Raw genomic sequence first — 113,766 nt, 5'->3', positions numbered from 1 at the left:
TAACGCTCGCCGATCTCGGGGACCTGCGGGTTGGCGATCGCGTTGATCGCCGAGCGGGCAGCCTCGGCGGAGCCGCCGTCGGTTGCACCGATGAGGACGGTGCCGTCATCTTCGATGGAGATGTCAGCGCCGGTGTCCTCCTGGATCTGGTTGATCATCTTGCCCTTCGGGCCGATGACCTCGCCGATCTTGTCCACGGGGATCTTGACCGAGATGATGCGCGGGGCGAACTCGGAGAGTTCGTCCGGAGCGTCGATCGCGGCCTGCATCACGTCGAGGATGTGCAGGCGGGCTTCGCGGGCCTGCTTCAGTGCTGCTGCCAGCACGGAGGCGGGGATACCGTCGAGCTTGGTGTCCAGCTGGATGGCCGTGACGAACTCGGAGGTACCGGCAACCTTGAAGTCCATGTCGCCGAAGGCATCTTCGGCGCCGAGGATATCGGTCAGGGCGGCGTAGCGGGTTTCGCCGTCAACCTGGTCGGAGACCAGGCCCATGGCGATGCCTGCCACCGGAGCGCGCAGCGGAACACCGGCGTTGAGCATGGACAGCGTCGAGGCGCAGACCGAACCCATGGAGGTGGAACCGTTGGAGCTCAGGGCTTCGGAGACCTGGCGGATGGCGTACGGGAATTCTTCACGCGTGGGCAGCACCGGCATCAGGGCGCGCTCTGCAAGTGCGCCGTGGCCGATTTCGCGGCGCTTGGGCGAACCCACGCGGCCGGTCTCACCGGTGGAGTACGGCGGGAAGTTGTAGTTGTGCATGTAGCGCTTGCGCGTTACCGGCGACAGCGAGTCGATCTGCTGTTCCATCTTCAGCATGTTCAGCGTGGTGACACCCATGATCTGGGTTTCGCCGCGCTCGAAGATGGCCGAACCGTGCACGCGGGGCAGGACCTCGACCTCGGCGGTGAGCTGGCGGATGTCCGTCAGTCCGCGGCCGTCGATGCGGACCTGCTCCTTGAGGATGCGCTGGCGCACAACCTGCTTGGTGACGGAGCGGAAAGCAGCGGAGACTTCGCCTTCGCGGCCTTCGAACTTCTCGGCCAGTGCGGCCTTGACTTCGTTCTTCAGCTCGTCGGCAGCGGCGTCGCGCTCCTGCTTGTCGGCGATCGAGAAGACCTTGGCCAGCTTCTCGCCGGCTGCGGCTTCAACGGCCTCGTACACGTCGTCCTGGTAATCCAGGAAGATCGGGAACTCGACGGTGGGCTTGGCGGCGCGGGCAGCCAGGTCCGACTGGGCATCGCACAGGACCTTGATGAACGGCTTAGCCGCTTCCAGGCCCTCTGCAACAACCTCTTCGGTCGGGGCGGTGGCGCCCTCTTCCTTGATGAGGTTCCAGGCGTTGTCGGTGGCTTCGGCTTCCACCATCATGATGGCGACGTCGTCACCGGCAATGCGGCCGGCTACCACCATGGAGAACACGGCGCGCTCCAGCTCGGAGTGCTTCGGGAAGGCAACCCACTGGCCGTCGACCAGGGCAACGCGGACGCCGCCGATCGGGCCGGAGAACGGCAGGCCGCTCAGCTGGGTGGACATGGAGGAAGCGTTGATCGCGACCACGTCGTAGAGCACGTCCGGATTGATCGCCAGGACGGTGACGACAATCTGGACCTCGTTGCGCAGGCCCTTGACGAAGGCGGGGCGCAGCGGGCGGTCCATCAGGCGGCAGGCCAGGATGGCTTCGGTGGACGGACGGCCTTCGCGGCGGAAGAACGAACCCGGGATGCGGCCGGCAGCGTACATACGCTCCTCGACATCCACGGTCAGCGGGAAGAAGTCGAAACCTTCACGCGGGGACTTGCCGGCGGACGTGGCCGAGAGCAGGGCGGTGTCTTCGTCAATGTAGACCATCGCCGAGCCGGCTGCCTGCTGGGCAAGGCGGCCGGTTTCGAACCGGATGACGCGCTTGCCGTACTTGCCGTTGTCAATAACGGCTTCTGAGAACTGAATTTCGGGACCCTCCATATGAGAGTCACCTCCGTTTCTTCTGTGGGCGGAGGCACCCAGCACCGTATCGAACTTCTTTCCGTGCGGCACGGGCCGCACGTTCAACACCCGGTCTTCGATCGAGGTCCTCGGGCAGAATCTCCCGGAGACCACTACCGAGGACCGCGAATGCTGCGATGCTGGCTGACTCCTGTGATGTTTGCTGTGCTTCTTTACTGCTGTTCTTCTTTACTGCTGTACTTCGCTACTACCCTGCACGGTCCCCCTCGAGGGGGGACCAGATCAGACAGGTGCGCTTCCGGCTTTCCCGGTGTCCATGCCTGCCTGCGCAAAAGGCGGCTCCCCGTGCAGTGCACAGGTGCCGCCTTCCACAATGACTATCGACGCAGGCCGAGGCGCTCGATGAGCGCACGGTAGCGGGCGATGTCGGTCTCGCGCAGGTAGGTAAGCATGCGACGACGGCGACCAACCATGGCCATCAGGCCGCGGCGGGTGTGGTGGTCGTGCTTGTGGGTCTTCAGGTGCTCGGTCAGGTCGAGGATGCGCCGTGAAAGCACAGCAACCTGAACCTCGGGGGAACCGGTGTCCCCTTCAGCCCGAGCGAATTCCCGAATGATCTCCTGCTTGACGGCGGGATCGAGTGCCAATGTAACTCCTAGAGTTGTGCCGTGAGGCCCGAGTCAGCACTTCGCTGCCGGGAATCTTTCTGGTCCTCGGGCGTGAGCCCCGGAACATAAAGAAATTCAGCCGCCACGGACCGCAGCCGAATTTGAATCCAGTTTACCTGCCCGTGCCGCTTTCTGTCGAAAGGACCTCTCGGGTGCGTTCGACGTCGAGCCGCATCTGGTCGACCAGCGCCTCGGGTCCGGTGTAGGCCACCATGCCGCGCAGCCGGTCCACGAATTCCACCATTACGTGCTGGCCGTACAGGTTGAAGTCCTCGACGTCCTCGGCGGGGCGGTCGATGACATGTGCCTCGACCTGCCGGCTGACGCCCTCGAACGTGGGGTTGGAACCCACGGAGACCGCGGCGGGCCAACGGGCGCCCGCCTCATCCACCAGCCAGCCGGCGTAAATGCCGTCGGCGGGAATGAGGCCGGAGGCGTCGGGGGCGAGGTTCGCGGTGGGGAAACCCAGTTCGCGGCCGCGTGCCGCACCGTGCACCACCTCGCCGCGCATCCGGTGGGTGCGGCCCAGCAGACGGGCGGCGGTGCGGACATCGCCTTCCCGCAGCGCTTCGCGGATCCAGGTGGAGGAGCAGCGCCGGCCGGAGTCAGGGCCGTCCGGAAGCGCACCGAAATCGTCCACCGCCTCGACATCGAATCCGAGCCTGCGGCCGAGCTCCCTCATGGTGTCGAGGTCTCCGGCGTTGCCCCGCCCGAAACGCACATCGTGGCCGATGACGACGGTTTTGGCGTGCAGCGCGTCCACGACCACCCGGCGGACAAACTCCTCCGCGGTAAGGGAAGCCAGGTCCAGGGTGTAATGCATCATCAGCAGGCCGTCCAGCCCGGTGTCCGCCAGCGCCTGCACACGGTCCACCAGGCCCATGATCAGTTCCGGCGCGCTTTCGGGACGGTGCACCTGCGCGGGATGGGGATCAAAGGAGATAGCCACGGCGGCCGCATCCTGGGCACGCGCCACTTTCACCAGGCGGTTGAGCACATGCTGGTGCCCCAGGTGCACCCCGTCGAAGTTGCCGATGGTGATTACTGTCGGACCGACATCGGCAGGGATTTCCGCCAGGTCATTCCAGTAGTACACACAGGCTCCTTAGCAGCAATTTCCAGTGCCGTTCGAATGGCTAATACAGGGTCGGCGCGGCGGCAGCCGCCGCGCCGGGACCTATCCATTATGTCCGATCGGCACCGCTTACCGGGAACCGCCCGCAATCCCCGGATCGCCGGCGTCCCCGCCGCCCTGCTGGCTGTACTCGCGGCGCAGGTCCGAGGTCTTGGCTATGAACCGGTGCCAGACCAGCAGCGCCGGCGGGAAGGCCAGCTCAACGATCATCAGCACAATGAAGGTGAAGTGCGGAGTTCCGGAGAAGGCCCAGGAAAGCACCCGGCCGATCCCGCCCAGGAACACCATCAGGCAGACGAGCCAGAGCATGTTCGCCCACTGGAATTTCACCGCAATGGCCACGAACGCAGCGCCCACGCCCACCATCATGGCGGCGAAGAAACGGTACTGGCTCTCCAGCGTGGGATTGACCTCTCCCCCGGAACCCTCCGGCAGGCCGGCCGTGCCGGTGATGAGGTTGTAGAGGCCGAACCCGGCTACCAGGATGCCCACGCCGATAACGACGGCGCGGAAGACTCCCCAGTCGTCGCTGCTCTTGTAGGCCCTGGGTGCCTTGGGTGCCTTGGGCTGCCTGCCGGTTCCCCGCTGTTTCCGCGCCGGCTGCTTGCCGGACCGGCTCCCGGAATCCGGGCGGGAGGCGTCAGGTGTGGACGTTCCCGGCACGCCGGTGTCCGAAGGGCTGTTCCTGTCGCCCGGTGTCGGCGCTGTGTTGCTCATGGCTCTCCCTTGACGGAGTTGGAACGGAAGTTGTTCCTGCCATCGTCTCACGCACCCCCGGGAAACAGGTAAGCATACTTATCTCAGCGGCGCGCGTCGGCGCGGTGCCGGTAAAGCCACCACAGCCCGATCATCGGCAGGACCAGCGGCACATAGCCGTAACCGCTGCCGAAGCCGGACCAGACCGTGTCATCAGGCAGTGCGGCGGGATCAATCAGGCCGAAGATTCCCACAGCCAGCACGCCGAACATTTCCACGCCCACGGCCGCAACGGAAACCTTATAGGCGGTGGAGCCGGACCGGCCCAGGCCGACGGTTGCCACGACGTAGACCACGGCCGCGAAGGCGGACAGCAGGTAGGCCACCGGTGCATGGTCGAACTTGGTAAGGATCTGGAAAGCCGCCCGTGCCGAGGCCGCCAGCGCGAAGATTGCGTAAACGGCTACCAGCAGCCGGCCGGGGCCCGCATTGCGTGCGGCCGGGGAGGACGGGGACGACTCCGGGACTCCGGCGTCGTCACGGTGATTGCTGTGGTTCATAGAAGAGTTGCTCCGTCCCAGATCTGCTCCATCCGGAACAGCATGACAAATACGGTGATTCCCACCGCGGAAAGCACAATGTTGCTCCAGCGGCTCCGGTCCAGGAGCGACCACCAGAGCGCCCCGACCGGAATCACCAGTGCGGTCAGCAGGTAGCCCCAGAACTCCCAGGCCTCCCCGGCGATCCCCTCGCCGCCGGCGAGGCGGATCAGGGAAGCGGCGCCGTAGACCAGCAGGAACAGTTCGACGGCGGCCGCGGACAGGATGGTGAGATCGTTCGGCCCCTGCTTCAGGGCGGCGGCGCCGATGCACAGCACCACGGACACCAGGCAGACCAGGGAACCGACAAGGAACAGCGGGTCCATTTACGCCAACTCATTTCCAGGCGCGAAGACCAGCAGTGCCTTCGCCTGCTCGCCCTTGTCCTCCAGCAGTCCCACCACGCGGGCGTCCGGGCCCATGGCCGCCACCGGTCCGGGCTGGCCGTTGCCGGTGGCGCTGATCCGGCGGCCGTGCGAGAGATCCCCGGCTTCGGCTTCGGAAAGCCTGCGTACCGGGAAGAGATCGGCCGCGGCGTCGTCCAGGTCCAGGACCCGCAGGTCCTCGGCCAGTTCCTCCAGGGTGGAGGCCTGCTCCAGGCTGAACGGTCCCACACAGGTGCGGCGCAGCGCCGTCAGGTGGCCGCCGACGCGGAGCGCGGCACCGAGGTCGCGGGCCAGGGCACGGATGTAGGTGCCGGAGGAGCAATCCACGGTGACGTCGACGTCGCGGAGCCGGCCGCCGTTTTCGCGCCGGATGTCGTGGATCTCAAAGCGGGAGACCGTGACCGGCCGGGCAGGCAGGTTTACCTCGCCGCCGGCGCGGACCTTGGCGTAGGAGCGTTCGCCGTTGACTTTGATCGCGCTGACGCTGCTGGGAACCTGCTGAATGTCGCCGGTGAGGGCCGCCACGGCTGCCCGGATCTCCTCGTCCGTCACGGCCGCGGCGATGGTTTCGGCAGTGACTTCACCCTCGGCGTCGTCCGTTACCGTCGACTGTCCGAGCCGGATGGTGGCCTCGTAGGTCTTGGTGGTGCCGACAATGTAGGTCAGCAGGCGCGTGGCCTTGTTGATGCCCACCACCAGTACACCGGTGGCCATCGGATCCAGGGTGCCCGCATGTCCGACCTTCCGGGTTCCTGCCAGCCTCCGCAGGCGGCCGACCACGTCATGGCTCGTCCACCCCTGCGGCTTGTCCACAATAATCAGTCCTGAACGGACCTGCCCTGAATTCACGCCTTTCAGTATATGTTGCGGGACGCGGCCCCCGAGCCGCGGCCCCGCTGCCCGTCCGGCGGCGATAGCATTCGGATATGGCACAGCTCTCACCCCATGTCCGGAAGGTCCCGCCCAACCAGATCCGCGAAATCACCCAGGCCGCGTGGGCGAAGCCGGACGCCGTTGTCCTGAGCATCGGCGAACCCGGCTTCCCCACCCCGGCACACATCCTCGACGCCGCACGGGCCACGCTGGACCGGGATGAGACCGGCTACACCCCGAACGCGGGTATCGCTCCCCTGCGCTCCGCTTTTGCCCGGCATGCCGGCCAGGCCTGCGGAAGGGAGATTTCCGCGGAGCGGGTGTTCGTCACCGCCGGGGCGCAGCAGGGCCTGCATCTGGCGATGAGCCTGCTCCTGGACGCCGGCGACGAAGTCCTGGTGCCGAATCCCGGCTATCCCACGTTTGCCATGACGGCGAAGCTGCTGCATGCAGTGCCGGTGGAGTACCCGCTTTATCCGGAGCACGGGTTCCAGCCGCAGCTGGAGGACATTGAGGCTTTGCTGACGCCCCGTACCCGGGTGCTGCTGCTCAACTCGCCGTCCAACCCGCTGGGAGCAGTGTTCAGCGGCGAACTGACCCGGTCGCTGGTGGACCTGGCGCGGCGGCATGACCTGTGGATCCTTTCGGACGAATGCTACGAGGCGTTCACCTTCGACGTGCCCCATGTCAGTCCCCTCGCCTTCGACGGAGATGCCGGGGAACGCGTGATCGCCTCCCTCACGCTGTCCAAGACGTATGGCCTGACGGGTTTGCGCATCGGCGCCCTGGTGCTGCCGGAGGGACTGGAGCCGGTGCTGAGCACGGTCATGGAGTCCATCGTTTCCTGCGTGGCCTCCCCCTCGCAGTACGCTGCCCTGGCCGCGCTGACCGGGCCGCAGGACTACGTGCATGCCGCGTCCGCGCATTACCGGGCGAACCGGGATGCTGCCTGCGCGGTCCTTGCCGAAAAGGGCATTCCCTATCTCGAGGCACAGGGGGCCTTCTACCTCTGGGCCGATCTGTCCGCCGTAACCGGAGGAAACGTCCGGGACTGGACCCTGCGCTTCCTGGAAGAGGAGTCAGTGGCGGTCGCCCCGGGCACCACTTTCGGGTCTATTGGCGAGGGCTGGATCCGGATTGCGCTGTGCGGAGACCGCGATGAGCTGCTGAAAGGCGTACGGCGGCTGCCTGCCCGCCCTGAGGCTGCCTGATACCTAAGGCAGCGCGGGGCAGATTGGGCTGCGAAAAAGGGAGCGGTTCCGCATAAACGGAACCGCTCCCTTTTGAGGGCGCTTGGAAACTACTTGGCGTCGGAGTCGACCGGAGCGTCGGATTCGAGGTCTTCGTCGAAGTCCTCGTCGTCCTTGCGGTACGGGTCGGCGTCACCGGCGTACGTGGCACCTTCCTTGAGCGCTGCCAGTTCGGCGTCGCGCTGTTTGGCTGCCCGGATCAGTTCCTCGAGGTGACCGGCGTTAACCGGAATCTCGTCGGCAACGAATTCGAGCGTAGGCGTCAGGCGGACGGTGATGTTCTTACCCACCTCGGCGCGCAGGATTCCGCGTGCGGATTCCAGGGCTGCCTTGGTGTCTGCCTGCTGTTCCTCGTCGCCGAACACCGTGTAGTACAAAGTGGCGTGCTGCAGATCGTTGGTGACCCGCGCGTCGGTGATGGTCACAAATCCCAACCGGGGATCCTTGATCCGCCGCTCGAGCGCCTGGGCAACTACTACCTTGATACGGTCAGCGAGTTTCGCAGCGCGTGCTGGATCTGCCATTACCTCTCCTTACTAAAGACTGGAAACAAGTACCCGCGGCCGCCGGGATACCCGACGGCCGCGGCCACAGACTAGACGCGCGGCTTCTCGCGCATCTCGAAGGTCTCGATAATGTCGCCTTCGCGGACGTCGTTGAACGAGCCCAGGCCGATACCACATTCGAAGTCCGTGCGGACCTCGGTGGCGTCGTCCTTGAACCGCTTGAGCGAGTCAACAGTGAGGTTGTCACCGATGAGCTTGCCCTCGCGGGTAACCCGTGCCTTGGCGTTGCGGCGGATGACACCGGAGCGGACGATCGAGCCGGCGATGTTTCCGAACTTGGAGGAACGGAAGACTTCGCGGACCTCGGCGGTGCCGAGCTGGACTTCCTCGTACTCGGGCTTGAGCATGCCCTTGAGTGCAAGCTCAATGTCATCGATTGCTGCGTATATGACCGAGTAGAAGCGCATGTCCACGCCTTCACGCTCTGCCAGGTCGGCAACGCGCTCAGCAGGCTTGACGTTGAAGCCGATGATGACGGCGTTGTCCACCGTCGCCAGGTTGACGTCGTTCTGCGTGATGGCACCGACGCCGCGGTGGATGACGCGCAGCTGCACGCCTTCGCCGACGTCGATCTTGAGCAGCGAGTCTTCCAGGGCTTCCACGGCACCGGAAACGTCACCCTTGAGGATGAGGTTAAGGGTGTCGACCTTGCCGTCAGCAACGGCCTGGTCGAAGTCCTCGAGGCTGATGCGCTTGCGGCGCTTGGCCAGTGCGGCGTTGCGGTCCGCAGCCTCACGCTTTTCAGCGATCTGGCGGGCGGTACGCTCATCGTCGGTCACGAAGAAGGTGTCGCCGGCGCGGGGAACGTTGGACAGGCCGAGCACCTGGACCGGACGCGACGGTCCGGCTTCGGTGACGTTGTCGCCGTTCTCGTCGAACATGGCACGGACGCGGCCGTGGGCCGTTCCCGCCACGATCGTGTCGCCGACCTTCAGCGTTCCGGACTGGACCAGCACAGTTGCTACTGCGCCGCGGCCCTTGTCCAGGTTGGCTTCGATCGCGATACCGCGGGCATCCTTGTTCGGGTTGGCACGCATGTCCAAGGCAGCGTCTGCGGTAAGCAGCACGGCTTCGAGCAGGGCGTCAATGTTGAGGTTCTGCCGGGCAGAGACCTCCACGAACATGGTGTCGCCACCGTATTCTTCCGGAACCAGTCCGTATTCGGTCAGCTGGCCGCGGACCTTCTCCGGGTTGGCGCCTTCCTTATCGATCTTGTTCACAGCGACCACGATCGGCACATCGGCAGCCTGCGCGTGGTTGAGTGCTTCCACCGTCTGCGGCATAACGCCGTCGTCGGCTGCGACAACCAGGACGGCAATGTCGGTGACCTTGGCACCACGGGCACGCATGGCGGTAAACGCCTCGTGGCCCGGAGTATCGATGAAGGTGATGGGACGCGTTGCGCCTTCATGGTCGAACTGAATCTGGTAGGCACCGATGTGCTGGGTGATGCCGCCGTGTTCGCCCTCGACAACGTTCGAGTTGCGGATGGCGTCCAGCAGGCGGGTCTTACCGTGGTCAACGTGACCCATGATGGTGACTACCGGAGGACGTGCCTCAAGCTCTTCGTCGCCTTCGGCTTCAAGTTCCGCCTCGAAGTCGATGTCGAACGTGCTCAGCAGTTCGCGCTCTTCGTCTTCCGGTGAGACAACCTGGATCTTGTAGCCCAGTTCGGCGCCCAGGATGTCGAACGTGCCTTCATCCAGGGACTGCGTGGCCGTTGCCATTTCACCGAGGTGGAACAGAACGGTCACGAGTGCTGCGGGGTTAGCCTCGATCTTGTCGGCGAAGTCCGTGATGGACGCGCCGCGGCGCAGACGGACAACAGTGTTGCCGTCACCGCGGGGTACCGAAACGCCGCCCAGCGAAGGAGCTGACATCTGCTCCAGTTCCTGCCGCTTTGCCCGCTTCGACTTGCGCTGCTTGCCGCGGCCTGCGCCGCCCTTGCCGAAAGCACCGGCAGTGCCGCCGCGTCCGCGGCCGCCCTTGCCGAAGCCGCCGCCTACAGGTGCGCCGCCGCCGCCGGTACCCGGGGCTCCGCCCGGTCCGCGGCGCGGTCCTGCTGCGCCGGGACGTCCCGGAGCTGCCGGACGCTCGGTGCGGTTAGGCATCATGCCCGGTGTGGGGCGTGCGCCGCCGGCGCCTGCTCCTGCCGGACGGGGCGTGCCCGGACGCGGTGCACCCGGACGGGGAGCACCGGGACGCGGTGCACCCGGACGCGGTGCGCCGGGACGGGGTCCACCGGCACCGGCTGCGGGACGGGGACCTGCTGCACCCGGCGTACCGGAGCGTTCGGCCTCATCGCGGCGTCCACCCGGACGCGGCATGCCCTGCGAGGTGGCGAAGGGGTTGTTGCCCGGACGCGGTGCGCCGGCTCCCCGCTCACCGTCGCCGCGGCCACGCGGACGCGGCATGCCCTGGGAGGGTGCAAACGGATTGTTGCCCGGACGGGGTCCACCGGCGCCGGGGCGCGGAGCACCGGGACGGGGAGCCGAAGAGGACGGCGCCTTGGCGGCATCCTCCTTGGCTGCTTCGGGTGCAGCGGATTCCGCGGCCGGAGCCGGCGTTGCCGGTGCTTCGGCTGCGGGCGCTGCCGGAGCAGCCTCTGCAGGCGCAGCGGGCGCCGGAGCGGCCTGCTGCTCAGCTGCGGGAGCTGCCGGAGCGGCCTGCTGCTCAGCTGCGGGAGCTGCCGGAGCAGGCTTGCCGGGCTTGGGCGACGGCGATGCAGGCTTGGACGCAGAGGCGTCTGCCTTGGAGGGGGCTGCCGGGGAAGCGGCAGCCTTGTTTTCAGGCGCCGGGAAGGCGCCTCGAAGCTTCTTGACTACCGGGGCCTCGATGGTGGATGAGGCGGAACGGACGAATTCGCCCAGTTCCTGCAGTTTTGCAACTGCATCCTTCGAGGTAATGCCGAGCTCTTTAGCAAGCTCGTGTACGCGGACCTTGGCCACATTTCTCCTGTCTCGGTCCGCACCGAGCCAGGTACGAACCGTCTATTTACTGCGGGCTTTCACTGCAGTTGCAGCGAAGCCCATCACAGAGCACAACAAAGTACTCATCGCTGGGTACTCATCGGGTTTCCATCAGATTTCTGACCCGCTTTCAGGTTGGACGGTTTTGGGTCCGTTCCCGGTCGGAACGTTCCCAAGGGCCTTGAACCAACGTTCGACGTCCGATATTTCCGCGGAACCCTTGAAGGCCCGTGGAAAGCCCGAACGTTTCACTGCCAATCTCAGGCATGCCGTGTCGGGGTGCAACCAGGCACCCCTTCCAGGCATTCGGCGGTCCTCGTCGACATGAACGGCGTTGCCGCCTTCCATGCTGACACGAACCAACCGCAGCAGAACAGCTTGGTCATCCTTTTTCCTGCACCCTATGCACGTTCGCTGTGGAACGTGCCTGGATACCCGATTTCCCGGGGCAGCGCCGGAAGCGGCTGCCGGTGAATGGGACGCGGAGGGTGACCCGGCCTTATACATTCTAGCGCCTTTCTTGTCCGGCGCCGCATCCGCTTCCGGCACCGGCAGCCTAGGAGGCCTTCGCGTCGGAAACGATATCGATCCGCCAGCCGGTCAGCTTTGCCGCGAGCCGGGCATTCTGGCCTTCCTTGCCGATCGCCAGGGAGAGCTGGTAGTCGGGAACCACTACCCGCGCGGACCTCAGGTCCTCATCGATGATGGTCACGGAGTTCACGCGCGACGGCGAGAGGGAGTTGGCAATGAACGTTGCCGGATCCTCGCTGAAGTCGACAATGTCGATCTTCTCGTCGTGCAGCTCGTTCATGACGGCCCGGACGCGGGAGCCCATCTCGCCGATGCATGCACCCTTGGCGTTGATGCCCGGAATGTTGGCCTTGACCGCGATCTTGGAACGGTGTCCGGCTTCGCGTGCCAGCGCCACGATTTCCACGCTGCCGTCCGCGATTTCCGGAACTTCCAGTTCGAAAAGCTTGCGGACCAGGCCGGGGTGGGAGCGGGACAGCGTGATGGACGGGCCCTTGAAACCGCGGCGCACGTCCACGACGAAAGCACGCAGACGGGAGCCGTGAAGGTACTTCTCCCCCGGAACCTGCTCGGGCGGGGGCAGCAGCGCCTCCACCGAACCCAGGTTCACCTGGATCATGTGCGGATTGTTGCCCTGCTGGATCTGGCCGGAGACCAGTTCACCTTCGCGGCCCTTGAACTCACCGAGGATGTTGTCATCCTCGACGTCGCGAAGCCGCTGCAGGATGATCTGCCGGGCCGTGCTGGCGGCGATCCGGCCAAAGCCTGCGGGGGTGTCGTCGAACTCGCCCACCGTGGCTCCGTCGTCGTCGAGCTCCGCGGCCCAGATAGTGACGTGGCCGGTCTTCCGGTCCAGTTCCGCCCGCGCCTGGTCCTGGGCGCCGTTGGTCTTGTGGTACGCAACCAGCAGGGCCTGCTCAATGGTCGGCACGAGGAGATCCAGGGGGATCTCCCGTTCGCGTTCCAGCAGCCTCAGCGCACTCATATCTATTTCCATCTAGGCCTCCTCAGCTGTGGTTTCATCATCCGGGGCGTCCTCGCCAGCCGGGTCGTCTTCAAGGTGGGCGAATTCAACTTCAACGCGCCCCTTGCGGATGTCGGCGAATGCCAGGCGGACCGGGTCCCCCTGCTTGGCCTTCATCCCTTTCTTGACCGGAAGTTCCGGTATTAACGTAATGCCGTCTTCCTCGACGGAAACGAGCCGTCCCATAACGTCGTCCCCGTGGAGCATGGAGACGGACACCATGCGGCCCGCGTTGCGGCGCCAATGGCGCGGCTCGGTAAGGGGACGGGAAACCCCGGGGGACGAAACCTCGAGGTTGTAGGGGCGTCCGTCGTCGCCCGGATCGTTATCCATTGCCTCGGAAATCACCTGGGCCGCGGCCGAAATCCGGTCCAGGCTGACGCCTCCGGGCTGGTCCTCGGGAAGGTCGACGATGACATGGACAGTGCGGTGGGCACCGGTCATTTTGATCTCGATGTCTTCGAGGAACAAATCCTGCATCTCTACCGTGGGGGCCAGGTAATTCTTTAGCCGCTGCGTCTCCGCGGCTACTTCTGCACGCATCGCATTCCTGCGGTAATCCGACGACGTGTCTTTTTTGGGGTTGGGCCGAACCGCCATAGCTGCCTCCCACTAGATGTTGTTGTAGTCCTAGACTACCGACATTCCTCAGGCCTTGAGGCATCGATGCAGATGAGAGCGGGTTCGTGACATCATCGACTGTTGTGGATGAGCCCTTGGAAACCCCCGGAGCCGAGCCTGCGCGTGCCCGCGGGCTCAGGCGCGCGGGTGCCGGTGCGCGGCGTCTTGTGTTGTTCCTCGCATTGGGCGCCGTGGTCCTCAGCTTCGGCCTGGTGGCCGATACCGGAGACGCATCGGACCGCGGCCGGACCTTTTCGGGAATTGCCCTGGCCCAGGCACGGGACGGTGCGCTGAACCTCGCGGCCGAGGCACGGGTACTGGCCGATGCCGGGAAGAACCCCGAAGCAGCGGAGTTCCTGGCGCAGGCCGAGGGACTGCGGACGCAGGCCGCCCTGCTGACCGGTACCGGGCGGGAACCTTCCGCATCCCGACGCAGCTTTGAGGAACCGTTCGATGTTGCCGGTACAGCCGGTTCGGACCGGGCCGGCTCCTCCGGCGCTTCCGGCGCTTCCGGGAACCCGGAGCACTACGTACAGACCCTGGCCGCTTCCGCACGGACCAATCTCCGGTCCGCGTGGCGGGCCGACGCCGGGACGGCCCGCCTGCTGGCCGCGACCGGAGCCGCCCAGCAGGTTTGGGCCGTCCGTGCCGCAGGCCTTTACGACCTGCCCGTGCCGGAAACCATCGCCCCGGGCGCCGGAAATCCGGCTCCCGGCACGTCACCAACCGGCGGTCCTGGGACGGATCAGACCCCGCCGGCCTGTCCGGATGCCGGCACCGGAGAAAAGGCCGCGGAACCGGAAACCGGGACGGAAACTTCATCCGGTGACACGGCTGTAAGTGACGCGGCTGGAACGGACGCCGCGGCGCCGGACGCGGCCGCTGCCCTGAAGGCCGCCATTGACGCTGAATTCGGGGCTGCCTACGCCTACGAGGTTGCCCTGGCGCAGGATCCTCCCGCGGCAGATCTCGGTGAGCAGTGGCGCAGGCGCGGTGCCGAGCATGAATCCCGCGGCACGGACGCCGTGGCCTACCTGCCCGACCTGTGTCTGCCGGCGGTGGCACCGGTGGCCGCGTACCGTTTGGATGCGGGTTTCCTGCGGGATCCTTCCGGCGCCCTCCCCGCACTGGAACAGCAGTTCCCGGCGGTCTACGCTGACCTCGTGGCGTTGTCCGAAGGCGACCTGCGCGGCTGGGCGATCAGCCGCCTCGCCGCCGTCTCGGGGGAACTGTATCTGGAAGCGGACACCGTCCCCGCAACGCCCGGCCTGGCTGCCGTCCCGGACGACCTGCCGTGGAACTGATCCGCCCGGTCCCCCGGTCCGTCCTGGACAACCCCGCCGCAGACTTAACCGCAACCGCCTAGGAGAAGTGCATGGCACCCGCCGTCGTCGTCCCTGATGCGCTGCGCCGACGCTATCTCGGCACCCGGGACGGCCGGGCATGGGTGGCGGACCTGCCCGGGTTGGTCGAAACCAGCCTCGCCGCCTTCCGGCTGGTTCCCGATCCGCCCGGTGCGGCGCCCTGGCACGGACACGGGGCGCTGGTGCTGCCCGTGCGTTCGGCCCACGGCACACCGGCCGTGCTGAAGTTCCCGTTTCCGCATCCGGAGGCAGCCACCGAGGCTGCCGCCCTCGCACTGTGGGACGGCAACGGTGCCGTGCGGCTGCTGGACCGGGACGCCGCGGGAACCTGCCTGGTACTGGAACGCCTGAACCCGGACCGAACGCTGCTACAGGCGGACATGGCGGATGCCGTGCGGATCTGGGGTTCGCTGGTGCGGCGTCTGGGGCTGCCCGGGTCCGACTCCCCTCATTGGGCGGCCATCCCCTCCCTCGCCGAACACGCCGAACAGCTCTCGGACGAACTGCCGGCGGAATGGGACGCCCTTGGACGCCCGTTTGAACGCTGGCTGCTGGAAGCCGCGCTTGAGGTCTGCCAGACCCGGGGCGCGGTGGGACGCCGGTCTGCCCGGGACGTGCTGGTGCACGCGGACCTGCACTATGCCAACGTCCTGGCCCGCCCCGGACAGCCGGACGCATACGCGGCCATTGACCCCCAGGCGGTCTTCGGCGAGCCCGAATACGCGGTCGCTCCGATGTTGTGGAACCGCCTGCGGGACCTGGACGCCTCTACACCGGAGGATTCGCTCCTGGCACGGCTCGAAGCCCTCTGCAGCGCCGCCGGCCTGGACCGGAACGCAGCTCTGGACTGGAGCGTCCTGCGCGAGGTAACCAACGCGCTGGACTACGTGCGCGAAGGGCAGCACGGCGACGCACAGCGCTCCGTCTGGGTGGCATCGGCGCTGACCGGCCGGGGGCATCCGGGCATTCCGCCCGTGGAGGAGCTGCCGGCGGCCTAGCCGCGAATGTTCTCCACCCAGACATCGTGGCCCAGCTTGACGATCAGCGCGGCCACCACCACCAGGAAAACTATCCGGATGAAGTTGCTGCCCTGTTTTACCGCCATCCGGGCACCGAGATAGCCACCGATCATATTGGCGAACCCGAGCACCAGGCCCAGCCCCCAGAGCAGCGATCCGTTCGGCAGGAAAAACGCCAGGGCACCGAGGTTCGTCGCCATGTTCACGATCTTGGCCTTGGCGCTGGCCGCGAGGAAGTTGTACCCCAGCAAGGTGACCATGGCAATGATCAGGAAGGAGCCGGTGCCGGGTCCGATCAAGCCGTCATAGAAACCGATCACCAGGCCGATCCCGGCTGCGGTGCCGTAGTGGCGGCCTCCGGTGTGGCGCAGTTTCGTCAGCTCGCCCACGGTTGGTTTCGTGGCGGTAAACACGGCCACGGCAATAAGTGCCACCACGATAATGGGTTTGAAGACCGACGACGGCAGCGAGGCGGCCAGGATGGCCCCGCCGAAGCTTCCCGCCAGGGCGATACCCGCCATCGGCAGCGCCGTCCGCAGGTCTGGATGGGCACGCCGATAGTAGGTCACGGCACTGGTGGTGGTACCGAAGATGGAGCCCATCTTGTTGGTCGCCAGCGCCTGGACCGGGCTGATTCCGGGCACGAGGAGCAGCGCCGGCAGCTGGATCAGCCCGCCGCCGCCTACCACGGCATCCACCCAGCCGGCCGCCAGGCCCGCCACCACCACAAGTGCGATGGTGGCAAGCGTGACGTCCTCGAGACCGGAGACCACCGGAGGTTACTGCGCGGCGGCGCGGCGCACGTACTCCACCGCTTCGGCGACGGGAACGTTCTCGGCGTTGCCGGTGGCACGGTCCTTGATTTCCACGACGCCGTCGGCCAGGCCGCGTCCCACCACCAGGATGGTCGGGACACCGATCAGTTCGGCGTCGCCGAACTTCACGCCCGGGGAGACCTTGGGACGGTCGTCATAGATAACTTCCAGTCCCGCGGCTTCGAGCTCTTCGGAGAGCTGGGCTGCGGCGTCGAAAATCTCGGAACCGCGGCCGGTGGCCACCACATGCACATCGGCCGGCGCCACGGCGCGGGGCCAGATGATCCCCTTGTCGTCATGGTGTGATTCGGCGAGGGCCGCCACCGCACGGGTCACGCCGACGCCGTAGGAACCCATGGTCACAGTGGCCAGCTTGCCGTTGCGGTCCAGGACCTTCAGGCCCAGGGCATCGGCGTACTTGCGGCCAAGCTGGAAGATGTGGCCCATTTCGATGCCGCGGGCTGCTTCCAGCGGGCCGGAGCCGTCCGGCGCCTCGTCCCCTTCGCGGACCTCGACGGCCTCGATGGTGCCGTCCCAGCTGAAATCGCGGCCGGCCACGAGGCCGATAACGTGCTTGCCGGACTCATTGGCGCCGGTGATCCAGCTGGTGCCGGAAACCACGCGGGGATCCACCAGGTACAGCAGGCCGGTGGCGGACTCGGTGCCCAGCACCGGCTCGCCCAGGCTGAGGCCCGGGCCGATGTATCCCTTGACCAGGCCCGGGTGCTTCTTGAGGTCCTCGTCCGTGGCGGCGTCGACGGCCAGCTCCCCGCCCATACCCACGTGGGAGCTGATGTTGGCTTCGATGCGCTTGAGGTCCACGGCACGGTCCCCCGGCAGGCCGACCACTACGATGCGGCGTTCGCCGGTGGGCAGGGTGACGGCCAGGACCACGTTCTTCAGGGTGTCCGCAGCAGACCATTCCCCTGTTTCGCGCGGGAAGCGGGCGTTTACATCGTTCACCAGGGTGTCGATGGTGGGGGTGTCCGGGGTGTCCACCACGCGGGCCGCCGGCGCGCCCGTGTAATCGATTTCGGCCGGAACCACGGTGGTGACGGCTTCGACGTTGGCAGCGTAGCCGCCGGCAGAGCGCACATAGGTGTCTTCACCCACGGCCATCGGGTGCAGGAACTCCTCGCTCTTGGACCCGCCCATGGCGCCGGAGACCGCGGAAACGACGACGATTTCCAGTCCCAGGCGCTCGAAGATCCGCAGGTAGGCCCCGCGGTGCGCCTGGTAGCTGGCGTCCAGGCCTTCGTCATCCATGTCGAAGGAGTAGGAGTCCTTCATGATGAACTCGCGGCCGCGGAGCAGGCCGGCGCGCGGGCGTGCCTCGTCGCGGTACTTGGTCTGGATCTGGAACAGGGACACCGGGAGGTCCTTGTAGGAGTTGTAGAGGTCCTTGACCAGGAGGGTGAACATTTCCTCATGGGTCGGTGCCAGCAGGTAGTCCGCGCCCTTGCGGTCCTGCAGGCGGAACAGGTTCTCGCCGTATTCCGTCCAGCGGTTGGAGGTCTCGTACGGCTCGCGCGGCAACAGCGCGGGGAAGTGCACTTCCTGGGCGCCGATGGCAGCCATTTCCTCACGGATGATGTTCTCGACCTTGCCCAGCACCCGCAGGCCCAGCGGCAGCCAGGAGTAGATGCCCGGTGCGGCACGGCGGATGTAGCCGGCCCGGACCAGGAGGCGGTGGCTGGCGACGTCGGCGTCGGCCGGGTCTTCGCGCAGGGTGCGCAGGAAAAGGGTGGAAAGTCGAAGGACCACGCTGGGAATCCGTTTCTGCAGCCACTCGGCTGCATCTCTCAAGAATGTATGCCCTACTAATCTAACGCGCCCCGCTGTCGATGCCGGACAGGGGTACAACGACGGCGGGGCCCGACCTGCGCTGCAGGTCCGGCCCCGCCCGGGGGTTCGGCAGGAAAGAGCCGGTTACTTCTTTTCCAGCTCGGCGTACACCGCGTTGATGGTTTCCTCCGCCTTGGCTACGGCGGCCGGAAGGTCGGTGGCGTCGCTGACGGTAACCGAAATGTTGGTGGTGCCGGAAGCTGCGGCGACCTTCAGGCCGCTGAGTTCCTCGCCGGCAGCGGCGAGTGTCAGCACGAAGCCCTCCGTGGACGGCGCGTCCGTGGACACCTCCTGACGCTCCGTGGTGCCGGTGGCGACCTCTCCTTCTTCCTCGCCCTTCATCTCAAAATCGGCACAGTCATCCAGCACGCTGCCGGTTTCTTCGACCTGCTTGTCCAGGGTGGACGCTTCTGCATGGCTGACCACCGTGAGCTTTTCGGTCTCGCTGAGCTCCAACGCAGCCACGTTGGCCTCTTCGATGTCCCCGAAGAAGTTTGCGAAGCCCAGAATCTCAACACACTTCTCCGGTGTGATCGTGACGCCGTCAGGAGACCCGGCCCCGCCCAGCTCCGGGCGCAGGACCGCATCGGGGATAACTTCCCCGCTCGCTTCCTGGCCTGTCTTGACTGCGGCAAGAACTTCTTCGAGCTCCGCCGCAGTGTACTGGTCCTTGCCCACCGTCAGCTCGGCGGTGGGTGAGGCTGAGGCTGACTTGGTTTCATCCGATGCGGATCCCGAATCGCCTTCGGAGCTGCCGCAGCCCGAAAGGGCAAAGACGCCTGCCACGAGCAGTGCACTGGCTTTGATGGATTTGTTCACGTTTCCCCCGGGAATGGATTTATTGCGCCGGCTACGGCAGTTGGTAAAGGTTATTTGGATTCGAGCTCGGCCAGCACCGCATCGATAAGCTCTTCGGCCGCAGCTACTGCGCCTTCGGCATCTTCGGGGTCGGTCATGCTGACGGTGATGTTGGTGGTGCCGGAGAATCCGGTGACCTGGATGGTTTCCGTCTCAACGCCGGCCGTGGTGACCAGGGAGCTGTAGGCCTCCGTTGTCTCGGCTTCTGTCGTGGCATCCACGGTCTTGCCCGTAGCAGTGGAAACCTGCCCGCCGGCTTCCATCTGGAAGTCCGTGCAGCTTTCCATCTGCTTCGCATTGTTTTCGATCTGCTCTTCGATGAACGATGCATCTTCGTAGCTAAGGATCGTTACGGCGTCGGTTGCGCTGAGCTGCAGGACGGCAACGGTGGCGCTGTCGATCTTTTCGGCCAGGTTGGCTGTCACCAGTTCCCCGCACTCAGCGGGGGTAATGGTGATGCCCTCCAGGGCATTCGGCACGGCTTCCAGCTGGGGCCGAAGGGTTTCGTCATTCGTGATCGGGCCGGACCAGCCTTCATCAGCCTTGACTGCTTCCAGCGCCGCCTCGAGCTCATCCGCCGAATACTGGGCGGCAGCCGTGGGCGTGGGCGACGCTGACGCTGACTTGGTTTCATCCGATGCGGATCCTGAATCGCCTTCGGAACTGCCGCAGCCCGACAGGACAAAAACTCCGGCCACGAACAATGCGCCGGCCTTGATGGACTTCTTCACTTTTCCCCCATTTTGGATGTTACTGCTTGCCGCAGCCCGGGCAGCGGATTCGATGTCGGACTTTGCTGCAACGACTTCCGGATTGGAAGTTCACTGTGAATCCTAACCACGTGACCCGGCTCACCTTAAATCGGCGTTAGCCCTCGATCCGGTCCAATACCTCTTCAAGGATCGGAGCAACGTAACGGATGCTCTCCTGGGGGTCGGCCTCGTGGAGGGTGATCTGGACGGAGTTAGTGCCGGACCATGCTGTCAGTACCACCGAGGTCTGCGTGACGCCGTCGATACTCTGGCGGGTGACGTATGCCTGCGACGCGTCGCCGACGGTAGGCATGTCAAGCGCTTCACCAGCTATGGAAACTGTCCGCCCGTTGGCGGTCAGGCTGTACTCGGGGCAGGACGCGAGCTGCCGCTTGCTCACCTCTATTTCCTCAGTAACGGGTTCTTCGTCGGGCCAGCTCAGGACGGAAATGGTGTCCGGCGTACCGGCGAGATTGCCGTCAAGCACCATGGCGCCCATGCTGGCCTCGCGCACGGCCTTCGACGGATCGCTGCCTTCGGTAGGGTCGCAGGGGCTGTATTCGACACCCTTCATGGCCTCCACGCTCTGGGCCGTGTTCTGCTTCAGCTGTGCCTCTTCCAACACCGTGCCGCCCATGTCCAGGTCAATGTTCATCTCGTTCAGGGCGGCAGCCAGTTCGGCGCCGCTGACTGCTCCTCCCCCGGATCCGCCGCTGCCCTTGGACGCCGCCGCAGACGGCGATGGCTGAGCGGATTTGGAAGGTTTGGCGGACCTGGTCTCGGATTCCGACGGCGACGGCTTGGACTCCGCGGTGCCGGGACCCAGGGCAGCAGGTTCGGCCCCTTCCCCGCAGCCGGCGAGAACCAGGGCAAGGGCCAGGCCCATGCCGGCAGCTCCTGCCCGCCGGTGCCCGGCACTCCGCAACGCGATTGTCTTTGTGGTGAAAGCAGCCATCGTAATCCCCCAACGCCGTCGTTGGCGGGCAGGGTCCCTGCCCGCTCCCTTACGCCGGCACAGGGGCGGCAGGCATACTGCCGCAAATTCCACTCCTGCCACCCCCGTGCCTGAGTGCGTGACCCAGAGCCTACGGCATACACGGCGCCGCCCCGAACAGGCCGGGCAACGGCGCGGGACCGGCTAAAACAGGATGGTGGCGAAGGTGCCCACCTGGTCGAACCCTACGGCGGCATAGGCGGAGCGCGCCGGTGCGTTGTACGAGTTGACGTACAGGCTCACAACCGGGGCGGTTTCCAACGCTGCGGCGACGACGGCGGACATATAGGACCGGCTCAACCCCTGGCCGCGGTATTCGGGATTCATCCAGACTCCCTGCACCTGCACGGCCTGCCTGGACACCGTACCGAGTTCAGCCTTGAAAACCACCCGGCCGGCGGCGTCGAAGTCCACCAGCGACTGGCCGCGTTCAATCAGGCCCAGCACCCGCTGCCGGTAGTGCCGGTCTCCGTTGGAGACCGGCGAGTACCCCACTTCTTCCTCGAACATGGCGGTGCAGGCCGGCAGCAGGACATCGAGCTCGTCGGGGCGCGCAGGACGCAGTCCCGGCGCCGGAGCGACGGCGGAGGGGGCGGCAATCCGCAGCAGCGGCTGCTCGGGGCGGACGTCAAAGGGCTTCGGGGAAACGTTCCGAAGTTCGGACCAGAGGGAAAGCACGGCTTCGGAGGGACCGAAGATGGACGAGAACCGGTTGCGTGACCGGGCAAGAAACCGCCCGACCTCCGGGCCGGTGTCGGCATCCAGGCCAACGGGCACCACATTCACCCCGGACCAGCAGGCACCGATCAGCTCTTCGCCGTCGAACACTCCCACAATCCGGCCCCCTGCCGAGGTTGGGGCGGCCGTCCGGGCCGTCTCCAGGTGGGACAGCATAAAGATGTTGGCCACCGGATCAGCGGCAGCCAGGTTCCAGAGTGCAGCGGTGTCTTCGTCGCGCAGGATCCGCAGCGCCGCACTCGAGGCGGCGCTGCGGATGTCGGACTTAGCTGACGGTAACCATGGGGCCACCCGTCCCAGCATCCTCGCCATCGGGTTCTCCCATATCTTCTGCGATCCTCATTGCTTCTTCGATGAGGGTTTCCACGATCTGGTCTTCGGGGACGGTCTTGATGACTTCGCCCTTGACAAAGATCTGGCCCTTGCCGTTACCGGAGGCTACACCCAGGTCTGCCTCGCGCGCTTCGCCGGGTCCGTTTACTACGCAGCCCATCACGGCAACACGCAGCGGAATGGTCATGCCTTCCAGGCCTGCGGTGACCTGCTCGGCAAGCGTGTAGACGTCCACCTGGGCGCGTCCGCAGGACGGGCAGGAAACGATTTCAAGCTTGCGGGGCCGCAGGTTCAGCGACTGCAGGATCTGGTTGCCCACCTTGATCTCCTCCACGGGAGGAGCGGAGAGGGAAACGCGGATGGTGTCGCCGATGCCCTTGGACAGCAGTGCACCGAAAGCCGTAGCGGACTTGATGGTGCCCTGGAAGGCCGGGCCGGCTTCGGTCACGCCCAGGTGCAGCGGCCAGTCGCCGCGTTCGGCCAGCAGCTCGTACGCGCGCACCATAACCACCGGGTCATTGTGCTTTACGGAGATCTTGAAGTCGTGGAAGTCGTGTTCCTCGAAGAGGGAGGCTTCCCAGACGGCGGATTCGACCAGGGCCTCCGGCGTTGCCTTGCCGTACTTGGCCAGCAGTCGCGGGTCCAGGGAACCGGCGTTGACGCCGATGCGGATGGACACTCCGGCATCCTTGGCGGCGTTGGCAATCTGCTTGACCTGGTCGTCGAACTTGCGGATGTTTCCGGGGTTCACCCGCACCGCTGCGCAGCCGGCGTCGATCGCTGCGAAAACATACTTCGGCTGGAAGTGGATGTCGGCAATCACGGGGATCTGCGATTTCTTCGCGATGATCGGCAGCGCGGCCGCGTCATCGGCGCTGGGGCAGGCGACGCGGACAATGTCGCAGCCGGACGCCGTCAGTTCGGCGATCTGCTGCAGGGTCGCGTTGATGTCCGTGGTGGGGGTGGTGGTCATGGACTGAACGCTGATCGGCGAGTCCGAGCCGACTCCAACGGAGCCCACTTTGATCTGGCGGGTCTTGCGACGGGGCGCAAGCGTGGGCGGCGGTGCAGCAGGCATTCCAAGGTTGACCGAGGTCAAAACGTCCTCCATGTGCCGAAACGGCAGGTATTAGGCTGTGAAGCGCGCGCTAATGAAACGCGCCCTTCCTATTATCACCCCGGCCCGGGCAGGGATTGCTGGGGGCGGGTGAATATCACTGTGGGCTTAGAACGTAGGGGTTACGCGAGGTCGGAGAACGCTCCCAGAGCGGGTTTCCAGGCAGTGGTCTTCATACCGGAGATGGCGCCGACAACGGCAAAGGGATCCTGCTTCAGCAGGGCAAGCAGTCCGCTTTCGTCCTCTGCAACAAACAGGAGCAGCGCACCGGCTCCGTCCACGAAAGCTCCGGCAGACAGGACATGCCCCTCATCCACAAGCTGCTGCAGCCACTGGCGGTGTGCGGGACGGTGCTCGTCGCGGAGCCCGGCTGAATCGGCGTCGTAGACATACTCAACTGCGAAAATACTCATGTCCCCAAGCCTACGGGATGCCCGGGCTGCGGCAGTAAGGGCCGGTCCGGGCGGCCTTGGTTACTAGAGGGCCCCTGGTTACAAGAGGTCCCTTGGCTACAAGAGGAGCAGCCGGATGGGAACGGCCACTGCCACCGCCCACAGCATGGAGGCGAGCGTGCCGATGATGAAGCGTTCCGCCGCGGCGGGGGTCTCCTTGAGTTCGGCGTACCGGCCGAGTCCCTTCACGGCGACGACGTACGCAATCGCCACCGGTTCGTCGGCAAGGACCGCTGCGGCCACTGCAAGGCGTTCCAGCACGCCGATGGCCAGCCCGCCGCGGAGGACAACGTCCGGGCCGGGGGGCGGCGGCGGATCCTGGACGGCGCGGGCCAGGCGCAGGACGCCGTAGGTCACCGGCCAGCCGAGCAGCCCGGCGGCCAGCAGCCCGAGCACGACCCACAGAATAGTCATCCATCCGTCCTTCGTTCGGTTGTATCCGGTCCTGCCGCCAGGTTGTCCGCACGCTCCAGCAATACCGCCGCCGCCGGCCGTGCCGCCCATTCCTCCTGCCAGCCGGCCCGCCGGACCGCCTTGCTCACCGCCTGGGAACTGATGCCGAGCCTACGGGCAGCCGCGGTCTGGGAGCCCCATTTCCCGGGGTCGACGTGTTGCAGGATCCGCCATTCGGCGTCCGTCCTTTCCGCAATCAGCCGCCCCAACAGAACCAGGACCGCTTCCGCGTCGGGAGCGCCCGGTGATCCCGCCACCGCAACGGGCGGCCGGTCGCCGCTTTTTTTGGCCCGTTCCACTGCCTGCCGGGCGGCGACGAAAGCCGGGCCCCCTGCCTCCCGGGGGCTGGACGGCAGCGGCTCATGGACCCCGCCGACGCCGACGCCCACATACCAGTTCCCGTCCCGCAGGACCTGGAGCACGGCGTCGGTAACGGTCAGCGCCGATTCGCAGACACCCTGGATCTCGTCGCCCACCGACCGTTCGAAGGCCAGCAGCATCGGCAGGTCCGCCAGGGCAGCCAGCAGCTGGGGAACCTTGTCTCCGCTGCCCTGGCTGTTGCGCTGGTCTATTGTGAGGACGAACATATTGCAACCGTAAACGTATGCAAGTTATATCGCAACCGTTTATGGGTTCAATTCGGTTTGCAACTGCCGCCGGGCGCGGGCGGGGCAGTGCGCGCGGGGGGGGGGTAGTGCGCGCACACAGCATCCCACCCGGTGATGCTCCTGTGGCGAATGTGACCCCAGAAGCGCTCACCCGTCCCAGGCGATGGGACCCTGTGCTCACTCGGGCCGCCCGTGCCGGCCCGGAGGCCTACATCGTGGGTACGCCGCGCCCGGCCGGCCGGCCGGGATCCCCGGCGCGGGGTCGCTAATCCCCGCGGTTCGGGGGAAACCCTGCGGTTTGTGACAATCCCCGTGCCGCGCGGCGCAGGGATCCGGACAAAGCACAGGGAAACGCCTGGGGTAAGGCTCTGCGGCTCGTGGTTCGAGCAGCAGTGCCGCTACCTACCTCCGGCCTCGCTCCGGATCGTCCGTGTCCCGTGCACGGGTCGCGAATCCCTGCGGTTCGGGGAAAACCCTGCGGTTTGTGACAATCCCCGTGCCGCGCGGCGCAGGGATCCGGACAAACCGCAGGGATCCGGACAAGGCGCAGGGAAATGCCTGGGTAGGGCTCTGCGGCTCGTGGTTCGGGCAGCAGTGCCGCTACCTACCTCCGGCCTCGCTCCGGATCGTCCGTGTCCCGTGCACGGGGTCGCCAATCCGCCCGGTTCGGGAAAAAGCGTACGGTTTGGGAAAATTCCTATGCTGCGCAGCGCAGGGATTTCCCAAACCGGTCCATTCTTCCCATTTCGGCCCCATTCCCCGCCACACCCCGCACAGATCCCCCGGACAAGGCGGGTAGGCAAGAACAGCACTCGGCAGACCCCGGGTTAGGCGGACACCCGAGCAGGAGGACCCGCAGAGGCACCGGGTTAGGCGGACACCCGAGCAGCAGGACCCGCGCAGGAGCCCGGGTTAGGCGGCTTTAATATCCCGGCGAGCTCTGCGAGCAAGGGATTTCGTTGCCGCCGTTCCGGGCGCCGGAGCGGCCGCCGTTCCGGGTGCCGGAGCGGGCACCGAAGCGGGCGCACGGAACCCCGGAACCCCCGAAGCCACGAAGCCCGGCACACGACAAAGCTAATTGAACAGGCTGACCGGCTTCACGATGTCCGCGTAGATCAGCAGCGCGCCCATCCCCATCAGCAGCACCGCCACCGCGTACGTCAGCGGAAGCAGTTTCGCCATGTCGAAGGGGCCCGGGTCCGGGCGGTGGAACAGCTTCGCCACGCGGCGCCGCAGTCCCTCCCACAGGGCACCGGCTACGTGCCCGCCGTCCAGGGGCAGCAGCGGAATGAGGTTGAAGACGAACAGTGCCAGGTTGACGCTGGCAACCAGCCCGATAAGCGTAGCCACCCGGTCCTGCAGCGGAATGGCTTCCTCCGCGGAGATCTCGCCGGCGATGCGGCCTACGCCCACCACGCTCATGGGTCCGTTCGGGTCCCGGGGTTCGGAGGAGAACGCCGCCTGGGCAACATCAACCAGGCGCTGGGGAAGGTTGACCACCACGCCGGCGATATTGACCAGGTTGTCCCCCACCGTCGGAAGCACGGCGCTGGCCGGCTGGTTCACCAGCTCCTGCTCGGCGCCGACTCCGATGAAGCCCACTTCCTCCGTGAGGTAGTTGCCGTCGTCGTCGGTCTTGGCCGCGCCGTCGTCGCCCACCACCGGGCGCTCGGTGAGCAGCGGCGTGATGCTGGTGGAGGCCTCGACGCCGTCGCGTTCGTAGGTAAGCGGAACCGTCTTGCCGGCTGCCTCGCGGATCCAGCCCGTCAGCTCTTCCCAGGACGTAACGTCCCGGCCGTCGAACGTCGTGATGGTGTCCCCGGGAAGCAGCCCGGCTTCATGCGCGGGGGCGGCCGGATCGGCTTCCGTGCAGTCGGTCTGGCCGGTGGCTTCCTGCTGCTCGGCGGTGATCACGCATTTGTTGACCTCCGCAAGGGTGGTGGTGGTCTGGGCGGTGCCGAAGCCCATCAGCAGGATGGCGAAGAGCACGACGCCGATCAGCAGGTTCATGAACGGCCCGCCGAGCATAATGATGATCCGCTTGTACACGGGAAGCTTATAGAAGACCCGGTCCTCGTCGCCCTCGACCAGGCGGTCGGTCTCGGCCTGCCGCGCTTCGGTGGCGAGCTGCTGGAACATGCCGGTGCTGGAACGCCGCACCTCGCCGTCGTGCTCCTTGTTGGGCGGGAACATCCCGACCATGGAAACGTAGCCGCCCAGGGGCAGCGCCTTGAACCCGTATTCGGTCTCCCCCTTCGTCCGGGAGAAAACGGTGGGTCCGAAGCCGATCATGTACTGGGTAACCCGCACCTTGAAGGCCTTGGCCGGCAGGAGGTGGCCTACCTCGTGCAGGGCGATCGAGGCAGCAATGCCAATCGCCACGAACAGCACGCCAAGGATGAAAAGCAGAATGGTCAACGGGCTTCCTTCAGTTCAACTGCGGGTCTTGTCATCTTCCACAACGCTTCCGCGCAGCGGCACGTGCCCACTCCTCGGCCGCCAGCAGCGACTCAAGCGTGAGCGGCCCCGAGTCCGGGGCTTCTTCAAGTACGGCGGCGATCGTATCAACGATGTCAGTGAAACCGATCAACCCGTCATGGAACGCGTCCACGGCTTCCTCGTTGGCGGCGTTGTAGACGGCCATGTTCGTGCCGCCCGCAGCGGCGGCACGCTTGGCCAGGGCGACGGCGGGGAAGGCTTCCTCGTCCAGGGGTTCGAAGGTCCATTCCGTGGCCCGGGTCCAGTCGCAGGGCTGTGCGGCGCCGGGCACCCGGTGCGGCCAGCCCATACCCAGCGCAATCGGCAGGCGCATGTCCGGCGGGGACACCTGGGCAATGGTGGAGCCGTCCACAAACTGGACCATGGAATGCACCATGGACTGCGGATGGACGACGACGTCGATCCGGTCCAGCGGGATGTCGAAGAGCAGGTGAGCCTCGATGACTTCGAGCGCCTTGTTGACCATGCTGGCCGAATTGGTGGTGATGACCCGGCCCATGTTCCAGGTCGGGTGCGCCAGGGCCTGCTCGGGCGTGACATCCGCCAGTTCGGAGCGCTTCCGGCCGCGGAAGGGGCCGCCGGAGGCCGTCACTACGAGCCGGTCCACTTCGGCATGCGTTCCCGAGCGCAGGGCCTGGGCAAGGGCGGAATGCTCGGAGTCCACCGGAACCAACTGCCCGGGAGCGGCGGCACGCTTGACCAGTTCCCCGCCCACAATCAGGGATTCCTTATTCGCCAGGGCCAGCAGGTGCCCGGCAGCCAGGGCCGCCAGCGTGGGTTCCAGTCCGATCGACCCGGTGATGCCGTTGAGCACCACGTCGGCTTCGGCCCACGCGGCGATAGCGGTGGCGGCTGACTTTCCGACAAACAGTTCAGGGGTATATCCGGTGATACCGGCGGCGGCTGCGGCGTCGGAGATATGCCGGTGCAGGGTGGGCAGGTCGACGGCGGCGCAGCCGACTGCTTCGGCCCGCGTGTGCACGGCCTGCTGTGCCAGGAGCTCCGGGTTTGATCCGCCGGCGGCCAGCGCCACGATGCGGAACCGATCCGGTGCGCCGTCGGCCACGTCGATGGCCTGCGTCCCGATCGATCCGGTGGAACCGAGCAGGACCACCCGCCGCGGCAGGTGGTCCGAACCGGGCCGGCGGGAACGGACGTAGTCGTGGTCGGAGGAAATCGAGTCGGAAAGCTGCATGCCTCCAGTATCGCGCAGCCCGGTGACCTTCGGCATTGCCGCGCGCCCGGCGGAACGAACGACCCCGGGGCCCAGGGAAGCCAGTATCCGGAACTAGCCGGCCGCCGCCAGTGCCTGCACTGCCTCGGGGATGGGCGTGGTTCCGGTGATCAGGCCCAGGGCCTGATGCACGCCGCTGCCGGTCTCCAGCAGCTCGGCCAGGACGGCGGCGACGTCGGAGCGCGGGACGCTTTCACGCGCCACCTCCGGAGCGAGTTCCACCAGGCCGACGGGTGCGTCGTCGGTCAGGATGCCCGGGCGGACGATGGTCCAGTCCAGCTGGCTCCGTGCCATCAGGTCTTCTTCAGCGGCGAGCTTTGCCAGCAGGTAGGCGTACATCACCTCGTCCATGGACTCCGGACGCGACCCGCCGCGGACGGCGTCCAGGCCGCCTGAGGAGACCTGCAGGAACCGGCCGGCTCCTGCCTGCTCGGCGGCGTCCGCGAGCAGCACGGCGGCTGCCCGGTCCACGCTGTCCTTCCGCGCCGCGCCGCTTCCCGGCCCGGCGCCCGCGGCAAAAACGGCCGCATCGGCACCGGTGAGCACCTGGACTACATCCTCGAGTGTGCTGTTCTCCAGGTCCAGCACCACGGGGGCAACGCCGTCCGCCTCCAGATCCCCTGCCTGGTCCGGGTTGCGGATCAGTCCCGCAACATCGTGTCCGCCGGCCGCCAGCAGGCGTCCGAGTTCGCGTGCGATTCTTCCGTGGGCTCCCGCTATGACTATGCGCATGGTGACAGAGTAGCCGCCGCCACGGTCAGGCTATTCCCCGGCGGCAATAAACGCAGCGGAAAGTCAGCCCTGCGCGCGGCGCAGCGTCTGCTCGGCCTGCTTCAGCAGCGGACCGTCGATCATCTGGCCGCGGAAGTTAAACACTCCCCCGTGGCTGCGGGCCTCGGCCAGTACCTGCTCGGCATAGGTGACATCTGCGGGATCCGGTGCGTAGGCGGAGCGCACGGCAGCGACCTGCGCGGGATGGATGCAGGCCTTGGCCGCAAAACCGGACGCGACGGCGTCGCGCGCTTCTTCCTCGAGCCCCTCGGTGTCCGGAATGTTGCCGTAGATGGAGTCAATGGCTCCCTTGCCGAAGGCACCGGCTGCGAGCAGCACCGTGGAGCGCGCCTGCACGGCGACGCTGCGGTACGTGCCGTCCTGGCGGCGGCTGGATTCCCCGCCGAGCGAAGCCAGCAGGTCCTCCGCGCCCCACATCAGGGCCGCTACATTTTCCGCAGCGGCAATGTCCGCGGCGCGGACCACTCCCAGTGCCGTTTCCAGCAGCGCGACGACGGTGAAGCCTGCGAGCGCCCGGGCGACGGCGGGTCCGTCCTCCGTCTTGGCCAGCATCACGGTGCGGTACCGGGTCTGCCGCAGCGCGGCCAGGTCTCTCTCAAAGTCCTCGGTTCCGAGGGGATTGACCCGGACGATGGTGCGTTCGGGGTCCAGGTCCGCGGCGATGAGGTTCTTCCGGGCGGCTTCCTTGTCCCTCGAAGCGACGGCGTCCTCCAGGTCCAGGATGACGGCGTCGGCCCGTTCGGCTGCCTTGCCGAAGCGTTCCGGCCGGTCCCCGGGGCAGAAAAGCAGTGCCGGTCCCATGGGAAAGGTGGTCATGACTGAACTCCTCGGTGTTGCGGTTGCGCGTGTCGCTCCAACCTATCGCGTCCCGATGCCCGGATCCTGCGCGGCGTATCCCTCCGCCGTCCACATCAGGGCGGTCCGGGTACACCGCGCCACGACATCCCCGTGCTGGTTCCTGCCGGTGTGGGCCAGCGTCACGATGCCCTGGCCGGGCCGGGAGGAGGAGAGCCGCTTGTCCGCCACTCCGGTTTCCGTGGAGAGGGTGTCGCCGTGGAAGAGCGGGTGCGGAAAACTGATCTCCCCCAGGCCCAGCTGCGCCACCAGGGTGCCCTGGGTCAGCTGCGCCACCGACTGGCCCACCATGGTGGCCAGGGTGAACATGGAGTTCACCAGCCGCTGTCCAAACGGCTGCGCCGCACTGTACGCGGCGTCCAGGTGCAGGCCCTGGGTGTTCATGGTCAGGGTGGTGAACAGGACGTTGTCCGCCTCGGTGACGGTGCGGCCGGGCCGGTGCCGGTAGATGGTCCCCGGCTCGAACTCCTCAAACCAGAGGCCGCGCTGTTCAATGACCCGCGGTGCCATTGCGAGCTCCTCGGTGCCGGCGTCGGGCTCCTCATACGTCAAGGGAGACCTCCAGCGGAGCATCCGTGGCCGCAACGACTTCCCCGACGCTGACACCGGGGGCGGTCTCTCGCAGGACAAGCCCGGCTGCCCCTACCTCGATCACGGCCAGGTCGGTGACGATCAGGTCCACGCATTCCCTTCCGGTCAGCGGCAGGGAGCATTCGCGCACGATCTTGGGGCGTCCCGCCCGGTCGAGATGCTCCATCATCACAATGACGCGTTTGGCGCCGAACACCAGGTCCATGGCCCCGCCCATGCCCTTGACCATTTTCCCGGGCACCATCCAGTTGGCCAGGTCACCGTTCGCCGCCACCTCCATGGCGCCAAGTACCGCCACGTCCACATGCCCGCCGCGCACCATGCCGAAGGAGGCGCCGGAGTCGAAGAAGGACGCGCCGCGGTTCACGGTGACGGTTTCCTTCCCGGCGTTGATCAGGTCCGGGTCCAGCTGATCTTCGGTGGGGTACGGTCCGACGCCGAGGATTCCGTTCTCGGAATGCAGCACCACTTCCACGCCCTCGGGGATGTAGTTGGGAATCAGCGTGGGCATGCCGATGCCGAGGTTCACGTACTGGCCGTTCCGCAGCTCGCGGGCTACCCGTGCCGCCAGTTCCTGCCGGGACAGTGCCATCTCAGGACTCCTTGCTTCCGTTAGTGCTGCCGGCGCCGGCCGTGACCGTCCGCTTTTCAATGCGCTTCTCTGTATCGGGCACCAGGACCACGCGCTGCACGAAGATCCCCGGAACGTGGATGTGTTCGGGGTCCAGCTCTCCGGGTTCCACCAGCTCTTCCACCTCGGCAATGGTGACCCGTCCGGCCATGGCGCAGAGCGGATTGAAGTTCATTGCCGCAGCGTGGAAGACCAGGTTGCCGTGCCGGTCCCCCCTGGCGGCATGGACCAGGGCGAAATCCGGGGTGAGGGACTCCTCCAGCACATAGTCCGCCCCGCCGAAGCTGCGGACCTCCTTGGGATCGGAGGCCAGCGCCACGCCGCCCTCGGCGTCGTACTTCTGCGGCAGGCCGCCCTCGGACACCTGGGTGCCTACCCCGGCGGGCGTGTAGAAGGCCGGAATGCCGGCGCCCCCGGCGCGCAGCTTCTCGGCGAGGGTGCCCTGCGGAGTAAGGACCACTTCCAGCTCGCCGGAGAGGAACTGGCGGGCAAATTCCTTGTTCTCGCCCACGTAGGAACTGGTGGTCCGCCGAATCCGGTGGTCCGCCAGCAGCCGGCCGAGCCCCCAGTCATCCACGCCGCAGTTGTTGCTCACGGTCTCCAGGTCCGTGGTGCCGGCGTCATGCAGGGCGTCGATCAACGCCACGGGGATGCCGCAGAGGCCGAAGCCTCCCACGGCCAGGGAAGCACCGTCCGGGATGTCGGCGACGGCCGAGGCTGCATCGGGGTACACCTTGTTGATCATGGCAATGTCCGTTCCTTCTCGGTTGGCTCACTCGCTGTCGGGTGTCACAGGCCCATACTGCGGGCTATCAGCATCAACTGCACCTCAGTAGTGCCCTCGCCGATTTCCAGGATCTTGGAATCGCGGTAATGCCGGGCCACCGGGAACTCGTTGATGAAGCCGTACCCGCCGAAGATCTGGGTGGCGTCGCGGGCGTTGTCCATGGCGGCTTCTCCGGCCACCATCTTGGCGATCGCTGCCTGTGTCTTGAACGGCCGGCCGGCGAGCATGCGGGCAGCGGCATCGTAGTAGGCCAGCCGGGCCGTGTGGGCCCGGGCCTGCATGCGCGCGATCTTGAAGGAAATGGACTGGTAGGTGCCGATGGCCGCCCCGAAGGCCTCGCGTTCCTTGGCGTACCGCAGGGATTCATCCACGCACCCCTGGGCGGCACCGGTGGCAAGCGCCGCAATGGCGATGCGGCCCTCATCCAGGATCTGCAGGAAGTTCGCGAAACCCCGGCCCCGTGCACCCAGCAGGTTTGCCTCGGGCACCCGGACGTCGGTCAGGGTCAGCGGATGGGTGTCCGAAGCATTCCAGCCCACCTTGTTGTAGGGCTTTTCGGCGGTGAAGCCCGGGGTTTCGGTCGGTACGAGGATGGTGGAAATGAGCTTCCGGACGGAACCGTCCGGTTCGGTGACGGTATCCGTTACCGCGGTGACCGTCACCAGGCGGGTGATGTCGGTGCCCGAGTTGGTGATGAACTCCTTGCTGCCGTTGATGACCCACTGCCCGTCCTCGAGCCGGGCAGTGGTCTTGGTCCCGCCGGCGTCGGAGCCTGCCTCGCGTTCGGTGAGGCCGAACCCTGCGAGCGCCTCGCCGCTGGCAAGCAGGGGCAGCCACTGCTGCTTCTGCGCTTCATTGCCGAACCGGTACACCGGCATGGCACCGAGCGAGACCCCGGCTTCCAGGGTGATGGCCACGGACTGGTCCACCCGGGCAATCTGTTCCAGTGCGAGGGCCAGGGCGAAGTAGTCCCCGCCCATGCCGCCGTACTCCTCCGGGAAGGGCAGCCCGAACAGCCCCATCTCCCCCATCTGGGAGATGACCTTGTACGGGAAGCTGTGCTCCGCATCGTGCTGGGCGGACACCGGGGCGATGACTTCGTCCGCAAAGTCGCGCACTGTGTCGGAGAGGTCCTGGTATTCCTCGCTGAGTTCAAAGTCAGGCATGGTCTGCTCCTTGTTCGTTGTGCGGGTCTGTTGCGGCGTCGGTGCCGGTCCGGCTTTCGGTGCCGGATTCCGGTTCCGGCGTAACCGTGGCCAGGACCTGGTCGGCTTTCACCAGGTCTCCGGGCTTGAGGCTGAGGGAAACGATGCCGTCCACCGGCGCCCGCAGCTGGTGTTCCATCTTCATGGCTTCAACGCTGAGCAGCGGCGCCCCGGCGATCACCCGGTCACCGTCGCCGACGGCGACGGCAACCACGGTGCCGGGCATCGGCGAGCGCACCACGGGGTCCGCTGCGCCGGCAACACGTCCGGCCGCCGCCACTTGCCGGTCGAGCTGTTCATGCCGGCTGCGCAGGCGCAGGCGCACGGTGTACAGCTCCCCCGCGGTTCCTCCGGCCAGCCAGAACGCGCCGGTTTCCGGTTCGACGGCGGCCGTAAAGGTATGCAGCACCCCGTCCAGGGAAACGCCCACGCGGGCGCCGGCAGCAGTGCCAACAGTGCCTGCAGTACCGGTACCGGCCAACAGGCCCGCGGTGTGCACGGTCCCGCCGATCCGTACCGTCGCCTGCTGCGCGGTGCCCGTCACGTCCACGCCGACGTCGTCGCCGCCGGGTGCCGGGGCGGCGAAGACCAGCTGCAGCGGGGCGCCTCCTGCATTGCCGGCCCCGGCACCGGCTCCGACACCGTCGCCCGCGCCGCTTCCACCGATCCGCCAGCCGTCCGCCCGCCGCCAGGGCGAACCCGAGTCCGGATCCGCCAGGCCCTGCAGGTACAGCAGTGCCGCGGCGGCAAGCTCGGGCGCCTGCGCGGAGCGGAACTTCAGGCCGGGCAGCCTCCGCTCGATCAGGGTGGTGTCCAGCCTCCCGGCACGGACATCGGGATCGGCCAGCAGCAGCCGGAGGTATTCCACGTTGGTCCCGATGCCCAGCACCGCGGTGCCCGCGAGCGCTGAATCCAGGCGTGCCAGCGCGGCGGCGCGGTCCGGTCCCCACGCAATGACCTTGGCCAGCATCGGGTCATAGCTGGAGGAAACGGCCAGCCCGGGCAGCAGGGAGGAATCCACGCGGATGACCTCGCCTTCGGGCTCCCGCAGCCACTGCACCGAGCCCGACGTCGGCAGGAAGTCCCGTTCCGGGTCCTCCGCATAGATCCGGGCTTCCACCGCGTGCCCGGTGAGGGTGACGTCCTCCTGCTTGAGGGACAGCGGATGCCCGGCGGCAATCCGTACCTGCTCCGCGACCAGATCCACGCCGGTGACCATCTCGGTTACCGGATGTTCCACCTGCAGGCGCGTGTTCATTTCCATAAAGAAGAACTCGTCCGGAGCGGCGTCGGAGACCAGGAACTCCACGGTTCCCGCACCGGTGTAGTCCACGGAGCGGGCGGCGCTGCAGGCCGCTTCGCCGATGCGTTCCCGGGTGGCGGCGTCCAGCAGCACGGAAGGGGCTTCCTCGATGACCTTCTGGTGCCGGCGCTGCAGCGAGCATTCCCGCTCCCCCAGGTGGACCACGTTCCCGTGCGTATCCGCGAGGATCTGCACCTCGATGTGCCGGGGCGAGGAAACCAGCCGTTCCAGGAACAGGGTGTCATCCCCGAAGGCCGAGGCAGCCACCCGCCGTGCGGTCTGCAGCGCCGCCGGCAGGTCCCCGGGATTCAGCACGGCCTGCATCCCTTTGCCGCCGCCGCCGGCGGAGGGCTTGATCAGGAGGGGATAGCCGACGTCGGCAGCGGCCGCCAGCAGCCGGGCATCGTCCAGACCCGGTTCGGCGATGCCCGGAACCACCGGCACGCCGTGCGCCTGCACATGGTTCTTGGCCCGGATTTTGTCCCCCATCAATTCGAGGGAACGGACGGACGGGCCGATGAACGTGATCCCGGCGTCCGCCAGGGCGGAGGCGAACTCCGCGTTTTCGCTCAGGAAACCGTACCCGGGGTGCACGGCCTGCGCCCCGGTGCTGCGGCAGGCCGCAAGCACGGCCTCCACGGACAGGTAACTCTGCCTGGCGGGCGCCGGTCCGAGCCGGACCGCGAGGTCCGCTTCTCGCACGTGGCGGGCGTCGGCGTCGTCGTCGCTGTAGACCGCCACGGAGCGGATCCCCAGCGTCCGCAGGGTGCGGATCACGCGGCAGGCGATTTCACCGCGGTTGGCGACCAGGACGGTGTCGAAAAGCGGTGCGGCGTTATAGGGCTGCGGGGTCATGGTCGCTCACATCCGGAACAGGCCGAAGGATGTCTCCGGCAGGGGTGCGTTGGCGCAGACATCCAGGGCCAGGCCCAGGACGGTGCGTGTGTCGAGGGGGTCGATGATGCCGTCGTCCCACAGCCGTGCCGTGGAGTAATACGGGCTGCCCTGGGTTTCGTAGGTTTCGCGGATCGGGGCCTTGAAGGCTTCCTCGTCCTCCGCCGGCCATTCCTCGCCCCGGCCCTCCAGCTGGTCCCGCTTGACGGTGGCCAGCACCGAGGAAGCCTGGGCTCCGCCCATGACGGAGATCCGGGCGGCCGGCCACATCCACATAAAGCGCGGCGAGTACGCCCGGCCGCACATGGAGTAGTTGCCGGCGCCGAAGGATCCGCCCACCACCACCGTCAGCTTGGGCACCCGGCAGGTGGCCACCGCGGTCACCATCTTGGCGCCGTTCTTGGCGATTCCGCCGGCTTCGTAATCGCGGCCGACCATGAACCCGGAGATGTTCTGCAGGAACACCAGGGGGATGCCGCGCTGGTCGCACAGCTCGATGAAGTGGGCTCCCTTGAGCGCGGATTCACTGAAGAGCACGCCGTTGTTGGCGACAATGCCGATCCGGTGGCCGTGCAGCCGGGCGAACCCGGTGACGAGGGTGGTGCCGTACTCCTTCTTGAACTCGTGGAACTCGCTGGCGTCCACCAGGCGGGCGATCAGTTCACGGACGTCATAGGGCGTCTGCAGATCGGTGGGGACGGTGCCGTAGATTTCGGCCGGGTCCTCGGCGGGCGGCCGGGATTCGGCAGTGTCCGCCACCGGTCCCTGCTGCGGGAAGGTCTCCACGATGCTGCGCACTATTTCCAGGGCGTGGGCGTCATTTTCGGCCAGATGGTCGGTGACGCCGCTGGTGCGGGAGTGCACGTCTCCTCCGCCGAGTTCCTCTGCAGTCACGATTTCCCCGATGGCGGCTTTCACCAGCGGCGGGCCGCCCAGGAAGATCGTCCCCTGGTTGCGCACAATCACGGTTTCATCGCTCATTGCCGGCACATAGGCCCCGCCGGCGGTGCAGGAACCCAGGACAGCGGCAATCTGCGGAATTTTCCGCGCGGACATCTGCGCCTGATTGAAGAAAATCCGGCCGAAATGCTCCCGGTCGGGAAAAACCTCGTCCTGCCGGGGCAGGAAAGCTCCGCCGGAGTCCACCAGGTAAATACACGGCAGCCGGTTCTCGAGGGCGATTTCCTGTGCCCGCAGATGTTTTTTGACGGTCATCGGATAGTAGGTTCCGCCCTTGACCGTGGCGTCATTGGACAGCACCATCACCTGCCGGCCCTGCACCAGGCCGATGCCGGCAATCAGCCCCGCCCCGGGGCATTCGCCGTCGTACATGTCCTCGGCGGCCAGCGGTGCCACCTCCAGGAACGGGCTGCCCTCATCCAGGAGCCGGTGAACCCGCTCCCGGGGCAGCAGCTTTCCGCGCGCGGTGTGCCGCTCGCGGGAACCCAGCGGTCCGCCGACGGCGGCCTTCGCCAGCCGCCCGCGCAGCTCCTGCACCAGCGCACGCTGCGCCGTCGCATTTTCGGCGAAGGCCGCCGAGGCCGTGTCCAGCCCGGATTTCAGAGTCTCCATTGACGTCTTTCTGCAACAGTGGCGAGGGTAAACCCTGCACGAAGCTGAGTTAATATCCCCTAACCCAAGTCAGGTTATTGGTTATTAACTCACCTGTCCACCACAATAGGAATAAATGCGCAGTCCAATCAGAAGGGGTGGGAATGGACGTAGCAAAAGACGAAACAGCTTCCGAAGCGGGACGGACAACGGGGCGCAGCCAGGCCAAGGCCTCGCGTAGGGCGGCAATGCTCGACGCCGCGGCATCCCTGTTTGCCGAACGAGGCTACAACGGAGTTTCCATTGAGGAACTCGGGGCGGCCGCCGGGGTCACCGGACCTGCGGTGTACCGGCACTTCAGCGGCAAACCCGCGGTACTCTCCGCCCTGCTCATCGGTGTCAGCGAGGACCTGCTGGAGGGCGGGAAGGCGGTGGCCGCAGAATCCGCGACACCGGAAATCGCCCTGCGCGGCCTGGTGGAATTCCAGGTTGACTTTGCACTGCGCCAGGCGGACGTGATCCGGGTCCAGGACCGGGACCTGGGGAGCCTGCCGGAGAGCGACGAGCGGCGGGTACGTTCCCTGCAGCGCCAGTATGTGGAGGTCTGGGTGGACGCCCTTTCCGCCCTGCATCCCGGCTCCGACCTGCCGTTGCTGCGGCACCGGGCGCAGGGGGTCTTTGGCCTGATCAATTCCACATCCCATACTGTCCGCGGGCGTATCAGCGCCCGCGAGACGGCAAGGCTGCGTACGCTGCTCGATAGAATGGCGTGGGCGGCCTTGAATGCCCAGTAATTCTCAAGTCCTGCCGGTTCCTTTCGGCAGGCTGAACTCCACCCCCGAGCAGAAAGACCTGCCGTGATTGAGCTTCGTGCCGTAGTTCCCGCCGACCTGGAGGAATTTTTCTCCCACCAGCTGGACCCGAGTGCCAACCATATGGCCGCGTTCAGCGCCAAGAACCCGGCGGACCGCGGCGTCTTCGACCATCACTGGCAGAGCATCCTCAATGATCCGACGGTGACCGTCCGCACCATCGTGGCCGACGGCGACGTAGTAGGCAGCATCCTCGCCTACCGGGACGGCGACATCCCCGAGATCAGCTACTGGATCGACAAGGAGCGCTGGGGACAGGGCCTGACCACAGCAGCGGTGGGACTGTTCCTCGAAGAGTTCACCGAACGCCCGATCCGCGCGCGTGCCGTTGCGGACAACGTCAGCTCGATCCGCATCCTTGAGAAGTACGGGTTCACCGTGATCGGTGAAACGCAGGGCTTCGCGAACGCCCGCGGCGCCGTGGTGAAGGAACTCGAGCTCGAACTGGCCTAGGGCTGCCGGAAAAGCCAACGACACGTCGGTTTGGGTGGTGGCAATGCTGCGCTACTTGTCCGCGTAGGCGATTTTCACTTCGTAGCTGATGGCGGGCTCGCTCGCCTGAACCTCAAGGGAATGTTGTCCCGGGGTCAGCGGAAGCGACCAGATGCCGGTCGCAAACGCCTCGTTTGAATCCTGGCACGTCACTTTCGCGCCTCCGGGCAGGGAAAGGGTGCCCGCATCCAGGCAGGTGATTTCCACGGCGATTTCCGTTGCTTCCGCGGGCGGAGTTCCCAGTTCGAAGATCTGCGTGCCCGTGTAGGTCCCGGAAACAGGAGCGGCAGCAGCACTGGAAACCTCAGATGCGGAGCCCGAGGGCTCCGGGGGCTGCTGCGGTTGATCCTGGACCGTACAGCCGGCCAGCAGGACAGCCGAGACAAGGGCGGCGGCGGTTAGGTGCGGCAAACGTCGTTGTTCCATCTAGCGACGCTAACAGCCCGCCCGAGCCGTTGAGCCGTTGCCGGGATTTCGTTATCGGAGTGTTGTGCCAACACCTTGTTGCCCTGCCCCTGACTGCTGCGGCAGGGTCAAGGGCCGTCCGGGAAATCTCCGGGGCGGCCCTCCCACTGTTAGGCCATGGCCAGTGCGGGCTCCGCCGGCGCCGGCCTGGCGTGCAGTGCGGAACGTGACCGGGCTGTTCCTGTCTCTCCCGGATTCCCTTCGGTTTGTCGGAATCCCTGCGGTTTGTGGCAATCCCTACGCCGCGCAGCGCAGGGATCCGGACAAAACGTAGGGATCCGGACAAAACAAAGGAAAGTCGGGGCAGAGTCCGCCGCCGGGCGCCGGCCCCGGAGCCAGCCAACCAGCCACCGCGCAGGCTCCCGGATAAGGCGGCCTTCACCGCATAGGCTCCCGGATAAGGCGGCTTTAATATCCCGGCGAGCTCTGCGAGCAAGGGATTTCGTTGCCGCCGTTCCGGGCACCGAAGCCGGCACCGAAGCGGGCCGCCGTTCCGGGCACCAAAGCGGGAACCGAAGCGGACACCGAAGCCGTCGCTAGGTGCAGCAGGTCAAGGGCCGTCCCGGAAATCTCCGGGGCGGCCCTTGCGCTGCTAGGCCATCGCCAGTGCCAGTGCGGGCTCCGCCAGCACCGCTCCCACGTCGTTCAGGAACCCTGCCCCCTGCTCGCCGTCAACCAGCCGGTGGTCGAAGGAAAGGCTCAGCGTCATGACCGAGCGCAGGGCGATAGCCCCTTCGTACTCCCACGGCTGCCGCCGGACCGCTCCCAGGGCCAGGATGGCCGCTTCTCCCGGATTCAGGATGGGTGTCCCGGTGTCGACGCCGAACACCCCGACGTTGGAGATGGAGATGGTTCCGCCGGCCAGGTCCGCCGGCCGCGTTTTCCCGTCCCGTGCGGTCTGCGCCAGGGACGTCACCGCAGCTGCCAGGCCGTGCAGGCTCAGGGTCTGGGCCTCCTTGATATTGGGAACCATCAGCCCGCGAGGCGTGGCCGCGGCAATGCCGAGGTTCACGTAGTTGAAGCTGACAATTTCCCCGGCCCGCTCATCCCACCGCGAATTCAGCGACGGGAACCGCTGCACTCCAAGGCAGACCGCCTTGGCCGCCAGCGTCAGCGGGGACAGCTTCAAGCCGTTGAAGGCCGGCTGCTGCCGGAGCCGTTCCAGCAGCTCCATGGTGGGAGTGACATCAACAGTGAGGAACACCGTCGCGTGGGGAGCGGTGAAGGCGCTGGCCACCATGGCAGCCGCAGTATGCTTCCGCATGCCCGTGACCGGTGTCCGGTTCTCCCGTGATGCCTGTGCCGGAGGAGAAGGCACCACGGGAGGAGCGCCTGCAGGTGCGGCCGCCGTCCCGGCTGCCGGGGAGGCGGCTCGGACGACGTCGGCACGGACCACCAGCCCGCCGGGACCGGATCCCCGTACCTCGGAGAGGTCCACGCCCATGTCCCGGGCCAGCTTCCGGACCGGCGGAGTGGAGCGCGGCCGCTCCCGCACCGCGTCCGGCGTCGAGGCCGGCACCGGCGCCGCACCCTGCGCGGCAGGAGCCGGCCCGCGGCGCCGTCGTGCGGGCCGTCCCGTGGCATCCGGCACGGCGCCGTAGCCCACCAGGTTCGGCTCCCGCCTGGCCTGCACCCGTTCGCCGCCGGCGCCGGGCGCCCCCGTGTCCGCACCCGCCGGCACCGCCACCTCAAACGAAACTATCGGCGACCCGACCTCAACCACGGTTCCGGCCTGCTCGTGCAGGCGCGCCACTATCCCGGCGTAGGGGGACGGCAGCTCCACCACGGCCTTGGCGGTTTCCACATCGGCAATCACCTGGTTGAGCTTCACGTCATCCCCCACGCTGACGTGCCAGTTCAGGATCTCGGATTCGGTGAGCCCCTCCCCCAGATCCGGAAGGCGGAATTCGCGCAGCATCAGCCCGCCGCCGATCCGGATACGGCCAGCGAACTGGGCCGGTCCAAAACGCAGTCCACCCCGTCGAGGATCCGGTCAAGATCCGGCAGATGGTGGGATTCGAGCCGGGCGGGCGGATACGGAATATCAAAGCCCGTGACCCGCACCGGAGCGTGCTCCAGATACTCGAAGCACCGCTCGGTGATGCTTGCCGCGATCTCGGCTCCCAACCCACCGGACTGGGCCGCCTCGTGCGTAATCACCAACCGCCCGGTTTTCCGGACGGAGGCCTCCACGGTGGCGAAATCGATGGGGGCGAGCGAGCGCAGGTCGATGACCTCCACGGAAACGCCTTCGTCCGAGGCAGCGACGGCGGCGTCGCGTGCCGTGGGGACCAGTGGGCCGTAAGCCACCAGGGTGACGTCGCTGCCCTCTGTCAGGACCCGGGCGGATCCCATGGGCAGCTGGGGTGCTGCTGCTTCATCCACCTCCCCCTTGACGTGGTACCGGCGTTTCGGTTCGAAGTAGAGCACCGGGTCATCGGAGGCGATGGCCTGCTGGATCATGGTGTACGCATCCTGCGGATTGGACACACTGATGACGCGCAGCCCCGAGGTGTGGGTGAAATAGGCCTCGGGTGATTCGGAGTGGTGTTCCGGGGATCCGATGCCGCCGCCGAACGGAACCCGGATGGTCAGCGGCAGCTTCACTGCTCCGCGGGTCCGGTAGTGCATCTTCGCCACCTGGGAAACAATCTGGTCAAACGCCGGGTAGATGAAGCCGTCGAACTGGATCTCCACCACCGGACGGTAGCCGCGGAAGGCCAGTCCCACGGCGGTGCCCATGATCCCGGACTCCGCGAGCGGAGTGTCCACCACCCGCTGCGGGCCGAAGTCCTGCTGGAGTCCGTCGGTGATCCGGAAGACGCCGCCGAGTTTGCCGACATCCTCGCCCATAATCAGGACGCGGGGATCCTGTTCCATCGCGCGGCGCAGGCCGGCCGTAATGGCTTTGCCGAAAGTCATGCTGGTCATTAACGGTTCTCCTCGCCGGCGAAACCACTGAGATAACGCGAGTACTGCTCCTGCTGGCGGTCCAGCCAGGAGTGCGGCTCGGAATAGACATGGGCAAAAACGTCCGCCGGTACCGGATCCGGCATCCCCAGGCACGCGGCACGCAGCTCTGCTGCCGCGGCATCCGCCCGGCCGCTTGCCGTTGCCGCGAACTCGTCGGTGAAGAGTCCCAGGGATTCCAGCAGCGCCTGCACCCGGGACAGCGGATCCTTCGCCCGCCACTGCTCCAGTTCGGCGTCGTCCCGGTAGCGCGTGGGATCGTCGGCCGTGGTGTGCGGACCCATCCGGTAGGTGACGGCTTCAATAAAGGTGGGGCCGTTGCCGGAACGGGCCCGGTCCAGTGCTTCCCGGGTTGCGGCCATAACGGCGAGCACGTCATTGCCGTCCACCCGGATGGACGGAATCCCGAAACCGGGTGCGCGGTTGGCGATGGGTACCTGCGCCTGCAGGGTCACCGGCTCGGAGATGGCCCATTGGTTGTTGGTGCAGAAGAAGACCACCGGGGCGGCGTAGCTGGCCGCGAAGACCATTGCCTCGTTCACGTCGCCCTGGCTGGTGGCTCCGTCGCCGAAGTAGCTGATGGCGGCGTCGTCGGAACCGTCACGGGTGATTCCCATGGCGTAACCGGCCGCGTGCAGTGCCTGGGCCCCGATGATGACCTGGGTGGGGGCCATATTCACGCTGTAGGGATCCCACCCGGCGGCGGCGTTGCCGCGCCAGACCCGCATCAGGTCCTCCATGCCGACGCCGCGGCAGTAGGCCACGCCGTTCTCCCGGTAGCTGGAGAAGACGAAATCGGAGGCACGCAGGGACCGCCCGGAGCCGATCTGCGCGGCCTCCTGGCCAAGCAGCGGAGGCCACAGCCCCAGCTCGCCCTGCCGCTGGAGGACGGTGGCCTCGGTATCGATCCGGCGGATCACCGCCATGTCTATGTAGAGCTCCTGGAGGCGGGCGCCGTCGACGTCCTCGACCCAGCGGTCATACAGGGGGTCCGGGGTACGGACGCCGTCGGGGGTAACCAGCTGTACGTAGGGGTCGGTGGGGAAGCTGCCGGAGTTTTCCGGGTGCCGCACCGGGGTATGCAGGGACACTGGGATACGCATCCTTCCGTGTTTGGGCCCCAAGGGTGGCGGGGCCAAAGCCGGGCTCCATTGCCCGGGTAAGTGTGACCCTACTCACACCTCGCACCCGGCACAACCGTTCACAGAAAGACCGGGCATACTGCCCTATAAACGGACAATTCACCGTGCTAGCGTTGCGCACTATGCAGCCCCTCGACGCCACCGACCTGCGGTTACTCCTTGCCCTGGCGGAGGATTCAACACGGTCGGCGGTGGCCCTGGCAGCCGTTCTCGGCCTCTCCCGCAACACGGTCCAGTCGCGGCTGGCCGGCTTGGAACGCAAAGGGGCGTTCCTGCCGTTTGAACGCCGGATCAGCACTGCGGCGCTCGGTTATCCGCTGATGGCCTTCGTCCACGTCCATGTCCACCAGCCGAGCCTGGCACGGATCACCGAAGAGCTGGCGGCCCTGCCCGAGGTGGCGGAAGCCCACGGCCTCACCGGGGACGCCGACATCCTGCTGCGTGTGGTCGCTGCGGACGCGGAAGACCTGTTCCGGATCAACAAACAGATCCTGGCCATTGGCGGGGTGCAGAGATGCGACACCAACCTCGCCATGGGGGAACTGATCCCGCTTCGCGCCGCCCCCCTGCTGCGCCGCGGCGCCGGGTTGCCGCCGGTGCCGCCGGTGCCGCCGTCGTCGGACCGGGGCCGGGACCGCAGGGAACAGGGCCCCGCCACGGCAAAGGCAGGTCCCGCCTAAGCGGAACCTGCCTTTGACTGAAGCGGCCGAGCCCTAGTGGTCGACGGCCTTCTCGGCGCCGACGCCGGTCAGGGACCGGACTTCCATTTCCGCCTGCTTGATGGCGGATTCGGTGTTCTTATCCAGCACGGTGCCCAGCCAGCCCAGGAAGAAGGCCAGCGGAATGGACACGATTCCGGGGTTGTTCAGCGGGAACCACTGGAAGTCCGCACTGGGGATCATCGAGGTCTCGAGGCCCGAAACCACCGGAGAGAACGCGATGAGCAGGATGGCGGAACCGAGGCCGCCGTACATGCTCCACAGTGCGCCCTGGGTGGAGAACTTCCGCCAGTAGAGCGAGTAGACGATGGTCGGCAGGTTGGCGCTGGCCGCCACTGCGAAGGCCAGGGCCACAAGGAAGGCTACGTTCTGTCCCTGGGCACCGATACCGCCCAGGATCGAGATGATGCCGATAACCACCACCGTGGTGCGGGCTACCTTGACCTCTCCGTCTGCGTCCACCTGTCCCTTGCGGATGACGTTGGCGTAGATGTCGTGGGCGAAGGAGGCCGCTGCCGTGATGGTCAGGCCGGCAACCACCGCCAGGATGGTGGCGAAGGCGACGGCGGAAATCAGTCCCAGCAGCACCGGCCCGCCCAGCGCAAAGGCCAGCAGGGGTGCAGCCGAGTTCACTCCGCCGGGAGCGCCCGTGATGGCATCCGAGCCGATCAGCGCCGCGGCGCCGTAGCCCAGAACCAGGGTGAACAGGTAGAAGATGCCGATCAGCCAGATGGCCCAGACAACGGAACGCCGGGCTTCCTTGGCGGTAGGCACCGTGTAGAAGCGCATCAGCACGTGCGGCAGGGCGGCGGTGCCCAGCACCAGAGCCAGTCCGAGGGAGACGAAGTCCAGCTTGGAGGTGTCCGACTTGCCGTACTGCAGCCCCGGATCCAGGATGGCGGGGTTGCCGGTGGTCTCGACCGCTGCCCCCAGCAGGTCCGAGAGGTTGAAGTCGTGCAGGGCCAGGACCCAGACGGTCATGATGGCCGCGCCTGCAATCAGCAGGAAGGCCTTGATGATCTGCACCCAGGTGGTGCCCTTCATGCCGCCGATCAATACGTAGATGATCATCAGGGCGCCGACGACGGTAATGACCAGCGACTGGCCGATCTTGCCGTCAATGCCCATCAGCAGGGAAACCAGCCCGCCGGCGCCTGCCATCTGCGCCAGGAGGTAGAAGAAGCAGACGGCCAGGGTGGTGATGGCTGCGGCAATCCGGACCGGACGCTGCTTGAGCCGGAAGGAGAGCACATCGGCCATGGTGAACTTACCGGTGTTGCGGAGCATTTCAGCGACCAGCAGCAGGGCCACCAGCCAGGCAACGAGGAAGCCGATGGAGTACAGGAAGCCGTCATAGCCGTTGACCGCAATGGCGCCGACGATGCCGAGGAAGGAAGCGGCCGAAAGGTAGTCACCCGCGATGGCGGTGCCGTTCTGCGGCCCGGTGAAGGACCGGCCGGCGGCATAGTAATCGGCTGCCGTCTTGTTGTTGCGGCTTGCCCGCAGCACCACCACGAGGGTGACGGCTACGAAGACACCGAAGATGATCATGTTGAGCAGGCCGGTGTCCTTGATGGATTCGGCCGTGACCTCAGTGGCGGCGGAAATGTGCAGGCTGTTCACTTGGTCTCCTCCGGACGGCTCACTCCGTGGGCCTCAAGGTCGTGGCGCAGGTCCGCCGCAATGGGGTCCATCCTGCGGTTGGCGTAGCTGACATATGCCATCGTGATGCCGAACGTGCTGACGAACTGCAGCAGGCCCAGGATCAGGCCCACGTTGATGTTCCCGATGACCGGGGTGGACATAAAACCGTGCGCGTAGTCGGCCAGTAGGACGTACGCGAAATACCAGACCAGGAAAACCACGGCCATGGGGAAAATAAAGCTGCGCTGGCGCTTGCGCAGTTCCTGGAACTCAGGCGAGCTCTGGACTTCCCGGAAGTCCACCTGATCCGGGTGCGCAGCGTGTGAAACCGGCTGCTCTTCAGCCATTGTTCCTCCTCTGTTGGAGCCCGCTCTGCGCGCTGCATCCACCAGTGGAGGCCAGGACACGACGCTGTGCAAGCTGTGACGCTCATCACTTTCCTACAATGCCGGCGCCGGTGTCCGTCTGCCGCACCAACGCGTCGGTGAACGGTTGGTTCCGTGCGGTGAACGGCACTCGACCGCGCTGAACGGCGTTGAACCGCAGGTCCGCCCGACGGACCGCTAGGGTGGGTCCATGCCCAGTCCCGCCGTCGATATTGCCCTGATCTGCGCCGTCGCCGTCCTGACCATTGCGGCGGTGGGCACCCTCGGCTTCCGGCTCAGCCGCTCACAACGGGACCTGGGGTCCGACGCCGAGCGGGCAACCTATGCGACCCTCCATACGGCGTCGCTGGCCTCCGCACATCTCCGTGCGGGGCTGACCCCTGCCGGGGCCCGCAAGGCCAGCCGGCACCTGCGTGACCTGCTGGACTGTGACACCCTGGTGATCACCGACGCCTCGGCGGTGCTGGCGTGGGACGGCGCCGTGAATGACACACCCTTCCGCCGCCAGCGGCTGTTATCCGCCGCGGCGCTGGTGTTGGAATCCGGCCGGACGCGGGTCTTCCGCGGCGCGGCATTGCGGGCCCTCGGCCTCCAGGACTCCGGCTGCGAGCTGCTGATCTCCCCGCTGCCGGTCAACGGCGAGACCGTTGGCACGGTAGCCGTGTTCGCGCCGACGGTCCGTGCCGGGCTGGTGCGGGCAGCCAATGAGGTGGCAGCCTGGCTCGCCACCCAGGTGGAGCTGGCCGAACTCGATGCCTCCCGCGCGCAGTTGATGGAGGCCGAGGTGCGGGCGCTCCGGGCGCAGATCAGTCCGCACTTCATCTACAACTCCCTGAACGCGATTGCCTCCTACATCAATACGGATCCGGCCCGCGCCCGGGAGCTGGTGGTCGAGTTCGCCGATTTCACCCGCTATTCCTTCCGGCGGCACGGCAACTTCACCACCATCGCGCAGGAACTGGAATCCGTGGACCGGTATCTGCTGCTCGAACGGGCACGCTTCGGTGAACGGCTCAAGGTGGCCCTGCAGATCGCCCCCGAGGTGCTGGGCACGGTCATCCCCTTCCTTTCCCTGCAGCCGCTGGTGGAGAATTCCGTCCGGCACGGTCTGGAAGCCAAGGACGGGCAGGGGCGGATCAGCATTGCAGCCGTCGACGCCGGGGCGGACGCCGTGATTACCATCGAGGACAACGGCGTGGGCATGGACCCCGAATACCTCCGCTCCGTCCTGGCCGGGCATGCCGACGGGGACCACGTGGGCCTGCGGAACGTGGATGTGCGGCTGAGGCAGGTGTACGGCGACAACCACGGTCTTGTCATTGACACGGCACCGGGCGCCGGCACCCTGATCACCATGCGTGTCCCCAAGTCGCAGCCGGAGAACCGCCCCACGGACGCGTAATCTGATGTCCATGCGCAAACCCCTCCGGCCGCTCACCGTCGTAGTCGCCGACGACGAAGCCCCCGCCGTCGAGGAGCTCGCCTATCTCCTGGGCCAGGATGCCCGGATCGGCACGGTGTACCGGGCCGCCAGCGGCGCCCAGGCGCTGCAGCAGATCGAGGCCCGCGACGTCGACGCCGTGTTCCTCGACATCCACATGCCTGCCCTCTCGGGGCTGGAGATCGCCAAGGCGCTGAGCGGCAGGGAGCGCCCGCCCGCCGTCGTCTTCGTCACTGCGGATGAGGACCAGGCGCTCCGGGCCTTTGACCTCGCAGCCCTGGATTACCTGCTCAAGCCGGTACGGCCGGAGCGGTTGTCCGAGTCGGTGCGCCGGATCTGCGAGCTCGCATTCGACACCGAGCCTGAAGACGCCGACGTCGTCACCGTCGTCCAGGGCGCGACGACGAAGATCATCCCCCGCGGCGAGATCCGCTACGTCCAGGCGCAGGGCGACTATGCCCGGCTGCACACCGCCGACGCCAGCTACCTTATCCGGGTACCCCTGGCGGATCTGGAAGAGCAGTGGGCCGGTGCCGGATTTGTCCGCATCCACCGCTCCTACCTCGTGGCCCGGAACCACATCCGCCAGGTGCGGCTGACCGGCGGGCGGGCAAGCGTGCAGCTGGGCGCGGTGGACCTGCCGGTTAGCCGGCGGCACCTGCCGGCCGTGCGCAACACGCTCGACGCCGGACGGGTCCGGCCCACGCAGTGAACCGCACCCCAGAGCCCGGTTCCGGCCCGGCACCGGCACCGGCACCGGCGCGGGTCCGGGTGACCGCACCCGGCACGGGTGCAGCGCCGTTCCCGGTCTCCCGCGAACTGGACGAACAGTCCGAAGTGGGCGAGTTGATCATCGGCGCGCTGATCCGCAGCCAGCTGAGGCTGGCGCTGGTGGTGGGCGGCGGGTTCCTGCTGATCCTGCTCGGCGTCCCGGTACTGCTGGCCTTCCTGCCGGTAGTTGCCGAACTGGCGGTCTTCGGCGTCCCTGCCCCCTGGTTCCTGCTCGGTGTCGGAGTTTATCCGCTCGTCATCGGCTGCGGGCTGCTCTACGTGCACACTGCACAGCGAAACGAAACCCGTTACCGCGACCTGGTGGACGGGCGGTAACCCGGTGACCTGGGATGTTGACGCCGCCATGAGCCCGGGCTTCGGTTACACCGCGCTGGCACTGGTTTCCGCCGCGACGCTGCTGATCGGTTTCTACGGACTGCGGATCTCGCGGACCACCAGCGACTTCTATGTGGCCTCCCGGACGGTAAAACCGTGGTGGAATGCTTCGGCCATCGGCGGCGAATACCTTTCCGCAGCCAGCTTCCTGGGTGTCGCGGGGCTGATTGTCGCCTCCGGTGTGGACGCGCTCTGGTTTCCCATCGGGTACACCGGCGGCTATCTGATGCTCCTGCTCTTCGTAGCCGCTCCCCTGCGCCGGTCCGGGGCGTACACCGTCCCCGACTTCGCCTCGGCCCGGCTGGAATCCCTGCCGGTGCGCCGCCTGACCAGCCTGCTGGTGATTGCCATCGGCTGGCTGTACATTGTGCCGCAGCTGCACGGCGCGGCCCTCACCATGCGCATCACCACCGGGCTGCCCCCAGAGCTCGGCGCCCTGGTGGTGACCGGCGTCGTCTGCCTGAGCGTGGTAACCGGCGGCATGCGGTCCATCACGTTTGTCCAGGCTTTCCAGTACTGGCTGAAACTGGTGGCCATTGCCGTGCCCGTGCTGTTTATCCTCTTCCGCCTCGCGGGCGACGGCCCGCCCGGGGCCGACGGCGGCCGGCTCCTGGCGGAGGCGCTGAACCCGGAAACCAATGCGCCGCTGTACCGCAATATCTCGCTGAGCATCGCGCTGCTCTGCGGCACGCTGGGCCTCCCGCACGTGCTGGTGCGCTTCTACACCAACCCCGACGGCGGATCCGCCCGGCGGACCACGCTCATTGTCCTGGGCCTGCTCTCCCTGTTCTACATTTTCCCGATCACCTACGGGGTGCTGGGCAGGATCTATGCCCCGGATCTGGGGGACGGCGGGGCAGCAGACGCCACGGTGCTGCTCCTGCCCGGGAGGGTGTTCGACGGCGCTTCCGGGGATCTCCTGGCGGCACTGGTAACGGCCGGGGCCTTCGCCGCCTTCCTCTCCACCAGCAGCGGATTGACCGTCTCGCTGGCGGGGGTGATCAGCCAGGAATTCTTCCGCGGCAGCGTTGCCGGGTTCCGTGTGTCCGCGGTGCTGGCCTGCGTCGTGCCGCTCGCCATTGCGCTGCTCACCGAATCATCGGCACTGGCCGGGAGCATCGGGATGGTGTTTGCGTTCACGGCCTCCACTCTTTGTCCCCTGCTGGTGCTGGGGATCTGGTGGCGGCGGCTGACGGCGGCCGGGGCAGGGGCGGGGATGCTGACCGGCGCACTGCTGTGCGGCGGGGCGATGGCCGCCGGTGCCGTGCTGCCGCGGGTAGGCACGGAGATTCCGGTGTGGATCGCGCAGCCCGCAGCCTGGACGGTTCCGGCGGCGTTTGCCGTGACGGTGCTGGTGTCCCGGCTGACTGCACGATCCGTTCCCGGCGGGGCGGCGAAGTTCCTGGCGCGGCTGCACACTCCGGAGCCCCTGGATCCGCCCCGCCCGGGAACCGGAGCCGAGGCAGGATAGGACTGCTTAGTCTATGGAGGCCATCAGCTCGACCACGCGGTCCAGGAAGGCGTCCACCTGGCTTTCCTCGTAGCCCTGCCCGCCCTTGGCCTCCCGGAAGACGGCACGGCGCACCACGTCCACGCTGAGGGGACGGTCATGCTCGAAGTAGCCAAGGAGTTCGTTGCACAGGGCGTCAACGTCCTCGACGTTGTAGCTGGTGGCACGCTTCCTGCCGGGACGGCGGAACCGCTCCCCCGGCTTGCGGTGCAGGCGGGCCCGAAGAACTGCGGACAGCCGTCCGATCTGCAGCAGCCACGCTTCTTCTCCGCGGTCGGTAATCAGGCGGTCGCGTTCCCGCTGGGCGAAGACGTCCTCCAGGCGGTCCAGTGCGGCATCCACTGCCTGCGGTTCGTAGCCGCCCTTTGCCGGATCGAAAGCCATTGACCGTACGTCGGCGCTGGTCACCGGATTGGCGGACGTGGAATCCGAGTTGTAGTAATTACGGGCCTTCGTCAGGAACTCATCAACCTGGCGGATGTTGTAGCCGAAGTCCCGTCGTCCCACGCGTTCGAAAGGGGCACTGGCCTGCCGCGCATCGTCCATGAATATGTTGTTCCTCTGTGGTTATTTCCCGCGGAGTTACGCCGCTGGATCCCGGTGTTCTGCAGGGTGTTCCTGCTGCGGGTTCCTGCAGTGGTCCTGCCGGCATCGTGTGAAACTGTGAAACATCTTACGATGCCGGCACCGCCGGACTGTGTTCCGGCACACCGTCCGTTGCCGGACTGTTACGGATCCATGCCGTACCTGCGCTAGGACACCGTGCTAAGCAGCACCGACAGCAGGAACACCACTGGGGAGGCAAAGACCACCGAGTCGAGCCGGTCCATCACCCCGCCGTGTCCGGGCAGGAGATTGGACATGTCCTTCACGCCCAGTTCCCGCTTGACCATGGACTCGGAGAAGTCACCGGCGGTTGCCGCGGCCACGGTCGCCACCGCGAGCACCACTCCGAACCACCAGGGCTGGTCCAGGAACAGGACTGCCGCGCCGACGCCCACGATTGCTGCGCCGACGGCGGATCCGGCAAAGCCCTCCCAGGACTTTTTCGGGCTGATCTTCGGTGCCATCGGATGCTTGCCGAAGAAGGCACCTACCAGGTAGCCGAAGGTGTCATTGGAGACGACAAGCAGCAGCAGCACGGCCACTCGGATCTGCCCGTCGGGTTCGCGCAGCAGCAGCAGGGCGAAGCTCAGCAGGAACGGCACCCAGAGAACCACGAAGATGCCGGCCAGGATGCTCTGGATCGCTTCGGCGGCGGTGTCGATGCTGCGCCACAGGAGGATGGCGACGGCCGTTGCCACCATGGCGAAGGCCAGCGCCTCCGTGCCGCCGAAGAACGCTGCGAACGGCAGCCCCACGGACCCGACCAGCACCGGCACCTGCGGTACCTTCATTCCGCGCACCTCGAGGGCGCGGTTGACTTCCCAGACGCCGACGGCGGCGAAAACCACCGCAATGATCACGATGGCAAACGGGAAGAAGAGCAGTCCGCTCAGCAAAGAGCCAAGCAGGATCACTCCAACGGCAATGGCAGCAGGCAGGTTGCGTCCGGCGCGCGAGACCTTTACAGGCTTCTCGGCCCTGCGGCGGCTCCGGTCGCTGCGGCTCCGGACCTGTCCGGAATCAGCTGCGCTCATGTCGTTGGCCTTTGCTGCCGGAACAGTCTCGACGGACGGTGACCCGCCAGCCCGGGTGGGAGGCTGGGTATCACTCATCAGACCTCGAGAAGCTCGGCTTCCTTGCGCTTGAGGAGTTCGTCAATGGAATCCGTATGGGCCTTGGTCAGGGCGTCGAGATCCTTTTCCGCCCGGGCGCCGTCGTCTTCGCCCACTTCGCTGTCCTTGACCAGGCGGTCAATGCCGTCCTTGGCCTTGCGGCGGATGTTGCGGACGGATACCTTGGCGTCCTCGGCCTTGCCGCGGACAATCTTGACGTATTCCTTGCGGCGGTCCTGAGTCAGTTCGGGCATGATGACCCGGATGACCTTGCCGTCGTTGGACGGGTTGGCGCCGACCTCGGAGTCGCTCAGTGCCCGCTCAATCGCGCGCAGGGCGCTGACATCGTAAGGGGTGATGAGCAGCGTTCGTGCATCCGGGGTGGCGAAGGACGCCAGCTGCTGCAGCTGCGTCGGGGAACCGTAGTAGTCCACCAGCACCCGGTTGAACAGGGCCGGGTTGGCGCGTCCCGTACGGACGGAGGAGAAGTCCTCCTTAGCAACTTCCACCGCCTTGTCCATCTTGTCGGCGGCCTCTTTCAAGGTGTCTTCGATCACGGTCTCTCCTCATAAAACAGTGTCCACAAAGCGCTACCCGCTTAGTGGCCGGACTCTAATATCATCCTAAGCCAAAAGGGTGCGGGTTCCCTGCACCGAGCCTGCGAGGTGTAGGGGAACCCTTTCGGCGCAAAAGGGTGCGGGTTCCCTGCACCGAGCCTGCGAGGTGTAGGGGAACCCTTTCGGCGCAAAAGGGTGCGGGTTCCCTGCACCGAGCCCCACCCCAGAGCTTGAGGTTGAACGGCAACCGCCCCGCTGGGGAGAACAAGGTATTGCGACTCGAAATCAGTGGCTCCCGCGCGTCCCGGAGGGACCTGGAGGAAGGCGGCTTTAAATTCCGGAGGCCGCCTGCGGCCGAGGGGATTTCGTTGCCGCCGTTCCAGGTCCCGCAGGGACCGCCCAATGGACCGGTTAGTTCGAAACGATGGTGCCGATCTTCTCGCCGCGGATGGCGCGGGTGACGTTCCCTTCACCCTCCATGCCGAACACAACCATGTTCAGGTCGTTGTCCTTGCACATGGTCATGGCAGTCTGGTCCATGACCCGGATGTCCTGGCGCAGGGCGTCGTCGTACGTCAGGGTGTCCAGCCGGACTGCGGTGGAATCCTTGTTCGGATCGGCGGTGTAGACACCGTCCACTCCGCTCTTGGCCATCAGCACCTCGTCCGCGTGGACCTCGAGGGCACGCTGCGCAGCCACGGTGTCAGTGGAGAAGTACGGCAGGCCGGCGCCCGCACCGAAGATGACCACGCGGCCCTTTTCCAGGTGCCGGATGGCGCGCCGCGGAATGTAGGCCTCGGCGACCTGTCCCATGGTGATGGCGCTCTGGACCCGGGTCTCGACGCCGGCCTGCTCCAGGAAATCCTGCAGGGCGAGGCAATTCATCACGGTGCCGAGCATGCCCATGTAGTCCGCGCGGGAACGGTCCATGCCGCTGGTGGACAGTTCCGCCCCGCGGAAGAAGTTCCCGCCGCCGACGACGATGGCCACCTCGACCTGTCCAACGGTCGCAGCGATCTGCTTGGCCACTGCACGCACGGTATCGGGATCCACGCCGAGCTTCCCGCCGCCGAACACCTCGCCCGAAAGCTTAAGCAGTACGCGTCGTCGCGGAGAATCGGTTTCTTTCAGTACGTGGGCCATTGTGCCTCCCGGGCATAGGTGCTGGTGCTGCTTTTAAGACTAGTGAGCTGTTCTGGACAGGCAAAAGGGGTGGTCACCCGCGGTGACCACCCCCTCTGTCATGATGACGTTTCCGTCGGAACCGTTGTTGCCTAGATAATTAGGCGCCTACACGGAAGCGGGCGAAGCCTGCCGGTGCGACACCGGCTTCTTCGAGAACCTTGCCCACGGTCTTCTTGGCGTCCTTGGCGAACGGCTGGTCCAGCAGGACGATTTCCTTGAAGAAACCGGTCAGGCGGCCTTCGACGATCTTGGGCAGTGCGCCTTCGGGCTTACCCTCGGCGCGTGCCGTCTCGTCTGCAATGCGGCGTTCGTTCTCGACCGTCTCTGCCGGAACTTCGTCGCGGGTCAGGTAGGTCGGAGCGTATGCAGCGGTGTGTACGGCGACGTCGTGGGCTGCGGTGGCAGCCTCTGCGCCTTCGCCGTCAACAGCGAACAGCACGCCGACCTGTGCCGGAAGATCCTTGGAGGTCTTGTGCAGGTACGCATCAACGGTCTTGCCTTCGATGCGTGCCACGCGGCGGACAACGACCTTCTCGCCCAGGATTGCGCCTTCTTCGACAACAACCTCGGACAGCGGCTTGCCGTCAACGTTGTAGGCGAGGAGGGTTTCGGCGTCGGCAGCAGCGGACTCAACAGCAGCGGCCAGAACCTTGTCCGCCAGTTCAATGAACTTCGGGGACTTGGCAACGAAGTCGGTCTCGCAGTTGAGTTCGATCATGACACCGACGGTGCCGTCGATAACCTTGGCGGCAACCAGGCCCTCGGCGGTGGAACGGCCTTCACGCTTGGTCGCGCCCTTCAGGCCCTTGATGCGGATAAGCTCCATGGCCTTGTCGGCATCGCCGTTGGCCTCGTCCAGAGCCTTCTTTACATCCATCATGCCTGCGCCGGTACGCTCGCGCAGTGCCTTGATGTCAGCAGCAGTGTAGTTCGCCATTTGGACTCCAGTCCTCCCGTAATAAGTATTGGTGCGGTTCTGCCAGTGCGGCTGGCCGGAAATACCGGCCAGCCGCACGACAACCCAGGTCCGGGGGAATCATTCCCCGGGACTAAGGAAATACGTTCTTTACTTCTCGGTTACTTCGGCTGCCGGAGCGTCAACGATGGCGTCGACATCAGCGGCGGGAGCCTCGGCAGCTTCAGCGGCCGGAGCAGCTTCGGCGGCGGGGGCTTCAGCAGCGGCGTCAGCGGCCGGGGTTTCAGCAGCACCTTCGAGGAGCTCGCGCTCCCACTCGGCCAGCGGCTCTGCCGGAGCTTCCGTGTTGCCGGACTTGTTGTGGCGGACGATCAGGCCCTCAGCCACGGCGTCGGCAATGACGCGGGTCAGCAGGTTGACGGAGCGGATGGCGTCGTCGTTACCCGGGATCGGGAAGTCGACGTCGTCCGGATCGCAGTTGCTGTCCAGGATGGCAACAACGGGGATGTTCAGCTTCTTGGCCTCGTCAATGGCGAGGTGTTCCTTCTGCGTGTCAACAATCCAGAGCAGGGACGGAGCCTTGGTCAGGTTGCGGATGCCGCCGAGGTTGGTTTCCAGCTTCGTCAGTTCACGACGGAGAAGCAGCAGCTCCTTCTTCGTGTGGCCGGAGGAAGCGACGTCGTCGAAGTTGATCTCTTCGAGTTCCTTCATGCGCTGGATCCGCTTGGCGACAGTCTGGAAGTTGGTGAGCATGCCACCGAGCCAGCGCTGGTTCACGTACGGCTGGCCAACGCGGGTGGCCTGCTCGGCGATTGCTTCCTGTGCCTGCTTCTTGGTACCGACGAACAGTACGGTTCCGCCGTGGGCGACAGTGGCCTTGACGAACTCGTATGCACGGTCGATGTAGGACAGCGACTGCTGCAGGTCAATGATGTAGATGCCGTTGCGCTCGGTGAAGATGAAACGCTTCATCTTCGGGTTCCAACGGCGGGTCTGGTGACCAAAGTGAACGCCGCTGTCGAGCAGCTGGCGCATTGTAACGACGGGCATGTCGTCACTCCTTCCGGCAGCAGCCGTGCGCACGGCGCACTGGTCCTACTGCCAATTGACGGTTTTAGCTGTACGCCCGGGCGGGCGGAGCTCCTGGTATCCATCAGCCGTTGCCGTTGCGGACTTCGGCGTGCTTCCCCTGCCGGCGTTGCCGGACCGTTGGAGACGCACCCCCGGTGAAGGGGATAATTGGGATACGCGTAGTCAGTTTCCGTGCCGGTGGGCCGAACCGCCGGACTGAATCCGGCCGGCAAACCCGAGACCGAACCTGGACTAAAACGTCCGGGCAGGTCCCATGGCACAGCAAGCTGCTCCGTCAAGTGTACTACAGCGCCGGACCCCCACCATCCGGTGCCATCCTTTCCTCCCCACCCGGCAACCGGTCCCCCGCAATGCCACAGGGCGCCCGGGAATCGGCACCGGGAGCCCTCGCGGATGCACAGTTGCTCCGTGAAGCGACCACCAGCCCTGCTCCTCGCGGCGGTTATGACCGTTCTTGCCTCCGGGGCTGCGGCAGTCGGCCCGCAGTCTGCTGCCACTGCCACTGCCACTGCCACTGCCACTGCCACTGCATATTCCCCGCCCTGGACCTGGCCGCTGGATCCGGCGCCTGCCCTCCTCCGGCCCTTCGATCCCCCGGCACAACCATGGCTGGCGGGGCACCGCGGTATCGATGTCGCCGCCGCCGAGGGCTCCGCCGTCCTGGCTCCTGCCGACGGGCGAGTCATTTTTGCCCGCCGGGTGGTGGACCGGCCGGTCCTGACCGTTGACCACGGCGGCGGCTTGTTGAGCAGTTTCGAACCAGTGGAGGCTTCCGTCGCCGTGGGCACAGCGGTTGCAAAGGGTGCAGCGGTGGGGACGGTGGGGGTCGGAGCGCACTGCCGCGCGGACTGCCTGCACTGGGGCGTCAGGCTGGACGGGCACTATGTGAATCCGCTCAACTACGTGACGGACCGCCGGCCGTCAGTGCTCCTCCCGGTGGGGCGATCGACTGAGCAGATAACGGGCTTATCCGAGTCCGTCGCCAATCTACTGAGCAGATAACGGGCCTTTCCATACTCCATTACCCCGTTATCTGCTCAGTGGATGTCAGGCCAAGTGCCTTCCGGTACGGCCGATGTGCTGGCACCGTCCCGCACGGCATCCTCCGCCGCGCCGCACCGCCGTCAGCCCGGCCGCACCGCCGTCGGCCCGGCCGCATTGCCGTCCCCGGCGGCCGTCGGCCCGGCCCGGTAAACGTCAGGGTTAAACCTCCGGGTTAAACGTCCCGGCCGGACCCTTTGCAGGATCCGGCCGGGGTTCTTTACTGGTCCCGCAGACGTCGCTCGCGTCGGGCTAGACGAACGCAGCCACTCCGGTGATCGCGCGTCCGGTAACCAGGGTATTGATCTCGTACGTGCCTTCGTACGAGTAGATCGCTTCCGCATCGGCGAAGATCTTGGCCATGCCGTAATCGGTGACAATGCCGTTTCCGCCCAGGATGCTGCGGCCCAGGGCCACGGATTCACGCATGCGGGCGGTGGTGAAGGCCTTGGCCAGGGCGGACTGTTCGTCCTTGGCCTGGCCCAGGTCCTCGAGCTGTGCCAGGCGGACCATCATGCCCAGCGAGCTGACGGTGTTGCCCAGAATCTTCACGAGCTGTTCCTGCACCAGCTGGAAGGATGCCAGCGGCTTGCCGAACTGCTTGCGCTCCACGGCGTATTTGCGGGCAACGTCGAAAGCGGCCATCTGCTGGCCCACGGCCTGCCAGGCGACAGCCAGACGGGTGACCTTCAGGACCTTGTTGGTGTCGCGGAAGCTGTTGGCGCCCTTGAGGTGGAACTCATCGCCGACCACCACGTTGTCGAGAACGATGTCCGCGTTCTGGACGGTGCGCAGGGCAATCTTGTTTTCAATCTTCGTTGCGCTGTAACCGGGGGTCTTGGTGTCCACCATGAATCCCTTGACCTGGTTGTCCTCGAGGTCGCGGGCATAAATCACCACCCAGTCGGAGAATGTCGCGTTGCCGATCCAGCGCTTTTCGCCGTTGAGGATCCAGTTGTCCCCGTCGCGGCGGGCGGTGGTGCGGGTGCCGCCGGCGACGTCGGAGCCGCCCAGCGGTTCCGTCAGGCCGAAGGCGCCGATCTTCTTCATGGCGTAGATGTCCGGCAGCCAGGCGGCCTTCTGCTCCTCGGACGCCAGGGCCTCGATGGAGCCGGTAAAGAGACCGTCGTGGACACCCATGAAGGTGGCGAAGGACGTGTCCGCACGCGTCATTTCGGCATGGCACAGGCCCGCGAAAAGATTGGAATAGCCCTGCCGGTACACCGGGCTCATGACATCCAGTTCGGCAACCTTGGGAATCATGTGGTGCGGGAATTCCCCGGCGTTCCACCAGTCAGCGGCGTGCGGCTTGACCTCGGCGGCGAGCCAGGCACGGATCTCGTGCAGGCGGTCGCGCTCCTTGTCAGTGAGCAGGTCCTCGAATGCGTAGAAGTCGCCGTCCGGGTACGGAAGGTTGTCGACGTCGATAATTCCCATGGAAAAAATGTCCTTAGCTGCTGATCATCGGTGATCCACTGGCGCCCATCCGGGAACCGGCTGAGCCCATGTTACCCACGAGTAACAAGGATCACAACGTGCCGCGGAAATTTGTTCAGGGACACGGGGGTGTCTGGCGGCTTTGGCGCGCCGGAGTCCGGATAAGGGGCAAAAGGAAACACCCCGGTCCGAAGACCGGGGTGTTTCCTTGTGTCGCGGGTCCTCCGTAAACGAAGTCCCGACCCATCACATTGGTAGGGCTGGTGGGGCTTGAACCCACGACCCACGGATTATGAGTCCGCTGCTCTGACCAGCTGAGCTACAGCCCCCGGTGCCCAAAGGCAACCGTTGCCATCCTAGTGGGTCCGGGGACTGGACAACCAATCAGGCCGCGTTCACGCGTTTCCCGGGATCTCCCCGGTAGAGGTCTTCGAAGGTGGACAGCGTGGCTTCCAAGCTGTGCCGGTCCACCATCTCGCGGCTGGTCCGTCCCATCTTCTCCCGCTCCTCGGCGGGCAGTTCCAGGATCTCCGTGATGCGCCCGGCCAGCTCCGAGCTGTCCCCCGGCGTAAACAGGTACCCGTTGCGCCCCTTGTCCACGAGATGCGGCAAGGCCATCGCATCGGCCAGCAGCACGGGCTTCGATGCGGACATCGCTTCCAGCGTCACCAGCGACTGCAGTTCGGCGGTGCCGGGCATGCAGAAGAGGTCGGCTTTGAGGTAGGCCTCACGCAGTTCCTTGTCGGAGACCAGGCCGCGGAAAACCACCCGGTCCTTCAGTCCCAGCCGCTGGACCTGGGCTTCCAGCGCCGCCCGGACCTCGCCGCCGCCGATAATCTCCGCCCGCACCCCGAGATGGGCCGGAGTCTTCGCTACGGCGTCGATCAGCACGTCCACGTGCTTCTCCTCGGCCAGCCGGCCGACGAAAAGAACAGTGGGCGCTTCATGCGGTGAAATCCGCTCTCCGTCATGCAGCTCGTACACCGACGCGTCGATGCCGTTGGACAACGGCATCACGTCGTGCAGGAAGGCATGGCGGTACATGGCCTCGGCGGCCAGCGGCGTGGGGGTGGTGACCACCTGCGCCTGGCCCATCACCTTGCCCATGTCCTTCCAGGAGTTGGTCGCGACGATCCGCTTCATCCACTTGGGGAATGGCAGGAACGGATCCAGGTTCGCCGGCATGAAGTGGTTGGTTGCAATAACGCGGATGCCGCGCTTGCGGGCCTCGTAGAGCGTGTACTCCCCCACCATGTAATGGCACTGGATATGCACGACGTCGGGCTGTACCCGGTCGAACAGGAGCGCAATTTCCTTCTTGATCTCCCAGGGGAGGCAGATCCGCCAGTATTCATGGGTGGGAACCCCGTGGGAACGGAGCCGGTGGACCGGCCACTCCCCCTCGAGGTCGCTGCGGCTGCCGCCGTTGACATCATTCGGGGCCAGCACGTGGACGTTGTGTCCACGCCCATGCATCCCCTGGGCCAGCCGGAAACCGAACTGTGCGGCTCCGTTCAGGTGGGGAGGATAGGTGTCACAGGCGATGAGGACGGTCAGCGGTTGGTCTACCGGGGCGTCGGTCACGTTGTAGGTCCTGCTTTCGGATTCTTTGAGGCCGGCTTTTGCCGCCTCCGCTCTTCATTCCGACGCTGGATAACGTCAGGGTGGTACCTCGAGAGGGCAACGACCCCAACAATAGCAATCAGGGCCGCCACGGACATGGCCACCGCGGCCACGGCCGGAACATCCGGCCGCAGTTCGTGCAGGACGCCGATGCCGATGGCGATCCCCACCATGGGGTCGATTACCGTCAGACCCGCAATGACCAGGTCCGGCGGGCCGCTGGAATAGGCGTTCTGCACAAACCAGGAACCCAGCGCACCCGCTGCAGCAATCGCCACGATGGTGTACCAGGGCACGTTCAGCAGGAACCGGCCGTTCGGGTTGAGCAGGTCCCCCGCAATGACCTTGGTCAGGACGGCGACAAATCCGAACAGGATCCCGGCGCCGAGGATGTGGGCGATGGCCCCGAGCCGCTTGCCGAAGAAGACGTTCAGTCCGCCGAAGAAGACGACCACGACGGCGAGGATGAGAACAATCGTCACTTCCTGCCGCGGCTCCACCACCTGCTCGGAACGGGTGACCATGATGGCGAGCGACACAAACAGCATGCTGCCGGCCACGCAGGCGGTTATCGCTGCGACGGTAATGCGGTTCAGGTGCAGGCCCTGGTCCCGTGAGTTCACTATGGTCGTGATCACCAGCGCGATGGAACCGATCGGCTGCACCACCGTCAGCGGTGCCATCGACAGCGCCGCCACGTTCAGGGCCATGCCCGTCCCCAGCAGCAGGAGCCCGAAAAGCCAGCGGGGGTTGCGCAGCAGGCGGCTGATCTGGGAGGAATTCAGGCCCAGCCCGCCCGTGTCCGCCTTGACGGCGCTGCCCTGGCGCTGGGCGCCGAAGGCAAGGAAGAAGGCGCTGGCCAAGGCGCAGGCTACGGCTACGCCTACCATCGGTTCGGTCCAGGAGCTGCCGTGCGGGCCGCGGCAACGGCCGCCGTCCTAGGGTGCATGGCCGGTTCCGGTTCCGGCCGGGACATGCTCGCGCTGGTGCAGGTATTTGCGCCACGCGGCAACAAGGTATCCGGCGGCTGCGGCGACGTGGCCGATGCACCCCAGTGCCAGCACCGCGGAACCGGCGGTCGAGAGCCAGTGATGGTCAAATCCCTCCACCCGGCCCAGCAGCAGCAGGGGTGCGCCCAGCAGCAATAACGCGGTGCGGATTTTGCCGACGGTGCTTACCGGCAGGTCGGGGTTTCCCCGGAACAGCAGCAGCGAGTTGGCGATCAGGACGGCGTCGGGGATGGCGATGCACAGGATCAGCCACACCGGCGCGACGCCGTCTACTACAAAGGTGGCGGCCACGATGATCAGTGCCAGCCTGTCGGCTACCGGGTCCAGCCATTGGCCGGTAGTCGAGACCTGGTTGAGCCGGCGGGCCAGATATCCGTCTATCCAGTCGGTGCAGCCCACTGCCACCAGGGTGAGGAACGCACTCCCGTAGCGGTCCTCGCTGATGAACAGGACAAACAGGGGGATGCCGAGAAAGCGAAGGACCGTGATCAGATTCGGTAAGGTCCAGAACCGTTCCAATACGGTTATTTCCGTATCGGGACGTGCTCCGGCACCGATAAATCTGATCACGGTCCGTTCCCCTCGTCAAAGATGTACGAGTCCAGCTTACTTTCGCGCGAGCCGTCGGAACATGAGCAGCATTGCCAGCACGGAGGCCGCCATTACCGAAAGCGGCTGCCAGCGTTCCTTGATCAGAGCCAGCACATCGTCGGCCGTGGAGGGACCGTTCGTGCTGTCTTCCTTGCCGCGGGCCGCGGCTGCACGGCGGGACTTCAGCTCCTGGATGCGGGCCTTGACGTCCACTTTCTCGCCGAGTCCGTCCCGGACTGCAGCGAGGTGCTCGCGGCGCTGCCGGGCACGGGTGCGCAGTTCCTCGGGAGTGGGCTGCTTCGGACCTTCAGGCTTGTCAGCCTTCTCGGCCTTCTCTGCCTTCTTGTCCTTCGGCTCCTTGGGCTTATCCAGCGTGGCCGGATCGAAGCTGCGGCCTTCCTTCAGAACGCCGATGTCGTACCGGACGCCGCGGATGGCTTCTTCGGGAAGCAGCGGGAGGGTCTTCTTGAAGCGGCTGTAGCCGATGAATCCGGCAATGCCTGCGATCACCAGGAACAGCGCGGCGACCAGCAGGGCGGCCAGCCAGCCCGGCAGAACCAGCGACAGTGCCAGGATGCCGGCTACCAGCAGCGAAATCGCCAGCGCGGCGACCATAAGCAGCGCCACCACCATAAAGGCAGCAGCAATGCCGGCCTTGATGCCCTTTTGCTTCATTTCGGCTGTGGCGAGGGCGAACTCGTCATTCAGCTGACGCGGCGTCAGGCGGGCCATGACCTTCGCCAGCCCAACCAGCGACGAGCTCCCCGCCGTTCGCTGTGTCCGAGTGCTAGCGGAGCGGTTCATGCGCCCAGCCTCCGTCCCCTGTTCAGTATTCACCGTTGCCATAACCCCAAATTACCATTCTCCTCAGCGTTATCAGTTTGCCCATCAGCACCAGCTGTACGTCAGGACGTTTCGAGGCCCTCCCGGTCCTCGAGTTCGCGGCCGGACAGCTCGGGAAGTTTGGTCTTCACGAACCAGAAGGACAGCACCGCGAACGCGGTAAAGATGGCGTACATGATCCAGACCCCGAAGTTATCGCTGACCCACGGGAAGGCAAGGGTAACAATGAAATTGAAGATCCAGTTGACCATGGCACCCAGGCCCAGGGCCAGGGAGCGGATGTTGTTCGGGAAGACCTCGCCCAGCGTCACCCACATGACCGGCCCCCAGGTCGCCGCAAAGAAGACCACGAAGAGGTTTGCGCCCACCAGGGCCACCGGACCCCAGATGCCGGGCAGGGAGACTTCGCCGTTGACGTCCACGGCCTGGAAGAACGACACCGTGGCTGCCAGCAGGCCCACGAACATGCCGGCCGAACCGATCATCAGCAGTTTGCGCCGGCCGATGCGGTCCACGAAGGCGATGGCAACCAGCGTCATCACGACGTTCACGATCGAGGTGATCACCGACGTCGTAAAGGAATCGCTTTCGCTGAATCCCACGGACCGCCACAGAGTGGTGGAGTAGTAGAAGATCGCGTTGATGCCGACCAGCTGCTGGAATGCGGCAATGGCCATACCGACCCACAGGATGGGCTGGAGACCGAACTTGGGACCGCGCAGGTCCCGGAACGTCGGCTGCGGGCTCTTGAAGCTGTCGCGGATGTCGGCAATCTTGCGATCCGTATCCGTCACGCCGGAGATGGTGGTGAGCACCTTGGCGGCTTCGGCGTCGCGGTTCTTCCGCACCAGGTACTGCGGGGATTCCGGAATGGTCAGTGCCAGGACACCGTAGACAATGGCGGGTGCGACGCCGACCAGCAGCATCCAGCGCCAGGCCGGCAGGCCCCACCACAGTTCACCCAGCGCGCTGCCTGCGGTGTTCGCCAGGAAGGCATCGGAGAGCAGGGCGGCAAAAATGCCGATCGTGATTGCCAGCTGCTGGACGGAGCCCAGCGCGCCGCGCCATTTGGCGGGTGCAACTTCGGCAATGTAGCCGGGGGCGATAACGGACGCGGTACCAATGGCCAGGCCGCCGACCAGCCGCCAGAGCATGAGGTCCCACTCGGAGAAGGCCAGTGCCGAGCCCACGGAGTTGGCCGCGAACAGCACTGCGGCGCCGACCATAACCAATTTGCGGCCAAGCTTGTCCGCCAACTGGCCGGCGAACCATGCGCCGGCTGCACAGCCGAGCAGGGTGATGGCCACGGTGAACCCCAGGATGCCCGGGCTGAGGGTGAATTCCTCGCCGATGGCATCCACCGCGCCGTTGATCACTGCGGTATCGAACCCGAAGAGCAATCCGCCCACCGCTGCGGCAACGGTGACACCAATCACCTTGCCGGGGTGGGCCACCCGTTTGGATCCGCCTTTGTTAGGTCCTGGCTGCGTCGCGCCCATCGACCGTTCCTCGTTTTCTACTCAACTAGCTGCGTACACGTGACTGGTGTCAAAACACTTAAGCCTACGCATAACACTAAGCATGCTTGTTCATGCACGGTAGCCGGAGTGCGTCTCAAGCAACAGATCCGCGCTCAACGATCCCGGCGGATTGGAGGTTGCCTGCCCTTGAATTGCGGCCCGGGCACCGGGCGGACCATCCCGTCCGGGCATCGGAACCGGGTGGGAAGAACCAGCCCGATGTCGCTCACCTCACAGGTTTCCGGTTCCGGAAAGCCACTGCGGGTGCAGATCCCTGCGCTTTGTGCAGATCCCTGCGCCGCGCACCGCGGGAAACCGGACAAAGTGCAGGGATCCGGACAAACTGCGGGACCCTACGAAAAAGGGTCTGCGACACGGGAAAACCCGGTCACAGACCCTTTGCGTTGCTCCCCCGACTGGACTCGAACCAGTAACCCTTCGATTAACAGTCGAATGCTCTGCCAATTGAGCTACGGGGGAAAGCGGCGTCCTCAACTATACAGGAAGTTCCGGGTGCTGCCGAACCGGACAGCCGGAGCCACTCCGGTGTGCTGTTGGGGGTGCGGAGGCCGGGCTCGTGAGACTGTTGCCCATGATCAAACCGGTCCGGAAAGTCGTCTGCTACGTAGTCCAGCGGGAGCATCTGCTGGTTTTCACCCATAACGCAGTACCGATGGAAGTCACGGGCGTGCAGGTTCCGGCAGGAACGATCCGGCCCGGTGAAAAGCCGGTCCATGCCGCAGTCCGCGAACTGCAGGAGGAAACCGGGCTAGCCGGCAGGATCGGGAAATACCTTGGGCAATCCCGGTACGACCTGCGCCCGATGCGCCAGGAGATTGCGACCCGCCACTTTTACCAGCTGGAGGTTCCGGTCAGTGACCTCTCGGCCCGCTGGGAGGCTGGCGAGCCGGATCCGGACGACGGCGGATCCCCCGTCTCCTGGACCTGCTGGTGGATGCCGCTGAACCAGGCGCAGGCGCATGTCCTTGCCGGCGGACTTGGTGCCAGGCTCGGCCAACTGGGCGGCAGGTGACCCCGGCACGCCGCCGGGCACAAAAAAGATCCCTGACCTGCATAACTGCAGGTCAGGGACCTTTGCTTGCTCCCCCGACTGGACTCGAACCAGTAACCCTTCGATTAACAGTCGAATGCTCTGCCAATTGAGCTACGGGGGAAAGCGGCAGGTTTTACTTTACAGAGATTCCGCGCCGAAACGAAATCGGCGCCGCGCCGGAGGGATCCGTGCCGCTACTGGTCTCCGCGCAGGGCCCGGCGCTGCATTTCCAGCTCCATGAGTTCGCGGTTGAGTTGGTGGAACAACTCCTGATCGGCATTGGGGTCCAGCCGCTGCAGCTGACCCAGTTTCTCTGCCTTCAGGTGCGTCACCTGCAGCTCAAAGAGCCGGTTCAGGATGTCCCGGCAGTACAGGAGCAGTGCATCGGCGTCCCGGGCGGGCAGCGGCGTCACGGCCAGCTCGCTCACGAAACCGCGCATCGGCTCCGGCAGTTCCTCACGCACCCGCTCCACCCACGAGGCGGGGGCGGTTCCGGCTTCACCGGCGGCACGGATCGCGTCGTGGACGGCTACATAGGCAGGCACGGTGAACCGCGCCGCCTTGAACCGTTCCCACTGCCCGGCGTCGAGCATGCCCGGCTGCTGCAGGGCGACTTCCAGCGCCTGGCGTTCCATCCGGGCGGCAGGATCATTCGGGTTGGGACGGCTGAAACCGGATGAAGCCTCCGGTTCCTGCGGCTGGCCCTGCTCCCGGCCGTACGCCTGGTTCTGGCCCTGCCACTGCCGCGGCTGCTCATCGCGCCGCCCGTACTGCTGCTGATTGCCGCGCTGCTGGCCCCCGCGCTGGCCGTATTGCTGCCGGCCCTGCTGCCCTTCCGGGCTGCGTCCGGCCGGTATGCTCTGGCCGGCATGGTCTTCGCCGGGGGCTGCCTTGCCTCGCTTGGCTGCGGCGTTGACCGCCCGGCTGACGTCGTCGACGTCGGTCCCCAGCCATCCGGCGAGTTCCCGGGCATAGCCAGGACGCATCGCCGGGTCACGGATGTCCGCCACCACCGGAGCCGCCGCACGCAGCGCGGAGACGCGGCCCTCCACGGTGTTGAGATCAAACTTGCGCAGCGTGGACCGGATCGCGAACTCGAAGAGCGGACGCCGGGAAGCGATCAGCTCGGCGACGGCGGAGTCGCCGTGGGTCTGGCGGATGTCGCACGGGTCCATGCCGTTGGGATCCACGGCGACATAGGTCTGCGCGGTGAACCGCTGGTCCTCTTCGAAGGCACGCAGGGCGGCCTTCTGGCCGGCGGCATCGCCGTCGAAGGTGAAGATGACCTCTCCCCCGGTGCCGTCGTCGGAGAGCAGCCGGCGGGCAATCTTGATGTGGTCGGTGCCGAAGGCGGTGCCGCAGGTGGCGACGGCGGTGGTGATGCCGGCCAGATGGCACGCCATGACGTCGGTGTAGCCTTCCACGACCACCAGCTGCCGGGTCTTGGCGATGTCGCGTTTGGCCAGGTCGATGCCGTAAAGGACCTGGGATTTCTTGTAGAGCGGCGTTTCGGGAGTGTTGAGGTACTTGGGGCCCTGATCGTCTTCGTAGAGCTTGCGCGCGCCGAAGCCGATGACGGCACCGGTGAGGTCGCGGATGGGCCAGATCAGCCGGCCGCGGAAGCGGTCGTAGAACCGGGAGGCGTCGGAGCCGGTGGAGAACATCCCGGTCTCGGCCAGTTCTTCGCGGGTGAAGCCCTTGGACGTGAGGTGCTTAAGCAGTGAATCCCAGCCCTGCGGGGCGTAGCCGACCCCGAAGTGCTCCGCCGCAGCCGGGTCGAAGCCGCGTTCCTGCAGGAAGTTCCGGGCCGCGGCGGCCCCCTGCGTGCCGAGCTGGCTACGGAAGAACTCCGCTGCCACCTTGTGCGCATCCAGCAGGCGCTGCCGCTTGCCGACGTCTTCGCGGCGCGGACCCGTGCCGCCGTCTTCGTAGTGCAGCTCGTACCCGAGCCGGGCGGCGAGTTTCTCCACCGTTTCGGAGAAGGTGCCGTGGTCCATTTTCTGCACGAAGGAGATCACGTCGCCGCTCTCGCCGCAGCCGAAGCAGTGGTAGGTGCCCACCTGCGGGCGGACATGGAAGGACGGCGAGCGCTCGTCGTGGAAGGGGCACAGCCCCTTGAAGGAGCCGATACCCGCCGATTTCAAGGTCACATAACCGTCGATCACGGCCTTGATATCAGTGCGTAGCCGCACTTCATCGATGTCTTCACGCTTGATCAGTCCGGCCATAGCATCCAGTCTATTCTTCCCTGCCAAACCGGCCCGTAAAGGCCCCTCGAAGCAGGGAAATGCGCTCGGCGTCCGCTGATGAAGCTGCGGACGCCGAACGCCTCCGGTATCCGGCGTCCCCTATTTCTCCTCGTCAGGACGCCGGCCGAGGAAGATCCCCAGGCCGCCGATCAGGCACAGCCCCGCACCCAGTGCCAGATAGGCACCGGCGGATACCTCAAGGCCGGTGGCGGGCAGGTACGGCCGGCTCGGCTTGTACCCGGCCGGCGCCGGCCCCTGCACGAAGCTGTAGGTGTTGACTGCTTCTGCCGTGATGATTCCTCCACTCGGGACCGTCACCGGATCGGGAAGGTCGGAGGCCACCTGGATTGCCGCTGAGGCCCCGCTGGACGTTTCCGTGACCGTGCATTCGCTGCCCGCCGCCAGTCCGTCGAATACCGCGGTGACAGGCCCCGTGGTGCCGGCGGGAATGCTCACGCTTTCGTCCAGTACCGAACCGTCGGGGCCGCACCGGACCTGCAGGATGATTTCCCCCTGCGCTCCTGCTGCCTCACCGGCAATGACCTTGGTGACCGCAAGCGTGCCCGGGAGAAACGCGTAGGTATTGGTCACCGTAGCGCCGACGGTATCGCCGGCAAGGATGGTGACCGGCTCCGGAGCGTCAGTGGTCACGGTGACGGCGGCCGTAGCTCCGGTCACCGGTTCCGTAATGGAGCAGGAAGCACCTGCAGGGATATTCGAGAATTGTGCCCCCACATCCCCGGTGATCCCTTCCGGGGCTTGGGACACCTCCTCGAATACCGTCTCCCCGTCCAAGGTGCACAGGACATCGATCTCCAGGGCCCCTTGGTTTCCCGCCGCCCCGCCGCCGATGACCTTCGTCACGTTCAAAGTGCCTGGGTTCACCGCGTAGGTATTGGTGACGGTAGCTTCCGCCGTTTGCCCGGCGGCTATGGTCACATCCTCAGGCAGCTCCACGGTGACACCCACCACCGCGGTTTCACCAGTAGCCGGTTCGCTGACCGCACAGCTGGCACCTTCCGGAATTCCGCTGACCGTGCCGGGAACGGTTCCTTCGGCGCCTGCTCCGATGGTGATGTCCTGGCGTGTGACCTCTTCTCCGTCCACGGTGCAGACGACCTCCACGGTGATGGGACCCTGCTGACGGGCTGCCGGGCCGGCAATCACCTTGTCAACTATCAGGGCCCCGGGATTCACGGTGTACGTATCCGTCACGGTGACCTCCACGCCGTCGCCTGCGGGGACGGTGACAGTCCCGCCCGTAGGATCAACCACAGTGGTGACGCTGACCTCGGTGGTGGCGCCGTCGGCGGTCTCGGTGACCGTGCAGGTGGCTCCCGGAGGCAGGTCCTCAAACTCCTGAGTTGTCGGTTCAGTGATGCCGGCCGCAACGGGCACGGTCTCGTTCAGGACCGTCGCGCCTGCAGCGGTGCAGGTCACCTGCAGCGTGACGGCGCCCTGCCTGCCGGCGCCGGTTCCGGCGATGTCCTTCCGGACGGCGAGGGTCCCCGCGGTGAAGGTGTAGTCATTGGTCAGTGCGGCAGTAACGCTGCCTGCTGGGGGCACCGTTACGGTTCCTTCCCCGGTCACGTTAACCGCCACGGCGGTGCCTGAGCCGTCAACGGTTTCCGTCACCGTGCAGCTGGTGCCGGGCTCAAGCTCCGGGAACTCCGCTGCCTCCGGGCTAATGGTTCCCGCCGGAATGGTTACCGTTGTGTCCACCGCGGTGGTCCCGTCCAGGGTACAGACCACGGAGATCGTCACCTCGCCCTGGGCTCCGGCCGCTTCCCCGGTGTTGGTTTTGGTGACCACCAGCGTTCCCGGCGTAAAGGTATAGGTGTCCGTGACCGCCGCTGTCACAGTGCTGCCGGAGACGATCGTGACGGCGCCGGGCAGGATGGGGGGGCTCACCTGGACGCTGTCATTGACTCCGGTGGTGGGTTCGGCAATGGTGCAGGTGGAGCCCGCGGGAATATCGTTGAACGTCTCGGAGAGTGTGCCGGTGGCCTCCGCGTCGATGCTGAAGGTGAACTGGTTGTCTGCGCCGCAGTCGATAGTGATTACGACGGCGTCCTGGCTGCCGGCGGCCGGGCCGGCAATCGTCTTCGTGACGGTCAGCGATCCCACTTCGGTGAAGGCTGCGGCCGCCGTCGCGTTGGAGCTGAGCTCCCGCGTGACAGCCAAAATCAGCTTCTGGGCGTTGTTCACCCCCGGCGTTGCCGCGTCGTAGAGATAGACGTTGCCCGTGGGTACGGTGACCGCGGCCCGGGCCGTAAGGTTTGCCGGTCCCGTTGCGCCCATGTCGCTGCGCACCCAGATCTGCGTTCCGCTGGGCACCGGGCTGTTCAACGGAACGGTCCCGTCGGCGTCGGCGTAGAGGCTGAAGCCTTCGTCCACCGTTACTTCGATTTCATCCGCTTCCGACGTCACCGTGTGCGGTCCGGCGACTCCGGTCACGGGTGCTCCGGTAGTGGGCGGAGTGATGGCGATCGCCGGAGGGTCCGGCTCCTCCAACGGGCCCGCGTCGATGGTGGCATTCACGATGGAAGCGACGGTCGAGTAGAGAGCACTCTGCCGATTGAGGACAAACCCGTCCGTGAAGAACCAAATGGCAGCCTGCACTGCGGCGGCCTTGCTATCGGCGTTCCCTGCCGGAAGGTCGGTGCTCGGATAGTAGGTGTTCAGGATCCGGTTGACATAGCCGATGTTGGGAACGTTGGACTCATCCCATGAGCCGTTTTCGTAGCCGATCCCAACCCTCGCGGAGGTGCGCAGGTCGATGCAGTACATCTCGGCCGTGGTGGTGCCGCTGGCGTCCTGGGTATTGATGATGCCGGCAAAGCGCACGTTTTCCGTCTGGTACCCGGCCGGAACACCGGCGGGATACGCGTCAATGGGCCAGGTTTGCCCCAGGGGCGGCAGCCCTCCCGAAACGCTCCTCCCGGCGCCCAGCGAGGTGATCACGATGTCAGTGTTCGAGTTGTTGCCAGGAGGCGCACCAAGAAGAGGCCCGGGGTCCACGTCGGCCTGCGCGGGCAGCCCCAGCGGCAACATCGCCAGGCCCAGCAGGAAAACCAGGAGGCTCCGAGAGTGGAACCGTCGGCTTCGGCTCCTGACGCGACGTAGTGGGCGGGAACGGGTTGTCTGCTGAGTGCTCATAGCGGTCCTCGGGTGCGCGTGTCCGGCCGACCGCCCGGCGATGGTGACTCGCCGGACGCTGAACCACCCCGCGCCAGAGGCTAACGGTGCACACACCCCACCGCCAGAGAGCCGGCCGCAATCTCTACCAGAGCGCCGGAACCGGTCCTACCAGCCGCTCATGCAGGGCCAGTGCTGAACCGTCCGTCAGCGAGGCCACCTGGTCGACGACGACGCGCAGCCGGGCGCCGTCGTCGGCCGCGTCCCGCCAGTCCGCGGCGAACATCGGGTCCAGGTGCTTATCCCCGGTGGCGGAGAGCTGGGCTACGAGGGCGGTGAGGATTTCACGCTGGCGTTCGTACAGGGGCTGGCGCTGGTCAGTGGTCATCACGAACGTGGTGGCCAGGCCCTTCATCACGGCGATTTCCAGCTGGGTGTCCTCGGGGACCACCATTTCGGCGTTGTACCGGGTCAGCGGGTCGGTGCCGTAGATGCCGCGCGTGGCTTCCAGGGCGCTGTTGCAGAACCGGCCGATCAGCTGGCTGGTCATGTCCTTCAGGGCCGCCATCGCACGGCGGCTGCCGTCCGATTCGCGCACCCAGACATTGGTGGCTTCCAGCCGGGCGAGGGCCGCGTCAATGGCGGCGGCGTCGACGCCGGGCAGGTACCACTGCTGGGTATAGCCGACCACACGGGCGCGCTGGTCGGGATTGTCCAGCCACTTGAGCTGCACGTGACCGGCGACTATCGCGTCTTCGACGTCGTGCACCGAGTAGGAGATGTCGTCCGCCAGATCCATGACCTGTGCTTCAAGGCAGGAGCGGCCGTCCGGAGCGCCGTCGCGCAGCCAGGTGAAGACAGGCAGGTCATCCTCGTACACACCGAACTTTGTGGTGCGGTGCCCGTTCACGAGCGGGGCATCGGCAATGGACCAGGGGTACTTGGTGGCGGCGTCCAGGCTGGCGCGGGTCAGGTTGAGCCCGGCGGGCGTGCCGTCGGGAGCAATGATCTTCGGCTCCAGCCGGGTCAGCAGCCGCAGGGTCTGTGCGTTTCCTTCGAACCCGCCGATCGCATGCGCAATATCGTTCAGCGCGGTCTCGCCGTTGTGGCCGAAGGGCGGGTGCCCCAGGTCGTGGGACAGGCACGCGGCGTCAACGACGTCGGGATCGCAGCCGAGCGCATTGCCCAGTTCCCGGCCCACCTGCGCCACCTCAAGGCTGTGCGTCAGCCGGGTACGGACAAAGTCGTCCGTGTCCGGGGCGACCACCTGGGTCTTGGCACCGAGTCGGCGCAGCGCGGAGGAATGCAGCACCCGCGCACGGTCGCGGCCGAACTGCGTGCGGTTGGTGTTCTTAGCCGGTTCCGATACCCAGCGGGCCAGGTCAACGTCGGTATAGCCTGCGGTTTCTACTGCCTGCGGGAAGGTCATGGGGTGCTTTAGCCGCCTGATACGTCGAGTTCGGCTGCGGAGATGATGGATTTCTGGGCGGCGTTGAGTTCCCGCCCGTCCAGCCAGCCTTCCGGCAGCGCTGTCTTTTTGGGTGTTCCTGCCCGTCCGCGCGGTCCCTCGGCGTCTGTGCCGGGGTAGGGAGCGTCGGGGTCCAGCTGGTCAAGCAGTTCACGGAGGACCGCCAGGGACGGTACCGTCGCCAGTTTAGCGCGGAGGTCTCCCCCGACTACGTAGCCCTTGAAGTACCACGCCATGTGCTTGCGGATGTCGCGCAGGGCAATCACTTCGTCGCCGAAGGTTTCCACCAGCAGTTCGGCATGCCGGTACACGCTGTCGGACACCTGCTTCAATCCGGGCCTGTGCCGCTCGGTGCTTCCCTCGAAAGCCGCTTCCAGGTCACCGAAGAGCCACGGGCGGCCCTGGCAGCCCCGTCCGATGACGACGCCGTCCACGCCGGTTTCGCGCACCATGCGGATGGCGTCCTCGGCGGACCAGATGTCGCCGTTGCCCAGGACGTTCATGTCCGGCAGGGCTTCGCGCAGTTCCGCGATGGCGGACCAGTCGGCCTTGCCGGAGTAGAACTGCGACGCCGTGCGGCCGTGCAGGGTCACCGCGGCCACACCGGAGTCGCGGGCGATCTTCCCGGCGTCGAGGAAGGTCAGGTGGTCCTCGTCAATGCCCTTGCGCATCTTGATGGTCAGCGGCACGTTGCCCCGGGAGGCTTCCTTCACTGCCGTCTGGACGATGGCGGTGAACAGGTCCAGCTTCCATGGCAGGGCCGAGCCGCCGCCCTTGCGGGTGACCTTGGGGACCGGGCAGCCGAAGTTCAGGTCAATGTGGTCGGCGCGGTCCTCTTCCACCAGGAGTCGGACGGCTGCACCGACGGTCTTGGGATCCACGCCGTAGAGCTGGACGGAGCGGACCTTTTCGTCGTCGTCGTGTTTGATGATCCGCATGGATTCCGGCGAGCGTTCCACCAGCGCGCGGGAGGTGACCATTTCAGTCACGTACAGCCCTCCCCCGTATTCGCGGCAGAGCCGGCGGAAGGCCTTGTTGGTAATGCCGGCCATGGGTGCCAGGATCACCGGCGTGTCCACGGTGATCGGGCCTAGCTGCAGAGGGGGAAGCTCGAGCTTGAGTTCCGGAGATAAAACAGTCACCCCTCTATTCTCGCAAGCCGATGCAAATCCTGTCCGGTGCCCGGCCAGGCGGCCCGCCCGCTCCGGCGGCCCCGGCCCCGGCCCCCGGCGGCCCCTAAGATCGAAGGGACAGCATTTCCCTTCCGCCTAAGGATCCATCTCCGCATGCCACGCGAATCCGGCACCAAGCGCGCCATCCTCGACGCCGCGCTGGAACTAGCCGCCGCCAACGGCATCTCCGGCACCACCATGGACGATGTGGCCGAACGCGCCGGGGTGGCCAAGGGAAGCCTTTACTACAACTTTTCCTCCAAGGACAAGCTCTTCGAGAAACTCCTGCTGGAGGGCGTGGGGGGCCTTGCCGGGTGCCTGCGGTCGGCCCGAAGCGGCCTCGACGGGTGGGACGCGATTGAGTCGATGGTCCGCGCCCTCCTGGAGCTATTGTCCGAAAACCGCGCCCTGGCCCGGCTGATGGCTGCGGAAATCCTGCGCACGGACCGCTCCTGGCAGCACTCCCTGAACCTGCTGCGCCAGGAGGCGCTGACCGAATTCGTGGAGCCCGTCCGGCAGGCCGGAGGCGCGGCGTCCGGGCTGTCCGGCGGCGGTTCGGACGGCCTCACGCTGATCGCCGGGAGTGTCTTCGGCGCCACCCTGATGGGTGCACTGGACTGGCTCGTGTTCGATCCGGACCGCTCCGTGGAGGATGTTGCCGCCGCTGTGCTCTATGCCCTGTCCGGGCGGCTGAAGTCCTAAAGCCCGGGAAACCACAAGAGGCGGCCTCCGCATTCTGCGGGGGCCGCCTCTTGTGGTTCTGCTTGGAAAGCTAGTCGCTCAGGATCAGCGTTTCGCTGCCGACCTGCCGCGCAGCGCCTACCTTGATCAGAGGTGCCAGCGCCCGGACCACGGCTGTCATGGACTCATCCACTTCCAGCTGCACCGGGTACTGGTACGCGAGCATGGCCACCAGGGACTCCACCGCGGCCTGGGCCTCGTCAAGGTCCAGTGTGGTGTCGTAGCCGACCAGGACGTCGGCGGGTTCGTCCGTGCGTTCCTGCGTGTAGCTCACCGCGAAGGCGGCGATCTTCCCGCCGTCCTTCTTCGGCTTGTCCCGCAGGACCACGGCACCTGTTGCTCCGGTGGCGTCGTTGAGCAGCATCTGCTGGGCCTTACCGAGGGTCATGTCGGCGCGGTCCCATTCATGCACTGCGTTGTAGAACTGCGTGACGGACTGGGTGAGTTCCACGGAACCGGTGGCTGCCTCGTCCAGCTGGGGGCCGTCGTCGGTGAAGACGGGCAGCTTCAGCCGGCCCGGCTCCACCAGCACTACGCAGGACCGCTGGATCACAGTGAGCCCGGCGGCCTCGGCAAAGGCAGCGGCCGGGGTGCCCGGCTCCACCTTCGCGCGCAGCTTGGTCACGCCCGACGGCGCCGACTCGGCTTCCTTGCGCAGCATGTCCAGCAGGGCGGTGCCGAGTCCGGTACGCCGGTTTTCGCGGGCGACCTCCACATAGGCCCACAGCCGGTCCGGATGCAGGCTCGTCTCGTAGACGACGCCGGCGGCTACCGGAATGCCGTCGTCTTCGGCCACGATGCAGCGGCTCCACGGTTCGTTGGAGGAGGGACGCAGCACGGCACGGAACTGCCCGGCCTGCGGACTCTCCGGGTCGCCCCAGAGCTGGTTCAGTTTAAGGTCGTCGTCTTCACGCCATTCGCGGAACGAGATTGCCATTACGCGCCGATCAGCCGTTCGGCCAGGTAACCCTCGACCTTGTCCAGGCTCACCCGTTCCTGCGCCATGGTGTCGCGTTCGCGCACGGTGACGGCGTGGTCTTCGAGCGTGTCGAAGTCAACGGTGATGCAGAACGGGGTGCCGATCTCGTCCTGGCGGCGGTACCGGCGGCCAATGGCGCCGGCGTCGTCGAAGTCGATGTTCCAGTTGCGGCGCAGCTGTGCGGCGAGGTCCTTGGCCTTGGGCGAAAGGTCCTCGTTGCGGCTCAGCGGCAGCACGGCGGCCTTGACCGGGGCCAGGCGCGGATCCAGCTTCAGGACGGTGCGCTTGTCGACGCCGCCCTTTGCGTTGGGTGCCTCATCCTCGGTGTAGGAGTCCACCAGGAACGCCATGAAGGAACGGGTCAGGCCGGCGGCGGGCTCGATCACGTACGGGGTGAAGCGCTCGTTCGTGGCCTGGTTGAAGTAGCTCAGGTCCGTGCCGGAATGCTTGGAGTGCGTGCCGAGGTCGAAGTCGGTGCGGTTGGCGATGCCCTCGAGCTCGCCCCACTCGGAGCCCTGGAACCCGAAGCGGTACTCCACGTCGGTAGTGCCCTTGGAGTAGTGGCTGAGCTTTTCCAGCGGGTGCTCGAAGAGGCGCAGGTTGTCCGGGTTGATACCCAGTTCCGTGTACCAGTTGAACCGGTTTTCGATCCAGTACTTATGCCATTCCTCGTCCGTGCCCGGTTCGACGAAGAATTCCATTTCCATCTGCTCGAACTCGCGGGTGCGGAAGATGAAGTTGCCCGGCGTGATTTCGTTGCGGAAGCTCTTGCCGATCTGGCCAATGCCGAACGGCGGCTTCTTGCGCGAGGTGGTCAGCACGTTGTTGAAGTTCACGAAGATGCCCTGGGCCGTCTCCGGGCGCAGGTAGTGCATGCCCTCTTCATTGGCCACCGGGCCGAGGAAGGTCTTGAGCAGGCCGGAGAATTCCTGCGGTTCGGTCCACTGGCCCTTGGTGCCGCAGTTGGCGCAGGCAATGTCGGCCAGGCCGTTTTCGGGGGCGTGGCCCTTCTTTTCCTCGTAGGCCTCTTCGAGGTGGTCGGCACGGTAGCGCTTGTGGCAGCTCAGGCACTCCACCAGCGGATCCGAGAAGACCTCCACGTGTCCGGACGCTTCCCAGACCTGGCGCGGAAGGATGACGGCGGAATCGAGCCCGACGACGTCGTCGCGGCCGCGGACCATATGCTGCCACCACTGCTTCTTGATGTTTTCCTTGAGTTCGACACCCAGGGGGCCGTAATCCCATGCGGACCGGGACCCGCCGTAAATCTCACCCGACTGGAAAACGAACCCCCGGCGCTTGGCCAGGGAGATGATGGGATCCAGCTTGGATTTGGTCGAAGCCATGGAATGGTACCGCCGTTCTTTTCGTGTCTAGAGGGCCGCTGGGTGCGGTCCTCTTCTGGTCCCTTTGGCATCCGCGCCACCGCAGAGAGGGTGGTCGGTTCTTCGCCGCCGGGCAAAGCTACAACTACCAGCTTAAGGCGGCGATGCCCTGCCGACCTACCGGCGTCCGTTTAGGCGCGGCTTTCCTCCGGTCAGCGCGGGGTGGATGCGGCGTCGGTCCGGCCGGTACGACGACGGCGGAACGGGCCGCCGCCGGGCATGTTCCACGGCAGCGTGGCCAGCACAATGGCGAGCAGCGTGAGCAGGGTTCCGAGCACGGTTGCCGCCACCACTACGCTGCCCGGGGCGGGGAAGACAATGTCCAGCAGCAGCGAGCCGATCAGCTGACCGCCGATCAGTCCGAGGCTGGTGAGCAGGACGCCCAGGCTGCGCACCAGCAGGGCACCGACACCGATGAAGATGCAGCCCAGCGGACCGCCGAGGTACAGCCACCACTCGCCGGGCAGCGGGTTGCCGGGCCCCGAAACCGCAACCTTGATCCCCCACATCACGGCCAGCAGGACGGTGCCGGAAATGAAGTTCACCAGCGTCGCGGTGATCGGCGTGCCGTAATGCATGCCCGTGGTGCCGTTCATGGCCTGCTGGAAACTCATCAGCATGCCCGCAGTCAGGGGCAGCAGCACCGGCAGGAGCCATTCGGAGGGCTCTCCCCCGGCACCGAGCTTCGGGCTGACGGCCCAGGCCACGGCGGCAATGGTCAGCACCGCGCCCACCACCCGCATGACGGTCAGCGCCTTTTTGCCGGCCGGCCCGATGCCCAACCGGTCCACCACCAGCCCCGTGAGGGTCTGTCCGGCGACGGCGGCAACGGTAAACACGGCCACGCCCAGGACGGCGACGGTCAGGGTCTGGGAAAGCACGAAGTAGCCGCCGATCATGCCGGCCAGGACGTAGTAGCGCGGGAACCGGCGCTCCCGCAGCGAGGGAATCAGCTGTCCGGCGCCGGCCCGTCCGCGGGGCAGGGCCAGGCTGATGGCGACCATGACCACCAGCCCGACAAGGAAGCTGACCAGGGCGGCGGCCAGGCCGTCGTCGAGCCGTTGGCCCAGGGCGCCGTTGACGCGGGCCTGGGACGGGATGGCAACCCCGGCAAGCAGGGACAGGGGCAGACCGATCAGCGGGGACATCCGCACAGCATTTGGCACCCGACTACCCTACCGCTCCGGCCGGCAGCGAGCCGTCGGAGCAGGCCGGAGCGGGAAAGTCGGGCAGAATGGAGGCATGAGTTCCTCCGATGCCCAAGACCTTCCCATCCGCGACGAAATGATCCGCCTGGGCCAGCTGCTCAAGCTCGCCAACCTGGCCGAGGACGGGATCCAGGCCAAACAGCTGATCGAAGACGGCATGGTCAAGGTCAACGGCGACATTGAAGAGCGCCGCGGCCGCCAGCTGCACGCCGGCGACCTGGTCTCCGTGAACGGCGAAACGGTGCGGATTACCCGCGAAGGCTAGCTCGCCCGGGTTCCGGCGCGCAGCACCGTGTGCACCAGGAACTCCTTCACATGGCCCAGCTCCTGCATGTTGATGCCGTGGCCCATGTTCGAGTAGAGGATCTTGGTCATAGCGGTGTGGGCATTGAGCCAGGCATGCGTGTATTCGATCCGCGGCGCATCGATGACCGGGTCGGCCTGGTCCCGGCCCCAGAAGAAGGGCACGCCGCCCGGCTGCAGTTCGTCGTCGTGGAAGAACGGGTTGTCCTGCGACGGGACCACAAAACCGGAGAGCCCGACGACGGCGGCGAAGTCCTGCGGGCGGTGCCGCAGCAGGGTGGTGGCCACGGCCATCCCCATCGAGAAGCCCAGGAGGCTCACGCTGGTGTGGCCGTCACGAACGGTGTCCAGCCACGCGGCGACGTCCGCCACGGACTCCACTACGGCGTCCACGGAGTAGTCGGCCTCGCTCATCAGCGGGAACCAGGTGTACCCGGGGCCGGAGGCCTGCGGTGCGCGGACCGAGGCGATGGTGAAGTTTTCCGGCAGATAATCCGCCAGTCCCATCAGGTCCTCTTCGTTGGCCAGGTATCCGTGGAAAAGAACCAGCAGCGGAGTGCCTGCCCGTTCAGCTTCGGGTTTTGACCAGAGGACAACGGGATTCCAAGCGGGTTTTGTCATGCTTTATATTCTGGCATGCCGGTATTTATAACCTACGGTCGCGTAGCCAAGGGCCGGTTTGCAAGTATTGACCGGTGAGTACAAATTCCCTGCCCGAGGCCGCCCTTTCTTCCGATTCCAGGCAGGAGCACCCTCCGCTGCACCTCTGGTCCCGGTTCGTAGCCATGGGCGATTCCTTTACCGAGGGCATCGGCGATCCCCATCCCGACAGTCCGGGCGGCAACCGGGGGTGGGCGGACCGCGTGGCGGAGGAACTGGCTTCGGAACAGCCCGACTTTGCCTATGCGAACCTGGCCATCCGTGGCCGGCTGCTGAACCAGATCATCGACGAGCAGCTGGAACCGGCCCTGGCGCTGAAGCCGGATCTGGTCACCATCTGTGCCGGCGGCAACGACGTGATCCGCCCCGGCGGCGATCCGGACCGGCTGGCCGAACGCATGGACGGTGCCGTTGCCCGGCTGCGCGCGGCAGGTGCCGGCGTTGTCCTCTTCACCGGCCCGGACCTCGGGAGTACCCCCGTGTTGGGCAGTGTCCGTGGCCGGGCTGCGATCTACAACGAAAACCTGCGGACCGTGGCGCAGCGGCACGGCGCCATCATTGCCGACATGTGGGCGCTGCGCGAGTTGAATGATCCGCAGATGTGGGCTCCGGACCGGCTGCACTTCTCTCCGCTGGGACACCACACCATCGCCGCGATGGTGCTGGACACGCTGCAGGTGCCGCATTCCCTGCAGCCGCTGGAAACCAAGCCCCTGCCCGCCAAAAAGTGGCGGACGGCCCGCTCCGAAGACATGGTCTGGGCCCGCGAGTTCCTGTTCCCCTGGGTGGTCCGCCGGGTGCGCCACCAGTCCTCGGGTGACGGGATCTCGGCCAAGCGTCCCGAGGCCGGCCCGATGTTCGGACAGCGGATGCCGCAGGGTTCCGCGGACTAGGGCTGTTTTTCAGGCGCCGCCCGCTTTTCAGGCGCCGCCCGCCTGCTGCGCCTGGTCGGTTTTCTCGGCCTGCTCAATGAGGTTCGCCAGATGGAAGGCCCACCCTTCCCGGTGGGCTGCGGAAAGCTCGGCGCCCACTCCGGCGTCGAGCGCCGCAAATCCGCTCTCGGTGACCGCTATCCCGGTGGTATCTGTCTCGTCGGTCAGTTCGAAACTGACCACGGTGTGGGCGCCCCATTCGGGTGCCGTCCAGCGGAAGGAAAGCAGCCGGCCCGGGGCGACCGCCAGCACAGTACCGGTGGCGGTGTGCTCCACTCCGTCCTCGCTCCACCGCTCTTTCAGGGGCGCTCCCGGGTGCGGGGCGAAGTCCATGTCCGGCCACCAGGCGGCCCGGTTATCGACGAGCACGTGCCAGAGCACCTGCGGGGTGCACTGCGCCCGGCCGGAAAGAGAGATCCGATCTGCCATGGGGAATGTTCTCCCACGAATTGCCCCGGCGGGCAAGGGGTAGGCCCTGTTGTCCCGCCGTCCTACCCGAAGACCTCCCGCGTCAGTGCACCGGAAATCTCCCGGACGCTGGTCAGGAAGCCGTCATGCCCGATGGGTGCCCGAATGAGATGGACCTGCGTTCCCCGGGGCAGGGCTGCTGCCAGATCCGCGGACTGCTGGGGAAAGTACAGCCGGTCCGATTCCACCGCGGCAATAAAGAAGTCCGCCGTTGTGCCTGCGAGCGCCGCCCGCAGGGATCCCCGGCCCCGGACGACGTCGTGGCTGACCAGGGCTTCGGTGAGCACCAGATAGCTGTTGGCATCGAACCTGCCGGCCAGCTTCCTCGCCTGGTGGTCCAGGTAGCTCTCCACGGAGTACCGGCCCCTTCCGGCCGGGTAGGCGGCGCCGAACGGGTCTTCGGCCGCCTGCGGGGACCGTCCGAACCGGTATTCCAGTTCCGGTTCGGACCGGTAGGTGATGTGCGCGATCCGGCGGGCCAGGCCGAGCCCGGCCAGCGGAGGCGTGCCGTTGTAATAGTCCCCTCCGTTGAAGGCCGGATCCAGCCGGATTGCGGCCAGCTGTGCCTGGGCAAACGCAATCTGTTCGGCCGTGCTGGCCGCGGTCGCCGCAATCACTCCGCAGTGCCGCACCCGGTCCGGCTCGGTTACCGCCCATTCCAGCGCCCGCGCTCCCCCAAGCGAGCCGCCCAGCACGGCATGCCAACGCGCAATACCCAACCGGTCCGCCAGCCGGGCCTCCGCCCGGACCGAATCCCGGATGGTGACGAACGGAAACCGCGACCCCCAGGGCAATCCGTCCGGGTCCGCCGAAGCAGGCCCGGTGGAGCCGTAGCAGCCGCCCAGCATGTTGACCGAGACCACGAAGTACCGGCGGGTGTCCACGGTCAGGCCCGGCCCTACAAGCTCCTCCCACCAGCCCGGTTCGGTGCTGCTCCCCCGGGCTACATGGCTGCTGCCGGTCAGGGCGTGGGGGATCAGCACCGCGTTGCCGGCCTCCGGGTCCAGCTGCCCCCACGTCTCGTAGGCGAGGACGACGTCGGGCAGGTACCCGCCGGTTTCCAGTTCCAGTCCCCCAATGGACGCATACTGCAGCACCCCGTCCTTTTCGGCGGGGTGCTGCAGCGGCTCCGGCAGCGACTCGCGCTGCGGAGCCGGGTGCCGGGGCACGGAAGCTACGCTCCCTTGGCGGCCCGGAACCCGGCGTCGAGGTCCGCGAGGATGTCATCGATGTGCTCGATGCCCACCGAAAGCCGGACCAGCCCCGGGCTGACGCCGGCGGCCAGCTGCGCTTCGGCACCAAGCTGGCTGTGGGTGGTCGACGCCGGGTGGATGACCAGCGACCGGACGTCGCCGACGTTGGCCACATGCGAATGCAGTTCGAGTCCGTCCACAAAGCGCTTGCCGGCGTCGATGCCGCCCTCGATCTCAAAGGAGACAATGGCGCCGGTGCCGCGCGGCCCGTATTTGCGGCCGCGCTCAAACCACGGGCTGGACTCCAGGCCCGCGTACGCCACCGACACGACGTCGTCGTGCCCTTCCAGCCAGTTGGCGACGGCGACCGCGTTGGCAACGTGCCGCTCCAGCCGCAGGCTCAGGGTTTCCAGGCCCTGGGCAATCAGGAACGCGTTGAACGGCGACACCGCGGACCCGAGGTCCCGCAGCAGCTGTACCCGCGCCTTGAGGATGAAGGCAAGGTTCGCGCCGAGGGCGCCGTTGACGCCCAGGTCCCGGGCGTAGACCAGTCCGTTGTAGCTTTCGTCCGGGGTATTGAAGCCGGGGAACTTCTCCGGATCCGCGGCAAAGTCGAAGTTGCCCGAATCCACGATGACGCCGGCAATGGCCGTCCCGTGCCCGCCGAGGTACTTCGTGGCCGAGTGGACCACAATGTCGGCGCCCCATTCAATCGGGCGGATCAGGTACGGCGTCGACAGGGTGTTGTCCACGATCAGCGGCACTCCTGCCTCGTGGGCCACGGCGCTGATGCCTTCCAGGTCCAGGACATCCTGGCGGGGGTTGGAGACCACCTCGCCGAAGAAGGCCTTCGTGTTGGGCCGGACGGCGTCGCGCCAATGGTCCAGGTTGTCCGGGTCCTGCACGAAGGTGGTCTCAATGCCGAACCGCTTCAGGGTGTGCTTCAGCAGGTTGTAGGTGCCGCCGTACAGGCTGGGGCTGGCGACCACATGGTCGCCGGCCTGCGCAAGGTTCAGCAGCGCAAAGGTTTCCGCGGCCTGGCCGGACGCCAGCAGCAGGGCACCGACGCCGCCCTCCAGGGAAGCGATCCGGTTCTCCACCGCCTCCTGCGTAGGATTGCCGATCCGGGTGTAGATCGGTTCCAGTTCGGCCAGGGCGAACCGGTTCGCGGCCGCCTCCGCACTTGGAAAAACGAAGGACGTGGTCTGGTAAATGGGCAGGGCACGTGCACCGGTGACGGCGTCGGGCTCCTGGCCTACGTGGATCTGGCGGGTTTCAAATGACCAATCTGCACTCATGATGCTCCCTCAAACCAGGGGCCGCACAACGCCGCCGGGGTGCATCCGGGTACGCCGGATGTCCGGTGGGGTCATGGGACCCGCGCTTGCCGGACGCCCGTTTGGCGTACGGCCAGGTCTTCACCCGGGGCACCCCACCGCGGTTGGAGGGTTGCCGGCCAGCAAGCCGGGGCTATCTGCTGGCACTCATGACCTGCACCTATGGAAGCCGATATGCCGCCGTCGCGCAACCTCTATGACGCAGCGTGAAAACAGGAAAAGTTTCGGTGCTGCTCCGGCGGCACGGCAGGGAGATTTCCGCACTAAGGCTTCCCTTGGTCGAGACGCGTATCACAACGTGCCACAATGGGCCGCATGCGCTTGGACCATGTTTCTTATGCCTGTGAATCCGACGGTCTTTTGGCCACCACCGAGAGGATTGCTGCTGCTCTCGGCGCCGATTACGTGAAGGGTGGCGTCCACCCCCGGTTCGGTACCCGCAATATGATCCTGCCCCTGGCCAACAACCAGTACGTCGAGGTGGTGGAGGTACTGAACCACCCGGCGTCGGACAAGGCGCCGTTCGGCCAGGCCGTACGCCAGCGTTCCGAATCCGGCGGCGGCTGGATGGGGTGGTGTGTTTCCGTTGACGACCTGTCTCCCTTCGAGGAACGCCTCGGCCGGGAGTCCGTCCCGGGCAACCGCAAGTTCCCCGACGGCCAGGAACTGACCTGGCGGCAGATCGGCATCAACGGGCTGATCGCCGACCCGCAGGTCCCCTATCTGCTCCGCTGGGACGACGGCACGGCTGAACTGCACCCCTCCAACGCCATTCCGGGGATGCCCGGTTCGGTGAAGCTGAGGTCCCTGACCATTGCCGGATCGGCCGCACGCGTCACCGACTGGCTGGGCCATCCGGTGGAGAAACCGCTGGAAAACGTCGATGTCACGTGGATTGCCCCGGCCGGAACGCCGGGCATCATGTCCGTCACGTTCGATACCGCGAACGGCCCTGTCGAGATCTAGTTCCGGGTTCTGCTGTCGGTTTGGGTCGGTTCGCCGTGGCCGGTATTTCCCAAACCGGTTGATTCTTCCGGAAACGGCAGGGTTTTCCACATGAAGACGGTCCGCCCTCCCGATCCGGCCTCCGGTCCTCCAGCCTGAGGGAATGAAACCCGAACTGCTTTTCGCGTCCGACGCCGAGCTGTACGGTTCCGGACGGCGTTCCCTCGCGCTGCGGTGCCGGGCTGGTGAACTGATCCGCCTCCGCAGCGGCATCTACGTCCACTCTGAAGTGTGGCGGCAGCTGCCTCTTTGGGAACAGAACCGCGTCCGCATACGGGCCACCGTGGAGCAGGCGCCGGAACAACGTGTGCTCATTCAACAATCTGCCGCTTCCATATGGGGGCTGCCGGTGATCGGAACATTCCCTGAAGTTTTACTGCTGGCCTCTGCTGCATCCCATGGCCGACGCCGAGGCGACCTCCGGTGGAGCGCACGCCGGCTGCTGGAACCCTTGGAGGTCGTGGACGGAATGACACTCACCTCCAGGGCCCAAACGGTCTTGGATATGGCTGCCCACTTGGATTTTGAGCGCGCAGTTCCGGCCATGGACCGTGTGCTGCACCCGGACCCCGTCCGCGGCCTTCCCGGGGTAAAGAAAGAACACCTGAAGGAATTGGCCGCCAACCTGCCCAGTCATGCCAAAAGCCTCCGGGCCGGGCGGGTTGTCGACTTTGCAGATGAACGCTCTGAGTCGGCCGGCGAGTCGTATTCCCGAGCCGTCCTGCACCGGCTTGGGTTTCCATCCCCCGAGCTGCAGCATGAATTCAGGACCCCCACGGGCCGCTTCCGCACGGACTTTTACTGGACGGAACAGGACTTGGTGGGGGAATTCGACGGTGCCGGGAAATACGGCGCAAACGGCTTAGCTGTCGAACCGTCATGGGAGACGCTCATGCGGGAAAAACGGCGGGAAGATGCCATCCGAGCTACGGGGGTCCGTTTCGTCCGCTGGTCCTGGAACGACATCGGCAGGCCACCTGAACATCCGGAGAGCCTGCCCCGGAGGATGCTCGGTGCCGGCCTGCCCCGCACCCGTCCCTATCGCTAATTTCGCTGCCATATTGGGATTCTGCTGCCGGTTTGGGAAATCCCTGCGCTGCGCCGTGGCAGGAATTTCCCAAACCGTACGATTTCCTCAGCCAGGAGGCAAAAGCGCTCAGGACCCCGCAGCACGACGAAGCCCCGCATTGATCCCGCGCACCAGACCGGCGTCGATCTTCACCACCCGGCGGTCGTACGTGAGGAGCCCGTTGACCTCGTCCTCGACGTCCGTGAGCTGGGTGTAGACCGTCGCGGCCAGCCCGCCGGCGACCGCAGGTTCAATCTGCCGCCGGTGCAGCCGCTCGTACGCCCGGGCCAGGGCACGCCGGGACCGGAACCGCCGGTACCCGAACTCCTTGTCGTTGAAGGTGTGCCCGGGAATGCGCAGGCTGTAACCCCCGTACTCGGACAGGACGACGGCGCGGCCCCCGGCCAGCCAGCCCTTCCGCAGCCGGAACGGCACAAAGTAGACGTGCACGCTTTTGAGGTCTCCCCCGCCCTGGTCATGCCAGCCGCTGGCGTGGTCGATGGTCCGCGTCGGATCCAGGCCCCGCAGCAGTACGGTGACGGCATTGGCGTCGAACTGGCCCCACCCTTCGTTGAACGGCACCCACACCACGATGGACGGGCTGTTTCCCAGCAGCTCCACCGTGCCGTGCAGTTCGGCCAGGAACTGTTCCCTGCCCTGCGCATCGGCCCGCCCGAAGGCGGCGTAGTCGTCGTCGGACCGGTGTGCCGCCCCCACCGCCGGAGCAGTGACCACGGAGTGCCGATACGCAGCACCGCCGTTCACCAGGTCCTGCCAGACCAGGATGCCCAGCCGGTCGGCATGGTAGTACCAGCGCAGCGGTTCGATCTTGATGTGCTTGCGCAGCATCGCGAAGCCGAGGTCCTTCGCCGCACGGATATCGGAGGCCAGTGCCTCGTCCGACGGCGCCGTGTACAGCCCGTCCGGCCAGTAGCCCTGGTCCAGCAGCCCCGCATGGAAATACGGCCGCCCGTTCAGCAGTAGCCGCAGGTGCCCGGCGTCGTCGGGCCCCGTTCCCACGGTCCGCAGCGCGGTGTAGCTGCGGACCCGGTCGGCTTCCCGGCCGTCGGTGAGCAGCCGCACGGTGACGTCGTAAAGGAACGGGTCCTCCGGCGACCAGAGGTGCGCATCCGGGACCGGGATCCGCACCGGGGTTCCGGGAACGACGACGGCGGCCGCCACCGGGTGCCCGTCCGCGGCCAGGGTGACTTCCGCGAGCAGGTCCGTGCTGTCCGGGGCGGACCGGACGTCGTCGACCAGCACCCTGGCGGTCACTGAGTCCAGGTCCGGCACCAGGACCAGGCGCGCGATGCTCGCCTGCGGCACCGCTTCCAGCCAGACTGTCTGCCAGATTCCGGACTGAGCCGTGTACCAGATCCCGCCGCGGTCCAGGGTCTGCTTGCCGCGGCTGGCGGATCCGGTGTTGCTCAGGTCCCGTACCCGGACTACGATTTCGTGCCCGGCCCCGGGGGAACCGCCGTCCGGGCCCGCGGCCAGCGCCTCGGTGATGTCGAGGGAGAACGGCAGGTAGCCGCCGTCGTGCCCGCCCACGGGAATACCGTTGACCGTGACCCGGCAGCTGGAATCCACCGCGCCGAAGTGCAGCAGGATCCGCTCGCCCGCGAAGCCCTCCGGCAGGGTCACGGTCCGCCGGTACCAGAGCAGCTGCTGCGGCTGCAGCTGCCGGTTCACCCCGGAAAGCGGCGCCTCGGGCGAGAACGGCACCAGGATCTGTCCGTCCCAGTCGCTGGCCTCCGGAGGCTGCTCCTGGCGCACGGAGGTGATCGCGTACTGCCAGTAGCCGTTGAGGTTCAGGTAGCTGTCACGGGCCAGCTGGGGGCGGGGGTATTCCGGCAGGACGGATTCGGGGTCCAGGGCTGCGCCCCACGGGGTCATCAGTGTCACGGGGCCAGCCTAGGGGATGCCGCTCAGTCGCCGATCCCGATGGCCGAACCAAACAGCGCAAAACCGACAAACCCGGCGATGTCCACCAGCGCGTGCGCTATCACCAGCGGCATGACCCGGCGTGTCTTGTAGTAGGCGTACCCGAAGAGCAGGCCCATCAGGAAGTTCCCGATGCCCGGGCCGATCCCCTGGTACAGGTGGTAGCTCGCCCGGATCAGGGCGCTGGTGAGGATGATTGCCGGCGTCCCCCAGCCCAGCTGCCGCAGCCGCAGGAACAGGTAGCCCACCACAATGACTTCCTCCAGCACGGCATGCCGCATGGCCGAGAGGATCAGCACCGGCAGCGTCCACCAGTAGGTGTCCAGGTCTGCCGGAACAATGGCGGTGGTGATGCCCAGCGCCCGTCCGGCGGCGTAAACGCCAAGCGTGCCGACGCCGATGACCGCTGCCAGCGCCACGCCGAGCCCGAAGTCGCGAAGCGGTTTAGCGAACGTGAAACCGATCCGTCGGAACGCCGACTTTCCGGGTTCGGTCAGCAGGAACAGGACCAGCGCCACCGGCAGCAGGGAAAAGAAGATCCCCAGCAGCTGGTACACCAGGTCGAAGTACGGCCGCTCATCGAGGACGGGATTCAGCGTGGTGGTCTGGTCGCCCAGCGGCGCCTCGGTGGCCTTTTCAATGAGTTCGACGACGGCGTAAACCCCGGACCTGCCGAGCGAAAGCCCCAGCACAATCAGGATTTCGAACACCAGCATCCGGCGGGCCCGCGGGTCCAGGGATTCAGCGGGGGCGGAGGGCAGGGCTGCAGACATGGACACCATTGTGCCGGACGGCCCGGCTTGCATCGGGTCGCCTCGGCTTGCCGGAGCCGGACCTACCGGCGCTCGTATCGGACCTGGACCATTCCTTGCTCATCGAAGCGCCGTTCCCGAACATTTACCGGTTTCCGCATCGAGTCAGCAACATTTACCGGTTTCCGCATCGAGTCAGCAACATTTACCGATTTCCGCTCTGAAATTGGTAAATCGTGCAGACTCGATCCCCGTCCGGCTCCGCACCCCGCAACCCCGCAGTCCCTACCCCCTGGCCCCTGTCGGCGGCTCAGTGGCGCACCGGCACCCCGGCCCGTAACACCATGCCGGTCAGGGGCATTCCGGGCCGGTACGCCAGATGGGCGGCCGAGGGCGCATTGAGCAGCTGCAGATCGGCGCGGTGCCCGACGGCGAGGGACCCGACAGCCCGTGCACCGTCCCGGTCGGCTCCGGTGTGTACCCGCAGTGCCAGCGCGCCGCCGTAGGTGGCCGCCCGGACGGCTTCCTGCACGGTGAGGCCCATCTGCAGCACGGCCGTGGCCACGCAGAAAGCCATGGAGCTGGTGAAGGACGTCCCCGGGTTGCAGTTCGACGCCAACGCCACCTGCACCCCGGCGTCCAGCAGCTGCCGTGCCGGAGCCAGCGGAGCCCGGGTGGACAGGTCACAGGCCGGCAGGCACGTCGCAACGGTCCCAGGGATTCCGGTGCCAGCACCGGCCCCGGCACCCCACCCGGCCCAGCTGTCCGCGAGCGCCGCGACGTCGTCGTCGGACAGGTGGTTCACGTGGTCCACGCTCGCCGCTCCGAACTCCACCGCGAGCTGCACCCCGGCGCCGGGCCCGAGCTGGTTGCCGTGTACCCGCAGCCCCAGGCCGGCATCCCGGCCCGCCTGCAGCACCCGCCGGGACTGTTCCTCGGTGAACGCGCCCTTTTCGCAGAAGACGTCCGCCCACTGCACGTACGGCCGCACCGCGGCGAGCATGTCGGTGCAGACCAGGTCCGTGTACTCGTCGGCGTCGGCGCCGTCCGGCACCAGGTGCGCACCCAGGAACGTGACCGTGTCCGCCACGGTGGACGCGATCCGGGCATGCCGGCGTTCCTCCTCCACGTTTAGCCCGTAGCCGGTTTTGGTTTCCAGGTACGTGGTGCCGCCCGCCGCGGCTTCGGCAGCCCGCGCCAGCAGCAGCCGGGTCAGGTCGTAGTCCGACGCCGCGCGGGTGGCTTCCGTGGTGACCGCGATCCCGCCGGCTTCATAGGCCTGCCCCGCCATCCGCGCTTCGAACTCCGCGCTGCGGTCCCCGGCGAACACCAGGTGGGTATGCGAGTCCACCCAGCCGGGCAGCCCGGCGCGCCCGCCGGCGTCGATCATCTCATCCGCAGCAGGGGCATTCCGCGCCGGCCCGATCCAGCTGATCCGTTCCCCCTCGAACACGATGGCGGCATCCTGCAGCACGGGGGTCTCCGCGGCGGCGTCCTGCGTGGAGAGTTCGCCGATGTTGGTGATCAGTGTCGAGGCGGAGCTCATGGGTGCCGGGTTCCTTCCAAGCGGGTTTCGTGCACTGCTGCGGGGGCGGAGTCGACGGCGGCAATGGCCTCCCGCAGCAGGACGGCCGGGTCACCGAGGACGGTGTGGTGCCCGTTCCGGGCGAGGAGCCGGCCGCCGACGACGACGGCGGTTACGTCCGCCGCGGTGGCGGAAAATGCCAGCTGTCCGGGCCGTGACCCGGCGGTGCGCACGCTGTGCGGGCGAACCGCCATGAGGTCGCAGGCCTTCCCCGGTTCCAGCCCGGGTGCACGCCGGCCCTGCGCCGCTGCTCCGGCGTCGGACGCGGCAAAGTGCAGGTCGGCCGGGGTGAAGGTGCCGCGCTTGCCGGTGCGCAGCCGCTCGCCGTGTTCCAGTGCCCGCATCTCCAGCCAGGGATCGACGACGGCGTGCTGGTCACTGCCCAGGGCCAGGGCAACACCGGCGTTCCGCAGTTCCGTGGCGGGACCGAGGCCGTCCGCGAGGTCGGCTTCCGTGCTGGGGCAGAACACCGCGGTGGCGTCCGCCGCTCCCAGCAGGGCCATGTCGGCGTCGGTCAGGTGCGTGGCGTGGACCACCGAGAGCCGGGAACTGAGCAGCCCGTGCCGGTGGAGAAGTCCCGTGGGCGTCAACCCGGTCGCGGCCAGGCAGTCGGCGTTTTCCTGCGGCTGTTCGGACAGATGGATGTGCAGCGGAATCCCGGCCGGCAGCCGCTTCGCAATGCGGGCCAGCGCAGCCTCCGGCACGGCGCGGACGGAGTGCAGGGCGGCCCCGACGCTGACCTGCTCCGGAGGAAACCGCGCAGCGACCGCCGCCTGCAGCGAAGCGAACCGGGACAGCCAGGCATCGGCGTCGGCGTCCCCGAACCGCCGCTGCGAGGGCTCCAGCGGTGCCCCCACGCTGCGTGTCCCCAAACCGCCGGAAAGATAACAGGTGTCCAGCAGGGTCAGCCGGATGCCGGCACTAACCGCTGCCCGGGCCAGGGCCAGTTCCATGCCGTGCTCCGGATAGGCGGAGCCGTCCGGGGCATGGTGCACGTAGTGGAACTCGGCGACGCTGGTGTAGCCGGAGACCACCATCTCCGCGAACACGGCTGTGGCGAGCTGTTCGTACAGCGCCGGGGTCAGGGCCCCGGCGGCCGAGTACATCTGCTCCCGCCAGCTCCAGAAGTCCCCGGAGGTATGGGTGCGTCCGCGCAGCACCCGGTGGAAGGCATGTGAATGGGCGTTCGCGGCTGCGGGAAAGACGACGCCGGAAAGGACCAGGTCCCCGGGTTCGGCTTCCGTGCCAGGTGCGGCTGCCGTGACGGTTCCCGCGGGGTCGACCGAAAGCCGGATGCCCTCGCGGATGCCGCCCTGGTACCACCCCGCCTCGCACCAGACGGCCGCACCCGAAGGACCTCCGGCACCGTTCACAGCAGCGCCTCCAGCACATCGGCGAGCGCAGCGGCTCCGGCCTCGGCGTCGTGTGCCTCCACGAATTCCTCCGGGGAGTGTGAGATCCCGGTCGGATTGCGGACAAACAGCATGCCGGAAGGCACATGCCCGGCGAGGATCCCGGCGTCATGCCCGGCACCCGTCGCCAGCACCGGAGCGCCCGGGAGGGCCAGCTGCAGGCTCCGGCCCAGTGCGGCATCAAAGGTCACCGACCCGGTCCAGGATTCCGGTGCCAGGGACACGGTGCAGCCTTCGAACGCGGCGATCTTCTGCGCCTTGCCGTGAATGGTTTCCACGAGGGCCAGGGCGGCGGCGTCGTCGGGGTGCCGGGCGTCGAGCCAGAGGTCCACCCGGGAGGCAATCACATTGGTGCCGCCCGGGACCGGAGCGAGCCGGCCCACCGTGGCCCGGGCGCCGTCGACGGCGGCGGCAGCCTTCTGCACGGCCACGATGATCTGCGCGGCGGCAACCAGGGGGTCGGCGCGGTCCTCCATGGCGGTGGTGCCGGCGTGGTTGCCCTGCCCGGAGACGGTGATCCGCCAGCGGCCGTGGCCCAGGATGGATCCACCCACGGCCACCGCGGGACCGTCCTCGCCGAGCCCGCGGCCCTGCTCCACGTGCAGTTCCACGAAGTCCCCGATCCGGGCCAGCGCCTCGTCGTCGCGTCCCAGCCGTGCGGGGTCGAGTCCGTTGGCCCGGGCGGCGTCGGCGAAGGTGGTTCCGTCCGCATCGCGCAGGTTCCGGGCCTTGTCCGGATCCATGTCTCCGGTCAGCAGGCGCGATCCAAGACAGGCGACGCCGAAGCGGGACCCTTCCTCTTCCGGGAAGACGGTGATGGCCAGGGAACGGTTGCGGGTGATGCCGCGCCCCCGCAGCAGATCCACGGCGGCCAGCGCGGAGGCCACCCCCAGCGGCCCGTCGAACGCTCCGCCTCCCGGCACGGAGTCCAGGTGGCTGCCCGTCACCAGGGCACCCCGTTCGGGTTCGCCCCACCAGGCCCAGAGGATGCCGTTGCGGTCCGTTTCCACGTCCAGTCCGCGGCGCTGTGCCTCCTGGCTAAACCACTCGCGCAGCGTCAGCTCCGGCGTCGAAAACACGGGCCGGGAGTAGCCGCCGCGCCGCGCATCCCGTCCGACGTCGGCAATTGAGGCAAGCAGGCTGCTAACAGTGTCCATGGTTCTCTCTCGGCGGGGTGCTTATTCGTTCATGGGGATGCGGATGCCGCGCTCGGCGGCCACGTCCGCGGCGCGGGAGTACCCGGCGTCGGCATGCCGCATTACCCCGGTACCCGGATCATTGGTCAGAAGGGTCTCCAGTTTACGGGCCGCCAGCTCGGTTCCATCGGCAACGCCCACCTGGCCCGCGTGGATGGACCGGCCGATGCCCACACCGCCGCCGTGGTGCAGGGACACCCAGGTGGCACCGGAAGCCGTGTTCAGCAGCGCGTTGAGCAGGGGCCAGTCCGCGATCGCGTCCGACCCGTCGGCCATGGCCTCGGTCTCCCGGTACGGGGAGGCCACCGATCCCGCATCCAGGTGGTCCCGCCCGATCACGATGGGGGCGCTCACCTTGCCCTCGGCGACGAGCCGGTTGAACAGCAGTCCGGCCTTGGCGCGGTCTCCGTAGCCCAGCCAGCAGATGCGCGCAGGCAGGCCTTCGAACTCCACGTGCCGGGCCGCGGCGTCGATCCAGCGGTGCAGGCGGAGGTTCTCCGGGAACAGCTCCTTGATGGCCGCATCGGTCACGGCAATGTCCTGCGGATCCCCGGACAGCGCCACCCAGCGGAACGGCCCCATTCCCTCGCAGAACAGCGGCCGGATGTACGCCGGGACAAAGCCGGGGAAATCGAAGGCGCGGGCATAGCCGCCCTGGCGGGCCTCGTCCCGGATGGAGTTGCCGTAGTCGAACACTTCGGCTCCCGCGTCCTGGAACCCGACCATGGCGGCAACGTGCCGGGCCATGGTTTCACGGGACTGCTTGGTAAAGCCTTCCGGATCCGCGGCGGCTTCGGCCTGCCAGCGCTCCACCGGGATGCCGGCGGGAAGGTAGCTCAGCGGGTCATGGGCGGAGGTCTGGTCGGTGACAATGTCCACCGTGATTTCTCCGGCCTGCTGCCGGCGCAGCAGTTCCTCGAACACCTCGGCGGCGTTGCCCACCAGGCCCACGGACAGGGCGCGTTTTTCGGTCCGGGCGGCCATAACGCGGGCGACGGCGGTGTCCAGGTCCGGTGCCACCTCGTCCAGGTAGCGCTTGCCGGCACGTCGGCGCAGGCGTGCCTCGTCGACGTCGACAATCAGGACCGCTCCCCCGTTCAGCGTGACGGCGAGCGGCTGCGCCCCGCCCATTCCGCCGCAGCCGCCGGTCAGGGTCAGGGTGCCGGCCAGGGTGGCGTTTTCATTGGCGAAGAGCTTCCGGGCCACGGCGCCGAAGGTTTCGAAGGTGCCCTGCAGGATGCCCTGGGTGCCGATGTAGATCCACGAGCCGGCGGTCATCTGCCCGTACATCAGCAGGCCCTCCGCCTCCAGCCGGCGGAACTCCGGCCAGGTGGCCCAGTCCCCCACCAGGTTGGAGTTGGCAATCAGGACGCGCGGCGCCCACTCATGGGTGCGGAAAACCCCCACCGGTTTCCCTGACTGCACCAGCAGCGTTTCGTCATCGGCCAGCGTGGAAAGGGTCCGGATGATGGCGTCGTAGGCTTCCCAGCTGCGGGCGGCCCGGCCGGTGCCGCCGTAGACCACCAGGTCCGCGGGCCGTTCGGCGACTTCCGGGTCCAGGTTGTTCATCAGCATCCGCAGCGGGGCTTCGGTCTGCCAGCTGTGCGCGGTGAGGTCGGTGCCGCGGGGTGCCCGGATGCGGCGCGACGGGTCAGAGGTGGAAGACATAGCCAGACCGTAGCCCCGGGGCGGTTCAGCGTGCAGCCGGTCCGGGATAGGCGTCTGGGATATCAGACACAATTGGGCCGGGCCGCGGGCGGGCGCCTAAGCGGCGGGAAAGCTCGGCGGCGCAGCGCAGCAGGTCGGACAGGACCTGTCCGGCCAGCGCATCGATCCCCCGGGTGCGGTTCGGCGCGGTCAGGGTCAGGCCGGCGACGGCGTGGCCGCTGCGGTCCGGCACAGGTACGGCAACGGAAGAGAAGCCCTCGGTGACTTCGTTCTCTTCCCAGGCATAGCCGCGTCCACGGACCTCTTCCAGCAGGCCAGGCAGTGCCGTGCCGCCGCTGCGGGAGGACCGCACCGCCCCGGGGTCCGGGTAGAGGGCCCTCAGCTGGGCGCCGGTCATCCCGGCCAGCAGGACCCGGCCGCTGGCGGTGCGGTGGGCCGGAAGGCGGATGCCGGCGTCGGTCACCAGCCGCTGCTGGCGCGGCGCCCGCTCCTCGATCACGTAGATCACGTCGGTCCCCTGCAGCACCGCCAGATGCGCGGTGAAGCGGGTCTGTGCAACAAGCCGGCGCAGCGGAAACCGCGCAATGCGCTGCAGCGGGGCCTGCCGGGCGTAGCCGGTGCCCAGTTCGTGGGCCGTGGCACCCAGGGCGTACCGCCTCTCCTCCGGCAGGTGCACGGCAAAGCCGTCGCTCACCAGCGCGGCCAGCAGGTGATAGGTGGTGGAGCGGGGCAGCGCAAGGTCCCGTGCGACGGCGGATGCACTCACGGGCCCGGCCTGCTGTCCGAGGTAGCGCAGGATGGCCAGGACCTGGGCCGCCGCAGGGACCTGGACACGGGCATAGGCAGCGGGCATGCCCAGAGTCTAGGGCAGTGTCTGGGATCCCAGAAGCTGAATCTGCCGGGGTCCGCGCCTGAGCGGGATCGAACGGGCAAGATGGATAGCAGCCGGGGCCGTCTAAGCGCAGGAGGAACACGCATGGAGCTACACAGCAACGACGAGGGAGCCGCGGTGGGGCTGGGGGTGGGTCCGCTGTCCGGGCAGGACATCCTCGCCGTCGCCCGGCACGGTGCGCCCGTGACCCTGGCCCCGGGGGCGCTGGCTGCGATGGCCTCCTCGCGCGGGGTGATCGAGAGCCTCGCCGCGGATGATAAACCGCACTACGGCGTGTCCACCGGTTTCGGTGCCCTGGCTGTGAAGCAGATTCCCCCGGAACAGCGGACCCAGCTGCAGCGCTCGCTGATCCGCAGCCATGCGGCGTCATCCGGTGCGGAAGTGGACCGTGAGGTGGTGCGTGCCCTGATGCTCAACCGCCTGGCCACCCTGGCGACCGGCCGTACCGGTGTGCGTCCCGCCGTCGGGCTGGCCTACGCCGGAATGCTCAACGCAGGCATCACGCCGTGGGTGGGTGAGTACGGTTCCCTGGGCTGTTCCGGCGACCTCGCTCCCCTCTCCCACTGTGCCCTCGCGCTGATGGGTGAAGGGCAGGTGCGCGACGCCGGCGGGCACCTGGTGCCCGCCGCCGCCGCACTCGAGGCGGCCGGGCTGGAGCCGATGGAGCTGCAGGAAAAGGAGGGACTGGCACTGATCAACGGGACGGACGGGATGCTCGGGATGCTGACGCTGGCCATCGCGGACCTGCACCGGCTGCTGGCCACTGCGGATCTCGCCGCCGCCATGAGCGTCGAAGGGCTGCTTGGGAGCGACAGCGTGTTTGCCGCCGATCTGCAGGCGCTGCGGCCGCAGCCCGGGCAGGGGGAATCCGCAGAAAACATCCGTGCGGTGCTGGCCGGATCGGTGCTGATTGAGGAGCATAAGACCGGCGGGTTCACCCGGGTCCAGGACGCGTACTCGCTGCGCTGCGCACCCCAGGTCCACGGCGCCGCCCGCTCCACGCTGCAGCATGCCGAAGCCGTTGCAGCTGCCGAACGGGCCTCTGCCATCGACAACCCGGTGGTGACGCTGGACGGCCGGCTGGAATCCAACGGCAACTTCCACGGTGCTCCGGTGGCCTATGTCCTGGATTTCCTGGCCATCGCCGTCGCCGATGTCGCCTCCATGAGCGAACGGCGGACGGACCGGTTCCTCGACCGGACCCGCAGCCACGGCCTCAATGCCTTCCTGGCCCATGACCCCGGTGTGGACTCCGGCCACATGATCGCCCAGTACACCCAGGCCGGCATTGTCGCGGAGCTCAAGCGCCTGGCGGTGCCGGCGTCGGTGGATTCCATCCCGTCCTCCGCCATGCAGGAGGACCACGTGTCCATGGGCTGGGCCGCCGGACTGAAGCTGCGCCGGGCCGTGGACGGACTGACCCGGGTACTGGCCATTGAGCTGCTGACCTCGGCACGGGCGCTCGACATGCGCGACGGCGGCCCGGCATCGTCCCGCAGCGCACCTGCCGTGGCCGCGGCCCGGTCCATGATCCGGACTGTTGTGCCCGGGCCCGGCCCGGACCGGTATCTCGCCCCGGAAATCGAGGCGGTTCGGGTGCTCGTCGAGAACGGCTCCCTGCTGGCAGCAGTACGGGACCAGCTGGGTACCAGCCTGCACTGAGTTCGCCCCCGATTCGAGGCAACACAGGCCGTTCCGGCGCTCCCGGGCGTTACGCTGAGCGGATGAATGAGCAAGAGCATCCGGAAGGAACTCCCCGCCGGCTGACGGCCCGGGTGACCGGCGAGGTGCAGGGCGTGGGGTTCCGTTACCGCACGCTTCGGCAGGCAGTGCAGCTGGGCTTGACCGGTGTTGTTTCCAACTCGCCGGACGGATCCGTGCGCGTGGTGGCCGAGGGCAGGGAGCCGGCCCTGGACGGGCTCCGCGAATTCCTGCGCGGCCCGAAGGCGCCGGGCGTGGTTGCCGGCGTTGAGGAATCCTTCTCGCCCGCCACCGGGGAGTTTCCTGATTTCAGTGCGGAATAGCCGCCGGGGATCCGCCGGTTAAAAGGAAAACGCCGGCAGACTTGGGGCTGGTTGGGGGAACAACCCTAGTCTGCCGGCGTCCGGACCGGTCACTACTCGGTCCATTCATCACTCGCACCCTTATGAGGTACTAACGACGATAATTGGTTCATCTGGGTAGGTGCTGAAGACAACCTGATAACTACCTGAGTATTGAGGACCGGAACGGCATCTTGCTGGAAACGTCAGGCGGCGACGAGCTGGCGGGCCACTGGAGTTCCGGGCCGGGTTGGGCCGGCCGAAAGACCGCAGGACGGAGCGCCTGCCTGGCGGGGAAGGATGTCCTGCTGAGCAGTGCGGATGCCGGGCATGCCCGCCGCAGGTCGTTCAGGTTTCTTGGTTCCGGCAGAGCCGCTCTTGGCGTCCTTGCCCCCGTCGGCACCCTTGCCCGCCGAACCCGGCTTCTTGCCGCCGGTGCTCTTTTTTGGTGCCGTGCTGGCCTGGTTCCCCGTACCGCGCGAACCGGTGTTGTTTGCGGGGCGTGACTTGGCGGCCTGGACCTTCTTGGGCTGGGCCGGCTGCATCGGAGCTGCCTTCTTCTTGCTGGCCGACTTGTTCACGGCGGACTTGCCCGCAATCGGCTTTCCGGCACCCGCCATCGCAGCGGCAGCCGCGGACTTCATAGCCGCGGACTTCACAGCCGCGGACTTCACAGCCGCGGACTTCTCAGTTACGGACTTCTCAGCCACGGACTTCTCGGCAGCGGCCTTCTCGGCCACGGACTTCTCGGCAGCGGCCGACTTCTCAGCAGCAGCTGCGGAGGTCAGTGCCGCCGTCCGTGCTGCCAGCGCGGCGGCCACGTCCACGGCATCCACCGTCTGTGGCATCCGGACGGATGCGCCGGGACGCCCGTACGCCATGGACGGGCGCAGCGCGGCCATGATCTCCTCGGTCGCTGACCGGGCGGTGTCCACAAACACGGCGGCGGCATTGTCATCGGGGACAGCTTCCACCCGCTGGCGTGCTGCCTTGGAGAGGACGCGGTAAAGGGCCGAAATGACAACCAGCAGAGCCGCGCCCGTGCTGTAAAGAAGAATCAGGGAAAAGGCGAGCGATGTGGTTCCGCCGGAAAAGAACCCAACGCCGATAACGGCAGAAATCAGCCACAGCGTACTAAGAATTTCCAGGATGGAACGAACCCGGAGGTAAAGCGGACGCTGCTGCACGCCAACAACTTTCGGCGGCAAGAAATCTGGCACTGAGACTGACCTTTCGGGCACCGAATTTATTGATGCATTCGGGTTTTAGGGGATGCGCTTGTTAGTACAACTCTAGGCATGTCTCGGCACCCTAATGACCATACGCGCGTACCTTGGCTGATTCGTTACGCGACAACAGGTGAGACTTTGGTCACACTCCCGTCCGGGCAGGGCTGAGTGCCTCCCGGGCATCATTTTCGGCCCCCGCCGCCAGCAGAATTCCGGCTGCCAGCTCCGCAATGGCGGATGAGGTCTGGAACCCGTAGCCACCCTGCCCTGCCAACCAAAAGAAGCCGGACACGGCCGGATCCCAGCCAACCACCGGCAGTCCGTCGGGCGCCTCGGTACGCAGTCCGGTCCAGGCGCGGGCTACCCCGGTGATGCCCATAGTGGTGACGCTGTTCACCAGCTCCACGAGCGCCTGCACGTCCTCGTCGCGGGGCCGGGAATCCTCCGCCACGCTCGCTTCCCTTTCCGACGGCGAGATCAGGACCTGCCTGCCTTCGCGCCGGTAATAGAAACGGTCGGCTGCATCAGCCACCATCGGCGCACCGTCTTCCAGGGGCCGTTCAACGTCGACGACGGCGGCGGTACGGCGGTACGGCGTGAGCCCAAGGGGGCGCGCCCCGAATATCCCTGCCAGGGTATCCGCCCAGGCGCCGGCAGCATTGACCACCACCGGAGCCTCGAACCGCAGGCCCGGGGTCATGACTTCCCACTGCCCGGAGCCCGGCTCCCCCGTCAAGCGGGCCGCCTCAACCCGCTCTCCCATCACGATTCGGCCGCCGGCCCCCGTCAGCCGTGCCCGGTGGTATTCCAGCAGGGCGTCCGTGTTGCAGGCCACCGAGGTGGTGTCCAGCCCGGCGGCGCTGAAAGCCTCCGGCTTCAGCTCCGGAGCAAGCCCGAGGGCTTCGGCCTGCATGACCGGGTGCATGTGGCTGCTGGCCCGGTCCCGCACCGACTCTTCATCCCCAATCAGCAGGAAACTCCGGGGGGCCAGGATGGGTTCGGACAGGTGCGCCTCCGCTGCCCTGATCAAGGCCAGGGTGCGCAGGGTCAAGTCCTGGATAACCGGCGGACCGTAGCTGGGAATCAGCTGCCGGGCCGAGCGGGAGGACGTGTGGTAACCCAGCGTCGGTTCGGCTTCCACCAGGACCACTGAGCCGGAGGGACCCCGGGGGTTCGATCCTTCGAGCCGTGCCGCGAGCTCGGCAGCCAGCGAGAGTCCGGCGATTCCGCCGCCGACAACCAGTACATCGCAGTCGGTGCTTACTGTCACGGAGCAGTCCTTTCCAAGGTGAGGAGGGTGGCGTCGTCGGCGCTTTCGCCCAGCTCCGCCTGCAGGGTGCGCAGGGCAAGCAGCAGTTCCTGGGCGGCAACGGCGGACTGTGCGGCCTGGAGGAAAGCGTCCGGCCCCTGCACGATGCCCAGTTCCACCGCCCGCCAGGCACCGTCGGACGCGAGAACTATCCGCCGGACCGGGCCGAGCCGCACCGTACGCGCCTGGTAGGCGGCTTCGGCTTCCCGCCGGGCAACCCACAGCCGCCCGGGGGTGTTGCGCAGTTCCCGGTCCAGCACCCGGAGCTTCCGTTCCCGCTCCGGGTCAGCCGAATGTTCGGTGCCGATCCGGATGTCGGCCGGTTCATGGGTCACGTGGACCAGCGAACCGTCTTCCAGTTCCGCCACCGCGTGGCAGTCCGCCAGTGCAAGGATCTCCACGCCGTCCCCGGTCAGCTGCGCCAGGCACAAGGCAGCGGAAGGGAAGCGGATCCGTTCCTCGCCGGCCAGGGTCCGGGCCAGCCGGTCCATCCCGGTCAGGGCCTCGGCCAGCACCCGCGGAGCGGACGCAGCCACTGCGGCCCCCGCGGCATCCGTCAACAGCAGGTCCAGGTTCCGGGCGTACCAGGCCGGGTCCGAGGGGCCGGGCAGTCCGAGCTGAGGCAGCAGGGGGCTGGCGCCGTCGATCACCCATGCCGTGGCACCGGCGTAACCGCAGGTGTCTTCCTGCACGTGCCCGTCCCCCTCCGTGGAGATCCGGACAGAGTGCTTCCAGGTGCCGCCCGCCACGGAGTTAGAACCTCTCCCGATCGCCGGTGAGGATCTCCATCAGGGTTTCGGAGCCCACCAGGTACAGTCCCGGAGCATCGTCGGAGTTCGCCAGCAGGTTGGTGGCCATGCAGATCGCCCAGCCGCGCGCCCGCTCCCAAACGTGCGGATCGCCGTCATACTGGCTGCCCAGGCTGCGGCGGAACGTGTCGCGGCCCTCAGCGTCGAACACCAGCCAGGCTGCCGCCAGGTCAGTGGCCGGATCACCGGCGGTGAGGTCGCCGAAGTCAATGACCGCCTGCAGGGTGTTGTCCTTGGCCACGAGATTGGCGGGGTGCAGGTCTCCGTGCAGCCACAGCGGAGCGCCGGTCCAGTGCGGGATCTTCAGGGCCTCGGCCCAGAGTTCCTGTACCCGGGCGGCGTGCGGCACCATGCCGCTGTCCAGCCGGCCCTGCACTGCGTCGTTCCGGCCGGACAGCGGGCCGCCCCGGACGGGGTTGCGGGGATAATCCGGCGGTGCCGGGCGGTGGAAGGCATTGAGGAAGCCTGCCAGCGGTTCGGCCAGGGCAACGTTGCGGTCCCGCGGCGACACGGATACATCCTGGCCGTCGAACCAGGCAGTGATGCTCCACGGCCAGGGATATAGCTCGGACGGGGTCCCGCAGAACAGCGGGACCGAGGTCCGTACCCGCACGTCCGCAGTCAGCTGCGGGAGCCAGCGCTGTTCGTTGGCGGTCAGCCCGGCTGCGGTCCGTCGGCGCGGCAACCGGACGGCGTAGTCAGTGCCCAGCCGGTAAATGTAGTTGTCCCAGCCGCTGGCTACCTCGTGCAGGGCCTGCCCGCCCAGCTCCGGCTGCTGCTCCTGCACCAGCTGCCGTACCAGCGCAGCGTCGGCGAAGATCTCAGCAGCGGGAAGGGTGGCCATTTCGACAGCGTACCCGCCCCCGGTGCCGGCCGTCTGCCCACCGGGGCACGATTGCCGCGGTGTCCCCCGCCGGGAGGTCAGCGGTCAGCGGCCTCGTCAATGACCACTTGAATAAACTGCCGTGCCCGCGTCCGAAGGCCGCCCAGGTTCCCTGCCTGGGCGCGGCACGGGACCGGAAGCCGTTAACGCGCCGACCCCCGTGGGGCCGTAAGGCCACACGGGGGTCAGCGGTTGCTGGTCAGGCCGGGAGCCCGGCTTATTAGGCGGAGACGCCCAGGCGTTCGAGGATCAGCTCGCGGACGCGGCCGGCGTCGGCCTGCCCACGGGTGGCCTTCATAACCCCGCCCACGATGGCGCCGACGGCCTGGACCTTGCCGCCGCGGATCTTGTCGGCGACATCCGGCTGGGCCGCGAGGGCGGCGTCGATCGCTTCGAGCAGGGGGCCGTCGTCGGACACCACGGCCAGGCCGCGCTTCTCGATGACTTCCTCCGGGATGCCTTCGCCGGCGAGGACGCCGTCGAGGACCTGGCGTGCCAGCTTGTCGTTGATCTTGCCGGTCTGGACGAGGCGGTCCAGTTCCACGATCAGCTCGGGCGTGACGCCTACGTCCACCGGATCCACTTCGGCTTCCTTGGCGCGGCGGGCAACCTCACCCATCCACCACTTGCGCGCAACCTGGGCGGAAGCGCCGGCGGCAATGGTTTCCTCGATGGCTTCCATGACGCCGGCATTGACGACGTCGCGGAATTCGGCGTCAGAGTAGCCCCAGTCTTCCTTGAGCCGCTTGCGGCGTTCGGCCGGCGGCTCGGGCAGGCGGGAGCGCAGCTCTTCGATCCATTCCGTGGTGGTGACCACGGGCAGGAGGTCCGGTTCCGGGAAGTAGCGGTAGTCATCGGCGTCGGACTTCGGCCGGCCCGAGGTGGTGGACCGGGTGTCCTCGTGCCAGTGGCGCGTCTCCTGGACGATCTCGTTGCCGGAGTCCAGGACGGCGGCGTGGCGCTGGATCTCGAAGCGGACGGCGCGTTCGACGGCGCGCAGCGAGTTCACGTTCTTCGTTTCCGACCGCGTGCCGAACTTTTCCTGGCCGTACGGGCGCAGCGAAACGTTGGCGTCGCAGCGGACGTTGCCGCGCTCCATCTTGGCGTCGGAAACGCCGAGGTTCTTCACGATTTCCCGGATGGCTGCCACGTAGGCCTTGGCCAGTTCGGGGGCACGGGAGCCTGCACCTTCGATCGGCTTGGTGACAATCTCGACCAGCGGAACGCCGGCACGGTTGTAGTCCACCAGGGAGAAGTCGGCGCCCTGGATGCGGCCGGCTGCGCCGCCCATGTGGGTCAGCTTGCCGGCGTCCTCCTCCATATGTGCGCGTTCGATTTCGACGCGGAACACGGTGCCGTCTTCGAGCTCAATGTCCAGGTAGCCGTCGTACGCAATGGGGTCTTCGTACTGGGACGTCTGGAAGTTCTTGGGTGTGTCCGGGTAGAAGTACTGCTTGCGGGCGAAGGTGCAGGATTCGGCGATCTTGCAGTTCAGCGCCAGGCCAATGAGGATCGAGTACTCCACGGCCTTCTTGTTCACCACCGGCAGCACGCCGGGCATGCCCAGGTCCACCGGGGTGACGGCGGTGTTGGGCTCGTCGCCGAAGATGTTCGGGGCGTCGGAGAACATTTTGGTCTTGGTGTTCAGCTCCACGTGGACCTCGAACCCCAGCACCGGGTCGTACTTCTCCATGGCCTCTTCGAAGGACAGGGTTTCATCCTGGATGTGGACGGACATTTACTTCACTCCTCCGAGTACGGGTGCCGAGGCCAGCAGCGGGCCGCCCCACTTCTGTTCCAGCATGCCTTCAAGGGCGGCGCCGGCGCGGTAGAGGCGGATGTCTTCGCGGGCCGGGGCCAGGAACTGGATGCCGACGGGCAGCCCGTCGGACAGGCCGCCGGGAATGGAGATGCCCGGGACGCCGGCCATGTTGGCCGGGATGGTGGCGACGTCGTTCAGGTACATGGCCAGCGGATCGTCGAGCTTCTCCCCCAGCTTGAACGCCGTGTTGGGCGAGGTCGGGGAAATGAGCACATCGGCCTGGGCGAACGCGGCGTTGAAGTCGCGCTGGATCAGGGTGCGCACCTTCTGGGCCGAGCCGTAGTAGGCGTCGTAGTAGCCGGCGGAAAGGGCGTAGGTGCCCAGGATGATGCGGCGCTTGACCTCGTCGCCGAAGCCGGCGGCGCGGGTGGCACCCATGACGCGTTCGATGGTCAGCGGCGGCTCGGCGGGCAGCTCGCGCATGCCGTACCGGACGCCGTCGTACTTGGCCAGGTTCGAGGAGGCCTCGGACGGCATGATCAGGTAGTAGGCACCGAGTGCGTACTTGAAGTTGGGGCAGGACACCTCAACGATTTCCGCTCCCGCGTCCCGCAGCATGTCCAGGGACTCCGTGAAGCGGGCCTGGACCCCGGCTTCGTAGCCTTCGCCCTGCAGTTCCTTGATGACGCCGATCCGCATCCCGGCAACGTTGCCGTTGCGGGCGGCGTCGGCCAGTGCACCCACGGGGTCCGTCAGGGAGGTGGAGTCGCGGGGATCGTGGCCGCCGATGAGTTCCTGCAGCAGGGCAGCGTCCAGCACGGTGCGGGAGACCGGGCCGATCTGGTCCAGCGAGGAGGCCATGGCGATGGCGCCGTAGCGGGAGACGCCGCCGTAGGTGGGCTTGACGCCCACGGAACCGGTGACGGAGGCCGGCTGGCGGATGGATCCGCCGGTGTCGGTGCCCAGCGCCAGCGGAGCTTCGAACGCGGCGACGGCGGCTGCGGAGCCTCCGCCGGATCCGCCGGGGATGCGGTCCAGGTCCCACGGGTTGCGGGTGGGGCCGTAGGCGGAGTGTTCCGTGGAGGAGCCCATGGCGAACTCGTCCAGGTTGGTCTTGCCGAGCATCGGCATGCGGGCGGCACGGATCTTCGAGATCACCGTGGCGTCGTAGGGGCTCATCCAGCCCTCAAGCATCTTGGAGCCGGCCGTGGTGGGCTGGCCCTTGGTGACGATCAGGTCCTTGATGGCGATGGGAACGCCGGCCAGTTCGTGCAGTTCCTCGCCTGCGGCACGGGCCTTGTCGACGTCGGCGGCAACCTGCAGCGCCTCATCGGTGTTGACGTGCAGGAAGGCGTTGATGGCGCCGTCCACCTCGGCGATGCGGTCCAGATGGGCCTGCGTGACCTCGACGGCGGACACTTCACCGGCAGCCAGCTTGGCGGCCAGCTGTGCGGCGCTTGATGTAATCAGTTCACTCATGGAAGCTTTTACTCCTCATCCAGGATGGCAGGGACCTTGAAGCGGCCGGCGGCGTTGTCCGGGGCGCCGGACAGGGCTTCTTCATTGGTCAGCGTCTGCCCCACAACGTCTTCACGGAAGACGTTGACCAGCGGGATGGGGTGGGAGGTGGCCGGGATGTCCTCGCCGGCAACTTCGCTTACGGATTTGATCGAATCCACGATGACATCGAGTTCGCCGGCCATCTTGTCCAGCTCGTCGTTGGTCATCTCAATGTGGGCCAGCCGCGCCAGATGCGCCACAGCCTCACGATTGATCTCAGACATGAGTCTCCCATGCGTCTTTTAGGAACGTGTTTCGGCTTTAAGCCGGTATCCGTTCCAGTCTACGGCGTTTCGGCGCAGGGCATGGAGGCCCCCGCCACACGCTGCCGGTACCCGCTGCCGGTCCGCTGCCGGTGCGCTGCCGGTACGCAAAAGCCGTCCCGCCGCCGTCGGGCGCCGGGACGGCCGGGGCCGCGTACTGATGGAGGATCAGACCGCCTTGCGGAACACCCAGAGAATGTAGTCCTCGCCGGGGACGGTCCAGTCCCGCTCCGGAACCCGCTCAAACCCGCAGGACAGGTAGAGGGCATGGGCGTTGAGCATCGTGGTCATGCTGGTGAGGCTGACTGCTTCGATGCCGTCCTTGTTCCGGGCGTAGTCGACGATGGCGTTGACCATCGCGCGGCCCACTCCCCCGCGCTGGACTGCGGGATCCACGGCGAGCATCCGGAATTCCAGTTCGCCTTCAATGGCGATGTCGGTGTAGGGCTGGCCGGCGTAGGTGATTGCGGCGGAGGCAGCCACCTTGCCGTTCAGCTCGGCTACCCACAGCTCGGTGTGCTTGGCGCGGTCCTCAACGTTTTCCAGTTCCTTGACGTAGGGATTGTCGGCCTCGATGTGATTGCCGTGCAGGTAAGCCTCACGGGTAATCCGGCGAATGTCGTCAAAGTCAGCCTCGGTGGCAAGCCGGATGGTGATGCTCATGCGTGGTACGAGTCCTTAAGGTCTTGGTTGAAGTGCACGTAGATTCTATCCCCGCTCCGGTGGGTTTCCGGACGGCGGTGAGACGGCGCACAGCCTCTGACCCCAACCTGTAACTAACCTGTCGCTGCGCTACCGTCGGCGGACTGCGGCGCACTCCACGCAGAAGCGGGTTTCCGGGCGGATTTCCAGCCGTGCCGCCGGGACGGGGGTTTGGCAGCGTTCGCAGATTCCGTAGCTGTCCGTGTCCAGGCGTTCCCGCGCCTCCATCAGTTCAATCAGGGACGTTTCCGCTGCGGCCAGCAGGGCCACTTCATTGGCCCGTTCCACGGACACCGTGGTTCCTTCGGGATCGTGTTCGTCATCTGCCGGGATGTCCTTCGCGGCCAGCGTGACTTCCCGGATCACCGCGGTCAGCGTGGTGATCTGTTCACGGGTGCGTTCCATCCGTTCGTCGATCAGGCGGGCAAAGTAGGCGGCGTCGAGTTCCGGCGGGGTCTGCAGGGCGGGTGTCGGGCTGGGCGTCGTCGCGGGTTTCGCGGGCGTCGTCTGCGCCGCGGCTGCTACTGGCTCGGGCGTTCCCCGGATGGTCTTCCGCGGGGCTGCGGGTGCTTTCTTAGGCATGCGTTTTCCTCCTGTGAGTCGGTGCTGCACGGGATGCATCGGGATAAATTATCCGACGCCGGGGCGGGGAAACGGCCCCCACGGGACGGTCCTTTCCTCAGGGCTTAATCCCGGTAGGATTCGGGTCAACTGTCCAAAATCCGGGGGAATGATGGTTGACACGTTCTACAACGAGCCGCGGCTCGTGGCGCTCTATGACGAAGACAATGCAGGGCAATGGGACACCGACTTTTACGCCGGTTTGATCGGCGATAAGCCGCTCCGCATCGCCGACGTCGGATGCGGTACCGGGAGTTTCGCCGTGCGGCTGGCGCTGGCGGGCCACACGTTGACCGGCATCGATCCGGCGCACGGCATGCTGGAGGCGGCGCGGGCGCGTGACGGCGGCGAGAGGGTCACCTGGCTGCAGGGCACCGCCGCGGATCTGCCTCCGGGTCCGTTTGATGCTGCCCTCATGACAGGGCATGCGTTCCAGTGCCTCCTCACGGAGGCCGAGATCCTCGAAACGCTGGTAGCTGTTCGGTCCCGGCTCGCCTCCGGGGGAACCTTCTATTTCGAAACCCGGAACCCTGCTGCGAAAGCCTGGCTGGAGTGGGACAGCGGCCGCACCGGGCCGAAGATCCAGGAATCCTCTGCAGGAACGCTGGAGGTGGAGTGGGAGCTGATCTCGGTGGAAGACCAGCCCGACGGCGTGTTGGTCACCTTCGAGGACCGTACCGTTTTCCAGTCCGACGGCGAACGGTTCACCAGCCGCAGCACCCTGAAGTTTGTGCGGGCAGAGGTATTGAAGGACCTGCTGGATCGGGCCGGCTTCAGCTCCGTGGACTGGTACGGAGACTGGGAGGGCGGTCCGTTTGTAGAAGCGTCCAGCCGGGAGATCATTGTGGCCGCGCGGCGGTAATCCGGCTATTTGCTCTGGCCCGCCTCAGAATGGCGGCTCCTGTTCCTGCCGGGAATCGGCCTGCACATAATCCTTCGGTCTGGAATGCTCACTCCAATCCAATGCCGGACCCGGCGGGTCCAGTTCCAAGAAGGGCTCGGTCCGGTAGACGCGGCCCGTCGGCGAAGTCCACTCGATGACCCCGGGCGAGGGCTGACAGGCCTTCCAGTAACCGAGGGTCTTGAACCTGTGGTGCCGGCGGCAGAGGTGTTCCAGGTTCCCGTGGTCGGTAGGACCGCCGCGGGCCCAGTCGACGGTGTGGTCGACGTCCGAGTTCGCTGTACTGACCCTGCACCCGGGGAATCGACAGGTTCCGTCTCGGGCACGGAGCCAGCGGCGGAGCCCGGCCGGTACTTTTCTACGCCGTCCCACTCCGAGGATTTCTCCCGTCCGCGGATCCTGTGCGAGGCCGGTCCATCCGGCAGCGTTCCGGGCCAGTCTTCGGGCAGCTTCTGCGCTGATGGGTCCGTAGCCGTGCAGTTCCGCTGGCTGGTCGTCGGCGCCGAAGAGAGTTTCGGCGTTGATCAGGACCATAATCTCCGCCTTCGGTACCGCACCTTCCCCATCGCATCCGGTATTGCCTGCGCTTGCCATCCCGGCAGCCCTGCCACCGCCGTCAGTTGTGCCTCCGGAACTTGAGCCGAGCCCGCCCATCAACAGCTGCGCCAGGATGTCCGCACGGAGCTGATCCGTGGTCCGGCCATCGCCGGCTACCTGTTCACCCCGCGCTGCAGTGCTGAGGGTCGTGTAAATCTGCTGGGCTTCTGCGGCCCGAAGATAAGCGGAGAGGCAGGACATGCCGTCCTCTTCACGGTCCAGGGTGACTTTGCGCTGCTCGAAGGCGGTCAGATGCCTCTTGCTGATCGTGTCCGGAAACTTCCTCTCCCGCAGCCGCCGGGCCTTAGCGGAGAACTGCGACCGGGTCTGACCCTCCGCTGCCTCCAGTAGGTCAGCTTCGAACCCGGGCAGGCTCGCGGCCGGCACGTTTTGGCACTGGTCCAGGACGACCTGCGCGTGCTGGTAACTAAGCTGGCCTTCTTCCAAGGCGATCAAGGTAGCGGTATGCAAAGTGCAGAGACTGGTCGCTTCAGTAAGGAGCCGCTGACCGGTGACCTGCGGAACGTTCAGGATGGTGGCGCATTCAGAAGCCGCGAGGCTAAAAGCCATCCCCGGTTCGATCCGTTCGGAAGGGGTATATCTGTCGTCCCGGAAGAGCTCCCCCATGCGGTTGACCAGGCGCGCTTCCAGTGCGTGCACCCATGACATCAAATGCGCGACCCGGCCCAGGGCATCGCCCACCATGTCCTCGTCAAAGGCTTCAAGGTTCTGCAACGCCAATGTTCCGGTAAAACCGTCCGGGAAACCGCCGGCAGCCTCTCCGTTCGGACCCACGCGGCCAGCGCCTTCCGGCTCTGTGGATGCAGTTGCTGCGTCCTCGGGAGTGGAAGTGACCGCGGCGTCGTCCTCGGGAGTCGTGGCAGGAGAATGATCGGCACCCGCGTCAGTACCTCCGTCAGGCTCGATAGCCAATTCAGCACGGTAAACCGACAAGGTGCAGGCCATTCGGGGCGCATCCGCTTCACCAGTGGTGCCTTCCGGCTGCTGGTCTTCACTGCCTTGCTCTTCGGTTGTCCGTCCGGTGTTCCCGAGCTGATCCATACCTCAGGATTTCATCCGGCACTGACATTTCCGGGCCAATAACAGCCCAAAAGCAGTGCTCTCGAAAACCGGAAATACCTGTCTTTCGAACGCCACTACCTGCCCGCAAGCCAAGTCGCTGGCGGCGCTCTACCAAACCCTTCGACACCCCTGAAAGCGTGGCGACGGCCCGACTGGTGGCCATGGAGGACCAGATTGCGGACCTGGCCACCGCGGAGCAAGCCATGTAGGACCAAGCCGCCCGAGAACCAGACCGCCGAAGATCGCCTCTCAGACTGAATAAAGCCTGCAGCCGCCATCTACGAAAAGTTCCCCAGCGCATCCCGGAGCATCCGGTGGCCTTGTGCCTCGAACTTAAGGTCGCCGACTTGGTAAGCCCACGCAGCAGTGGAGACAGCTTCGCGCAGCAGCGTTACGTTCCAGAGTTCACTGTCCCTGGAGTCCGGTCCGTACCCCTCAAAGAAGGCGGCTTCGAGATGACTGCGAGACCTCCATTGCTTCACCGCCAAGCGGCAAAGGTCCGTCACGGAAGGCCTCATTTCGTACCGGCCGAAATCGATAATACTCAGTTCACTGCCGTCCATAAGCCAGTTGCGCGGTTGCCAGTCACCATGGGTGGGAACGAGAACCACCGGCTTGGGCTGATAGGCACCGAGAATGGCCCTGACCGGGGCAACGCGTGCCTCTGAAATGCGGTGCGGCTTCTCCAGCCAAGACAACGCTTTGGCAGTGGCCCGTGCCTCATAGCCGATGTCGGTACGCGCGGTCTGCTCGTGGAATATCCGCAAAAGACGGCCGACCTGCCGGTACGTGTCGGGGGCATATTCAGCTTCGGTTCCCTCCACAAGAGACCCTTCCAGATACTCCGTGACCAAGATGTTCGAGGAACGGTCCGACTGGACAAGTTTTGGCGCACGGTTCTGCCGGGACCATACGCTGACCCACGACTCATGGGCGTCGATCTCGCGGCCTATGTGGTGGTTGGAAGCGCGCCCCGTCCGCTACTTGAAGGACGGCAGTATCCAGAAGGTCCCAGGAGAGATCGGAAACGAGTCGCGCCCCCGGTAGCCACTCTTCTACAAGTACGGCCTGACGCGCACTCAGCCGGTTCCGGTGCCAGGTTTCCATTCCGGCAGACTAGCGCCCGTTCCAGCCACAGCTAACCCAGCAGCGCAGCCCCGGCGACAGTGACGGCGTCGAGCCGCTCGGCGTCGTTGGCAGGCTGCGGAGGACGCTGGACCGGCACACCGGCTTCCTCGGCAATCAGGGCCCCGGCTGCGTAGTCGTATTCGTTGAGACCGCGCTCGATGTAGGCATCCAGGGCACCGTCCGCCACCATGCACAGGTCCAGGGCCGCAGACCCCAGCCGCCGCACGTCGGCGAACTCCCCGGCCAGCTGGGGCAGGGCTGCGTACTGTTCGGACCGCACGCCGGCGTCGTAGGAGAACCCGGTGCCGAGCAGCTTTCCGACCCGCTGGGGATCGGGACCGGTGAGCTTCCGTACGCTGCCGTGCTCGGCCAGCCAGGCTCCGTGTCCGCGGGCGGCCGAATACACCCGCACCAGCGCGGGAGCATGGACGACGCCGGCCAGCCACTCGCCGTCGTCGTTCACCGCCGCCACTGAGGTGCCGTAATAGACGATGTCTCGGATGAAGTTGGTGGTGCCGTCCAGCGGATCAATGGACCAGCGAATCCCGGAGGGATGCACCGGGACGGCCGGTTCCAGCTCCTCCCCCATCACGACGTCGTGCGGACGCAGACGTGCGAGAACCTCCCGGACCGCGACCTCGGCGGCTGTATCGAAGTCCGTGACCCAGTCGCCGTCGGCACTCTTGTTCACAGCATTCAGGCCGCCGGCAGAGCGCCGCGCAAGTACAGCGGCACCGGCGGCAGCCGCCTCGCGGGCTACCTCGAGAAGTTCCAGCGGATCCGCCGCGTCGGGCAGCGGCATCATTCGGACTCCCCGACCGGCACGGATTCCGGAACCGGCCCGCCCGGCACGGACCCCTCGGCCAGCAGCGTGCGGAAGCCGTCTTCGTCAATCACGCGCACCCCCAGCTGCTCGGCCTTGTCCAGCTTGGTGCCGGCGTTCTCCCCGGCCACCACGTAGTCGGTTTTCTTGGAAACCGACCCCGACGCCTTGCCGCCGCGGGTCAGGATGGCTTCCTTCGCCTCGTCGCGGCTGAAGTTCGGCAGGGTTCCGGTCACGACGACGGTCAGGCCCTCCAGCGTGCGCGGTGTCGCTTTGTCACGTTCGTCGGCCATCCGCACCCCCGCGGCCGCCCAGGCGTCCACGATCTCGCGGTGCCAGTCCTCGGCGAACCACTCCTTCAGCGCGGCGGCGATGGTGGGTCCGACGCCGTCGACGTGCGCCAGCTGGTCCTCGGTGGCGGCGCGGATGGCGTCCATGGAGCCGAAGGAACCCGCCAGGGCGCGTGCCGCCGTCGGGCCCACGTGCCGGATGGACAGGGCCACCAGGACCCGCCACAGCGGCTGGGTCTTGGCCTTCTCCAGTTCGGTGAAGAGCTTGCGGGTAGTGGCGCTGGGCTCGGAGGGCTTCTTGGCGGTGCCCTTGGTGTAGAAGTAAGGCACGAGTTCGGTGCCGTCCACTACTCCCTTGACGCGCTTCGGCCGTTCGATCCGCACGTCGGCAAGGTCTTCGATCTTCAGGTCGAACAGCCCGGCCTCGCTGGTCAGCGGCGGGGTTTCCGGCTCAGCCGGCGAGGTGAGCGCGATGGCCGCTTCCCAGCCAAGCGCTTCGATGTCGAAGGCGCCGCGGCCGGCCAGGTGGAACACGCGCTCACGCAGCTGGGAGGGGCAGGACTTGGAGTTGGGGCAGCGGATGTCCACGTCCCCTTCCTTGGCCGGCTTCAGCTCGGTGCCGCAGGAGGGACAGTGGGTGGGCATCACGAAGTCGCGTTCGCTGCCGTCACGGAGTGCGACGACGGGGCCCACGATTTCCGGGATCACGTCGCCGGCCTTGCGCAGCACCACGGTGTCGCCGATCTTCACGCCCTTGGCCTTCACCACGTCCTGGTTGTGCAGCGTGGCCATTTCCACGGTGGAACCGGAGACCAGCACCGGCGTCATCATCCCGTAGGGCGTGACCCGGCCGGTACGGCCAACGTTCACGCGGATGTCCAGCAGCTTGGTGTTCACTTCCTCCGGCGGGTACTTGTAGGCCACGGACCAGCGCGGTACGCGGGACGTGTTGCCCAGTGCGCGCTGCAGGCCGAAGTCGTCCACCTTGACCACAATGCCGTCGATTTCGTGCGAGAGATCGTGCCGGTGCTCGCCGTTGTCGGCAATGTACTTCAGCACTTCTTCGTAGGTGTCCAGCACCTTGTAATAGGGCGACGTCGGCAGTCCCCACTGCTTCAGCAGTTCGTAGGTTTCGGACTGGCTGGCCACGTTGAGTCCTTCGCGCGCCCCTATGCCGTGCACGTACATGCTCAGCGGGCGGCGGGCGGTGACTTCGGGGTCCTTCTGCCGCAGGGAACCGGCGGCGGCGTTGCGCGGGTTGGCGAACGGCGCCTTGCCCGCTTCCACCATGGTTTCGTTCAGGTGCGCGAATTCCTTTGAGGGGATGAAGACCTCACCGCGGATTTCCATTTCCGCCGGCAGGTCCTCGCCCTTGAGGGTGCGCGGGATGGAGGCGATGGTGAGTACGTTGTGGGTGATGTCCTCGCCCGTGGTGCCGTCCCCGCGGGTGGCGGCCCGGACCAGTTCGCCGTTGCGGTAGAGCAGGTTGACCGCAAGGCCGTCGATCTTCAGCTCGGTGAGCCACTTGACCTGCGCACCGGGGGCAATATTGGCAACGGACGCTTCGGCCTTGCGTACCCAGGCGTCCAGCTCGTCGAGGGAGAAGACATCCTCGAGGCTGTACATCCGCTGCAGGTGTTCCACCGGAGAGAAGGCCGCGGATACCTCGCCGCCTACTTCCTGGGTGGGTGAATCGTTGGTGACCAGCTCGGGGTGCAGCGCCTCAATCTCTTCCAGGCGGCGGTAGAGCCGGTCGAATTCCGCGTCCGAAACCAGGGGCGCGTCTTCGTTGTAATACGCGAAGCGGTAGCGGCGCACCTGCTCGGCGAGCGTCTGATATTCCTCGCGCAGGTCCCCGGCGGGCGGGGTGTCTGTGCTGACCGATTCGACGGCGGCTTCGGTGTCCGTGGGTTCAGGAGATGTCTTGGCTGTGCTCACCTAACCAATCTTGCCGTATAGCGTCCGGTTGCGGGAGCTTTACGGGACTACGACGCCGGGGCGAGACGTCTCCTGCACGTCGTCACGAACCATGCCTGCCAAGCCCGGGCTTCGGAGCCAGCCACGCCGGAATATGCCCAATTCTGCTCCAACTCCGCGCGCTGCGAAACCACATCCACTGCCACTGGCTCTTCAGACACCTGCGTACCCCCTCGTATGTGGCCTAGCCCGCGACGGGCTTGAGCCGGTTCTGGAACATCTCGACATCCGTGACCGCGGACTCCGGCTGAACCGTCCAGTAGACCCCGGCATCTGCCTTGTTCAAGCCCAGCGACTCTGCGACGTCAGCGTTGTGCCCGGTGTAGAACAACCGGAAGATGCGTGCACCGCCGTCGTGCGCCACATCCGTAATCCGGAAGGGATGCCCCTGCCACCGGCACACCGCATTGACCTCGAACAGGTCATCCAACTCGGAGACCGGCACCTCCCGGCTCCAGCAGCCGCGCATCGTCCGCCGGAACCCGGTAATCTCAGCCGGCGGCTCCGACGCCGCAGCCAGCACCGCCTTGTCACCCACCACGTCCGCCGGGAACTGAAAACCGTCCCATACCGCCGCCCAACCGATCACCGTCTGCGGCACCGTGTGCGCAGGACTGGAGATACCGGAACCCTCGAGGATGCCCCAGCCCGAAGCTGCGTCAATGTACATCGCCAGCAACTGATCCTGCTGACCTTCCCGGATCCGCCACAGCTGCGCACGCGGGGGAATCCGGCACTCGTCCAGGAACCATACCGGCGCAACGCCCCCGCCCCAGCGGGCAAACCCGGTACCGGTGAACGGCGGCCGGTCCACGAACTCCGGCGCCGTCGCCGAATGCACGTAGACCGACGGCGGCGCCTGGAACCGGAGCACGTCCAGATAGTCGGCGGACGGATCCCACGGCGAGCCCGGGAAGCCCAGCCCGTGGGCCTCAAACAGCTCCCGGGGCGACTTCACCTGTGCGACGTCGCCGGCGTTCAGGACAAACCCGGCGATCGTGTCGCGGTTGCCCTCCACCATCGTGCCCACATGGGCCGGGCTGAGCGGCTTCTGGAAAATCAAGATTCCCTGCTTTCCTTATGAAACATGGCCGCCAAGCCCGAGCTTTGGAGCCAGCCACGCCGGAATATGCTCCGGATCCCGCGGGAACTTCTGCTGGTCCTGCTTATAGGACTGGTCGGCAAGCGGGAAACTCCAGTCCGCTTCCTGGTCAAAGTTGTAGTGCGTTTCCACATGGCCCTGGTCATCGAGGCGCATCTCCATGGAAAACCATGTGCCGTACCCCGGCCGATACATCAGCTTGCGTAATGGCCTCAACAGCGAAAAGGCTGCTTTCGCGTTTGCACGCTCTTCGACACCATTACGGTCAACATAGATCATGGATTCCGTCACCTTGCCTGCAGAACGAGCCTCAAACTTCAGGGCCTGCCAGCTCTGCCGGACACTCGCGTCGAGAACCCGAGCCAAATCCCTTTCCAACTCGCTCCTCCGCAAGACCACATCCACTGCCACTGACTCTTCAGACACAGGCCTGTCCCCTCATCATTTGATGGTTACCGCTACTGCACGGGTGAGTTGGAAGCGCTGCCAAGGCCGAGCTTTGGAGCCAGCCACGCAGGAATATGCTCCGGATCCCGCGGAAACTTCTGCTGGTCTTCGACGTAGGACTCATCATCCAAGGGGAAGCTCCAGGCCGCTTCCTCGTCGTAGTTGTAGTGCGTTTCCGCATGCCCCTGGTCATCGATCTTCATGGTCAGGGAGAACCAGGTGCCATACCCCGGCCGGTACATGAGTTTGCGCAACTCCGACATGAGTTTGAATGACTGATTTGAATTTCTTTCAATCTTCACCACACCGTTCCGATCGACGTAGAGCTGGATTTCCGACACGGTGGCGGACTCACGCCCCTCGAACCTGAGCGACCGCCAGCCCGACCGCACACTCCCGTCCACCTCGCGTGCCAACGCCGTCTCCAATTCGGTCCTTCTCAAAACCAATTCCAGACCCGCCAACTGTTCAGACACAGGCCAACCCCCTCATCGTCGAATGGTTACAGCTATTAAAAGGGCGGGAGCCTGGGCTCCCACCCCGTGGAACTAGTTGGAAGCGCCGAGCCCGAGCTTCGGCGCCAACCACGCAGGAATATGCTCCGGATCCCGTGGGAACTGCTTTTGGTCTTCTACATAGGACTGGTCAGACAGAGGGAAAGTCCAGGCTGCCTCTTCGTCATAGTTATAGTGCGTCTCAGCCTGCCCCTGGTCACCACCGATCTTCATGGTCAGGGAGAACCAGGTACCGTACCCCGGCCGGTACATTAGCTTGCGCAACTCCTCGACGAGGTCGAAGGAGTGATCCGAGGGTTCCTCCTTCTTCACCACGCCGTTCCGGTCGACGAAGAGCTGGACCTCCGAAACAGTACCGGCTTCACGCCCCTCGAAGCGGAGCGACCGCCAGCCAGCACGCACGCTCCCGTCCACCTCACGCGCCAAAGCCGTTTCCAGCTCGGAACGCCGCAGAATCAAATCCAGGCCTCCCAATGCTTCGGACATTAGTCAGCCGATGTTCTGTACGGCGGACTTCGCCCGCGCACCCGCACCCGCAGCCGTCTCATCATTCTGCGACAGCGTCTGCTTCACCAACGCAATAATGTTCCGCGTCTCATTGGCAGCATTCCGGAAACG

General features: G+C 66.5%; 107 protein-coding genes, 3 tRNA genes and 1 riboswitch (1 of these 111 only partly in view). Of the genes, 23 read left to right on the top strand and 87 right to left on the bottom strand.

What is annotated here, in order from left to right; translation table 11 throughout:
- The 7 genes from LOC60_RS14115 to truB form a co-directional block, all read right to left on the bottom strand.
- Nucleotides 1–1,964, bottom strand: the 5' portion of a protein-coding gene (locus LOC60_RS14115; protein WP_227924486.1) for a polyribonucleotide nucleotidyltransferase. The gene continues 262 nt to the left of window position 1, outside the view; 1,964 of the gene's 2,226 nt are visible here — the first part of the coding sequence; the start codon lies at nt 1,962–1,964; its stop codon lies off the left edge, out of view.
- 359 nt (nt 1,965–2,323) lie between these two features.
- Nucleotides 2,324–2,593, bottom strand: coding sequence for a 30S ribosomal protein S15 (gene rpsO / locus LOC60_RS14110; protein WP_227904415.1), 270 nt, complete (start codon nt 2,591–2,593; stop codon nt 2,324–2,326).
- Between the two features lie 133 nt (nt 2,594–2,726).
- Nucleotides 2,727–3,710, bottom strand: a complete 984-nt coding sequence (locus tag LOC60_RS14105) for a bifunctional riboflavin kinase/FAD synthetase (RefSeq protein ID WP_230026211.1) — start codon at nt 3,708–3,710, stop codon at nt 2,727–2,729.
- Nucleotides 3,711–3,818: 108 nt separating this feature from the next.
- Nucleotides 3,819–4,466 (bottom strand): DUF4345 domain-containing protein, encoded by a 648-nt coding sequence (locus LOC60_RS14100; RefSeq protein ID WP_230026209.1) that lies wholly within the window; start codon nt 4,464–4,466, stop codon nt 3,819–3,821.
- Nucleotides 4,467–4,549: 83 nt separating this feature from the next.
- Nucleotides 4,550–5,005 (bottom strand): hypothetical protein, encoded by a 456-nt coding sequence (locus tag LOC60_RS14095; RefSeq protein WP_230026207.1) that lies wholly within the window; start codon nt 5,003–5,005, stop codon nt 4,550–4,552.
- Complete coding sequence (locus LOC60_RS14090; protein WP_230026206.1) at nt 5,002–5,370, bottom strand: hypothetical protein; 369 nt, start codon at nt 5,368–5,370, stop codon at nt 5,002–5,004. The genes LOC60_RS14095 and LOC60_RS14090 overlap by 4 nt, the downstream gene beginning before the upstream one ends.
- On the bottom strand, nt 5,371–6,279 hold the full coding sequence (gene truB, locus LOC60_RS14085) for a tRNA pseudouridine(55) synthase TruB (RefSeq protein ID WP_230026204.1): 909 nt from the start codon (nt 6,277–6,279) through the stop codon (nt 5,371–5,373).
- 77 nt (nt 6,280–6,356) lie between these two features.
- Between truB and LOC60_RS14080 the strand changes: the two genes are divergently transcribed.
- Nucleotides 6,357–7,514, top strand: a complete 1,158-nt coding sequence (locus LOC60_RS14080) for a pyridoxal phosphate-dependent aminotransferase (protein ID WP_230026202.1) — start codon at nt 6,357–6,359, stop codon at nt 7,512–7,514.
- An 89-nt stretch (nt 7,515–7,603) separates the two neighbouring features.
- On the opposite strand, the gene rbfA is transcribed toward LOC60_RS14080, so the two are convergent.
- The 5 genes from rbfA to rimP all read right to left on the bottom strand — a co-directional run bounded on the left by rbfA (nt 7,604) and on the right by rimP (nt 13,243).
- Nucleotides 7,604–8,077 carry a 30S ribosome-binding factor RbfA gene (rbfA, locus tag LOC60_RS14075; protein WP_230026200.1) on the bottom strand — a complete coding sequence of 158 codons (474 nt, stop codon included), beginning with the start codon at nt 8,075–8,077 and terminating at the stop codon, nt 7,604–7,606.
- 71 nt (nt 8,078–8,148) lie between these two features.
- Entirely contained in the window at nt 8,149–11,067 is a 2,919-nt protein-coding gene (gene infB / locus LOC60_RS14070; RefSeq protein ID WP_230026199.1) for a translation initiation factor IF-2, read from the bottom strand.
- A gap of 132 nt (nt 11,068–11,199) precedes the next feature.
- Complete coding sequence (locus tag LOC60_RS14065; RefSeq protein WP_230026197.1) at nt 11,200–11,595, bottom strand: YlxR family protein; 396 nt, start codon at nt 11,593–11,595, stop codon at nt 11,200–11,202.
- 49 nt (nt 11,596–11,644) lie between these two features.
- Nucleotides 11,645–12,616 carry a transcription termination factor NusA gene (nusA, locus tag LOC60_RS14060; RefSeq protein ID WP_230026195.1) on the bottom strand — a complete coding sequence of 324 codons (972 nt, stop codon included), beginning with the start codon at nt 12,614–12,616 and terminating at the stop codon, nt 11,645–11,647.
- Nucleotides 12,617–13,243: a ribosome maturation factor RimP gene (rimP, locus tag LOC60_RS14055; RefSeq protein WP_442860422.1), complete on the bottom strand. Its 627-nt coding sequence runs from the start codon at nt 13,241–13,243 to the stop codon at nt 12,617–12,619.
- Nucleotides 13,244–13,329: 86 nt separating this feature from the next.
- Between rimP and LOC60_RS14050 the strand changes: the two genes are divergently transcribed.
- On the top strand, nt 13,330–14,568 hold the full coding sequence (locus LOC60_RS14050; RefSeq protein ID WP_230026191.1) for a DUF4439 domain-containing protein: 1,239 nt from the start codon (nt 13,330–13,332) through the stop codon (nt 14,566–14,568).
- A gap of 71 nt (nt 14,569–14,639) precedes the next feature.
- On the top strand, nt 14,640–15,626 hold the full coding sequence (locus LOC60_RS14045; protein ID WP_230026189.1) for an aminoglycoside phosphotransferase family protein: 987 nt from the start codon (nt 14,640–14,642) through the stop codon (nt 15,624–15,626).
- Here LOC60_RS14045 and LOC60_RS14040 read toward each other — a convergent pair.
- The 20 genes from LOC60_RS14040 to LOC60_RS13945 form a co-directional block, all read right to left on the bottom strand.
- Entirely contained in the window at nt 15,623–16,420 is a 798-nt protein-coding gene (locus LOC60_RS14040; protein WP_230026188.1) for a sulfite exporter TauE/SafE family protein, read from the bottom strand. The two genes, LOC60_RS14045 and LOC60_RS14040, sit on opposite strands and share 4 nt — an antisense overlap.
- A gap of 6 nt (nt 16,421–16,426) precedes the next feature.
- Entirely contained in the window at nt 16,427–18,226 is a 1,800-nt protein-coding gene (locus LOC60_RS14035; protein WP_230026282.1) for a proline--tRNA ligase, read from the bottom strand.
- A gap of 165 nt (nt 18,227–18,391) precedes the next feature.
- Nucleotides 18,392–19,126 carry a hypothetical protein gene (locus tag LOC60_RS14030; RefSeq protein ID WP_230026186.1) on the bottom strand — a complete coding sequence of 245 codons (735 nt, stop codon included), beginning with the start codon at nt 19,124–19,126 and terminating at the stop codon, nt 18,392–18,394.
- Between the two features lie 50 nt (nt 19,127–19,176).
- Nucleotides 19,177–19,896, bottom strand: coding sequence for a hypothetical protein (locus LOC60_RS14025; protein ID WP_230026184.1), 720 nt, complete (start codon nt 19,894–19,896; stop codon nt 19,177–19,179).
- Nucleotides 19,897–20,032: 136 nt separating this feature from the next.
- Complete coding sequence (locus LOC60_RS14020) at nt 20,033–20,803, bottom strand: hypothetical protein (protein ID WP_230026183.1); 771 nt, start codon at nt 20,801–20,803, stop codon at nt 20,033–20,035.
- Nucleotides 20,804–21,055: 252 nt separating this feature from the next.
- The gene (locus LOC60_RS14015) at nt 21,056–21,940 is read right to left on the bottom strand and encodes a GNAT family N-acetyltransferase (protein ID WP_331460828.1); all 885 of its coding nucleotides are present in this window, start codon (nt 21,938–21,940) and stop codon (nt 21,056–21,058) included.
- Nucleotides 21,915–23,081, bottom strand: a complete 1,167-nt coding sequence (gene ispG / locus LOC60_RS14010) for a flavodoxin-dependent (E)-4-hydroxy-3-methylbut-2-enyl-diphosphate synthase (RefSeq protein ID WP_230026182.1) — start codon at nt 23,079–23,081, stop codon at nt 21,915–21,917. Before ispG ends, LOC60_RS14015 begins: the two co-directional genes overlap by 26 nt.
- 140 nt (nt 23,082–23,221) lie before the next feature.
- Nucleotides 23,222–23,512, bottom strand: a complete 291-nt coding sequence (locus LOC60_RS14005) for a YciI family protein (protein WP_230026181.1) — start codon at nt 23,510–23,512, stop codon at nt 23,222–23,224.
- A gap of 96 nt (nt 23,513–23,608) precedes the next feature.
- Nucleotides 23,609–23,965, bottom strand: coding sequence for a hypothetical protein (locus LOC60_RS14000; protein ID WP_230026179.1), 357 nt, complete (start codon nt 23,963–23,965; stop codon nt 23,609–23,611).
- Nucleotides 23,962–24,591 carry a MarR family transcriptional regulator gene (locus LOC60_RS13995; RefSeq protein WP_230026177.1) on the bottom strand — a complete coding sequence of 210 codons (630 nt, stop codon included), beginning with the start codon at nt 24,589–24,591 and terminating at the stop codon, nt 23,962–23,964. The genes LOC60_RS14000 and LOC60_RS13995 overlap by 4 nt, the downstream gene beginning before the upstream one ends.
- A 1,095-nt stretch (nt 24,592–25,686) precedes the next feature.
- Entirely contained in the window at nt 25,687–27,030 is a 1,344-nt protein-coding gene (locus LOC60_RS13990) for a M50 family metallopeptidase (protein WP_230026175.1), read from the bottom strand.
- 31 nt (nt 27,031–27,061) lie between these two features.
- Nucleotides 27,062–28,306, bottom strand: a complete 1,245-nt coding sequence (gene dxr, locus LOC60_RS13985; RefSeq protein ID WP_230026173.1) for a 1-deoxy-D-xylulose-5-phosphate reductoisomerase — start codon at nt 28,304–28,306, stop codon at nt 27,062–27,064.
- Nucleotides 28,307–28,399: 93 nt separating this feature from the next.
- Nucleotides 28,400–29,077, bottom strand: coding sequence for an NAD(P)-binding oxidoreductase (locus LOC60_RS13980; RefSeq protein WP_230026171.1), 678 nt, complete (start codon nt 29,075–29,077; stop codon nt 28,400–28,402).
- 63 nt (nt 29,078–29,140) lie between these two features.
- Nucleotides 29,141–29,953, bottom strand: a complete 813-nt coding sequence (locus LOC60_RS13975) for an HpcH/HpaI aldolase/citrate lyase family protein (RefSeq protein WP_230026169.1) — start codon at nt 29,951–29,953, stop codon at nt 29,141–29,143.
- 42 nt (nt 29,954–29,995) lie between these two features.
- Nucleotides 29,996–30,502 carry a MaoC family dehydratase gene (locus tag LOC60_RS13970; RefSeq protein ID WP_230026279.1) on the bottom strand — a complete coding sequence of 169 codons (507 nt, stop codon included), beginning with the start codon at nt 30,500–30,502 and terminating at the stop codon, nt 29,996–29,998.
- Nucleotides 30,503–30,533: 31 nt separating this feature from the next.
- The gene (locus tag LOC60_RS13965; protein ID WP_230026167.1) at nt 30,534–31,175 is read right to left on the bottom strand and encodes a CoA transferase subunit B; all 642 of its coding nucleotides are present in this window, start codon (nt 31,173–31,175) and stop codon (nt 30,534–30,536) included.
- Nucleotide 31,176: 1 nt separating this feature from the next.
- Entirely contained in the window at nt 31,177–31,959 is a 783-nt protein-coding gene (locus tag LOC60_RS13960; RefSeq protein WP_230026165.1) for a CoA transferase subunit A, read from the bottom strand.
- Nucleotides 31,960–32,003: 44 nt separating this feature from the next.
- Nucleotides 32,004–33,167: an acyl-CoA dehydrogenase family protein gene (locus LOC60_RS13955; RefSeq protein ID WP_230026162.1), complete on the bottom strand. Its 1,164-nt coding sequence runs from the start codon at nt 33,165–33,167 to the stop codon at nt 32,004–32,006.
- Complete coding sequence (locus LOC60_RS13950; RefSeq protein ID WP_230026160.1) at nt 33,160–35,364, bottom strand: acetyl/propionyl/methylcrotonyl-CoA carboxylase subunit alpha; 2,205 nt, start codon at nt 35,362–35,364, stop codon at nt 33,160–33,162. The genes LOC60_RS13955 and LOC60_RS13950 overlap by 8 nt, the downstream gene beginning before the upstream one ends.
- 6 nt (nt 35,365–35,370) lie before the next feature.
- Nucleotides 35,371–36,975, bottom strand: coding sequence for a carboxyl transferase domain-containing protein (locus tag LOC60_RS13945; RefSeq protein WP_230026158.1), 1,605 nt, complete (start codon nt 36,973–36,975; stop codon nt 35,371–35,373).
- A 143-nt stretch (nt 36,976–37,118) separates the two neighbouring features.
- Here LOC60_RS13945 and LOC60_RS13940 point away from each other — a divergent pair, with 143 nt between their 5' ends.
- Entirely contained in the window at nt 37,119–37,748 is a 630-nt protein-coding gene (locus LOC60_RS13940; RefSeq protein WP_230026156.1) for a TetR/AcrR family transcriptional regulator, read from the top strand.
- 63 nt (nt 37,749–37,811) lie between these two features.
- A complete protein-coding gene (locus LOC60_RS13935) occupies nt 37,812–38,279 on the top strand; it encodes a GNAT family N-acetyltransferase (protein ID WP_230026154.1) in 468 nt (155 codons plus the stop codon).
- Between the two features lie 51 nt (nt 38,280–38,330).
- Here LOC60_RS13935 and LOC60_RS13930 read toward each other — a convergent pair whose 3' ends face one another.
- The 4 genes from LOC60_RS13930 to pdhA all read right to left on the bottom strand — a co-directional run bounded on the left by LOC60_RS13930 (nt 38,331) and on the right by pdhA (nt 42,856).
- Nucleotides 38,331–38,744, bottom strand: a complete 414-nt coding sequence (locus LOC60_RS13930) for a hypothetical protein (RefSeq protein WP_230026153.1) — start codon at nt 38,742–38,744, stop codon at nt 38,331–38,333.
- Between the two features lie 631 nt (nt 38,745–39,375).
- Nucleotides 39,376–40,701: a dihydrolipoamide acetyltransferase family protein gene (locus tag LOC60_RS13925; protein WP_230026151.1), complete on the bottom strand. Its 1,326-nt coding sequence runs from the start codon at nt 40,699–40,701 to the stop codon at nt 39,376–39,378.
- Nucleotides 40,701–41,714: an alpha-ketoacid dehydrogenase subunit beta gene (locus tag LOC60_RS13920; RefSeq protein ID WP_230026149.1), complete on the bottom strand. Its 1,014-nt coding sequence runs from the start codon at nt 41,712–41,714 to the stop codon at nt 40,701–40,703. Before LOC60_RS13920 ends, LOC60_RS13925 begins: the two co-directional genes overlap by 1 nt.
- Nucleotides 41,714–42,856: a pyruvate dehydrogenase (acetyl-transferring) E1 component subunit alpha gene (pdhA, locus tag LOC60_RS13915; protein ID WP_442860421.1), complete on the bottom strand. Its 1,143-nt coding sequence runs from the start codon at nt 42,854–42,856 to the stop codon at nt 41,714–41,716. Before pdhA ends, LOC60_RS13920 begins: the two co-directional genes overlap by 1 nt.
- Nucleotides 42,857–43,017: 161 nt before the next feature.
- Here pdhA and LOC60_RS13910 point away from each other — a divergent pair, with 161 nt between their 5' ends.
- Entirely contained in the window at nt 43,018–43,575 is a 558-nt protein-coding gene (locus LOC60_RS13910; protein ID WP_331460827.1) for an Lrp/AsnC family transcriptional regulator, read from the top strand.
- A 33-nt stretch (nt 43,576–43,608) separates the two neighbouring features.
- On the opposite strand, the gene LOC60_RS13905 is transcribed toward LOC60_RS13910, so the two are convergent.
- Nucleotides 43,609–45,165 carry a solute symporter family protein gene (locus LOC60_RS13905; protein ID WP_230026275.1) on the bottom strand — a complete coding sequence of 519 codons (1,557 nt, stop codon included), beginning with the start codon at nt 45,163–45,165 and terminating at the stop codon, nt 43,609–43,611.
- Between the two features lie 68 nt (nt 45,166–45,233).
- Nucleotides 45,234–45,605 (bottom strand): DUF485 domain-containing protein, encoded by a 372-nt coding sequence (locus LOC60_RS13900; RefSeq protein WP_230026147.1) that lies wholly within the window; start codon nt 45,603–45,605, stop codon nt 45,234–45,236.
- A gap of 229 nt (nt 45,606–45,834) precedes the next feature.
- Here LOC60_RS13900 and LOC60_RS13895 point away from each other — a divergent pair, with 229 nt between their 5' ends.
- From LOC60_RS13895 to LOC60_RS13880, 4 genes are read left to right on the top strand one after another with little or no spacing between them, the layout of a single operon-like run.
- Nucleotides 45,835–47,046, top strand: a complete 1,212-nt coding sequence (locus LOC60_RS13895) for a sensor histidine kinase (RefSeq protein WP_230026145.1) — start codon at nt 45,835–45,837, stop codon at nt 47,044–47,046.
- A gap of 10 nt (nt 47,047–47,056) precedes the next feature.
- Nucleotides 47,057–47,797 carry a LytR/AlgR family response regulator transcription factor gene (locus tag LOC60_RS13890; protein WP_230026143.1) on the top strand — a complete coding sequence of 247 codons (741 nt, stop codon included), beginning with the start codon at nt 47,057–47,059 and terminating at the stop codon, nt 47,795–47,797.
- Nucleotides 47,794–48,192, top strand: a complete 399-nt coding sequence (locus LOC60_RS13885; protein WP_230026141.1) for a hypothetical protein — start codon at nt 47,794–47,796, stop codon at nt 48,190–48,192. The genes LOC60_RS13890 and LOC60_RS13885 overlap by 4 nt, the downstream gene beginning before the upstream one ends.
- Before the next feature lie 28 nt (nt 48,193–48,220).
- On the top strand, nt 48,221–49,723 hold the full coding sequence (locus LOC60_RS13880; RefSeq protein WP_230026273.1) for a sodium/solute symporter: 1,503 nt from the start codon (nt 48,221–48,223) through the stop codon (nt 49,721–49,723).
- Nucleotides 49,724–49,729: 6 nt separating this feature from the next.
- Here LOC60_RS13880 and LOC60_RS13875 read toward each other — a convergent pair whose 3' ends face one another.
- The 6 genes from LOC60_RS13875 to rpsB form a co-directional block, all read right to left on the bottom strand.
- Nucleotides 49,730–50,308: a DivIVA domain-containing protein gene (locus LOC60_RS13875; protein WP_230026139.1), complete on the bottom strand. Its 579-nt coding sequence runs from the start codon at nt 50,306–50,308 to the stop codon at nt 49,730–49,732.
- Nucleotides 50,309–50,514: 206 nt separating this feature from the next.
- A complete protein-coding gene (locus LOC60_RS13870; RefSeq protein WP_230026137.1) occupies nt 50,515–51,402 on the bottom strand; it encodes a phosphatidate cytidylyltransferase in 888 nt (295 codons plus the stop codon).
- A gap of 77 nt (nt 51,403–51,479) precedes the next feature.
- On the bottom strand, nt 51,480–52,037 hold the full coding sequence (gene frr, locus LOC60_RS13865; RefSeq protein ID WP_227924437.1) for a ribosome recycling factor: 558 nt from the start codon (nt 52,035–52,037) through the stop codon (nt 51,480–51,482).
- A 411-nt stretch (nt 52,038–52,448) separates the two neighbouring features.
- Nucleotides 52,449–53,180, bottom strand: a complete 732-nt coding sequence (pyrH, locus tag LOC60_RS13860) for a UMP kinase (protein ID WP_230026135.1) — start codon at nt 53,178–53,180, stop codon at nt 52,449–52,451.
- A gap of 139 nt (nt 53,181–53,319) precedes the next feature.
- Entirely contained in the window at nt 53,320–54,159 is an 840-nt protein-coding gene (tsf, locus tag LOC60_RS13855; protein WP_230026133.1) for a translation elongation factor Ts, read from the bottom strand.
- Between the two features lie 129 nt (nt 54,160–54,288).
- Nucleotides 54,289–55,188, bottom strand: coding sequence for a 30S ribosomal protein S2 (rpsB, locus tag LOC60_RS13850; protein WP_230026132.1), 900 nt, complete (start codon nt 55,186–55,188; stop codon nt 54,289–54,291).
- A gap of 450 nt (nt 55,189–55,638) precedes the next feature.
- Between rpsB and LOC60_RS13845 the strand changes: the two genes are divergently transcribed.
- Both LOC60_RS13845 and LOC60_RS13840 read left to right on the top strand, forming a co-directional pair.
- Complete coding sequence (locus LOC60_RS13845) at nt 55,639–56,232, top strand: M23 family metallopeptidase (protein WP_230026130.1); 594 nt, start codon at nt 55,639–55,641, stop codon at nt 56,230–56,232.
- A 54-nt stretch (nt 56,233–56,286) separates the two neighbouring features.
- Nucleotides 56,287–56,424 (top strand): hypothetical protein, encoded by a 138-nt coding sequence (locus LOC60_RS13840; RefSeq protein ID WP_230026128.1) that lies wholly within the window; start codon nt 56,287–56,289, stop codon nt 56,422–56,424.
- 99 nt (nt 56,425–56,523) lie between these two features.
- Here LOC60_RS13840 and LOC60_RS13835 read toward each other — a convergent pair whose 3' ends face one another.
- The 8 genes from LOC60_RS13835 to LOC60_RS13800 form a co-directional block, all read right to left on the bottom strand.
- Nucleotides 56,524–57,708, bottom strand: a complete 1,185-nt coding sequence (locus LOC60_RS13835; protein WP_230026126.1) for an acyl-CoA dehydrogenase family protein — start codon at nt 57,706–57,708, stop codon at nt 56,524–56,526.
- Nucleotides 57,709–57,960: 252 nt separating this feature from the next.
- Nucleotides 57,961–58,037 (bottom strand) — tRNA-Ile (locus LOC60_RS13830).
- Between the two features lie 55 nt (nt 58,038–58,092).
- Nucleotides 58,093–59,292 (bottom strand): glycosyltransferase, encoded by a 1,200-nt coding sequence (locus LOC60_RS13825; RefSeq protein ID WP_230026124.1) that lies wholly within the window; start codon nt 59,290–59,292, stop codon nt 58,093–58,095.
- Nucleotides 59,289–60,221: a DMT family transporter gene (locus tag LOC60_RS13820; RefSeq protein ID WP_230026123.1), complete on the bottom strand. Its 933-nt coding sequence runs from the start codon at nt 60,219–60,221 to the stop codon at nt 59,289–59,291. The genes LOC60_RS13825 and LOC60_RS13820 overlap by 4 nt, the downstream gene beginning before the upstream one ends.
- Before the next feature lie 48 nt (nt 60,222–60,269).
- Complete coding sequence (locus LOC60_RS13815) at nt 60,270–60,911, bottom strand: CDP-alcohol phosphatidyltransferase family protein (protein WP_331460826.1); 642 nt, start codon at nt 60,909–60,911, stop codon at nt 60,270–60,272.
- Between the two features lie 36 nt (nt 60,912–60,947).
- Nucleotides 60,948–61,736: a phage holin family protein gene (locus tag LOC60_RS13810; protein WP_230026121.1), complete on the bottom strand. Its 789-nt coding sequence runs from the start codon at nt 61,734–61,736 to the stop codon at nt 60,948–60,950.
- 101 nt (nt 61,737–61,837) lie between these two features.
- Complete coding sequence (locus tag LOC60_RS13805) at nt 61,838–63,229, bottom strand: sugar porter family MFS transporter (RefSeq protein ID WP_230026119.1); 1,392 nt, start codon at nt 63,227–63,229, stop codon at nt 61,838–61,840.
- A gap of 473 nt (nt 63,230–63,702) precedes the next feature.
- Nucleotides 63,703–63,775 (bottom strand) — tRNA-Asn (locus tag LOC60_RS13800).
- Nucleotides 63,776–63,887: 112 nt separating this feature from the next.
- Here LOC60_RS13800 and LOC60_RS13795 point away from each other — a divergent pair.
- Nucleotides 63,888–64,328, top strand: a complete 441-nt coding sequence (locus LOC60_RS13795) for an NUDIX domain-containing protein (protein WP_230026117.1) — start codon at nt 63,888–63,890, stop codon at nt 64,326–64,328.
- A gap of 69 nt (nt 64,329–64,397) precedes the next feature.
- Here the strand turns inward: LOC60_RS13795 and LOC60_RS13790 are convergent.
- From LOC60_RS13790 to dusB, 5 genes are all read right to left on the bottom strand, one after another.
- A tRNA-Asn gene (locus LOC60_RS13790) sits at nt 64,398–64,470 on the bottom strand.
- Between the two features lie 73 nt (nt 64,471–64,543).
- Nucleotides 64,544–66,577, bottom strand: coding sequence for a DNA primase (gene dnaG, locus LOC60_RS13785; protein WP_230026115.1), 2,034 nt, complete (start codon nt 66,575–66,577; stop codon nt 64,544–64,546).
- Between the two features lie 120 nt (nt 66,578–66,697).
- Nucleotides 66,698–69,562 carry a thioester domain-containing protein gene (locus LOC60_RS13780; RefSeq protein ID WP_230026113.1) on the bottom strand — a complete coding sequence of 955 codons (2,865 nt, stop codon included), beginning with the start codon at nt 69,560–69,562 and terminating at the stop codon, nt 66,698–66,700.
- Nucleotides 69,563–69,881: 319 nt separating this feature from the next.
- Entirely contained in the window at nt 69,882–71,165 is a 1,284-nt protein-coding gene (locus tag LOC60_RS13775; protein ID WP_230026111.1) for a deoxyguanosinetriphosphate triphosphohydrolase, read from the bottom strand.
- An 8-nt stretch (nt 71,166–71,173) separates the two neighbouring features.
- Entirely contained in the window at nt 71,174–72,346 is a 1,173-nt protein-coding gene (dusB, locus tag LOC60_RS13770) for a tRNA dihydrouridine synthase DusB (protein WP_229953216.1), read from the bottom strand.
- Between the two features lie 144 nt (nt 72,347–72,490).
- On the opposite strand from dusB, the gene LOC60_RS13765 reads away from it, so the two are divergent.
- The gene (locus LOC60_RS13765; protein WP_230026109.1) at nt 72,491–73,078 is read left to right on the top strand and encodes a TetR/AcrR family transcriptional regulator; all 588 of its coding nucleotides are present in this window, start codon (nt 72,491–72,493) and stop codon (nt 73,076–73,078) included.
- A 70-nt stretch (nt 73,079–73,148) separates the two neighbouring features.
- Here the strand turns inward: LOC60_RS13765 and LOC60_RS13760 are convergent, their stop codons facing one another.
- The 3 genes from LOC60_RS13760 to LOC60_RS13750 all read right to left on the bottom strand — a co-directional run bounded on the left by LOC60_RS13760 (nt 73,149) and on the right by LOC60_RS13750 (nt 76,647).
- Nucleotides 73,149–74,054 (bottom strand): GNAT family N-acetyltransferase, encoded by a 906-nt coding sequence (locus LOC60_RS13760; protein WP_230026107.1) that lies wholly within the window; start codon nt 74,052–74,054, stop codon nt 73,149–73,151.
- Nucleotides 74,054–75,442: a glycine--tRNA ligase gene (locus tag LOC60_RS13755; protein WP_230026105.1), complete on the bottom strand. Its 1,389-nt coding sequence runs from the start codon at nt 75,440–75,442 to the stop codon at nt 74,054–74,056. The genes LOC60_RS13760 and LOC60_RS13755 overlap by 1 nt, the downstream gene beginning before the upstream one ends.
- Nucleotides 75,443–75,633: 191 nt before the next feature.
- Nucleotides 75,634–76,647 carry a DMT family transporter gene (locus tag LOC60_RS13750; RefSeq protein WP_230026103.1) on the bottom strand — a complete coding sequence of 338 codons (1,014 nt, stop codon included), beginning with the start codon at nt 76,645–76,647 and terminating at the stop codon, nt 75,634–75,636.
- 76 nt (nt 76,648–76,723) lie between these two features.
- On the opposite strand from LOC60_RS13750, the gene LOC60_RS13745 reads away from it, so the two are divergent.
- On the top strand, nt 76,724–76,954 hold the full coding sequence (locus LOC60_RS13745) for an RNA-binding S4 domain-containing protein (protein WP_229953222.1): 231 nt from the start codon (nt 76,724–76,726) through the stop codon (nt 76,952–76,954).
- Here the strand turns inward: LOC60_RS13745 and LOC60_RS13740 are convergent.
- Nucleotides 76,951–77,613: an alpha/beta hydrolase gene (locus tag LOC60_RS13740; protein ID WP_230026101.1), complete on the bottom strand. Its 663-nt coding sequence runs from the start codon at nt 77,611–77,613 to the stop codon at nt 76,951–76,953. The genes LOC60_RS13745 and LOC60_RS13740 overlap by 4 nt on opposite strands.
- Before the next feature lie 89 nt (nt 77,614–77,702).
- Here LOC60_RS13740 and LOC60_RS13735 point away from each other — a divergent pair, with 89 nt between their 5' ends.
- Nucleotides 77,703–78,545, top strand: coding sequence for an SGNH/GDSL hydrolase family protein (locus LOC60_RS13735; RefSeq protein ID WP_230026270.1), 843 nt, complete (start codon nt 77,703–77,705; stop codon nt 78,543–78,545).
- Between the two features lie 27 nt (nt 78,546–78,572).
- Here LOC60_RS13735 and LOC60_RS13730 read toward each other — a convergent pair whose 3' ends face one another.
- The 3 genes from LOC60_RS13730 to LOC60_RS13720 form a co-directional block, all read right to left on the bottom strand.
- Entirely contained in the window at nt 78,573–79,013 is a 441-nt protein-coding gene (locus LOC60_RS13730; RefSeq protein ID WP_230026099.1) for an SRPBCC domain-containing protein, read from the bottom strand.
- A 62-nt stretch (nt 79,014–79,075) separates the two neighbouring features.
- Nucleotides 79,076–80,188, bottom strand: a complete 1,113-nt coding sequence (gene metX / locus LOC60_RS13725) for a homoserine O-acetyltransferase MetX (protein ID WP_230026268.1) — start codon at nt 80,186–80,188, stop codon at nt 79,076–79,078.
- A 38-nt stretch (nt 80,189–80,226) separates the two neighbouring features.
- Nucleotides 80,227–81,543 (bottom strand): bifunctional o-acetylhomoserine/o-acetylserine sulfhydrylase, encoded by a 1,317-nt coding sequence (locus tag LOC60_RS13720; RefSeq protein ID WP_227924411.1) that lies wholly within the window; start codon nt 81,541–81,543, stop codon nt 80,227–80,229.
- A gap of 77 nt (nt 81,544–81,620) precedes the next feature.
- A riboswitch (SAM riboswitch) is annotated at nt 81,621–81,737 on the bottom strand.
- Nucleotides 81,738–81,897: 160 nt separating this feature from the next.
- Between LOC60_RS13720 and LOC60_RS13715 the strand changes: the two genes are divergently transcribed.
- A complete protein-coding gene (locus LOC60_RS13715; protein ID WP_230026097.1) occupies nt 81,898–82,548 on the top strand; it encodes a VOC family protein in 651 nt (216 codons plus the stop codon).
- 544 nt (nt 82,549–83,092) lie between these two features.
- Nucleotides 83,093–83,635, top strand: a complete 543-nt coding sequence (locus tag LOC60_RS13710; protein ID WP_230026095.1) for a hypothetical protein — start codon at nt 83,093–83,095, stop codon at nt 83,633–83,635.
- Nucleotides 83,636–83,743: 108 nt separating this feature from the next.
- Here LOC60_RS13710 and LOC60_RS13705 read toward each other — a convergent pair whose 3' ends face one another.
- The 7 genes from LOC60_RS13705 to LOC60_RS13675 all read right to left on the bottom strand — a co-directional run bounded on the left by LOC60_RS13705 (nt 83,744) and on the right by LOC60_RS13675 (nt 93,066).
- Nucleotides 83,744–85,552 (bottom strand): glycoside hydrolase family 2 protein, encoded by a 1,809-nt coding sequence (locus LOC60_RS13705; protein ID WP_230026266.1) that lies wholly within the window; start codon nt 85,550–85,552, stop codon nt 83,744–83,746.
- A 32-nt stretch (nt 85,553–85,584) separates the two neighbouring features.
- Nucleotides 85,585–86,373 carry a CPBP family intramembrane glutamic endopeptidase gene (locus LOC60_RS13700; protein WP_230026093.1) on the bottom strand — a complete coding sequence of 263 codons (789 nt, stop codon included), beginning with the start codon at nt 86,371–86,373 and terminating at the stop codon, nt 85,585–85,587.
- Between the two features lie 289 nt (nt 86,374–86,662).
- A complete protein-coding gene (hutI, locus tag LOC60_RS13695) occupies nt 86,663–87,898 on the bottom strand; it encodes an imidazolonepropionase (RefSeq protein WP_230026091.1) in 1,236 nt (411 codons plus the stop codon).
- The gene (locus LOC60_RS13690) at nt 87,895–89,310 is read right to left on the bottom strand and encodes a formimidoylglutamate deiminase (RefSeq protein ID WP_230026089.1); all 1,416 of its coding nucleotides are present in this window, start codon (nt 89,308–89,310) and stop codon (nt 87,895–87,897) included. Before LOC60_RS13690 ends, hutI begins: the two co-directional genes overlap by 4 nt.
- Nucleotides 89,307–90,506 (bottom strand): allantoate amidohydrolase, encoded by a 1,200-nt coding sequence (locus LOC60_RS13685; RefSeq protein ID WP_230026087.1) that lies wholly within the window; start codon nt 90,504–90,506, stop codon nt 89,307–89,309. The genes LOC60_RS13690 and LOC60_RS13685 overlap by 4 nt, the downstream gene beginning before the upstream one ends.
- A gap of 21 nt (nt 90,507–90,527) precedes the next feature.
- Entirely contained in the window at nt 90,528–92,213 is a 1,686-nt protein-coding gene (hutU, locus tag LOC60_RS13680) for a urocanate hydratase (RefSeq protein ID WP_230026085.1), read from the bottom strand.
- Between the two features lie 25 nt (nt 92,214–92,238).
- Nucleotides 92,239–93,066 (bottom strand): IclR family transcriptional regulator, encoded by an 828-nt coding sequence (locus LOC60_RS13675; RefSeq protein WP_230026083.1) that lies wholly within the window; start codon nt 93,064–93,066, stop codon nt 92,239–92,241.
- 123 nt (nt 93,067–93,189) lie between these two features.
- Here LOC60_RS13675 and hutH point away from each other — a divergent pair, with 123 nt between their 5' ends.
- The 3 genes from hutH (at nt 93,190) to LOC60_RS16430 (ending at nt 96,155) form a co-directional block, all read left to right on the top strand.
- Complete coding sequence (hutH, locus tag LOC60_RS13670) at nt 93,190–94,767, top strand: histidine ammonia-lyase (RefSeq protein ID WP_230026081.1); 1,578 nt, start codon at nt 93,190–93,192, stop codon at nt 94,765–94,767.
- A gap of 62 nt (nt 94,768–94,829) precedes the next feature.
- Complete coding sequence (locus tag LOC60_RS13665) at nt 94,830–95,129, top strand: acylphosphatase (protein ID WP_230026079.1); 300 nt, start codon at nt 94,830–94,832, stop codon at nt 95,127–95,129.
- 339 nt (nt 95,130–95,468) lie between these two features.
- Entirely contained in the window at nt 95,469–96,155 is a 687-nt protein-coding gene (locus LOC60_RS16430; RefSeq protein ID WP_442860420.1) for a pentapeptide repeat-containing protein, read from the top strand.
- Nucleotides 96,156–96,518: 363 nt separating this feature from the next.
- On the opposite strand, the gene LOC60_RS13655 is transcribed toward LOC60_RS16430, so the two are convergent.
- The 8 genes from LOC60_RS13655 to LOC60_RS13620 form a co-directional block, all read right to left on the bottom strand.
- Nucleotides 96,519–97,646, bottom strand: coding sequence for an NAD(P)/FAD-dependent oxidoreductase (locus LOC60_RS13655; RefSeq protein ID WP_230026075.1), 1,128 nt, complete (start codon nt 97,644–97,646; stop codon nt 96,519–96,521).
- Nucleotides 97,643–98,434 (bottom strand): SpoIIE family protein phosphatase, encoded by a 792-nt coding sequence (locus LOC60_RS13650; protein WP_230026072.1) that lies wholly within the window; start codon nt 98,432–98,434, stop codon nt 97,643–97,645. Before LOC60_RS13650 ends, LOC60_RS13655 begins: the two co-directional genes overlap by 4 nt.
- 4 nt (nt 98,435–98,438) lie before the next feature.
- Nucleotides 98,439–99,338, bottom strand: coding sequence for an aminoglycoside phosphotransferase family protein (locus LOC60_RS13645; protein ID WP_230026070.1), 900 nt, complete (start codon nt 99,336–99,338; stop codon nt 98,439–98,441).
- A 259-nt stretch (nt 99,339–99,597) separates the two neighbouring features.
- On the bottom strand, nt 99,598–101,115 hold the full coding sequence (gene gatB, locus LOC60_RS13640) for an Asp-tRNA(Asn)/Glu-tRNA(Gln) amidotransferase subunit GatB (protein WP_230026068.1): 1,518 nt from the start codon (nt 101,113–101,115) through the stop codon (nt 99,598–99,600).
- Nucleotides 101,116–102,618: an Asp-tRNA(Asn)/Glu-tRNA(Gln) amidotransferase subunit GatA gene (gene gatA, locus LOC60_RS13635; RefSeq protein WP_230026066.1), complete on the bottom strand. Its 1,503-nt coding sequence runs from the start codon at nt 102,616–102,618 to the stop codon at nt 101,116–101,118.
- 8 nt (nt 102,619–102,626) lie between these two features.
- On the bottom strand, nt 102,627–102,923 hold the full coding sequence (gene gatC / locus LOC60_RS13630; protein WP_227924393.1) for an Asp-tRNA(Asn)/Glu-tRNA(Gln) amidotransferase subunit GatC: 297 nt from the start codon (nt 102,921–102,923) through the stop codon (nt 102,627–102,629).
- Nucleotides 102,924–103,130: 207 nt separating this feature from the next.
- Entirely contained in the window at nt 103,131–103,625 is a 495-nt protein-coding gene (locus tag LOC60_RS13625; protein WP_230026064.1) for a GNAT family N-acetyltransferase, read from the bottom strand.
- Between the two features lie 129 nt (nt 103,626–103,754).
- Nucleotides 103,755–104,246, bottom strand: a complete 492-nt coding sequence (locus LOC60_RS13620; RefSeq protein ID WP_230026062.1) for a TraR/DksA family transcriptional regulator — start codon at nt 104,244–104,246, stop codon at nt 103,755–103,757.
- Between the two features lie 148 nt (nt 104,247–104,394).
- Between LOC60_RS13620 and LOC60_RS13615 the strand changes: the two genes are divergently transcribed.
- Complete coding sequence (locus tag LOC60_RS13615; protein ID WP_230026060.1) at nt 104,395–105,147, top strand: class I SAM-dependent methyltransferase; 753 nt, start codon at nt 104,395–104,397, stop codon at nt 105,145–105,147.
- Between the two features lie 24 nt (nt 105,148–105,171).
- Here LOC60_RS13615 and LOC60_RS13610 read toward each other — a convergent pair whose 3' ends face one another.
- Nucleotides 105,172–106,578, bottom strand: a complete 1,407-nt coding sequence (locus LOC60_RS13610; RefSeq protein ID WP_230026058.1) for an HNH endonuclease — start codon at nt 106,576–106,578, stop codon at nt 105,172–105,174.
- 93 nt (nt 106,579–106,671) lie between these two features.
- On the opposite strand from LOC60_RS13610, the gene LOC60_RS13605 reads away from it, so the two are divergent.
- Nucleotides 106,672–106,887, top strand: a complete 216-nt coding sequence (locus tag LOC60_RS13605) for a hypothetical protein (RefSeq protein WP_230026056.1) — start codon at nt 106,672–106,674, stop codon at nt 106,885–106,887.
- Between the two features lie 257 nt (nt 106,888–107,144).
- Here the strand turns inward: LOC60_RS13605 and LOC60_RS13600 are convergent, their stop codons facing one another.
- The 7 genes from LOC60_RS13600 to LOC60_RS13570 all read right to left on the bottom strand — a co-directional run bounded on the left by LOC60_RS13600 (nt 107,145) and on the right by LOC60_RS13570 (nt 113,634).
- Nucleotides 107,145–107,690, bottom strand: a complete 546-nt coding sequence (locus LOC60_RS13600) for a phosphotransferase (protein WP_331460823.1) — start codon at nt 107,688–107,690, stop codon at nt 107,145–107,147.
- Between the two features lie 314 nt (nt 107,691–108,004).
- Complete coding sequence (locus LOC60_RS13595) at nt 108,005–108,799, bottom strand: inositol monophosphatase family protein (protein ID WP_230026052.1); 795 nt, start codon at nt 108,797–108,799, stop codon at nt 108,005–108,007.
- The gene (ligA, locus tag LOC60_RS13590; protein ID WP_230026050.1) at nt 108,796–111,045 is read right to left on the bottom strand and encodes an NAD-dependent DNA ligase LigA; all 2,250 of its coding nucleotides are present in this window, start codon (nt 111,043–111,045) and stop codon (nt 108,796–108,798) included. Before ligA ends, LOC60_RS13595 begins: the two co-directional genes overlap by 4 nt.
- Nucleotides 111,046–111,268: 223 nt before the next feature.
- Complete coding sequence (locus LOC60_RS13585) at nt 111,269–112,147, bottom strand: hypothetical protein (RefSeq protein ID WP_230026048.1); 879 nt, start codon at nt 112,145–112,147, stop codon at nt 111,269–111,271.
- A 15-nt stretch (nt 112,148–112,162) separates the two neighbouring features.
- The gene (locus LOC60_RS13580) at nt 112,163–112,612 is read right to left on the bottom strand and encodes a hypothetical protein (RefSeq protein ID WP_230026046.1); all 450 of its coding nucleotides are present in this window, start codon (nt 112,610–112,612) and stop codon (nt 112,163–112,165) included.
- Between the two features lie 32 nt (nt 112,613–112,644).
- Complete coding sequence (locus tag LOC60_RS16240) at nt 112,645–113,109, bottom strand: immunity protein YezG family protein (RefSeq protein WP_230026044.1); 465 nt, start codon at nt 113,107–113,109, stop codon at nt 112,645–112,647.
- Between the two features lie 72 nt (nt 113,110–113,181).
- The gene (locus tag LOC60_RS13570; protein ID WP_230026042.1) at nt 113,182–113,634 is read right to left on the bottom strand and encodes a hypothetical protein; all 453 of its coding nucleotides are present in this window, start codon (nt 113,632–113,634) and stop codon (nt 113,182–113,184) included.
- Between the last annotated feature and the right edge of the window lie 132 nt (nt 113,635–113,766).

The organism is Arthrobacter sp. zg-Y769 (genome assembly GCF_020907405.1).
GTDB lineage: Bacteria > Actinomycetota > Actinomycetes > Actinomycetales > Micrococcaceae > Arthrobacter_B.
Note: the sequence above shows the minus strand (reverse complement) of the source record. Positions and strands in the feature narration are given on the sequence as shown.

Coding starts and splice junctions, on each gene's coding strand:
- LOC60_RS14100 (WP_230026209.1), bottom strand. CDS start 4,466: ATGAGCAACACAGCGCCGACACCGGGCGACAGGAACAGCCCTTCGGAC.
- LOC60_RS14095 (WP_230026207.1), bottom strand. CDS start 5,005: ATGAACCACAGCAATCACCGTGACGACGCCGGAGTCCCGGAGTCGTCC.
- LOC60_RS14090 (WP_230026206.1), bottom strand. CDS start 5,370: ATGGACCCGCTGTTCCTTGTCGGTTCCCTGGTCTGCCTGGTGTCCGTG.
- LOC60_RS14080 (WP_230026202.1), top strand. CDS start 6,357: ATGGCACAGCTCTCACCCCATGTCCGGAAGGTCCCGCCCAACCAGATC.
- rbfA (WP_230026200.1), bottom strand. CDS start 8,077: ATGGCAGATCCAGCACGCGCTGCGAAACTCGCTGACCGTATCAAGGTA.
- LOC60_RS14065 (WP_230026197.1), bottom strand. CDS start 11,595: ATGTATAAGGCCGGGTCACCCTCCGCGTCCCATTCACCGGCAGCCGCT.
- nusA (WP_230026195.1), bottom strand. CDS start 12,616: ATGGAAATAGATATGAGTGCGCTGAGGCTGCTGGAACGCGAACGGGAG.
- rimP (WP_442860422.1), bottom strand. CDS start 13,243: ATGGCGGTTCGGCCCAACCCCAAAAAAGACACGTCGTCGGATTACCGC.
- LOC60_RS14045 (WP_230026189.1), top strand. CDS start 14,640: ATGGCACCCGCCGTCGTCGTCCCTGATGCGCTGCGCCGACGCTATCTC.
- LOC60_RS14020 (WP_230026183.1), bottom strand. CDS start 20,803: ATGGGCCTGGCCCTTGCCCTGGTTCTCGCCGGCTGCGGGGAAGGGGCC.
- LOC60_RS14005 (WP_230026181.1), bottom strand. CDS start 23,512: ATGAGTATTTTCGCAGTTGAGTATGTCTACGACGCCGATTCAGCCGGG.
- LOC60_RS14000 (WP_230026179.1), bottom strand. CDS start 23,965: ATGACTATTCTGTGGGTCGTGCTCGGGCTGCTGGCCGCCGGGCTGCTC.
- LOC60_RS13995 (WP_230026177.1), bottom strand. CDS start 24,591: ATGTTCGTCCTCACAATAGACCAGCGCAACAGCCAGGGCAGCGGAGAC.
- dxr (WP_230026173.1), bottom strand. CDS start 28,306: ATGCAGCTTTCCGACTCGATTTCCTCCGACCACGACTACGTCCGTTCC.
- LOC60_RS13980 (WP_230026171.1), bottom strand. CDS start 29,077: ATGCGCATAGTCATAGCGGGAGCCCACGGAAGAATCGCACGCGAACTC.
- LOC60_RS13975 (WP_230026169.1), bottom strand. CDS start 29,953: ATGACCACCTTTCCCATGGGACCGGCACTGCTTTTCTGCCCCGGGGAC.
- LOC60_RS13970 (WP_230026279.1), bottom strand. CDS start 30,502: ATGGCACCGCGGGTCATTGAACAGCGCGGCCTCTGGTTTGAGGAGTTC.
- LOC60_RS13965 (WP_230026167.1), bottom strand. CDS start 31,175: ATGGCACTGTCCCGGCAGGAACTGGCGGCACGGGTAGCCCGCGAGCTG.
- LOC60_RS13960 (WP_230026165.1), bottom strand. CDS start 31,959: ATGATCAACAAGGTGTACCCCGATGCAGCCTCGGCCGTCGCCGACATC.
- LOC60_RS13955 (WP_230026162.1), bottom strand. CDS start 33,167: ATGCCTGACTTTGAACTCAGCGAGGAATACCAGGACCTCTCCGACACA.
- LOC60_RS13950 (WP_230026160.1), bottom strand. CDS start 35,364: ATGACCCCGCAGCCCTATAACGCCGCACCGCTTTTCGACACCGTCCTG.
- LOC60_RS13945 (WP_230026158.1), bottom strand. CDS start 36,975: ATGGAGACTCTGAAATCCGGGCTGGACACGGCCTCGGCGGCCTTCGCC.
- LOC60_RS13940 (WP_230026156.1), top strand. CDS start 37,119: ATGGACGTAGCAAAAGACGAAACAGCTTCCGAAGCGGGACGGACAACG.
- LOC60_RS13930 (WP_230026153.1), bottom strand. CDS start 38,744: ATGGAACAACGACGTTTGCCGCACCTAACCGCCGCCGCCCTTGTCTCG.
- LOC60_RS13925 (WP_230026151.1), bottom strand. CDS start 40,701: ATGCTGCGCGAATTCCGCCTTCCGGATCTGGGGGAGGGGCTCACCGAA.
- LOC60_RS13920 (WP_230026149.1), bottom strand. CDS start 41,714: ATGACCAGCATGACTTTCGGCAAAGCCATTACGGCCGGCCTGCGCCGC.
- pdhA (WP_442860421.1), bottom strand. CDS start 42,856: ATGCGTATCCCAGTGTCCCTGCATACCCCGGTGCGGCACCCGGAAAAC.
- LOC60_RS13910 (WP_331460827.1), top strand. CDS start 43,018: ATGCAGCCCCTCGACGCCACCGACCTGCGGTTACTCCTTGCCCTGGCG.
- LOC60_RS13905 (WP_230026275.1), bottom strand. CDS start 45,165: ATGATCATCTTCGGTGTCTTCGTAGCCGTCACCCTCGTGGTGGTGCTG.
- LOC60_RS13900 (WP_230026147.1), bottom strand. CDS start 45,605: ATGGCTGAAGAGCAGCCGGTTTCACACGCTGCGCACCCGGATCAGGTG.
- LOC60_RS13895 (WP_230026145.1), top strand. CDS start 45,835: ATGCCCAGTCCCGCCGTCGATATTGCCCTGATCTGCGCCGTCGCCGTC.
- LOC60_RS13890 (WP_230026143.1), top strand. CDS start 47,057: ATGCGCAAACCCCTCCGGCCGCTCACCGTCGTAGTCGCCGACGACGAA.
- LOC60_RS13880 (WP_230026273.1), top strand. CDS start 48,221: ATGAGCCCGGGCTTCGGTTACACCGCGCTGGCACTGGTTTCCGCCGCG.
- LOC60_RS13875 (WP_230026139.1), bottom strand. CDS start 50,308: ATGGACGATGCGCGGCAGGCCAGTGCCCCTTTCGAACGCGTGGGACGA.
- LOC60_RS13870 (WP_230026137.1), bottom strand. CDS start 51,402: ATGAGCGCAGCTGATTCCGGACAGGTCCGGAGCCGCAGCGACCGGAGC.
- pyrH (WP_230026135.1), bottom strand. CDS start 53,180: ATGGCCCACGTACTGAAAGAAACCGATTCTCCGCGACGACGCGTACTG.
- tsf (WP_230026133.1), bottom strand. CDS start 54,159: ATGGCGAACTACACTGCTGCTGACATCAAGGCACTGCGCGAGCGTACC.
- rpsB (WP_230026132.1), bottom strand. CDS start 55,188: ATGCCCGTCGTTACAATGCGCCAGCTGCTCGACAGCGGCGTTCACTTT.
- LOC60_RS13835 (WP_230026126.1), bottom strand. CDS start 57,708: ATGGGAATTATCGACGTCGACAACCTTCCGTACCCGGACGGCGACTTC.
- LOC60_RS13820 (WP_230026123.1), bottom strand. CDS start 60,221: ATGGTAGGCGTAGCCGTAGCCTGCGCCTTGGCCAGCGCCTTCTTCCTT.
- LOC60_RS13810 (WP_230026121.1), bottom strand. CDS start 61,736: ATGAACCGCTCCGCTAGCACTCGGACACAGCGAACGGCGGGGAGCTCG.
- LOC60_RS13795 (WP_230026117.1), top strand. CDS start 63,888: ATGATCAAACCGGTCCGGAAAGTCGTCTGCTACGTAGTCCAGCGGGAG.
- dnaG (WP_230026115.1), bottom strand. CDS start 66,577: ATGGCCGGACTGATCAAGCGTGAAGACATCGATGAAGTGCGGCTACGC.
- LOC60_RS13775 (WP_230026111.1), bottom strand. CDS start 71,165: ATGACCTTCCCGCAGGCAGTAGAAACCGCAGGCTATACCGACGTTGAC.
- LOC60_RS13765 (WP_230026109.1), top strand. CDS start 72,491: ATGCCACGCGAATCCGGCACCAAGCGCGCCATCCTCGACGCCGCGCTG.
- LOC60_RS13760 (WP_230026107.1), bottom strand. CDS start 74,054: ATGGCAATCTCGTTCCGCGAATGGCGTGAAGACGACGACCTTAAACTG.
- LOC60_RS13755 (WP_230026105.1), bottom strand. CDS start 75,442: ATGGCTTCGACCAAATCCAAGCTGGATCCCATCATCTCCCTGGCCAAG.
- LOC60_RS13745 (WP_229953222.1), top strand. CDS start 76,724: ATGAGTTCCTCCGATGCCCAAGACCTTCCCATCCGCGACGAAATGATC.
- LOC60_RS13740 (WP_230026101.1), bottom strand. CDS start 77,613: ATGACAAAACCCGCTTGGAATCCCGTTGTCCTCTGGTCAAAACCCGAA.
- LOC60_RS13730 (WP_230026099.1), bottom strand. CDS start 79,013: ATGGCAGATCGGATCTCTCTTTCCGGCCGGGCGCAGTGCACCCCGCAG.
- LOC60_RS13720 (WP_227924411.1), bottom strand. CDS start 81,543: ATGAGTGCAGATTGGTCATTTGAAACCCGCCAGATCCACGTAGGCCAG.
- LOC60_RS13715 (WP_230026097.1), top strand. CDS start 81,898: ATGCGCTTGGACCATGTTTCTTATGCCTGTGAATCCGACGGTCTTTTG.
- LOC60_RS13710 (WP_230026095.1), top strand. CDS start 83,093: ATGGCTGCCCACTTGGATTTTGAGCGCGCAGTTCCGGCCATGGACCGT.
- LOC60_RS13705 (WP_230026266.1), bottom strand. CDS start 85,552: ATGACCCCGTGGGGCGCAGCCCTGGACCCCGAATCCGTCCTGCCGGAA.
- LOC60_RS13700 (WP_230026093.1), bottom strand. CDS start 86,373: ATGTCTGCAGCCCTGCCCTCCGCCCCCGCTGAATCCCTGGACCCGCGG.
- hutI (WP_230026091.1), bottom strand. CDS start 87,898: ATGAGCTCCGCCTCGACACTGATCACCAACATCGGCGAACTCTCCACG.
- LOC60_RS13685 (WP_230026087.1), bottom strand. CDS start 90,506: ATGGACACTGTTAGCAGCCTGCTTGCCTCAATTGCCGACGTCGGACGG.
- hutU (WP_230026085.1), bottom strand. CDS start 92,213: ATGTCTTCCACCTCTGACCCGTCGCGCCGCATCCGGGCACCCCGCGGC.
- LOC60_RS13675 (WP_230026083.1), bottom strand. CDS start 93,066: ATGCCCGCTGCCTATGCCCGTGTCCAGGTCCCTGCGGCGGCCCAGGTC.
- hutH (WP_230026081.1), top strand. CDS start 93,190: ATGGAGCTACACAGCAACGACGAGGGAGCCGCGGTGGGGCTGGGGGTG.
- LOC60_RS13665 (WP_230026079.1), top strand. CDS start 94,830: ATGAATGAGCAAGAGCATCCGGAAGGAACTCCCCGCCGGCTGACGGCC.
- LOC60_RS16430 (WP_442860420.1), top strand. CDS start 95,469: ATGCCGGGCATGCCCGCCGCAGGTCGTTCAGGTTTCTTGGTTCCGGCA.
- LOC60_RS13645 (WP_230026070.1), bottom strand. CDS start 99,338: ATGGCCACCCTTCCCGCTGCTGAGATCTTCGCCGACGCTGCGCTGGTA.
- gatB (WP_230026068.1), bottom strand. CDS start 101,115: ATGTCCGTCCACATCCAGGATGAAACCCTGTCCTTCGAAGAGGCCATG.
- gatA (WP_230026066.1), bottom strand. CDS start 102,618: ATGAGTGAACTGATTACATCAAGCGCCGCACAGCTGGCCGCCAAGCTG.
- gatC (WP_227924393.1), bottom strand. CDS start 102,923: ATGTCTGAGATCAATCGTGAGGCTGTGGCGCATCTGGCGCGGCTGGCC.
- LOC60_RS13625 (WP_230026064.1), bottom strand. CDS start 103,625: ATGAGCATCACCATCCGGCTTGCCACCGAGGCTGACTTTGACGACATT.
- LOC60_RS13620 (WP_230026062.1), bottom strand. CDS start 104,246: ATGCCTAAGAAAGCACCCGCAGCCCCGCGGAAGACCATCCGGGGAACG.
- LOC60_RS13615 (WP_230026060.1), top strand. CDS start 104,395: ATGATGGTTGACACGTTCTACAACGAGCCGCGGCTCGTGGCGCTCTAT.
- LOC60_RS13605 (WP_230026056.1), top strand. CDS start 106,672: ATGATCGGCACCCGCGTCAGTACCTCCGTCAGGCTCGATAGCCAATTC.
- LOC60_RS13595 (WP_230026052.1), bottom strand. CDS start 108,799: ATGATGCCGCTGCCCGACGCGGCGGATCCGCTGGAACTTCTCGAGGTA.
- LOC60_RS13570 (WP_230026042.1), bottom strand. CDS start 113,634: ATGTCCGAAGCATTGGGAGGCCTGGATTTGATTCTGCGGCGTTCCGAG.